The organism is Haladaptatus sp. HS23 (genome assembly GCF_056892285.1).
On sequence record NZ_JBXGLH010000002.1, the window covers coordinates 330,142 to 440,563 of the forward strand.

Consider the following 110,422-nt stretch of genomic DNA (forward strand, 5'->3'; position numbering starts at 1 on the left):
GCCGTCAACGATGTCGATGCCCGTCAGCGGCGTCACCCGGAGGAGTTCGAGGGTACCGCGGTCGTACTCCTCCGCGATGGTGTCCACGGCGACGCTCCCGCTGATGAACACGGGCAGGAACATCAACAGCGGAACGAGGACCGTGTAGGTGAACCCGAAGTACGGACTCGCACCTTTCTCCGGCGGCGGTGGGACGACGGAGCGTTCGAGTCGAGCCGAGAATTTCGCCCGCTCGTGACGTTCCAGTTCGTCGAGTACCTCCTTTATCTGGGTCACGACCAGCGTCGTCTTTATGTTGCCATCCGGGGCGATAGCGGTCACGTCGAGGCGTCCGCTCGCGGTGCGCTCGACGTGGAGAACCGCTTGCACCTCGCCAGAGCGAAACTCGCGCATCGCGGCGCGCTGGGTCCGGTAGTGAACACCCTCCCAGCTATCGTCCGAGGCGAGGACGGGAGCGAGGTCGCCGCTCGCGTCGCCCGTCACGCCGAACGAGACGACGAAGCCGTTGGAGGCGGACCCGGGGTCGTACATCGACACCAGTCCGACCGCGAGGAACGACGAGAACGCCGCGATGAGCAGTTGAATCAGTATCGCCAACACGATGGTCTTCTCGCTCCTGAGCGACGCCAACTCCCGCCGCGCGACGGTGAGACGCTTATCCAAGGGCGTTCACCACCGTGAGGTTGTAGGCGGCGTGAACCAACGTCGTGACGAGCAGCGTCCACGCGTACCAGTTCCGGTCCTTGTTAGCACCGTAGGCCGTGATAGTCGCCGTGACCGAGTGAAGCGCGAGCGGTGCGAACAGCAGTCCCAACAGGACGAGTGGCGACGCGTCCACGCCGAGACCGGTCGCGGCACCGAACGCCGCCCGCCCGAGTTCGAGGTTCGGTAGCCCGACCAACTGGGCGATGGCGGTCAGTTTCTCGCCCGCGAAGAAGCCGAAGCCGGAAAGCAGACCGAGGACGCCTATCGTCCGAAGCGAACGGTCGAACCGTCCGTGGGCGAACCCGGCGTAGACGTGGGCACTCTTTGCGACTTCCTCGATGAACGCGATGGCGAGGAGCAACACCGGAATCGAGAGTTCCACGGGAAGCGCGAAGAGGAGGGCCACGGCGAGGAGTTCGGCCACGAAGACGAACGGAATCGAGAGCGCGCTGACCTTCGCGACGCTCCACTTCCCGCGAAGTTGGCTGTCGAGGGCGTCGAGGGCCTTCAGCGTCACCGGGCGCTGGGTGAACATGTCCTCCTCGCGGTAGACGCCGGCGCCGAGCGCGAACAACACGCCCGCGGTGAGGTACAGCGGAAGCGTCGAGAAGGCGTACTGGCCGAGCGCGACCGATTCGCCCTGCAACACGCGAACCACCAGCGACAGGGGCGAGATAGCCGCTATCGGATGCACGTCGGTGAACACGGACGGCACGAAGGCGTAGGAAGTGAGGAAGACGCTGAGCGACACCGTGACGAACGTGAGTTCCTTGAACGACCGGGCGAACATCGCACCGAGGAACGCACTGGCGAGGAACAGCAACGCGATGGGAATCACCGCCGAGACGGCCGTCACCACCGCGCTTGCGATAGCCAGCGGTTCGGTGCCGATGTGCGGCGTGAACCGGACGATTCCGACCGCCGTCACCGTGGCGATGGCGACCATACCGACGAGATACGGCAGGGTCTTGCCGACGATGATGTCGCCGCGGGACACCGGCGAGACGAGGAGCAACTCGCCGCGGTCGTTGATGCGCTCCTCGATGACGCTGCTCGCGTAAGCCTGAATCACGAAGTTCATCGGCAGGATGAACGCGAACGCGAGGACCAGCGACTCGAACGGGAACGGCGGCGAGATGTCCGAGGGGGTTCCCCGTCGCTCGTTATCGACGAAGATGGACGACCCGGAACCGACCGACGGGGCGGCGACCGAACCGTTACCCGACCCGCCGGGAGCGTTTTCTCCGGTTCCGCTCCCACCGCCCGTTCCACCGCTGCCGCCCCCGAGGCGCATCTCTCCTGCCGTCGTGGTTCGGGTGGTGATGTCCCCGCCCGAGTCCGTTGCCGCCCCCGACCCGGCGAACCCGCCAGTGGAGTTTTGTGCCACGTAACGGAGCGTGACGTTCACCGGAAATGCGGCGGCGCGGTCCGGTTCCTCGGCCATCCGCCGGTCATTGTATCGTTCGACCGTCGTCCGCAGTTCCGCAAGCGCCGCCTTGCCTTTGGGGGAGTCCTTGTAGCGCATCGTGTTCGCGGGACACCCCGAAATTCCGGTAGTCGGGCAGATGAACAGATCGAACGCGCCCGAATCGTAGTTCGTCGCGGTCGGTTCGACGGCCACGAACGTCCGGTCGTTTTCGACCGGGCCGTAATACGGACTGTCCTCGCTGATGCCGACGCGGTAGATACCGTCGTCCACGGTGTTGCCCCGACTGGCGACCATGGGCGTCAGCACGCCGACGAAGAGGAGGACCACGGCGACGAGAACCAGCGTCCGGCGGTCGAACTGTCCAGCGTTCTTGCTCACCTCCCAACGTACGATTCGAAGCGTCTTGCGGCGTTTCACGGACGGCCCTCCACGTCCGGCGCGTCGGTCGCCAAATCGAGGAAGATGTCCTCCAAACTGGGCGTGTGCGTCTCTATGTCCACGACGCTCCCGCCGGACGCTTCGGCGAGTTCGCGGGTCTCCGCCACGGCGTCCATGCTCTCCACGACGCGGCGATAGGTGCCGTTCTCCCGGACCGCGTCCGCGACCTCGACCGTCGCGGAGACGTGATACTCGGTTCGTCCGTATTCTTCACGGAGGTCCTCGACGCTCCCGCCCGCGACGATACGACCGTTGTTCATTACGACGATTCGGTCACAGATGCTCTCGACGTGAAACAGGTTGTGCGCGCTGAACACGACCGTCTTCCCCGAATCGCTCAACTCCCGCGTGAACTCGATTATGTAGTTCGTCGTGAGCGGGTCCAACCCGCTCGCCGGTTCGTCGTAAATCAACACGTCCGGGTCGTTGACTAACGAGCGAGCGATGGCGACCTTCCGCCGCATTCCTTTGGACATGTCGCCTAATCGCCGCTCGCGGTGGTCGAGTTCGAGTCTGTCCAACGTGCGGTGAATCCGTTCGGTGGCGGTGTCGGTCGGCACGTCGTAGAGGTCGGCGAAGAAGGACAGATACGAGAGCGGCGTCATGTCCTCGTACAGCGGCGATTCCTCGGGGAGAAACCCCAACCGGTTCCGCATCTCGGGGTCTTCTGCGTCGTAGCCCGCGACCCGTGCGCTCCCGGCGGTCAGTTCGATGAGACCCGACAGCATCTTCAGGGTCGTCGTCTTCCCGGCCCCGTTCGGGCCGATGATGCCGAACACCTCTCCCTCGGAGACGGAAAAACTGCTCCCCTCGACGGCAGTGAAGCCCCCGTATTCCTTCCGAAGAGTTTCGACTTCGATCATAGATATGTACTATTCTCGATACCGGAACTACTTGAGCGTGTGGCAGTAAAATCATGATTGATAAGGACACGAGTAGAGGGTTAACTACCCCATATTTATCAAAATTCATTTATACCGATTGGCAGATTGATTGTCGCCTCTTATCAAAAATTTTAAGTCAGGAAAAGCGACCAATCAGCTCGTACGTTCCATGTCCACACTCGATTCGCCGACCACCGATACCGCTCCATCCGAACTCGGCCTCGTCCCCCCGCCGATACCGCCAGATGACACCGACGCGTGGTACGCACCCGACGTGCGCGACCAGCGCGAACTCCACTCCGGCGTCGTCGCCACGGTTCGGGAAACCGCCGACGGCTTCCGATACGACGTTCGAACGCCCGCGCTCGGTTCTTCGGACGAAGATGCACTCGCCCGTGTTGGTGAGTACTTCGCCACCGCGAACCTCCGCCGCCCGCTTACGCGGGAGGGAGCGGTCGAACGGGTCGAGAGGGGATTCGAGCCGAAATATCGTCGCGCAATCGACCGATTGACCGACCTCTCGAACTCGGCCCGCCGCCGGGTCGAATATCACGCGCTCGCCGAGTTGCTCTGCCTCGACCGACTGACGCCGTTGGCGTTGGACGAAAAGATAGAAGTCGCGGACGCCGCGGGGGACCACCTCGTCGTTCACACGGAAGACTACGCGCCCGCCGACACCGACCTCCCCGCCGATGCCGACTATCTGGCCCGGTTCGCCAGCGAACGAATCGAGACGCACACCGTCGATTTCCGGGAGTTTCGAATCCCGGTCGTCGTCTACGAGGAACACCTGCTCGGAACGGACTCCTTCGCCACGAAGTACGCCGTCCTCGAACCCAATCTCCTGCCGGACGACGACCTGCTCATCGAGGAGTGCAAGGACCGCATCTGGGAGACACACGTCGGCGACATCGTGGACGACCGCGCGGCCTTCGTCCGCGAGCGAGCGACGCAGTTCCTCTCCCGGCGACTCACCGCCCGAAACACCCGTGCGTGGTTCGACGCGGCGAAGTATCGTGTTCGGACCGCGCTCTCGGAGTACGACCTCGCGGTTCCGCCGGTAGACCACCGCTTCTCGGACGACCGACTCACGGACCTCGTCTACTACGTCCTCCGAGACTACGTCGGGCACGGAAAACTCACGATTCCGATTCGGGACGGCCTGCTCGAAGACATCGAGGCGAATCGGGTCGGGGAGCGCATCAAGGTCGTTCCCCGTGGTCGCGCCATCGGTCACGGCGAGCGCATCCCGACGAATCTCGCGTTCGAGGACGAATCGGCGTTCGTCAACGTCGTCACCCAGATGGCCGCCTCCGACGGCGTGGAACTCAACGCCAGCAACCCCAGCGCGAAGGTGAACCTCTCCCTCGACGGTGTCGCCGACGAGGAGACCATCCGCTGTGCCGTCGCGCTTCCGGTCATCTCGGAGGGCGGCCCGCACATCTCGATTCGAAAGCAAGCACCCGATACGATGACGCCCGTGGACCTGCTCGACGCCGACAGCATCTCCACCGAAATCGTCACCTTGCTCTGGCAGCTGTACGAACACCACGGCGTCGCGCTGTTCTCGGGGCAGACGGGGGTCGGAAAGACCACGCTGATGAACGCGCATATGCCGTTTATACCGTACCGCGACCGCCCCATCAGCATCGACGAGGGGTCCCGCGAGGTGCGCCTGCCGCACGAGACGGGCGTCTCGCTCACCACCCGCGACCACGAAAACGACTACAAGCGCGTGACGATGGCGGACCTGATGACCGAGTGCAACTACCTCAACCCGGACGTGGAGGTCATCGCGGAAATCAACACCCCGGCTTCGTTCCGCACGTTCGCCGAATCGTTGAACACGGGCCACGGACTCCTTGGCACCACGCACGCCGAGACCATCGAGAAACTCGTCAATCGCGTGGTCGAACAGGGCCTTTCCGCCTATCTCCTCCAGGAAATCGACCTCGTAGTGTTCCCCCGCAACGTGGACGGCGAACGGTACGTCGGCGAAGTCGTGGAACTCGTAACCGAGGACGAGTTGGCCGAACTGGAGGGACGCTGTGGCAGGGTGAAAAAGGACGGGGTGACGATTTACTGGAACGCCCTCGCGTGGCGCGACCACGAGGGAACCTTCCGCACGAAGTACGACCACCCTCATCTCGGCGACGACGAACGCGATATCGGCTTCCGGTTCTTCCACCGTCTCGCCCACCGCACCGACCGGAGCGTCGAGGCGGTCGAAGACGAGTTCCATCGAAAACACCGCTACGTACAGTATCTACAACGAGAGGGCGTCACGGACTTCGACGAACTGTTCTCGTTCCTCGCCGATCTCCAAAACAACGAGGCGGCGACGGTGGAGCGGGTGTCGCGGGAGGTGAGCGGGTGAACGTGGTATTCGAGCGAAAACGATAGCGAACGGCAGAATCCGACGTATTCGCTGAACCTCCCGTCGTTGTCGATATCGGCTTCGACAGACAATTTTTCCCATGTGGCGCAGTAGATATCAGTTCAAAAACCTGTACTAAAATCCGAGAGTTTAAATTAAATAACACTGCTAGCTCGTTTTATGATGCGTTTCGTGAACGAGGTATCGGGATGAACGCCGTCACCGAATCAGCGGCGATGGAACCGCAGGAAGGTCCTACTTCCGAAGATTCCCATGGTTCGAACGGCCTCGGCCTCTTCGACCGCGCGCTCTACGCGCTGTTTTCGCGCCACGCGGACCACCGGCGACACGACCGGGACAGGAAGCGTTACCGTGCGACCGACGTGAACGCCAGTTTCGACGTGTTTCTCTCGCGGACGTACGGCCTGTCGTGGGTCGTATTTCTCGGAGCGTTCGCGTGGGTGCTGCTTCTCACGCTCGCAATTCCGCCGAGCGTTCTGGCGAAGTTCGTCTCGTTTCTCCACGCCGGGGTGCCCATCGTCGAGCGGGTCACGGTGCCGCACGTCCCGCGGGTGTACGCCGCGACGGGGGTCGCCTTCGCTTGTGCGGCGCTCGGAAAGCGAACTATCGTACGGTTCGGCGGGTTGTATCTCGGATGGGCTGCGAGCGCCCGCCGGTCCAATATCGAGCAAACGCTTCCGGGTGCAGTCCGCTATCTCCGGGCCTTGTCGTCCGGGAGCGACGATCTGCTCGCGATGCTGCGGAAGGTCGCCGACCGCGAGGAGTCGTACGGCGAAACCGCGGTCGCGTTCCGGAAGGTACTGAACAAAGCCGCGTTGACCGGGAGCGTCGATGACGGCTTGCGAATCGTCGCTCGTGATACGCCGTCGCGAGACGTACTCGCGCCGTTCTTGCTCAAGTTCCGGGAACACGCGGAACAGGGACCGGACGCGTTAGAGCAGTACCTCGAGATGGAAGGGAGGATGTTGAGCCACAGGCAGTCGCGGTCACACGAGCAGGCACAGGACTTCCTCGAACTGCTGGCGGAGATGTTCATCGTTCTGTTGGTCGTCCCGGCGCTCCTCGTCATCGTGCTGACCGTGATGAGCGTCCTCGCACCGGGATTAGCGGCACCCGCGCCGGCACCGTTCGGCGAGCTGTCGGTTCGTGGCTTCATCATCTACGGGAGCGGCGTTTTCATCCTCGCTATCGGAGCGAGTGCGGCGGTGTTGGTGTCGTCGCTTCGCCCCGCGGACCAGTCTCCGGCGACGCATCCGCGCTCGAAGCGTGTTTCGGACCTACTCACGACAGGATTCATCAACCCCGCAAACGCGGTCGTCCTTCTCGTCCCGACGACGGTTTGCATGGGTGCACTTCTCCGATATCTCGGCTACACGCCCGTCAACACGGTGTTGCTGTCCTACGTCGCGTTCGCGCTTCCGGTCGGGTTGGTGTCCGTTCGACGGTCCCGCCGCGATGACGCGAAGGACAGGGAGATAAAGGACTTCGTTCACGCCGTGTCGAGCCACGTCAGCCTCGGTCGGCCGTTCTCAACGGCGGTCGAACGGGTCGCACGGGACGTGGACCTCGGCGCGCTCCAACCGAACGTCAACGACCTCGCGTTCAGTTCGAACCTCACGAGCCGAGAGGGCGACCTCCGCCGCGACGCCCTCTCCCGGTTCGTCGATGACGTCGGAACACCGCTCGCGGACCAGACCATCGGCCTCGTGACCGGGACGCTGGACGTCGGCGGCGACACCGAAACCGTCTTCGAGACGCTACAGGTCGAAATCGGACGCTTGTACCATCAGAAGAAGTCCTTGCGCTCGAACATGCTCGTATACGTCGTCGTCGGGTGGATGACCGCCCTGCTCGTCGTGGGCATCATGGTCGCGGTGAACGTATACGTCCTCGATAGCTTCTCGCAGTTGTCCGCGGTCTCCTCGTCGAACGCCGGGTTCGCCCTCGACCCGAACGCGGTCCGACCGGCCCGCGACCGACAGCGGTTCTACGTCGTCACCCAAGCGACCATGCTCGCATGCGGTTGGTTCGCCGGCTACGCAAGTCGCGGTTTCTACGAGGCGCTCCTCCATTCCGCCGCGCTCGTCGCGATTGCGTACTTCGTTTTCGCGGGGGTGGGAATGGCATGAATCGCGGGAAATCGAACGTCCCCGGACGGTCGAACGACCGCGGTCAATCGAACGTCATCGGCGTCGCAATCCTCCTCGGCGTCGTCATGCTCTCGCTCGCGTCGCTGACAGCCAGCGTCGGGATGGTGGTTCAGCGCAACGCCGCAACGGCGGACGCGGCACGGGTTGCGACGGATATGGACCGAGCGCTTTCCCCCGTGGAAGCGACCGGGATACACCGCGGTCGCGTGTCGTTTTCGTCGGGAACGTTGACGACGATGGACCGCGAACTCCGGGTTCTCAACGAATCGGGAACAGTTCGGACCGTCCGCGTGGACGCCCTCGTATTCACTAGCGATGACAGGCGCGTCGCCTACCTCGCGGGAGCGGTCATCCAAGGAACTGCCGAGGGCGGGCGGATGACCGCACTGCCACCGTTCACCTCGTCCGAACGGAGCGACCTCCTCGTCGTCGGTGCCGCGAAACTCGACGCCTCGAACCGGACGGTCGTATCGAGCAGCGGCGAGTCAGCGCTCGTCCGCACGAACGTCACGCACACACGGACGACGCTCGGTAACGGGACCTACCGAATCGCGGTAGAGACGAGCACCCCCGACGCGTGGCGTCGATACTTCGAGAAGCGAAACGCGACGACGACCCGGAACGATTTCGATGGCGACGGAGTTCCGAGCGTCGTCGCCCGATATCCCGGACGGCGGTTCGCCTATCTCGTCGTCCACGACATGCGCACGGAGGTTCTGTGATGGACGACCGAACCGTCCGGACGGATGAGAGGGCAGTTAGCCCGGTCATCGGCAAAGTACTCGAAGCCGGACTCGTCGTGCTGTACATCGGGCTGTTGACGACCACGCTCTACGGCGGCGTCGTCCCGAAATACAGGACGACCGTCGGGGACGAAGTGGGGCAGCGAGTCCTCTCGAAGTCGGCCGAGCGAATCCAACAGGCCGTCCCGGAGGACGGGACGAACGTCGGCGTCCGCCTCCGTGTTTCGCTGCCCGAAACGGTTCGCGGGAGCGGGTACGTCGTGCGGACGGACGGGGGGTCACTGACGTTCGACCATCCGAACGAGCGATTGAATTCGACCGTTCGACTCGCGCTACCGACGCGTGTGGCGACGGTGCGCGGAAACTGGTCGAGTCGAGAACCGGCGTTCGTCGTGGTCCGAAGCGGTCCCCGCGGGCTCATCGTGGAACTGACGCGGGGGGAAGAGCGATGACCGATTGGCGGACCGACCGTCGAACCGAACGCGCACAGATGAACCTCCACGCGTTAGCCGTCGCGTTGCTCATCCTGACGATGGTGACGACGATGAGCGTCGGAATCGCGGATAGGGCACTCCTCGGTGCGGACCGAAACCCCACTCGACGGCGCACCGCTGTCGCGACCAGCGAACGCCTGATTTCAGAGGATAGTCCGCTGACAGTTCGTGCCAACGTAATCGACGAGACGGCGCTCGACCGTTGCAATGCGACGCGACTGACGGGATGGTTTCCGGTCCTCGGCGAGCGGGCGTTCCGAATTAGGGTCGGAGAGACGGCCATCGCGGAGCGCGGGTCTTCGACTGGCGGTGCGACGGTTCGTCGAATCGTCCTCGTCGAGAATCGAAGCACGGTGACGCGGACGCCGCCGCTGTCGACGAGCGATCCCCAGTTCACCCTCCCACGACGTACGCCGAACGCGACGATCGTCGTCCGGCCTCCGGACGGGACGACGGTGAGCGTCGTTCGAGCGAACGGGCGTGTGGTGCTGCGGAACACGTCGGGGTTGGACGGACGATTTCACGTTTCGCTCTCCCGGTTCGAGACGGCCCGATTCGCGTTCGAGACGGACGGGGACCTCCCGACCGGTAGCGTCGAGGTCACCTACTATCCGGCGACAACCCGAAAAGCGGTCGTGGCGGTGACGGTCGATGCATGACGGGTCGTCACGGGACGACTCGTCGTCCCGCGGCCAGCTCTCGCTTTCCGTGGTGGAGGCCGGAATCGGCGTCGTACTGGTCCTCGGCGTCACGATGGGGTTTGCGTTCGGCGTCCCATCGCCGAACACGCGTGAAACGCAACTCGACATGTACGCGAAGGATACGGGAAGGGTTCTCGTCCACGAAGCACCGCGACATCGCGGAACGACGCGATTGGCGGAGATTATCGGGTCCGAGTCGTCGTTCCGTCGCGAAGCGGACGCGCTTCGGACCCGCGTGGACCGAATTCTCCCGGACAATCTCATGTTCCGCGTCGAGACACCGCACGGGTCGGTCGGCTATCGAAAACCCGGCGGCGTCCCGGTCGGCGTCTCGACGGTGACGACCACGAACGGGGACGTGACCATCTGGGTGTGGTTCGTGTGAGAGATCGCGCGCAACTCGTCCTCGCGGCGGCGGCCGTCGTCGCCGTCGCGCTCGCACCCGCGGTGTTCGCTTACCTCCAATTAGGCTACAGCGCCGACGTGGCCGCGAGCGGCGACTATGACGCCCCTGTCGGGAACGCGCATCGAGTCCTATCGCGGGGAGTTCACGCCGCGGCGACGGGAATCCCGTCGTCGTATCGCTGGCAGCGACGGGACGCGGCCGTCTCTGCTGTTCGAACAGACCTCGAACCGGCGGTGAACGCACTCCGCTCGTCCCGCGTCGAATCGGGCACCGTGTACCAGGTCGAATACAACCGGTCGGAGGCGCAGGCGTGGGCGGCGGACCACTGCTCGGAGACGCGGGGACCGAATCGTCAGTTCGGGTCCTGTGTTGCGAGTCGGGGCGTGGTCGTCCAGAACAGGGACGGCGAAACGAACGTCCTTGCCGTGGCGTTCGACGTGCAGGTAACGACGGAGCGGGGGTGGTACGAGACGACCCTCACGATTCCACTCCGACAGATGTTCGCATCGAACCGGTGACTCCGGTTAGCGACGACATCAACCGCACGAACGCAGTATGAGATGGTATGGCACGACAGAGACAGCGCGTCAGATACTATCTCCTCGCGTTACTGGCCGCGGTTCTCGTCTTCACCGTCGCCTACAATTTCGGGATGAGTGCCTTTGAGGGACGGCCCCAATCGTTCCTCCACTCGCTCGTGATGGTCTTCGAGACGTTCACCACGACGGGGTACGGCGAGGACGCACCGTGGTCGAGTCCGGTCATGAACCTCCTCGTCCTTGCCATGCAGGTTTCGGGCGTCGTCCTGTTGCTCGCCGCGCTGCCGGTGTTCATCATCCCGCTCATCGAAAACCGGCTCGCGATGACGCCGCCGACGGCGCTCGACGGGATGACCGACCACGTCATCGTCTGCGGTGACACGCAGATAGGTCGGTCGCTGGTCTCCGAGTTCGTCCCGCGGGACGTGGAGTACGTCATCCTCGAAGCCGACCGCGATTCGGCGACGGAACTCTACGAAGCGAATTACTCCGTGCTCCACGGCGACCCGGAGTCCCCGGAGACGTTTCACGACGCGAACGTGGCGGACGCCACCGCGGTGATCACCGACGCGCCGGACGAAATCGGCGCGAGCATCGTGCTGGCCGCGCGGGAGTCGGACGACGACGTGCACGTCGTCAGTATCGTCGACGACGGAGACTTGGGTGAGTATCAACGCTACGCCGGCGCGAATCAGGTGCTGTCACCCCGACACCTGCTCGGAAAGAGTTTGGCGAACCGAGCGCGTAGCGTGAGTTCGGAGAACCTGTCCGACATCATCGACCTGCACGAGAGTTTCGAAATCGCCGAGCTACCCCTCACACACGACAGCGATTTAGTGGGCCAGACGTTGGCCGAGACTCGACTCGGCGAGCGGACCGGCGTCGGGGTCATCGGCGCGTGGCAACGAGGAGCGTTCGTCAGTCCGCTGGCCCCGGACGCCGTGCTGGACGAACGCACGCGCTTGCTCGTCGTCGGCCGTCCGGCACAGCTAAAACGGCTCGAAGATATCGCACAGTCCGCGGTCCGCCAGCAGCGACGCGAACCTATCGTACTCATCGGGTCGGGCGAAGTCGCGGACACGGTCGCGGAGCGACTCGGGGCGGCCGACGTTCCCGTGAAGACGCTCGACAAGGCGGACGGGCCGAACGTGGACGTCGTCGGCAGTCCCATCGACCCGACCGCGTTGCGGTCGGTCGGAATCGAGGAGGCGAACACCGTCGTCATCACGCTCGACGACGACACGAAGGCGCTGTACACGGCGCTCGTCGTCCGCAATCTCAACCCGAACGTCGAAATCATCGCCGGCGCGAACGAATCGGACAACGTCCGGAAGCTGTATCGAGCGGGAGCGGACTCCGTCCTCGCGCTGACGAGAATCAGCGGTCGTTTGGTCGCATCGGAGGTGTTACGCGAAGACGCATTTCGTCAATCGGTCTCGCCGGTCGAAGTCGTTCGGACGAGTGCGCCTGGGTTGGCGGACCGGACGCTCGCGGACACACACGTTCGAACTGATACAGGGGCGACGATAATCGCCGTCCAGCGCGACGGGAAAGTCATCACCGGAATCGACCCGACGTTCACCCCGCAATCGGACGACGAATTCATCGTTCTCGGAACCGAGATGGCCATCGAGCGTTTCGAGGCGTTATAGCGTTCGTCGGTTCCATGAACCACACCCAACCGTTCGATTTCGTCGAACGACGTGCGAACCGGCGACAGCGTTATCCTGTTACTCCGCTAGCACTACGACAGCGGCTGTTTCGAGGAGTCAGTCTCGTCTCGACTGACGGGAGTTCCAATGAGCCAGATAGAAAATCGGACGCTTACGGTACCGGTGAACGATAGGGACCACGTTCGCGGGCCGGACGATGCACCGGTTACGGTGGTCGAATACGGCGACTTCGAATGTCCGTACTGCGGGGATTTCTATCCGATAGTCCGGAGAATTCTGAATCGACTCGGGAGACAGGTGCGTTTCGTCTTTCGGCATTTTCCGCTGACGGAGCAACATCCGCGCGCACCGAAAGCGGCGGAGGCGTCGGAGGCCGCGGGAGCACAGGGCCGCTTTTGGGAGATGTACGATATGCTGTATCAGAATCAGGACGCGCTCTCCCGAAACGACCTGATACGCCACGCCGAGGAACTCGAATTAGACGTGGAGCGGTTTACCGACGAACTCGACCGAGGAGTGTACGAAGAACGGGTCGAAGACGACTTCCAGAGCGGAATCCGTAGCGGAGCGAGGGGCACACCGACGTTCTTCATCGACGGCGAACGCTACGACGGCGCACACGAGTTCGAACCCTTGCTCAGCGCGATAGCCGACGCCGGAGAGATTTCCGAAGTTCAACGGTCGTTACAGCCCGAAAACCGGGAGCTCCGGGAGACCATCGACCGGTCCCGGCGAGGGGCACCCGCCGCCGGGGAGGCCGTCCGGGACCGGTTCTCCGCGGACGAAATCTTCCAGCGGGTGACGGCGACGGCCGACGAGGAAATCGAGCGGAGTACCCGGTTGTTGTTCTTCAGCGGCCTCGCCGCCGGATTGAGCGTCGGCGCGACGTTCCTCGCTCGTGCGGCGATGACGACGGCGTACCCGGACAGCGTCGGGATGGGAAACCTCCTGTATCCCGTCGGGTTCGTGATGATAGTCATCGGGAGCTATCAGCTCTTCACGGAGAACACGCTGACGCCGGTGACGCTCGTCCTGACGCGGCTCGCAAGCGTTCCGCAACTGCTTCGCCTGTGGGGAATCGTCCTCGCGGCGAACGTCATCGGTGCGGGAATCACCGCGTACCTCCTCGCACGGACGGGGATTTTCGACCCGGCGGTGGCGGAAACCGCCCACCAGTTCGGCGAGCACGCGATGGGAACGACGTGGTCCGCGCTCTTCTACAAGGGCGTCTTCGCGGGCGGCCTCGTCGCCACGATGGTCTGGTTGGTTCACGCCGCACGCGAGACGATTTCGCGGGTCCTCATCGTCTATTCCATCATGATAATCATCCCCATCGCCGACCTGTTTCACTGCGTCGTCGGCGCGTGTGAAGTGCTCTATTTGGTGTTCGTCGGGGCCGAAGGCGTCGTTCCGGTGTTCACGCAGTTCTTCGTTCCTGTCGTCCTCGGGAACACCTTAGGAGGTATCGTGTTCGTCGCTCTCGTGAACTTCAGCATGACAGAGAACCGACGATTTCCGGAACACGACCGCCAACGGTTCGAACTGTCGTGGTTCCAGTGGCTCTTCGGTATGCGTCTGTTCCGACACCTTCGGGAGCGGAGCGACGATTCGGACGGACCGACTACGGGGCAATCACGCGAGCGGAGGAGCTGAGTTTCGCTTCCGGGCCGATACCACGAGGGATACGATGTTCGAATCCCGTCAGTTTCGGTATTTTATTTTTCTATTTCGTATAATAGTTATAAATTCGGGGAGCCCCTCACCGAACGCGTGACAGAAGATACCACAGAGGACGGTCGAGCGCGTTCGACCCGTCGCCGATTCATCGAAGGGACGGTTGCGACGGGAATGCTTCCGGTCGTCGCGACGGCGACGGCGGACGACTCCGAGACGGAATTCCGGTCGAACGACCGACCGCGTTCACCGACGCTCTCGGTGACGGACCGACTCGACGACAGGCGATACGTGGCGAGCGGAAATCGAGCCTACGTCGTCGGCGACGAATCCGGGAGGTTTCCCGCGTCGGGATGGCACGTCACCGGCGAGATGGGAGGAGTCTGGAGTCCGCCGCTCAAACTCCTCGACGGAATCTGGTTCGCCATCGACGGCGAACCGCTCGAACCGGCCGAGCGGTTCACCAGCGGGTACGGGCACGTCACGATGGATATCCCGGACCGGAGTGGGTTGGCCATCAAGCGGACCGATTTCGTACCCGACGATAGGCGTGCTGCGCTCTTCGGACTCCACTTTACCGCGGGGGACGAGTCAGAGTCGTTCACCCTGTCGGTGGACGCCCACTCGGAACTGATGCACGCCTACCCGTGGAGTGGAACCACGCCCTCACGAACCGAGTTCGACCTCGAAGACTCGGTGGCGTTCGCGGATGGGGTCCTCCGGTTCCGCGAGGTCGGGACGCCGCCGGTGGAAAACGCGGCACACCACGACTGGAGCGCCGTCGTCGGTTCGTCGCTCGCCCCCGTCGGTCACGAGACGGGCGAGGGGTTCCGAGGCCCGCAATCGCCGCCGGATATCTACTCCGCCGACGGAACGGACGAAGGGGACGGGATTCCGCGCTACGACGATACGGAAGCGGGACGAGGGAAGGGCGGGCGACTTCGATACGAAATCGAGATACCCGCGAACTCGTCGCGAACGGTGTGGGTCGCGGTCGCCGGGTCGGAATCCGGCCCCGAGTGCGCCGTCGACGAACTCGAAACCGTTCTCGACGACCCGACGAAGACGTTGCGCGACAAGGTTCGGAAACGGAAGAACCTCGCCGACCGGACGCGGGTATCGCTTCCGGGCGACCCGTTATTGGAACGGTCGGTCGAGTGGAGCAAACAGAACCTCGCCGACTGCGTGCAGGAGGCACACGACCTCGACGTTCGCTACACGAACGAGGGGACGGAGTTTCCGGAACCGGCGGGGACGCTCGATTCCGTCCGGTTCTACGGTGCGGGGTTTCCCGACTATCAGTGGCTGTTCGCCGTCGACGGCGAGTACACCACGTTCGCCGCCCTCGCTGCCGGACAGTTCGAGGTACCGAAGGACCACATGCGGGCGGTCGAGCGAGTCAGCCGAATCGTCAACGGGGAGACGGGCAAGGCCGTCCACGAGGTCGTCACCGACGGCTCGGTGTACTACGGCGCGAACGACGACCCCGGGAACACCGACGAGACGGCCAAGTTCCCGATGGCGGTCCACGCGATTTGGCGGTGGACCGGCGACGACGCGTTCCGCGACGACCTCTACGAGTTCATGGTGGACGGAATGCACTACGTCACGGAGGAACTCACGAGCGAAGGGGACCTTTGGCCAACCGGTCAGGGGAACGTCGAACGACCCGGCATGGGGGACCGGAAATTAGACGTGGCCGTCTACACGGTGCGCGGTCTGTTCGCGCTCGCGGACATGGCACGAAGCAAGGGCGACGACGAGACGGCGACGTGGGCGACGGACCGCGCGAACGAGATGCTGTGTGCCTTCGCGGAGACGTGGTGGCTCCCGGAAATCCCACAGCACGCCGGGTCGCTCGGTGAGGCGGGGGCGGACGGGACGGCTACCCGAATCTACCAGCGTCACTGGATAGGCGTCACCCCGATGTCCGCCGAGTACGTCGGCCAGTCCGGACGCGTCGTTTCCGGCATAGCTACCCGGAAACACGGCGACGCGGCGCTTTCCCTTCGGGAAACCGGCTGTTATAGTGGCTTCGACAACGACGGAGACCAGCGTCGGAACGACGGCCTGTACCACACCGGCGCGCCGGGGTGTGACGGGGGGAACGGCGACCACACGAAGGATTCCACCGAGAAGAACGTCTTCACCCTGAACAGCGCCGTCATGGCCGTCGCGGAGGGGAACTACGGTCGGTTGGGCCGCGACCAGCAAGGTCGGTACGTCCACGCCAACGCGGCGCTCCAACTTCCCGACCCGGACGAGCAACCGGGCGCGATGCCGGAAATCGCCCCCTCGCCCGCCTACGGGCGCTCCATCGACAAGCCGTTTACCGCCCGTGCGATGGTCCTTCAGGCGTGGGGGACCTACGGGACGCTCTGGCCCGTCGTGCGCCACTATATGGGGGTTCGTCCGGACGTGGGCCGCCGTCACCTGACGGTACTGCCGCAGGTTCCGGACCACCTGCCGCACGTTGCGGGCGAAAACGTTCGCCTCGGCGAGGACGGGTCGGTCGCCGTCTCGGCGATGGCTCCCGACGATTCGGGACTCCATCGGACGCGAGTCGAGGCGGAGGGCGCCCTCGACACGCTCACCGTCGGGCACGTGGTTCCCGAAACCGCCGACATCGCGGCGGTCACGCTCGACGGTGAGGCAGTCGAATCGTACGAAACCCACGTCACGAACCGCGGAACGGAGGTTTCCGTGGAAACGACTCCCGAGGGGCGGCGAACGCTCGTCGTGCGAACGCGAGAAGGGGGTTCGCGCTAACATTCGCCGGTTGGGAGTAGTTATTTTGTCCGCCCACCCATTTCTGGTTCCATGCAAGAAACAGCAGTCCGTCTCGGTGTGGTCGGGTTGGGATTCATGGGCCAGACCCACGCGACGAACGCCGAAGCGCTCGGACACGAAGTCGTTGCAGGTGCGGATATAGCCCCTGTGACCCGCGAAAAGTTCGAAGCCGAGTACGACGCGACCACCTACGAGGGGTTCGAGACGATGTACGAGGAAGAAGACCTCGATGCGGTTGCTGTCTCCACCCCGAACACCTTCCACGAGGAGGCCGTCGTCACCGCGTTGAACCACGGCTACGACGTGTTCTGCGAGAAACCGCTCGCGGACACGCTCGAAAGCGCGGAACGCATGGCCGAGACCGCTCGGCGAGCCGACGCCTTCTGCATGGTGAACTTCCACAATCGCGTCTCAACGGCGGCGGAACTGTTCATGGGATATCAGGAGGACGACCACTTCGGGGAGGTTCGTCACGTTCGGGCGAACTACATCCGCAGTCGCGGCATCCCCGGCGTCGGGTCGTGGTTCACCAACGAGGAACTCTCGGGCGGCGGCGTGGTCGTCGATATCGGCGTCCACGCCATCGACCTCGCGCTGTATCTGATGGAGTTCCCGCCGGTCGAGGACGTGTTCGCCGTCACCCGTACGGGGTTCGGAAACCGCGACGACTACGTGGACCCCGACGACTGGTACGACGCGACGGAGGAGGCCGTGTTCGACGTGGAGGACTCGGCGACGGCTCTGATTCGCTGTGCCGACGACCGGACGATTTCGCTCGAAGTCTCGTGGGCGGCCAACGAGGCCGAGAGTCAGGAGTTCGTGGTCCGCGGAAGCGAGGCGGGCGCACGCCTCGACCTCGGCGGCGACGAACTGACGATGCTGGAAGCGAGACCCCACGGTCCCGACCACCTCGTCGAATCCGCGGTCACCGACGCCGCCATCTCCCACTCCGGTTGGCGCGGGAGCGACAAGCGGTTCCTCGACGCCGTCGTGGCCGGGGAGCCACCCGAGTTCAACACCATCGAACAGGCGCTCACCACCCAGCGCGTCATGGACGCGATTTACCGCTCCGCCGAGACGGGCGACCGCGTCTCGGTCGAAGACCGACGGTTTGGACGGTAATCGACGGTCGATTCGCCGACACGCTCCGATAGCGACGAGGTCGCTTTCTCCCGCCACGGAACCCGATTCGAATCAGCGGAACGCGGCATCCCAGAGGAGGTTCGAGAGGCAGATGCCGACGTACGCACCGACGGTTCCGATGAAGAACTGCTGTGCGGCGTCGCCGACCGTTCGAATTCCGCCGTGGAGGACGAGGAAGTCCACAGTGACGTAGAGCACCATCAGGACCACGAGGAAGACGAACAACGGGACGTTGACGAAGTACGCGACGGTGGAGGAGGGTTGTTCCGACGCTGAAAGGTCCATTGTATTGGGTATTCAACAATAACCTCCTATATGCGTTGCGGAAGTTCGAACCGCCGTTTCCCGGCGAACCACCGTTTATAAACTACATTTCGGTCGAAGATGGTAGTTGAGGGAACGTCGAGACGAGCGTCTCGAGACACGGTTCCGTGTAGAACGAACGATATCAGGAGACCTTTCCGACTAGGTCGGATATATCGCTTGCAAGTACAACCAGCGGGCAGTAGCGTATTCGATGGTTTCGTGCAGTTGAAGATTGGTCGATAGACGAGAAAACGTAGATTCAATTTGATGTCACAGACTACATATACAAATAGAACTCGTGACGCTGTATCGGGATTTTTCCAAAAATACGGGCTTGCGTTCGTAATGGTCGCCAGTTATTTCGGTTCCGGCTCGGTGTTTATCGCCAGCCAAGCGGGCGTTCAGTACGGATATGCACTCATCTGGGCCGCGGTTGGCGCAACCGTGTTCGGCTTTATGGGCCAAGACATGAGCGCACGACTCGGTATCTTCGGCGAACCGCTGATGTCGTTCGGCCGCCGAAAACTGGGATCGGCCGGTGCGACGGTCTTAGCCGCCCTGCTGTCCGTAGGCTGTGTCGCGTGGACGCTCGAACTGACCGCAGCCATCGGGAAGGGAATCTCCATCCTACTCGGCGGTGCCGTCAGTTGGCAACCTATCGCAGTCCTCGCCGGACTGCTCGCCATCATCGTCGGTGTTCAGAACTACGACGGCGTCGAGCGGATCATGACGGCGATGATGCTCGCACTCCTCGTCGTCTACGTCGGCGTTGCCGGCGTGAGCGCGCCCTCGCTGACCGGCATCGCGTCCGGTTTCGTCCCCTCGGTCCCCGGCGGGTCGTTGACGCTCGCCGCGGCCATCATCGGGACGACTGCCTTATGGCCGAACTTCTTCCTCGAATCGAATCTGGTCGGCGAAAAGGGCTGGACGAGCGCCGCCGACCTGACGGACATGCGCCGTGACCTCGGAATCGGCTACGCCGTCGGTGGTGTGACGACCATCGCCATTTTGGTCGCCGCCGCGGCGATTCTCCGCCCCGCCGGATACACGAACCTCGACACGTTCATCACGCCCGGAAAGGCACTCGCCGACGTTCTCGGAGAGTGGGCGCTGTACGTCTTCCTCTTCGGCACCATCGCCGCCGCGTTCAACAGCATCATCCCGATAATGTGGACGCCCGCCTACCTCTTCCAGAACGCGCTCGGTCACGACGCCGACAGCGGGAGTCGGGAGTTCAAAATCATCTATGCGGTGGGTGTCGGCATCGGGAGTCTGTCACCGCTGGTCCACCAGTTCGCCGGGCTGAGCGTCATCGACATGATAATCCTCTTCCCGGCGTACAACGGAATCATCAGCCTTCCCATCACGGCCGTCTTGCTGTTCTGGGCGGTCAACGACCGCAAGACGATGGGCGAGAATCGAAACAGCCTCGTGCTGTCGGCGGCGAACGTCGCGCTCGTCGTGCTGTCGATTTACCTCGCGGCCACCTCGCTACCGGGATTCGTACAGACCATAACCAGCGGTGGTTTCTGACCGGCACCTTCGATGCTCCCCACCTCTACAACGCTGTTGTTGCTAGTGGTCGTCGCTTTCCTCTCCGGAGTCGGCATCACCGCCGTCGGACCGGGTGGTATCTTCGTGACCGTCGCCCTGTTCGCACTCACGAACGAGTCGTCTGCGACCGTCGCCGGAACGGCGATGTCGACGTTCGTCTTCACGGGAATACTCGGGAGTTACACCTACTACCGGTCGGGCGAACTCCGAACAGGGTCGGGGAAACGACTCGCGATACTCGTCACGGTACCGAGTGTCGTCGGTGCCGTCGTCGGCGCGCTCGTCAATGCGACCATCTCCGACGCCGTATTTGGGGCGCTATTGACTGGGTTCACCGTCCTTTCCGGCGTGAGTATCGTCTATCGCGAGCAGCGAACCATCGATTCGAGGTGGTCGTTCCCGTCCGATTCGACGGTCGGCGTCGTCGTTTTTGCCGGCCTCGGGTTCGGCGTCGGCGTGTTAGGCGGTCTGCTCGGCGTCGGAGGACCGGTTATCGCCGTCCCCGTCCTCGTCGTGCTGGGCGTTTCGATGTTGGACGCGCTCGCGGCCGCCCAGGTGCAATCGGTGTTCCTCTCGGCGTTCGCCGCGACGACCTACGTGTTGCAGGGTGCGGTTTCGCTTCCGCTCGCGCTCGCCATCGGCGTTCCCGAACTCGTCGGTGTCGTCGTCGGATGGCGGGTCGCTCACCGCGTCGACCCGTCCCGACTGAAGGTCGCCCTCGGTGTGACACTCGTCGCGGCAGGCATCGTGCTCGCCGCGACCTGAGGGGCGAGATTCGACAGGACCGAGCGACCATCCCACGACTCGATTTATGTGGCTTCGTACTCATCTCCCTGAGAGACACACAATGAACGTCGGCATCATCGGCGGAGGCGTCATCGGCACCGGCAGCGCGTATCACCTCGTCGAACGCGGCCACGAGGTCACGCTCCTCGAACGGGACGAAATCGGGTCGGGAACGACGGCGGCGTCGATGGCCGTGTTCGTGTGGCAGTCGGTGCCGCCGAGCGAGTTCGCCCATCGACTCCGACGGCGCGCGTGGGACGAGTATTCGAAGTTCATCGAGAGCGGCGAACTCGATTTCACGCGAACCGGCCAGTGTCACGTCGCGTGGTCCGAATCGACGTTGGCAACCTATCGGGAGCACGCGGAAGAACTCGCCGCCGAGGGAGTGAACGCGGAGGTACGTCCGGGTGCAGGTCCGTACGACGATGACCGTGCCGTCGGGACGCTCTACACGCCCGAGGACGGCCACTTCGACCCCGTCGCCGTCGCGGAACTGTACGCCGAAAAAGCACGCGAGGAAGGGGCGACGATTCGAACCGGGACGGCCGTAACCGGCGTCGTCACCGACTCGGGTCGCGTCGTGGGACTCGAACTGGACGACGACGAACTCGGAGTCGATGCGGTCGTGAACGCCGCCGGTCCGTGGGCGGTTGAGGCCGGTGGAGTGGACGTGGACGAACTCCCGATACGACGGACGGCAGGTCCCATCATCGGTTTCGAGACGCCAGCGGAAACCGACACCGAGGTACCCTTCTCGCAGTTCGAAAACGACCTCTACGTCCGTCGGTACGCGAAGGGGTTGTACGTCGGGCACTACAACACCGAATTCCGGGCGGACGAGGACGTGACTCCCGACGCCGGGAAATCGCCCGGCGGCGAGTTCGAGCGGCGTGCGAGGGACCTGCTCTCGCAACACGGATTCGACGGCGACGAACTCCGCCGCGATACGGCGTGGACCGGCTATCGAACCGTCACACCGGACGGACTGCCGATAGTGGGAGAGGGAGCGGTGGAGAACTACTACCTCGCCGTCGGGATGAGCGGCCTCGGAATCACCCGCGCACCGGTCGTTGGGCAGTCGGTCGCCGACGCAATCGACGGAGAGTCGTCGCCGTTTCTCCGCGAGATGTCGCCCGAGCGTTTCGACGAGGGCAGTGGGATTTCCCAGAGATGACGATAGTTCTGGTTTTGTCGACTACATGTTTATGCCCGTTACCAGCGTAACGAGGTAACAACGCAGTCGAGGATTCGATTGCTCCTCGTCGCGGTCGCAGGACAGTGACGGGAACTGCTGACGCACGGTTGCGCTCGGCAGGTGCGGCTAAAGAGGTGGGACAGAGATGGGGTACACTACGACGAAGCTATCGAATCGAGTACCGACGATTACCGAACAGAACCGGAAGTGGTGGGTCGTGGTGGCCATCGGCATCGCGGGCATCCTCGTCTCCGTGGACTTCAACGGCCTCACCGTCGCGCTGCCGACCATCGGTCGGGACCTCGGCATCTCGACGACGGGGTTGCAGTGGACCATCAACGCCTACCTGCTCGCGTTCGCCGCGCCGATGGTCGCGTTCGGCCGATTGTCGGACATCTTCGGTCGGCGGCGGGTGCTGCTCGTCGGAATCGTCGTCTTCATCGTCGCCTCCGCGTTCGCCGGCCTGTCTCAAAGCGAACTGTGGCTGGTTTCCGCCCGCGTGATTCAGGGACTGGGCGCGGCGGCCTTCTTCGCGGCGTCGCTGCCGATAGTCAGCAACGCGTTCCCGGAAAAGGAGCGCGGAAAGGGTATCGCGCTCTGGGCGGCGATCAGCGGCCTCGGACTCGCCGCCGGACCGCTCGTCGGCGGCGTCCTCACGCAGATGTTCTCGTGGCGCTGGTTTTTCTTCTTCAACATCCCGCTGGCGACGGTGGCAGTGGTTCTGACGCTCGTCGCCGTGCGCGAATCCCGCGACGAGACGGTCGGCCATCACGTCGATTTCGCCGGTCTCATCACCGTTACCGTCGGCCTCGTCGCGCTGGTGTTGGGCATTCAGCAGGGCGACAAGCTCGGGTGGGGGTCGCCGTTCGTCGTCGGGGCTCTCGTCGCGTCGGTGCTGCTGCTCGCGGCGTTCATCCTCATCGAGCGGCGCGTTGACGACCCGTTGATAGAACTCGGACTGTTCGAGAACCGGAACTTCCTCGGCGCGAACGCGGTCGGATTCGTCGTGAACTACGGCTTCGGCGCGCTGTTGTTCTACATGACGCTCTACCTCCAGAACGTCTTGGATTACTCCCCCTTACGAACCGGGTTGGTGTTTTTAGCGTTCACCGTGCCGTTGGTGCTGCTGGAAGCGCGAACGAACGGCGTTTCGACCCGACTCGGAGTGCGGACCTCCATGGTCGGCAGCTTGGCGCTCGTCGCCGTCGCGTTCCTGTTCCTCACCCGTACGAGCCCGGCGGGCGGATTGACCACCGTTCTCGTCTCGCTCGTCCTCGCCGGAACCGGAATCGGCGTGGCGTACACGCTTTCGAACACGGTGGGAATGGCGGCGCTCCCGGAGGCCAAGGGCGGCGAAGCCTCCGGGGTGCTGGGAATGGTCCGGCTCTTGGGGGCCGTCTTCGGTATCGCGGTGACCGGCGCGCTGTTCAAAACGCTGGAGAACGAGAAACTGACCGAACTGCTCGTCGGTGCCGGTGCCGCGCTCGATTCGTCGGACAGACGGGAGATAAAGGGGCTGTTGTCCGGGTCCGACGCCGCGGAGGCGACCCTCAAGCGTCTCGCTCCGGAAGTCGAATCCGAAATCGTTCGAATCGTCCACGAGACGTTCGTCTCCGCGTTCGGCCGGGCGATGTTGCTCTGTGCGGCCGTGGCGATGCTCGGGGTCCTCACCGCGCACTTCATCATCGAGACCACGCAGTCGGAGTGAGTCGTCGGTTCCGCTGCTCGGAGAGACGGGAGAATCGTGAACCGCTGTAGCCACAGCGGTTTGCGAAACGGGAACACGTCCGGACAGTCACGTCTGCCGATCACAACTCGCTCTCTACGCGTCGAACAGCGCCCGAAGCGCCTCGTCGCGGTCGTCGTTTTCTCCACCGACGCCATCGTCACCGCCGTCATACCGAGATAGCGCGAGCGCGAGTTTGAGACGGGCTTTCCCCGCGGGTAAGTCCTCGGCGAACAGCGCCCCGGCCGCACGCAGTGTCTCGCCGCCGCCAGCGCCGCCGTAAACGGGCGTCGTTCGCCCCGCGACGCACCGGGACGTGACGACTACCGGCGTCCCGTCCCCTACCGTCGATTCGACGAACTCGCCGAGACTGGCGGTGACGTTTCCGAGTCCCGTTCCGTTCACGACGAGGCCGTCCGCACCCGCTTCGAGGGCGGCTACGCCCAACCGCTCGTCCACTCCCGCGCCGCTCCCGACGACGAAGACGGTCGGGTCGAGCGTTCCGTCGGGGATGTGTGCCGTTTCGCTGGTCGGTCGCCGGAGGACTCGTATCCCGTTCCGGTCGCGGGTCGCAACCGGCCCGACGCCGGGGGAGGAAAACGCGTCGAGGGCCGACGTGTGAACCTTCGTGACGAATCGCGCGCTGTGGATCGCCTCGTCGAAGGCGATGTAAGTTCCGCCGTGCCCGCCGTCCGCGAAGGCCTGCGCCGCCGCGAAGGCGGTGACGAGGTTCGCCGCGCCGTCCGAACTTCGCTCGTCGGGACGCCGCTGTGCGCCGGTCAGGAGCACGGGCGTGTCGGGCCGGAGCGTCGCGTCGAGATAGTACGCCGTTTCCTCCATCGTGTCCGTGCCGTGTGTGACGACGACGGCGTCCGTTTCCGAATCGGCGTCGAGTTGGGCGACCCGTTCGCCGACGCTTTCGAGCGTTTCCGCCGTCATTTCGTAGCTCGGGACCTGTGCGACCTGTTCGACGGAGACGTCGCCGTACTCCGCCAGCGCCGGGACTCGCTCCACGATGGCGCTCCCCCGTTCGGTCGGGACCGCGCCCGTGTCGCGGTCGGTGCTCGCTATCGTTCCGCCGGTGCCGAGAACGGTCACGTTCATGCCGTCCGATTCGCGCCACCCGACCAAAAACCCCGGTTCGCCGGGGTCGTTCGGGGCGTGTGATAACCTCACATACCACAGCATGTATTTGGGCCGTCGCGTGCTACGACGACGCGATGATAGTCGCCGGAAAATGTCCGCCGACCGCCGACGAACTGCGGGCCGCGTCCGAGCGGGGATTCGACGCGGTGGAACTCCACCTCACTACGGACGATTTGGACGCCGCGGAGGAGACGGCGGCGGTGTGTCGCGACGCGCCGGTGGAAATCGTCTCGGCACACACGCCGCACGTGGACCTCGACGAACTCGAATACGTCCAGCGGACCAACGACCTGTGTGAGCGCCTCGACGCCACGCTCGTCGTCCACTCCACGAAAATCCCGTTGAGCAACGTCGGCTATCTCCTCGACCGCACCGACATCACCGTCCCGCACGGCTTCGAGAACTCCACCGGCCACAGCCTCCACTTCCTGCGCAACGTCCTGCTCGACGAAAGTCGCCCTCTCGTCCTCGATACCGCCCACCTCTACACGGCGGAGGAAGCGTACCGCTCGATACTGGAGAATCTCCTCGCCGGGTACGGCGATTCGATTCCCGTGATTCACTGCTGTGACGGGACGAAAATCACGGACGGGTTGGCGTTTGGAACCGGAACGATGGACATGGAGCGGGTGATAGCGGCCCTCGAAGAGAACTACGACGGCATCGTCGTGTTGGAAGTCATGCCCGACGAACAGGCGGACGCGCTGGAGATGTGGCGGAACGTGGCGCTGCGGGACTGAGAGTCCGAAACCACCCGGTAACGTATTTTAGCTGACGTGAGTCCGAAGATATATCCACCACGCGTCGAACCGGGTGGTCGTTCGAACCCACGAGGACGCGGCGCTCGTCGAGACGTACGCCCTGCTCGTGTTCGGATTCATGGGCGTCAGCTTTCTCGGCGCGGCGGCCGTTCACGGCTGAGCGGGCGTTTGCGCGATTCTTCGGCTACCGTCCCGTCCTCGATTCCCCAGCAGCGGTCCGCCGGGAGCGACACGGCGACCGTTTGGCCGGGCGACAACGACCGGGAACTGAACGCGGTCAACTCCTCGCCGCCGAGCGAGAGCGTGACTCGATTATCGCCGTCCCGCGGCGTGACGCGGGTGACGGTGGCCGACATCGACGCCTGTGCTGCCATCGTATCCATTGTATCGTCGAGGTTCACGAACTCGGGTCTAATGGCGACGTGCGTCGCGGACGGACGGGGAACCGCCTCGTCCGGGAGGACCGTCACGGGGAGGCAGTTCGACCCGGTGAACCACGCGACGAAGGGCGTCGCCGGACGATAAAACACGTCCTCGACGGACCCGAGTTGGACGATGTGGCCGTCGCGCATGACGGCGATTCTGTCGGCGAGCGCCCGCGCCGTCGTCCGGTTGTGGGTGACGTAAATCGCGGTGACGTCGGCGATGAGGTCCCGGAGATCGTCGCGGAGTTCCTCGCGGGTCGGTACGTCGAGCGCCGACAGCGGTTCGTCCAACAACAACGCCTCGGGGCGGATGGCGAGCGAGCGCGCGAGCGCGACGCGCTGTGCCTCCCCGCCGGAGAGCGTCCGGGGTCGCCTGTCGGCGAGATGGGCGACGCCGAGGTCGGCGAGGACCGATTCCGCGTCGAGCGCATCGGAGTGGTATCGCGCGCCGAACTCGACGTTCTCCAGCGCGGTGAGATGCGGGAACAGCGCGTAGTCCTGAAAGACGAACCCGAAGTAGCGCTCTTCCGGCAGGTCGTCCGTCACGTCCCGTCCGTCGAAGAAGACGTGTCCGGCGTGGTCGTGATAGCCCGCGACCGTTTCGAGCAGGAGCGTCTTGCCGCTCCCGCTCGGGCCGAGGACGACGAGGGTTTCGCCGGTTTCGACCGACAGTTCGGCGTCGAGGTCGAACGGGTCGGTTCCCTCCGTGGTGAACGTCGCGTCGATGTCGATATCGAAACTCATAGCACGCTCCCGGAGTCGCTGCCCGTGAGCAATCGAACGACGAGGAAGATGCCCGCACTGAGCACGAGGAGGACGAACGCGACGGCGCTCGCCTCGTCCAGTCCGGACGAGGTGAACGTGTTGAAAAAGAACACCGGGGCGTGTTGGGAGACGGTTTCGGTGCCGGTGAGGGGATAGAAGAAGTTGACGCTGTAGGCGACGACGGCGACGGCCCCGAACTCCGAGACGCCGCGCGCCCACGCGAGGACGCCGCCGGTGACGACGCCGCGGGACGCGAGCGGCAGTTGCACGCGCAGGAACGTCTCGAACGGCGGTGCGCCGTGACTCCGGGCGGCGTATTCGAGGCGGGAGTCGACCGATTCGAACGCCTCGCGGACGGTGTTGACCGCGAACGGCGCGCTCACGAAGGTCAGCGCCAGCACCATCCCGGTCAGCGTCGTCAGCACCGAAATGCTCGGGAAGAGGCCGCGTTTCCCGAAACCGAACAGGACGAGGATACCCGCGACGGAATGGGGAACCACGAGCGGCAAGTCCACCAAACTCTCCACGATTGCCTGACCGGTGAACCCGCGAGCGAGGAGATACGCGAGCGGTATTCCGAAGAGGAGCGCCACAATCGTGGCGAGCAGCGGGCCGTAGACGGTGAGAAACAGCATCGTCTGCACGTCGGGCGACGTCGCCGTCTCAACGATGAGGGTCGGATTTTGACGCGCGACGAACATGACGATGGGCATGCCGAGTGCGAGGAGGAGGACTACGCCGAACGTCGCGCTGGCCACGCCAAACCACCCGTCGTTCGCCCGCCAACCGAGTACCGCCGCGCTACACAGTGCGACTCCGACGTACAGCGTCGGCCGTCCGAGCACGTACAACGCCCCGAACGCGAGCGCCTGTACCGTCAGGACGGCCAGCACGACCGACCCGCGTCCGAGCATCGCGGTCGGGTGCGCCCGATAGCCCCCCTCGTAGTTGGAATCGCTCATGGGTCCTCGAATCGTTTTCGTGTACGCATCGCCATCCTTCAAACGGTTTCCCTATAGTTCGAGCGGGCCGATGGACGTCTTCGCTTCCGCGTTGGACACGACGCCCTTCGGAACGGCGTCCTTCGTGTCCTTCGGCACCACCGCCGGTTCGACGGGTTCGAAGCCGTTGTCTTTCAGTACCTTCCGTCCGGGCTTCGTGATGAGGTATTCGACCCACGCGTTGCCCGCGTCGGCGTCCTTCGCGTTGTCGGGAACGGCGACGCCGTAGGCGATGGGTGCGCCGGTGTACGTCTCGCCGCCGGCCTTCACCTCCGCCTTCGCGTAGTGTTCGTCGTACTTCGCGCTCGCTTTCGAGAGGTCGACGGACGGTTGCAGGTCGACGGTGTTCACGTCGTGGCTCGCGCTCGTGGACTGATACTCCCACGCGTAGTCGAGTTCGCCCGAGTGAAGCTGACTGAGGAGGTCCGTCTCCGTCCCCGACGGGATTTTCGCCTTGTCGATGAGTTTCTTCGAGGCCGTCCCGTCGAACAGCGTCTCACCCTCGAACGGAATCGCGCCGAGTTGCATCGTCATCACCGACCGGTAGCCGTTCGGGTCCACGGCGGGGTCCGAGTGGCCGAACGTCACGTCGTCCCGCAGGAGGATTTCCCACCAGTTGTCCGGGGAAATCTCGTCCGCGCCGGTCGCCTCGTCGGTGTATGCGATCGTCATCGCGTTGGTGGCGAACACCGCGTACCACTTCACGTACTCCGGCACCATCATGTCGCGGATGAGCCGATAGTCGGAAACGCCGAGGACGTCGGCCGACCGCCCGAGGTTGGTTATCTTCTTCGTCGAACCGATGGACCCCTTCGCCTCGCGGTTGACCTGCACGTCGTGGTTCGACTCGAATTTCGTTTCGACGTCCCCGAACGGCGCGGAGAGGCTTCCGGCGTGAAAGATGGTCATCGTTCCGGAGAGCTCCGTCGAACCGGACGAGTTCGTTCCGTCGGACGTGGACCCGTCGGTCGAACTCGACTTCCCGGTTCCATCGACGGCACCGTCGTCGCTCGCGGTACACCCGGCGAGCGCCAACGCACCGGTCGCCGCCGCGCCCGTGAGGAATCGGCGGCGCGGTATCGTCGGAGGGTCCTCCATGGATGGAACAGCGTTATATCGTTCAGCATATAACGGTTGTGGTGCCCCTCGTACTCGCCGGGAAACGGCGTCAAGCGGCGGTGAAACTGTGGATGTCTGGAGAAGTATGGGAACGAGAATGGGGGGAAAGGGACACTGACGGAAACGATACCGGGCTCTCGGCCTAGCGGTTCGCCACCTCGTGGAGCGGGTTGGGAACCGTTCCGTGTTCGGAGGCGTGTGGACGGCCGTCGGCGTCCTCGTAGCCGTAATCGAGGAGGCGGTTCCGGTTGAGACAGAGCTTCGTGAACTCGGGGCGGAGCAGGTCGAACAGTTCGAACCGGTCTTCCAGTTCCGGGAACTCCGCCTGATACTCCTCGATGGCTTCCCGAACGCCTATCCAGAACTGCTCCTCCGAGTAATCCGAGTGCGTCTCTAACGCGTCGGCGACGTAGCGGAAGACGCAGACGAACAGGCCGGAGAAGATGAACTGACACAGCCCTTCGGGCGGTTCGGTTCGCAGCACCGCGCTGAGTTCGTCCGGGAGCGACTGGAGTTCCGGCAACGGTTGGTCGCTGACGTTCACGTCGTCCACGAAGTCCTTCACCGCGAGGCGGTGCGGTCGGCCGTCCTTCAACACTATCATCGTGTTCTGGCCGTGCGGCGAGAACACCGTCCCGTAGCGATAGAGGTAGTGAAGCAGCGGCGGCAACACCGTCTCGAACAGTTCGTCCAGCCACGCTTCCATCGACAGGCCGGACTCCTCCACGAGCGATTCGAGGTACGGCGTCCCGTCTTCGACGTGCATGAGCGACGACAGCGTGATGGCTTTCTCGTCCTCGTCGAGGAAGGTGTAGATGCTCTCACGCCAGACACAGCCGAGCAGTTCGTCGTACTGGTACGCCGACCCGTCCAGTTGCGAGAAGTCGGGATGGTCGTAGTTCATCCCCGCGATTTCTCCGGGGAGAATAAGGTCACACTCCTCACGGAGGAACTCGTCGTCCTCGTAGATTCCCTTGATGTACTCCGTGACTATCGGCGCGACTTCTGTTCGCTCGCCCGGCAGTCCGCGGTAAACGAGCGTGTTGAGGATGCGCAGCGGGAGTTTGACGTGGTGACGTTCCAGTTCGTCCACGTTCACGAACGTCCGAATCGACTGCTGGGGAAGGTATTCGTCCGGCCCGTCGCCGAGCGGGACGATGGCGTCCGATGCGATTTCGTCGGCGAACAGTTGGACGATGCTGCCGTCCCACTGCCACTCGTGGACCGGCAGGAAGTAGTAGTCGTCCGGGTCGAGGCCCTTCGCTTCGAGCTTCGCGCGGAATGCCCCGTACAGGTCGCCGAGTTCGTCGGCGACGAGCGATTCGTGGTCGAGTCCCGAGACGGCGCTGAAGGTGGCCTGTTCGCGGGAGACGGCGAGCCACGAGAGCGTCACGGGCTGTTTCCGTTCCGGCGCGTAGTCGAGGTAGTCGTCGTAGCCGAAGCCGAGGCGACCCTTGTTGTAGGTTATCCACGGGTGGCCGGTCATCTCGCCTTCGAGTTCCGCGTAGTCGAGCGACGTGAGGTCCCGCTCTCCGTCGCGGACTTTCGCCTCGATGTGGGCGTCGGCGAGCATCGTGTTGCGATACTCCCGAATCAGGTGTCCGGCGGTCATGTCCGAGACGCCGATGGTCCCCTGCGCGTCGAGCAGGAACTCTACGGGGTCGGCCGCCGGTTCCCAGTCCCCGGACTCCCGACGCTCGATGGAATCGGGGTGGACGCTCCGCCAGTCGAACAGCCGTTCGTCGGCCTCGAACCGGTACTCGACGCCGTCGGACAAGCCGAGGTGGAAGTAGCCGTCCTCGGTTCGTCGGGGCGTCACGAGTTCCTCGTAGCCGAACTCCGCCAGCATCTTCGCCAGCAGTCGCCGACCGACCGCCTCCCAGATTTCGGCGTCCAGTGCGTCCCGAAGCTCCTCGTACTCGATACTGTTGTCAATGCCGCTGCTGTCGATGTCGTCGTTCGAATCCTGTGTTGGGGTTTGCATCGTCAGTCCTCCTGTGTGGGTGCCGCGTGTTCGTCGTGCAGTCGTTCGCTGTCGGGTGCTTTCGAGCAGAACGTCTCGACGGAGAAGTCCTGAAAGACGGTGTCCTCGTCGGTCGGATACCGCTCCTCGCCGAGCAGCGACTCGATGATGACCGAGTTTCGCTGGCAGCCTAAACCGAGGTCCGGTGTTCCGACGCCGTGGCTGTACAGGCCGCCGTTCTGCACGAACAGGCGGCCCGCGCCGTCGAACTCGATTTCGTAGTTCTCGTCGACCCGAAGGCGACCCTTCGCGTCGCGGCCGATTCGGTCCTCGATTCCGGCGAGGAAGGGCGGCTTCGGACGGTGATATCCGGTTCCGAGGACCACCACGTCGCTTCCGTGGGCGAACCGCTCGCCTTCCTGCCACTGTTCGCAGGTCAAGCGATAGCCGTCGCCCGTCTCCTCGATGTCCTCGACTTCGGTCATGGCGAGCATGCCGATATCCGGGTCGGCGTCGCCGATGGAGCGCTCGTACAGCAGGTCGTAGATTTCCTCGCTCGTCTCGGGGTCGATTCCCTTGTAGAGCAACCCCTGTTCGGGCACGAGAGCGTCCTTTTGCTCCTGTGGCAAGTCGTAGAAGTACTCCGTGTACTCGGGCGTGAAGTGCTGAAGTCCGAGTTTCGAGTACTCCATCGGGAAGAAGCCCTCCGAGCGCGTGAGCCAGTCGAGCCGATACCCCGCCTCGGGTTGGCGTTTCAGCAGGTCTAAGAATACCTCGGCGGCGCTCTGGCCCGACCCGACGACCGTGATGGCGTCCGCGTCGAGACAGCGTTCCCGCCGGTCGAGGTACCTCGCGGTGTGGAACACGTCCTCGCTCGGGTGCCCCTGTAGCGCCTCGGGAATCCGCGGGACGCTTCCGACGCCGACAACCACGTTTTCAGCCCGGCACTCGACCGTCTCACCGCTTTCCGGGTCGCGGGCGGTGACGCGGAACTCCTCTCTTCCCTCGTCGTAGCGAACGTCGGTCACGCGACGGCTGAACGCCGTGTTGCCGAGCGTGTCGGCGACCCACTTGCAGTAGTCGTCGTACTCCCGCCGGGGAACCTGAAACGTCTCGTAGAAGTAGAACTCGTAGAGACGGTCCGTCTCTCGAAGGTAGTTCAGGTAAGTGTATTCGCTCGTCGGGTCGGCGAGCGTGACGAGGTCCGCGAGGAACGGCACTTCGAGGGTCGCGTCCTCGATGAGCATCCCGCCGTGCCACTCGAACTCGGGTTTCCGTTCGAGGAACAGCGCGTCGCCCTCGGTGTCCTCTAACAGGGCCGCCAGGCCGAGGTTGAACGGCCCGAGGCCGACGCCGACCACGTCGTAGACGTCCGTCGAATGTTCGTCCGTCATCCGGCCAGCACCTCCGACTCGAACCGCTCGCGCTCACAGACCATCAGCAGGGCGTCCTTTTCGTCCAACGAAAGCTCGTCTCGGGGTTCGAACCCGCACGCCTCGAAGACGTTGATGACCTTGTCGTTGCGAACGTCGGGTTCCGTCACGACGCGCTCGGTCTCGTCGTGACGGAACTGGAACGCCGTCATGGCCCGGAGCAAGGGTTTCGCGTAACCGTGCCCGAGAAATTCCGGGACGCCGATGAGCAGGTGGATGCCTTGGTCCGTCGACTTCGCATCGTAGTGGTCCGCGAGGTCGTCCTCGGCGGCCCAGTACGATTCCCAGTAGCTCATGGGAACGTGGTCGAGGTGGCCGACGTAGAGCGTCTGGTGGCCGTCGGCCAGCTTTTCGGCGAGCGTTCGTCTGAACTCGGGAAGCGGGTCGTCCCACTGCCAGTACGGCAGGACGTGGGGTTCGTTCAGCCAGCGGTGGAGGCGGCCGAGGTCCCGGTCCATCGTCGCCTCGCGGAACGAAATCGTCTTCTCCAACTCCGCGTCCCGCGTCTGAAACTCGTAGTCCGACGCGACGATTCCGGCCGGTCCGGTCATGGTTTCACCTCCAGTTCCGTCACGAGCGGGTTGGGGACGTCCGAATAGACGGACTGGTTTTCGAGCGTGCCTGTGAGTTCGTCCATGCCGTGGAACCGGGTGAGCAGGTTTGCCTTGCAGGCGAGTCGTCGCTCCCCGAGCAGACTGGACACCAGCGACGACTCCTCGCGCTCGTGCTCCGCGAGCGATTTCAATTCCTCTCGAAGGAGCGAGAGCAACTCGCGTTCGTCCACGAGTCCGGCGCAGCCGAACGCGTTGACCACGCCGAACGCGTTGTTCAGGATGACGTAGTAGCGGATTCTCTCGTCCGCCAGTTCGTCCGAAACGAGCGTGTCCGCGCGCTCGGCGACGCCGGGGAGGAACGCCTCGACCTCGTCCTGCGTCGATTCGACGAAGTAGTAGCCCTGATTGTCACGGTACCTGAACTCGTCGGGATAGCCGTCTTCGAGCGTCAGCACGCTGTTTTGCTGGTGGGCTTCCAGTCCGACGCCGCGGGTCAGGTAGAGCCACAGCACCGGTCGAATCGAGACGGCGAGATACTGCCTGAACCAGTCCCGACTCACCGCGGCGGTGGACCGGCCCTCTCGCTCCGCGATTTCCTCCACGATGTTGGCGAGGCGCGAGTTCCCGCCGGACAGCGAGTCCTGACAGAGGCCCACGATGGGCGTGGCGTTCCTCGCGTCCTCGCCGCGAAACGGGTTCTCGCGCAGGACGACTTCGAACCCGGATTCCGTCCCGTCGCCCGCTTCGACCGTCAGGTAGGCCGGGTCGCGCACCACGTCGAACTCGGGGAACCGTGACCGCAGTTCGTCCCCGAGGTCCGTGTCCATGAGTTCGGTGATGGCGACGCCGCGCTCCAGTTCGGGCCGCTTGTTCGTCCGCTCGGAGTTCGTGATGGTGACGGCGAGCGACCCCTTCACCATGAACGACGACTCCGGACTGTAGAGCGTTCGAACCGAGGACGTGGGGAAGTACTCCCGGCCCCGCGGGCCGAGATAGTCGAGTTCGCCGTCCGCCAGCAGCGACTCCACGAACGGTTTTCGGAGCAGGTGTTTGGCCTGCCACGGGTGGACCGGAATCAGCGCGTCGTCGCTCTCGACGTGCTCCGCGACGAACGACTCGGTGACGGTCGAGTCGTCGCGCAGTTCGGATTTCACCCACTCGGTCGCGCTCTCGTCCCGCGCCGAATCGTGCGCGACGACGTCGGAAGAGGCCCGGAAGTAGTGGAGCGGGAACGACCCGCGCAGTTCCGGGGCGTACGTCGGCGCGTCGTGGGCGGCGATTCCCTCCCTGCTCTTCGGCGTCGGATGAAGCAGGTGGCCGAAGACGAGCGACTGTTCGGCGTCGGCGAACTCGAAGTCGGTGCCGTACAGCCTCTCGGCGTCGTCGGCGCGCGCCTCGACGAACCGCTCCGTCGCTTGCTTGCTCGACAGCACCCGACCGAGGAACTCGTCGGCGACGTGGTCGTTCGCCCGCTTTCCCGACAGGTCCTTGACGACGAGGGACGCCAACGTGGCGTAGTCGAGCGTCGTCCACTCGCCGCCCGCGTGGAACCGCGCCGGCAGGTCGAACAGGTGGCGACCGGTCTCCGACCGGTACGAAAGCGGAACGACGACTTCGACGCCGACGGCCGACAGTTCGAATCGAATCGCGTTCCCGGACTCCGCCGACGAGTCCTCGACGACCTCGTAGTTGCCCGTCTCCCGGAGATAGGAGTTGAGGAAAGCGTGCGTCGTCGCGGCGGCGGCCACGGCGTCGGGGTCGTCCGTCGCGCTCGGGGGAATCATCGACTCACCTCCGGCGAGACGGCACACAGCGAATCGCCGCGCCGTTCGAGCGTGTCGAGGACGGCGGCGACGTCCGAGAGCGTCGTCCGCGGGTTGAGGAGGGTGAACTTCAGCGCGGAGACGCCGTCGACCTCGGTTCGAGCGAGGACCGCCTCGCCTTCCCGGAGGAGCGACTCGCGTATCGCCTCGTTTATCCATCCCAGCAGGTCGTCCGACAGGTCGTCGTGCGGCCGGTAACGGAAGACGACGGCGTTGAGCGACGGTTCGGCCACCAGTTCGAACGAATCGTCCTCCGAGAGCAGGGACGCGACGTCGTCGGCGAGGTCGATGGTGCCGTCGATGAGGGCGGCCAATCCGCTCCGCCCGACGGCTTGGAACGTGAGGTACGGTTTGAGCGCGTCGAAGCGGCGCGTCGTCTGCGTGGACTTGGCGACGAGGTTCGGCGCGTTGTCCCCCTCCGGATTGAGGTAGGAGGCGTTTCGCGCGATGTGTTCGTACCGCGAGCCGTCGCGGAGCAGGAACGCACCGCAGCTGATGGGCTGATAGAACAGTTTGTGGAAATCCACGGCGATGGAGTCCGCGCGGTCGATTCCGGAGAGGCGGTCACGGTGGCGCTCGCTCGCGGCCAGCGCGCCGCCGTAGGCCGCATCGACGTGGAACCACAGGTCGTGTTCGTCCGCCCGGTCTGCAAGTTCGCCGAGCGGGTCGATGCTCCCGAAGTCCGTCGTCCCGGCGGTGCCGACGAGGGCGAACGGGACTAATTCCCGCTCGTGGAGGTCCGACAGGGTTCGGTCGAGCGCGTCCGGGCACAGCCGTCGGTTCTCGTCGGTTTCGACGGTCGTCACCGCGTTCTCCCCCAAACCGAGGTGGGCGGCGGCCTGTTCGGCCGTGAAATGTGCCTCCTCCGAGCAGAGGATTCGCATCGCCTTCGCACGCGGCGGGAGTCCCGAGCGCTGAACGTCGGTGCCGAATCGCTCCTCGGCGAAGCGCTCGCGGGCGAGCAGGAGTCCGAGGAAGTTGGACTGCGTTCCGCCGCTCGTGAACACCCCGTCACCGGCGTCGGCGTCGTAGCCGAAGAGCGAACAGAGTTCCTCGACCATCCGCGTTTCGAGCATCGTCGCCGCCGGACTCTGGTCCCACGAGTCCATCGACTGGTTCGTCGCGGAAAGCATCGCCTCCGCGGCTAATCCCGGAACCATCGGTGGACAGTGGAGGTGGGCGAAACAGGTCGGGTTCGAGACGTCGACCGAGTGTCGGAGTATCGGTTCGGCGGCCTCGATGGCACCCGAGAGGCCAAGACCGTCTTCGGGAATCATCCGCTCGTCTTCGAACAGTTCCCGGAGCGATTCCGGCGACTGACCGGTGTAGGGTCGCTCGCCGTCGACGGCCGAATCGAGGACGGCGTCGGTCGCTTTCGCCATCGCCCGCCGGTAGGCGTCGTCCCCCTTGTCGCTGCCGAGGAACAACGAGTCCGCACTCTCCCGTCTCTCGATTTCCTTCGCGTCGGCGTGCGTCATGCCGTCACCACCTCGCGTTCCGCCGCCGCCGTAACCGCGTCGTGGAACCGCTCCGCGATGGCGTCGATGTCGTCCTTCGTGACGACGAGCGGGGGAAGGAACCTGACGGTGCTTCCGTGTCGGCCACCCAACTCCACGATGAGTCCGCGCTCGAAACACTCCTCGCGGATGGCCGACGCGAGGTCCGGTGCGACGGGGTAGCTACCGAGTTCGTCCGGTTCCGCCGTCGGGTCCACGATTTCGGCCCCGAGCATCAGGCCGCGGCCGCGAACGTCGCCGACGGAATCGAACGTCTCCGCGGTCCGTTCGAGGTGGCCTCGAAGGCGCTCGCCCATTCGCTCTGCGTGGGCGGGGAGATCGTTCTCGAGGACGTACTCGATGGTCGCCTGCCCGGCGGCCATCGCCAACTGGTCGCCGCGGAACGTCCCGGCGTGTGCGCCCGGTTCCCACACGTCGAGCGACTCGTCGTAGACGACGACGGCAAGGGGCAACCCACCGCCGACGGCCTTCGAGAGCGTCACTACGTCCGGAACGATGTCGGCGTGTTCGAAGGCGTAGGTTTCACCCGTCCGACCGAGGCCGGTCTGGATTTCGTCCACGACCAAGGGAACGTCGCGTTCGCGGGTGACCCGACGAACCTCGCGGGTCCACTCGTCGGGAGCGGGAATCGCGCCGCCCTCGCCCTGAACGAGTTCGAGCACCATTCCGGCGGGGTCGGTGATACCGCTCTCCGGGTCGTCCAACAGGCGTTCGATGTATCGGCTCGACGTCCGGTGGCCGTCCTCGCCGCCGATGCCGAACGGACAGCGGTAGTCGTACGGATACGGGAGGTGGTGAACGTCGGGCATCGTTCCCGGGACGGCGTCCTTCGGGTCGGTGTCGCCCATCAACCCGAGCGCGCCGTGGGTCATACCGTGGTAGCCGCCCTGAAACGCGAGGGTGGAACGGTTCCCGGTCGCTGTCTTGACGAGTTTCAGCGCCGCCTCGATGGCGTCCGTTCCCGCGGGGCTACAGAACTGCACGCGCGCGGCGTCGGCGAACTCGTCGGGGAGGCTCCCGAACAGTTCGTCCACGAAGGCGTCCTTCGTCGGCGTCGTGATGTCGAGAGTGTGGAGCGGCCCGCTTGCGTCCAGAACCTCCTCGATGGCCTGCACGACGGCCGGATGGTTGTGTCCGAGCGCGAGGGTGCCAGCGCCCGCGAGACAGTCATAATATTCCGTTCCGTCCACGTCCTCGACGCGAACGCCCTCCGCTCTCTCGATGGCGAGCGGGAGGTGCCGGGGATAGGTCCGGGCGTTCGATTCGCAGCGCGCCTGCTTTGCAAGCAGTCGCTCGCTTTCGGGGCGACTCATCGTGTCCCCCCTGCCGAATCGGGTCGTATAGCCGTCGCTCTCCGTGTCTGATGGGGCTTCCATGGCAGCATACATGTTTTAGGCACACCTAAACCGACGTAAAAGCTCCGGTTTTTAGGTATGCCTAAAACATTATCAGTCCGTACTTTTCAGGCAGAATTAATCAATATTAATATGTCGCTGTGGGATTTTCCGGACCGCACACGTTTTAGCGTGTTCGGGGTGGAGCGCGCCGGGCCATCACTACCGTATTTTTCGACCCCAGTCGAACCCGTTCGGGGAGCGACCCGTAGATGAACTGTTGGAGGAGGCTTTCACGGGGCGCACCGAGAAGGGTGACGTCGTAGTTGTTCGACCGATGAATTATCTCCTCCGGGGCGTTTTCCGTTCGGACGATAATCGTTCCCGTCTCGGCCGCGTCTCGTAGGTCCGTCGCAACCCCCTCCACGAGTTCCGTCGCCGCTTCGATGGTCGATTCGGTCGCATCCGCGGGAACACAGTGAACGACGTCGATTCGTGCGGTCGTGTCCAGCGCCAACGTGCGAGCCATATCGGCCGCGAGGTCGGAGTGCGGGCTGTCCGCGACCGCCAATAGGAGTCGCTCCGTCCGTTCGGTTGCCGACCCCAACTCCTCGACGTACGGCTCCACGCCGAACCGTTCGACGTAGACGTCGCACGTCGAATCGGTGAGAAGTCGTTCGACCGTGTCTCCACGAAACAGCCGTCGCCGCTGTGAAGACGTGTCCCGCGTCCCGAGATACACCGCATCGTACTCGCGCTCGTCGAGAAGGTGGAGCAGTGCCCGCGTCTCGCTATGTGCGAGACAGACGCTTCCCCGCAGCATGCATTCGATCCCCGCTTCGGTCGTTCGGTCGAGAAGTCGAGCGACGTCGTTCCGCGCGCTCTCGACCTGCGGTTCCCCTTCGACGTGACTGAGTGGCGTCTGTTCGGGAAAGAGGACGACGTTGACGAGGTGAACTTCACCGTCGCGTGTTCGAGCGAGTGCCGCCGCCGCCCGGAGCAGTCGCTCGACGTCGTGTTCTTCCTGTTCGTCGGCATCGGAGTCGAGGAGGGGAACGAGGACACGATACTGCTCGTCTCCATCGCCTATCCCCGCGTCGTCCAGCACGAACGCGCCATCGGTTTCGGGAGCGTTCCCGTCCCCACCATCCGTCACGAGTCGGTCTGACGGTGCTACTGCTTCGAATCTGTCGTCGAACGAACTCGGAGTCATAGAAGAGATACGCTCGGCAAACACATCAATACATCAGCACTCTCCGTGCGGAGTGCGGTGGTGGATTTTACGCCGAAGGACGGAATCGGCGGGCGACGCCCCGCCCGACACGACACCCGCCATCGCGCCTCGAAGAGATGCCTCTCGAACAACACTTTGTACCTCGCCGACGTACCCATCTCGGGGGAAACACATGGGAGTTAACGAAAACAAGGAGATAGTCAACCGACTCATCAACGAGTTCGTCAACGAGGGGAACGAAGCGGTGGCGGACCAACTGCTCACGGAGGATTACGTCCGGTACGACCCCGACGCGCCGTCGGGCGCGCAGGGGGCCGACGAGTTCAAGGAGATGATTCGGGCGTTCGGGGAGGCGTTTCCGGACGCGGAAGTGAAGATAGAGGAGATGATCGGTGAGGGCGATTTGGTCGTGTTCCGCGGCACCGAGACTGGCACCCACGAAGGCGAGTTCGTCGGCCACGAACCGACGGGGGAGACGTTCGAAATCACCGGCCTCGCGATGCACCGCGTCAGGGACGGCCAAATCGCGGAGACGTGGGCCAACTGGGACATGCTGGGAATGATGCAACAACTCGGCATCGTTCCGACGCCGGACGAACTGACCGAACTCTCCGACTGACCGAACCGTTCATTTTTCCGTACGAAGGTGAAACCAACCGGCAACTTCCTGTTTGACACACACGTAGGTGAGTACATGGGGGAGAGAATGGGAGAAGTAGCCGTCGAAGAAGTCGAGGAACTCGAAGGAGTTTTGGGGGACACTGATTCGCTCGCAATCGTCTGTCACTACCAACCGGACCCGGACTGCCTCGCGAGCGCGTTCGCGCTCGAATGGATAGCCACCCGAAACGGCGTGGACGACACTGCCATCTTCTATCAGGGCCACATCACCCATCAGGAGATTCGCTCGTTCATCGGCATCTTCGACATCGAACTGCACGAAATCGGCGAGACCTCCCTCGAGGAGTACGACCTCGTGGCTTTCGTGGACCACTCGATTTCCGGCACCGAAGTCGAAATCCCGACCGCCGTGACGGCGGACGTCGTCATCGACAACGTGGAACCGCCCGGCGAATCGGACGCCGCGTTCGTGGACACGCGGGACGAGTACGGTTCCACGGCCGCGATTCTGGCCGAGTACGTGACCAACGAGAGCGAGGAGCCACCGGAACTGGTCGCCTCCGCGTTGCTCTTCGCCATCCATCGGGAGCGATTGGACGACATCCGCTATCCGACCCGACTCGACTACCAAGCCGCGCTCGACCTCTTTCCGTACGCGGACATCGACCTCATCGAGGAGGTGTACGGGTCGTCGCTCACGCCGGAGACGTTGGACGCCGTCGGACGGGCCATCCACCACCGAACGATGCGCGGGTCCGTCCTCGTTTCCAGCATCGGACAGACGCCCGACAGCGGCGCGCTTCCGCAGGCCGCCGACTACCTCCTTCGACTGGAAGGCATCAGGACGGTGCTCGTCATCGGGGTGGTCAACGGCGACCTTTGGCTCAGCGCCCGCTCGTTCGACCCCCGTATCGACATCGGGATGGTACTCAACGATGCGTTCTCCGAGTTCGGCACCGCGGGCGGCCATCAGGACCGAGCGGGCGGACAGCTCTCGCTCGGCATCTTCGCGGACACCGACATGGATTCGGCCGTGATAAACGAGCGACTGTTCGACATCGTGTCGGAACGATTCTTCAAAGCGCTTGCGCTCGAAGAGGACTGATTGAAACGCTATCGACACGCGCTCGAACGCGTGCGGTCACTCCGTTCGAGGTGTCACGCGTCGGTTTTCGTCCCGCGCTCCCGAAGTCCCGAGAGGAGCGTCCGCCGCTCCGTCAGTGCGAATCCGACGGCGATGACGAGGAATCCGGCGACGGTGTGCAGGGTTATCGTCTCGCCGACGAGGACCCATCCAGCAATCGCGGTGACGACGGGGACCACGTAGGAGACGAGCGCCGTTCGAACCGCGCCGATGCGCGAGATGAGTTCGAAGTACGCCGAGTACGCCCCGGCGGTCGCGACGATGCCGAGGTAGACGACCGAGAGCAGGAGCGTCGAACTCCACGCGGTCGAAACCCGCTCGCCGAGGCCGTAGCTCACGACGTGGAGGAAGAAGCCGCCGAGCAGGAGGCCCCAACTGGTCGTCACGAGCGTCGGCAACGTCGTCTCGAACCGCCGGGTGAGGACGGTCCCTAACCCGAGACAAGCGGCACCGCAGAGAAGTATCCACGGGCCGATTCCCCGTGCGGAAAGGAGGGTGTCGGGGTCGGGATTGGCGACGATGGCGACGCCGAGGATGCCGAGGCAGACCCCGAAGACGGAGAGAAGAGACAGTCGCTCGCTCGGCAACAACAGCCACGCGAACAGCGTCGCCAAGATGGGATTGAGCGCGAACACCACGGCCGCAACCGCGCTCGGCGTGGACTCCTGTCCGAGGAACAGGAAGGCGTTCGTCCCGGCGGCGACGAACAATCCCGCGGCACAGACGGACACCCAGTCACCGGTCGTTTTCGGACGCCAGTCGTCGTACCACGCCACGACGGACGGGACGAGGACGACGGCCGCGATGTCGAGGCGACTCGCGGCGAAGAAGACCGGCGGGAGGTTGTGCAGGCCGACGGAGATAGCGACGTAGGAACCGCCCCACGCCAACGCGACGTACGCGAACAGTGCGGCGACGAAACCGGAGCGGGAACTGGACACGTCCGTCCCGACAGGACGGACGAATAAAGCGGTGATGACGCGGGCGAGGGTGGCCGGTAGGTCCCGACAAGGGAGCGGCCGAGCGGGAGGAAAGCGGCGAAGGGAGTCAAAACTGGCCGGACGGATGTGCGTTCGCAAAAAACGACGACGGTGTGGACGACACACCATCGCATGATGTATCGCAGCGATCAGTGGTTTGCGGGACAGTTCGGGTCGTCACTACGCCGTTCCAGTTCCCGTTCCGGTACGGGCTGGACGTTCGTCGTTTCGTCCCGGTTTCGGTTCTTCCGGGTCGCGATTCGTTCCGCGCGTTGCTTCCGAAGCCCGTGCAGAACGACCTCCATCCCTTCTGCTTTCGTGGTGACGACGACTGCGTATCGTTCGTCGCTCGGTCGCATACTTGCCGCGCCGCGCGGAGGATGGCGTTGTGTGGACATAGTTACCTTCCGATGTACCCGTGTTTGTTCTATCGCACGATACGGAAGGGACTACGTCCGTTCTCTTCAAAAGAATTGAGGCCCTACTGTCCTCCGTCTGGGATGTTTTCAAGAAAATTGGCAATGTGTCGTCCCGTTTTCCTGTCGCGAGTCGTGGACCGTCGCGGTTCGTCGTGGAAATCGTGACGGATTCGGCCACAAATCAGTGGGTGCTCGGCGTCGTCCGTATCGTGGAGAATGCCTGACATTCCACGGCGGCGGGTGCTGGGGGGTACTGCTGGGCTGGCGTTCGCGCTCACGGGGTGGGGTGCGGGCGACGGCCGTGCGAACGATACGCGACGAGCGCGAACGGTTGCCGACTCCATCGTCACCACGACGAGCGAACTCGAATCGACGTTCGAGAACCTCTCGTCCGGCGAGACGGTCCTCATCACGGGGAAAAACGCGCCGTACCGGACGACGGGGTGGCTCGACATCGACGTGGACGACGTGACCGTCGTCGGACCCGGCGTTCGGACGCTCATCAAACCGGCGGCGAACGCCAACGCCGGCGGGTTTCGCGTCGGCCATCATCGTCACTGCTCGAACGTCACGATTCGAGGTATCGGCTTCGACGGCAACCCCGACGAACAGAGCGTCTTCACGGAGCTCTGTCACGGCATCGTCGTGAAGGACGCGGAGGACGTCACGCTCGCGGGAAACTACGTGACCCGAACCCACCCGTACCACGAACACAGCACGGGTGGGAGCGGCATCAGCGCGGAACCCGCGAGCCGGAACGTTCGAATCGTCGGCAACCGAATCGAGGACATCGGCGACAGGGGGATACAGGTCGGGGGGACGCGGGTCGTCGTCGCTCGAAACGTCGTCACGGACGGTCTCGACCGCTCTATCTCCTGTGACGTGTGGCGGAACGGTCGTCACCGCCAAGGGAGGAACATCGTCGTCATCGGGAACGTACTGGGGAACAACCCGGAGGGGAGTCTGGTCGGCATCGGCGGCGACGACCTGACGGACGGCGGGGGCTACGTCGTCATCGCCGACAACCTCGGGTTCGGCCACCACAAGTCGTTCTGCCACCTCGGCTTCGAGGGGACGGTCCGGAACGTCCGAATCGACGGGAACGTCAGCGTACAGGAACGGCGGGACGACTATTCGGGAATCTCGCTCGACATCGAGCGCGCCGAACACGTCACCGCGGTGGACAACGACCTGTACGGCTACGGCGGCCGGGGAATCAACGTCAGCGAGGGAATCTCGGATTTCGTCGTCTCGCGAAATCGGATTCGAAACGTGGCGAGCGACGGCATCAGAATCGCCGGGGCGGAAGACGGCGTCGTCGCCCGAAACACGGTCTCCGGCACCGGACGGACGGGCATCATCCTCGAAGAGGCGCGGTACGTCACCGTCGAGGGGAACCGCCTCCGAAACCTCGAACGCGTCGGCCTCCTCGCGGCGGGCGGCGAGACGGTCCACGAAATCATCGACAATCACGTCCGCGGGTTCGCGTCCGGGAAGGGACACGAGGCCGGGATGTTGATTCAAAGCGAGCGGAACCTCGTCCGCCGCAACCGAATCTACCGCAGCGGCGGCCCGGCAATCGTGGAGGGCAACGGCGCGAACAACTGCTACGACGGGAACTGGTCGGACGCGAAACGCCCGTGGCACATCCGAAGTGCGACGTCGAGCGTCCGCGACCACTCCCCCGCCTTCGACGTCCACCGCGGGGTTACCGTCGATGGGTCCGGACACGCGACGGTGAAGTTCGAGAAACCGTACGCCACACGGCCGAAACTCTCGTTCGGGCGGGTCGGCGGCGGGGTTCGCGGCGTCTCCTACCGCACCGCGAACGACGGCGATTTCGACGCGGTGCGACTCACAGTGGCGTCGCCGGATTCGACGGTGGACGTGTTCGTCGAACCGGTCTGAGTTTCGACCTCACTCGTCCGTCGCGGGCGCTCCGGCCGTGAGTCGGAGGAAGACGACGCTCCCCTCGGTTTCCTCCTCGGGTTCGTCCCACCTGTCGCGGTCGGTGGGGTGCTGGTAGAACAGTTCCGGCGGGACGTGCACGCCCTTGCCCTGCGGCTTCTCCGGCATCAACACGTAGTGGCCGTCCCGCGAACCTCGCAGGTGGACCCGATAGTAGATTTCGCCGTCTCGCTCGGTTCGCTCCTCCGCGACCCGTTCGACCGTGAACTCCCGCGGGGTTCGGAGCGTTCCAGTGTCGGTGCCGACCGTCACCGAATCCCCGCGTCGTAGCCGATAGAGCACCGACAGCAACCCGCCGCCCCCTGCGTTCCGTGCGTCTTCCCGTGCTGGCATGCCGTACTAGAGGGTCCACGCGAGCATAAACTGACGAGTGGCGGAACTTCCCGGAGAACCCCGAACGCTCTCGAGAGCCCAGAACGCTTCTGGCGATGGAGGATGAACCAAGACCATGAAACGGACGACCACGGAAACCGACGACTGGTTCGACGTGCTGCTCGAAACGGAACGAGCGCAGGCCGCCTCGATGGTGCTGTCGCCCGGGCAATCCACCGGCGGGCCGGAGAACCGACACGAGGAGAGCGAGCAGTGGCTGTTCGTCTTTTCGGGAACCGGCGAGGCAATCGTGGAAGGGGAATCGGTCGAACTCTCGGCGGGCGACCTCGTGTGCATCGAGGAGCGGGAAACGCACGAAATCACGAACACGGGCGACACGCCGCTCGAAACGCTCAACCTCTACGTGCCGCCGGAGTACTGATCGGACGGAACGGACGGGACTACAGGCGCTCGATTTTGACGAACCGACGTGCGGCGCGAGAATCGTCCGACTCCGATTCGAACAGGCTGTTGAACGACGTATCCGGGTCGGCGCGAAGGCGGGCGAAACAGTCCCGACAGACCGACGTGGAGTCGGCGGACGATTGCCCGGGTGTCACACCGGCGTCGATTTCGGTGCGGACGACGCGAAGCACGGCCTCGTCTCGACAGCGCGAACAGTCCTCGAACGATTCTGAGCGGTTCGATGGCGTCTCTGGAGTCATCGCTCGTCCACAGCACGAGCCGTCGCCGCAAGAGTATGCGGTCCGTACCGGCCCAGGACGGGACGATAGCGACCACCTACTCGCCACCTACTGTCGGGGAACTGCCCGACGAAAAGGTGATAGTCGGAATACGCCTAGCGTCGAGTGGGTACGAACATCGCGGCTTTTTCGTTCCGCGTTACCCACCGCGAGCGACGACGAGAGGGGGAAACCATGGCAGTACAATCACGAGACGAGGACCTACGACCGGTCCGACTCTACCAGTTCGAGGGAACGGACGTATGGCAAGAAGGGGACGAACACGCGCGGCTACGGGGGTATTTCCCGTTGTCTCCGGGGACGCCGGGGGCCAGCGAGGTTTCGGGGGACGACCTGATGATGGTCTGCATCGAACTCGAACCCGGAAACTACCTCCCGACGCACCGCGACAGCAACGAGGAGTTGCTCCACGTGACCGCCGGAACCGTCGAAGCGACGGTCGGAACGGAAACGACGGTGCTGTCGGCGGGGGAAGTCACACTCATTCCCGGCGAAGTCCCGCACGGCTTTCGAAACGTGGGCAACGAGACGGCACACGTCCTCGGAATCTTCCCGAACGACGAACTGACCGCCACGTTCGAGAAACCGCTGGAACCGTTCGGCACGGCGGTCCTCACCATCGGTCCAGACGCCGACACCGAGTGAATCGAGAAACGGGAGTCGACTCGCGGACAGCGGGTCGGCACGCGCTTTTATCCCGGTTCCGGACCAATTCCGGGCCATGATACTCGCCGACGCGGAGGACCACTATCGGTTCATCACGCAACCCGACCACGCGAAGGTGGCCGGGAAGTTCGCCGAACACTGGGGGAACGAGACGTTCGACCGACCCGACCCGTACGCCGCGATGGTCCTCGTGGCGGACACCCACGACGACGGGTGGTGGGAGTACGACCGACGGCCCCACCTCGAAGATGGCAACATCGTTGACTTCCTCAGCGTTCCGGCGGAGGCGTGGGTGACGTTCTACGACGATGGAATCGACAGTGTCGTCGAGTTGAACGAGTACGCCGGACTCGTGGCGTCCATGCACGGGTCCGGCCTCCGCCGCCGTCGCTACGGCCTGTCGTCGTCGTGGCCGGACACGCCACCCGCCTTCGAGGGGTTCGTGGACCGCGAGGAGCAGCGACAGCGACGACTCGCCGACGGACTGTACGAGTCGGGCGACGGTGACGAAATCGACGGCCGTGACGACGGCGAGCGACTCTCGGACGCCGACATGGACCTCCTCACTACGCTCCACGAGGAGGGCGAACCGCCCGAGGGGACCGAGAGCGAACTGTGGCGGAACTACGAACTCCTGCAGGTCTGGGACTTCCTGTCGCTCGTCCTCTGCACCAGCGAGTGGCCCGAGGAGACGACCATCGACTCGGTGCCGAAATCGGCCGAGGAAGCGGACGTGTCGATGACGGTGACGCCCGTCGGCGACGACGAGTTCCGACTCGACCCGTACCCGTTCGACGAGTCGCCGCTCACCGTGTCCGTGCCCGCGAGAATCGTCTCGAACGGGGAGTACGACAGCGACGCCGCCCTCCTCCGGGAGTACTACGCCGGGGACCACGAGACGGTCACGTTCACCCTGCGTCGATGATTCCGCTGTTGCACGACTTTCGGGGCGAACGCGTCCTCGTCTTCGGCGGCGGCCGGGTGGGCTATCGAAAAGCGCGCCGGTTCGCGCGGGAGACGGACGTCCTTGTATTAGCGACGGGATTCGCGGACGAACTCGAATCGCTCTCCGAGGAGGACAGCGACGAGCGGAACGGACGCGTCTCGCTCGTCAAAGCCGCCATCTCCCCGGCGGATGTCGAAACGTGGCTCGACGGGGCCGCGCCCGCGCTCGTCGTCGCGGCGACGGACGACCCGAATTTGAACGAAGCAATCGAGCGGGAAGCGAGACAGCGCGGAACGCTGGTCAACCGAGCGGACGAAAGCGGCGGACGCGACGCGGGAAGTGTCGTCGTTCCGGCCACGACCCGCGACGGAGACGTGGTCGTCGCCGTCGGAACCGGCGGGCGGAGTCCCGCGGTGAGCCGCGAACTCCGGAAGCGAATCGAACCCGTGGTGGCCGGTTCGGAAACCCTCACCGCCGTCACGGCGGAACTGCGTGACGACCTGAAACGGCGAGAACTGCCCGCGAAGACGCGCCGTGCCGCCATCCGTGCGGTCGTCGAATCGGACGCCGTCTGGAGCGCGGAAAGCGAAAACGACGCGAGAGAAGAAGCGGAGCGAATCGTGACGCGAGTTCTCGATATCTGATCAGGCGTCGAACTGCCGGAGCGCGACGAGACGGTCCTCGGCGGACCCGTCGGCGAGCACGTCACGCGCTTGCTCCACGCCGTCGTCTATCGATTCGACGTCGTCGCGGGCGTACAGACGGAGCGCGGCGTTGAACGCGACGGCGTCCGCGAGGTCGCCATCGGTCTCGCCGGAGAGGACTTCCTCGGTGATTCGCGCCGAGTCGGTCGGCACGTCGTCGACGTCGAGGGCGTCGCCGTCGAACTCCATCTCGTGTCGGTCCGTCTCGATTTCCGCGCCGTCCCACTCGACGTACGTCGTGTGTCCCGGTCGAACGTCGTCGTAGCCCTCCAGTCCCTGAAACATGAGGACGCGGTCTATCTCCTGTGTTCGACTCTCGGCGAACGTGTTGATGACGCGCTCGCCGAAGGTCGTGTGGAAGAAACTGCCGAGGTGAACCGACGCCTCCGCCGGGTTGGCGAGGGTTTCGATGGTGTTGACGAACGTCCGCACGCCGAGGGCGCGCCTGTCGTCTTCGAGGGCGGCCACGGTCGGGTTGAACCGCGCTTGGTCGTAGAAGCCGAAGCCCACTTCGTCGGTCATCTCGGCGCTCGTCTCGGGGTCGAGGTCGGTGTCTACGCCGAGTTCGGAGAGGACGTGCCGGTAGGCGCACCCGTCGCTCATGGGCACGCGGTCGCCGCTGTGGACGGCGACGGGGGTTCCGGCGGCCGCCGCGACCAGTCCCGAGGCGACGCCGAGGAGGGCCGTCCTCGACTTGCCGTCGTAGTTCGCGCCGCAGTCCACCGGGTCGCAGTCCGGGGCAGCGGAGACGGTCTCCTCGCACATCGCGTCCACGAACCCGGCGAGTTCCTCGGGCGTGTTCCGTTTCCAGCGGTTTGCCACCCAGAAGCCGCCGAGCGCGACGGGAGAGACGTCGCCTGACAGGATTTCGCCGAACGCGAATTTGGCCTGCTCGTAGTCCATGTCGTCGGCCGATTTTGGCCCCGAACCGACGTGCCCGACGAGGTTTCGGAAGTCGTCCCCCATCACTCGACACCTCGCTCCGAGACGACGGTGTCCGCGAACGACGGGACGCCGACGGACGGCGTTCCGTCGAGATACTCCACTACGCGGTCACGAACGGACACGACGTCGCCGACGACGGTGACGGCGGGCGGTTCGATGCCCACCTCGTCCCGTCGGTCCACGATGGTATCGAGCGTGCCCGTCACGGTGAACTCGTCCTCGCGGGTCGCCCGTTCGACCATCGCGGCGGGGGTGTCCTCCGGGACGCCCGCCGAACACAGCGCGGCCACGTTGTCAGGCAGTCGGCGGACGCCCATCAGAATCACGAGCGTCCCGCCCGCCCGAACCGTCGCGGCGAGCGCGTCCCAGTCGAGGGCGCTTTCGGCCTTCGTCGGGTCCTCGTGCCCCGTGACGACGGTGACACAGGAGGCGTGTTCGCGGTGCGTAACCGGAATCCCGGCGACGCCCGGCGCGGCCACCGCGCTCGTGATGCCCGGCACGATGTCGAAGTCGATTCCGGCGGCCGCGAGGTGTTCGGCCTCCTCGCCGCCGCGCCCGAAGACCGTCGGGTCGCCGCCCTTCAGTCGAACCACGTCCTTGCCCTCGCGGGCCAGTCGGACGAGCAGGCGGTTTATCTCCTCCTGCGTCGTCCGCTCGCCGTCCGGGCCGGGGCGTTTGCCGACGTACATTCGCTCCGTCGAATCGGGACAGGAGTCGACGATTCGGTCGTCCGCTAAATTGTCGTGGCAGACGACGTCCGCGTCGTCCAGCAGTTTCCGCGCCTTTACCGTCAGCAGTTCCGGGTCGCCCGGTCCTGCACCGACTAAATAGACTGTTCCAGTGTACATACTCACGTTTCGCCTCCGCATCGTTTCGCGCTCTGATACCGCGCCCGGTAGCCCTCGGGGTCGTTCGCGCCGCTCGTTTCGTCCGATTCGTTCGGTTCGTCGGTTTCCGTTTCGTCCGATTCGCTCGCCTCGATGTCGCGGAACTCCCGCGCGGCGGCGACGAACATCGAACACGGTTCCCGGCACGGGAACGCGCCGTCCCCGCGCGGAACGTCGATTTCGTCGTCCGCCGTCGCGTCCCACTTCCGTCGGGCACAGCACTGCCCGTCGACGCAACACGCTTCGACGGCGTAGTCGAGCGCGTCGCGGTCGAGGTCCCCGATGTCCGCGTAAATGCCCGTCTGTCGGGCCGCCGTCTCCCGGAAGTGGGTCACGTCGAGTTCCCCGTTCTCCTCTCGATACCAGTTCGCAATCGAGGTGGGGTAGACGAACTCCACCGCTCGCAGGAGGTTGGGTGCGGCGAGGTTCGACAGCACCCATCCCGACGGAAGCGTCGCCGCCGTCGCCAGCGGTCGATACTCGCCGTCGTCGGTAAACCGTACGGCGTCCCGCGTTTCCGTCGGGTCCGCGTGGGAGTCGAGGTCTTCGGGGTCCGCGTCGCGGTCGTCGACGTGCCGCAGTTCGTACCGACGTCCGTCGTCGGTTTCCGTGGCCGCGACGAAGAGTTGGCCCCACGTTTGCGGCGAGTCCGCTCCTATCCGGGCCAAAAACGCGTCGCGGGCCGCCTCGGCCTCGCTTCGCTCGGCCTCGGCGTCACCGCTCGCTCCGTCCGTGTCGCCGGTCCGCGTTCCACCGCTTTCGGCCGCGAGACAGTCGCGTGCCCGCTCGATGACTACGTCCGCGAGGAGCGGTTCCGTCCCGACGGCACCCGAGTACCAGACCCGTTTGCCGTCCACCTCGGCGGGGGTGGGGTAGCCCGTTGCCGCGTCGTCGGTCAGTCCCACGTCCTCGGGGATGTCCTCTTGGGTGTGGTAGCCGTCCGCGATGAACAGCGGGACGACGACGAGTTCGTCGCTCTCGAAGTGGTCCGTCAGGTCGTCGATGTACGGCGCTTGGTCCATGAACAGCGCCCGAACCTCGTCGAATCGCCTGCCGTCGTCGATGGCGTTCGCGTGGTGGCGGGTCGCCTTCGCGCTCCGCGGGTTGCGCTCGGTGCCGTGGCCGACGATTGCCAATCCGACGCCGGAACCGACGAACGGGTCGCCGGTCACGCGCTCCGCGCGCTGAACGATGACGTCGGCCATCGACTCGTGCGTGCCGACTGGGTCGGCGTAGTGGACCCTCTTGTCCACGTCGAGGTCCCACCCGTCTGTCAGGCGGAGTTCGCGGGGCAGCACCTGTTCGGTAAAATAGCCCTCGCTCGTGAATACGGGAACGACGACGACGACGCTCGATTCGACCGTCCGGAGGACGTTTCGGAGCGAGGGGGCCTCCTTCCAGAACGCCTCGCGTACCTCGGCGAAGGCGTCGCGGGAGCGAATCTCGTCGGCGTGGTCGTACACCGGTCTCGCGGACCCAGAGTTCCGGTGTGAACCGTGCCCGACTAGTACGAGCGCCGTCTCTTCGGTCATTCTTCCAGTTCTTCGTTCTCCTCGTCCCGGTCGTCGGAGAGGTGTTCCCAGATTTCCGTGCATCCCGCACCGTCGGGGACGTTCTGCAGGTGTTCGTCGTCGCGGGGTTCACTGACTTTCTGTTCCGTGACCGGTTTTTCGCTCACCGACCGACACCTCGCGTCGTGAACTGCCCGTCCGTCGTTTCGGCGACCGACCTATCCGTCAATCGGCGCGTGGCTGAATAGCGTATGGTCATCACAACCCGCTATGTCGTGTATCCCCTAAATCACGACTCTACCCGTAATTCCGGCCACTGCTGCTGAGTAGCGGCAAGAAACGCGGGGTACCTTCAACCAGTAAATTACGAGGATTATCCGTGTTCAGGCCGCGAGGACGAGCGTACCGGGCGTTCGACCTTCCGTGACGCGTCAGGCGATTCGGCGGGGATTGCGCCGGCCGATGTATTGAGGGTTCGGTACCGAGGAGATGAAGCATGGTGACTGCGGTTCGGACGCTGGACGAGGGTGCGTGGGTCAACGTGAACAACACGCGAATCGTCGGCGTAAGCGATGTTTGGCGGCTTGTGGACCACGAGGTCTGTGACTGTGACGTCGCGTTGTTCCTCGTGGAAGTGTTCACCGACATCGGCGTCGATGGGCCGTGGGTCGAAGCCCGTGCCGCCGGACAGTGTATCGGTTGCGGGGAACGGAACACCACGGGGTGGCTCCGCATCGGACGACCCGTGCCACGGAGCGACGAATTTCGGACGGTAGACCACGAGCAACTCCACCGTCCGTCGAAGACGCGTTTTCGCGGCTGAACGGAGACCGTCTCGTCGCGGGTCGGTGCAAAAATCGCCGGTATTTCTGACCCCCGGCGGACCTTGACGCGGAGGGCGGTTGTTTACGGGTGGCGTCTGTAGGGACCCCTATGCCTACCGACGTGGAGAAATGGAAGGATGAGGTTTACGGAGAGGAGATTCGTGACCACATGCGTCGTTTCGCCGAGGAGGGCTGGGAAGCCATCCCCGAGGACGAACACGACGCGTGGTTCGAGCGGTTCAAATGGTGGGGGCTATATCACCAGCGCGACGGCCAAGAAAGCTACTTCATGATGCGAATCGGGCCGCCGAGCGGCGTCCTCGAACCGGGACAACTGCGAGTCATCGGCGAAATCGCTCGCGACTTCGCCACCGGCCCGGCCGCGAACCCCGAGTTCGGCAACGGCTACGCCGACGTGACGACGCGACAGGCGGTTCAACTGCACTGGATAAACATCGAAGACGTGCCGAAAATCTGGGACCGCTTGGACGAGGCGGGCCTCTCCACGAAACAGGCCTGTGGCGACTCGTGGCGGAACATCGTCGGCTGTCCGGTCGCCGGAAAGGACAAACGCGAGTTCGTCGACGCGCTCCCCGTCGTCAAGGACCTCAACGAGAACTTCAAGGGCAACCCCGAGTACGAAAACCTGCCGCGGAAGTGGAAGGTGTCGGTGACGGGCTGCCGCGAGGGCTGTGGACAGGGCGACATCAACGACGTGGGTATCGAACCCGCACAGAAGGAGATCGACGGCGAAACCGTCCGCGGCTTCAACATCCGCCTCGGCGGCGGACTGGCGGGCCGCGAACCGCGCTTCGCCCGCGATATCGACGTGTTCGCCGAACCCGACGAGGTCACGCCCATCCTCGGCGGCCTCTCGGGACTGTTCCGCGACTACGGCAACCGCGACAACCGTCGCCGCGCCCGCATCAAGTTCCTCGTGGACGAATGGGGGCCGGAGAAGGTCCGTAAGACGTTGCAGGAGGAGTACGTGGATTTCTACCTCAAGACTGCGGGCGAGGACCTGCGCGAGGAGTACTCGTACAACGCGGGCGTCCCGGACGACCACGGCCACGCGGACCACGTCGGCGTCCACGAGCAACCGGACGGCAACTACTACGTCGGCCTGAACGTCCTCGTCGGTCGCGTCGGCGCGGAGGAGATGATAGAGATGGCGGACATCGCCGAGAAGTACGGCTCCGGCGAAACGCGCCTCACCCAGCGTCAGAACGTCATCCTGATGGACGTGCCGGAAGAGCGCCTCGACGCCATGCTGGACGAACCCCTCTTGGAGCGCTACAGCCCAGACCCGCACCCCTTCCAGCGCGGGTCCATCGCCTGCACCGGGACGGAGTTCTGTTCGCTCTCCATCGTGGAGACGAAGAACCGCCAAGTGCGCCTCTCGCGCTGGCTCAAGGAGAACGTCGAGCTTCCGGACGACGTGGAGAACTTCCACATCCACCTCTCAGGCTGCACGGCCTCCTGTGCGCAGCCGCAAATCGCCGATATCAGCCTCCGCGGCATGAAGACGCGGAAGAACGACGAAACCGTGGAAGCCCTCGACATCGGCGTCGGCGGCGGCCTCGGCAAGGACCCGAGCTTCGCGACGTGGATTCAGGAGCGCATCGCGGTGGACGAGGTGCCGGGCGCGATTCGAAACCTCGTGGACGGCTACGCGGCCCGCCGCGAGGACGGACAGACGTTCCGCGAGTTCGTGAACACGCTCCACGCGGACGAACTCGAAACGCTGGCCAGTCCCGAGGAGACCAGCTACGAGGACCCGTACATGCACAACACGAAGCAGACGTGGTACCCGTACGCCGAGAACGACGCCCGAGAGGACAGTCCGGCCCCGAACAGCCCGTCGGACGTGGTTTCCGATGACTGAACGCAGCGAAGGAGCGTCCGAAGTCGGCGAGTCACAGCGCCGAAGGCGTCCGTCTCGCGCGGTGTCCGGGGACGACTGAGATGGCCGACCGCGTGCTCTCGGTGACGGCCTACACGACGTTCGACCTGCTGGACGCCGTCGCGGAGGGTCACGGCTGGACGGACGAAGCCATGGCCGTGTTGAACGTCAAAACGCCCCGTAAGAACCCGGACGAGGTGTTGCTCCAACTCGAACTGGACAACACGTCGCTCGACAACCTCCCCGCTCACGCGGAAACGGTGTCGCTGTCGCCCGACGAGGCGCGGAAACTCGCGGGCGAACTCGAACGGTACGCCCAAAAGGTCGAGGACGAAGGATAGTCGACCGTCACAGGTGGCACTGGAACCCACAGGAGGTGCATCGAAGCGAGTCGTGGTCGCGGACGATGACGCCGACACCGCACTCCGCGCAGGTCCCCTCGTAGGATACCGACCTCGACGGCAGGCGCATCATCGTGTCCCGTACCCGCTCCAGTTCGGCGATTTTTCGGCGTTGGTCGTGTATCTGGCGCTCTAGCCGAGCGAGCTGCATCAGCTGTCGCTCCTGTTCGCCCCGACGTGCGCCCCGTGGTCCCCGAATTTCCATGTGCCATCCACCACGTGAATGGAGGGGCCGGATGCTCATTAACTATTCCACATACGAGTAAAGTCTTTTATTACTGTTTCGCATACCACGCGCTCGTCACGTCGAACCGATGTCGCTAGCCGGTACGCGTCGAAAGAAGAGTCGTCTCGGGTTCGTCTCCCGCTCTCAGGGTTCGAGCAGCACTTTCGTCACACCTTCCTCGCGGTTGTCGAAGCGTTCGTACATCTCGGGTGCCTCTTCGAGTTCCACGCGGTGTGAGACGACGAAACTCGGGTCGGCACGACCCTGGATTATCAGGTCGCGGAGTTGGCGGTTGTACTCCTTGACGTTGCACTGTCCGGTGCCCACCTTCAGTCCCTTCTCGAAGAACTTCCCGAAGTCGATGCCGAGGCGACCCTGTGCCGCCATCTCGTCCGGCGCACCGGGGTCGGAAGGCACGTACAGGCCGGGGACGCCGAGTTGTCCGGTCGCTCGAACGACCTGAATGAGTTGGTTGAGGACCACGGCCGGGTTCTCCCGCGCCGGGTCGTAGGCGTCGTCGCCGACGTCGGTGTCGGGGTCCACCGCTTGGTACCCGACTGCGTCGACGCCCTTGTCCACGCCGCCGCCGTGGATGTTCTTTATCTGTTCGACGGGGTCCGACTCCTCGAAGTTGATGGGCGTCGCGTCACAGTGTTGTTCGGCGAGTTCGAGTCGGCTATCCACCCTATCGACCACGTAAATCTCGGCCGCGCCCTTGATTTTGGCGCTGTAGGCCGCCATCAGTCCGACCGGTCCGGCACCGAAGATGGCGACGGATTCGCCGGGTTGGAGGTTCGCGAGTTCCGTCCCGTGCCATCCCGTCGGGAAGATGTCCGCGAGGAGGATGAACGAGTCCTCGTGTTCCGTTCCTTCGGGGAGTTTGAGGGCGTTGAAGTCCGCGAAGGGCACGCGGAGCTTTTCGGCTTGCCCACCCTTGTACGGCCCCATGGCGACGTACCCGTACGCACCACCGGCGAAGCCGGGATTCACGTTCAGACAGAATCCGGTATAGCCGTTTTCACAGTTCTTACAGACCCCACAGGCGACGTTGAACGGAAGGACGACGCGGTCGCCCTCTTCGAGCGTCGTCACGCCGTCGCCCACTTCTTCGATGACACCCATGTTCTCGTGACCGAAAACGATACCCGGGTCCGCGTCGGTTCGGCCTTCGTACATGTGAAGGTCCGACCCGCAGATGGCCGTCGTCGTAATGTCGATGACGACATCGTTCGGATGTTCGATTTCCGGTTCGTCTACCTCTTCTACGTCTACGTCGTGCGGTCCTTGGTATACGACCGCGTCCATTGACATTTCAATCCACCCCAAAGAGGGCACGCCATTCACACGTATGTGGTTATTCGAATTCATATGGTACCTTCGGGCTGAACTGAGCCTCGACAGCGCTCCTTTCCACCAAAAACGTGTCGGACGGTTGGCCGCGTCGAACGACACCGACAGTGTAGCGACTGGGATGTCTCTGGGCGTCGTCAAGCACGGAAAAAGCCGCCATCGGTACCGCAATGCCTAATCGGCTTACGTTCGGCTTTTCGGACGGTCGGTCACATCGTCGGACGAGCAGGTTCCCATATCCGAAACGGAGTTACAGAGTTCGAGTCGGCGTTCGACCTCCTCGTGACCCCAGTATCGAACGGTTTCGCTCCGCGCTTCGTAGGTCAGAATCCCACAGTCTTCCAACATCGGGAGGTGAACGTGGTGGAGGCGAATCATCGCCGTCTCGCGGGTGCAGTCACCCTGCTGAACGAAGTGGTCGATGAGGTCGTCCATCGTCGCCAGCGGGGTGTCGACGAGGTAGCTACACAGGTCACGTCGCTCGGGTTCGGATAAGATGCGCTCTACGGTCCCAGGTGGGAACGAGCTATCACGCTCCTCCTCGGGATGTCGTCGACTCGTATCGAGATGCGTGTCGTTTGGGTCTTCCGAGTCGCTCATCAACATGTACAAGCCATCGTGATGGTACCAGTCCTTTGCCTCAGTACTGAGGTATCGGATTCAGTCTATACGGGGGCGACCTGAGAACAGGAGCGTGAGGAGTTTGCGTTCCGCGGCCTGCAGGTGCTGGTGGAACGTCGGCGAGGAGATGTCGAGCGTCTCGGCCAGTTCCTTCCCGGAACTCGCACGCGGATACTCGAAGTACCCCGCGAGATATGCGGCTTGTAGGATTCCCGCCTGCCGCTCGGTGAGCGTTTCACCGAGTTCGTGGTAGAACTCGGAGGTCGAGTGGAACGGCCGCTCACTGGACTGCTTCGAGAGGAGACTTCCCTCCGAGTACACCGCTCCGACGGCGTCCGAGAAGTGCCGAACGTGGGTGTTCGCCGGAACTTCGACGACGATGTTTCCCTTTCCGTTCTCTATCGACCCCCGTCGGACGTAGGCCCCGCGTTCGATGAGCGCTTGGGCGGCCGTTTCGGTTCCGTGGAACGACACCACCAACAGGGCCTCGTCGCCCGTCTTTCGAATGATACGAGCGCGTTCGATTTTGGGGGATTCCGCCGCCCGTTCGATGACCTTCTCCGGGGCGACGCCGCTCGACGTCACGTAAAAGTGGTACACGTCGTCCACTGACGGGACGACGCCATCGAGTTCGAACGAACATCCCAGTTCCTCGGACGTGACGACGAAGAACGACCCCGTGTTCGTTATCGAGAATTCGAGTTCGAGGACGCGGTCCGAGTAGAGGAGTTTCTTGCTCTCGACGGCGTTGATGGCGTGACCGATGGTCTCTCCCAACTCGCTGAACACGCTCCGTTCTCGGTCGGTGACCGACGTCAGTTTGGTCGCGTACACGACCAACACGCCGTACGTTGTCCCGCGGTAACTGATGGGGATACACGCCATGGAACCGTACCCGCGTTCGTTGGCTGCGGATCGTAACGACTGCGGCAACGCCGACAATGTCGACACGTCCTCGACGACGTTGAGTTCTCCCGTCCGGAGTGCGGTCCCGGCACCCCCTGCTTTCGTTTCGGGTCCTAACCCCGCGATTATGTTCAGATATTCGTCGTCGATTCCCGAAGCAGTTCGAACCGTCAACCCCTCCTTCGCCGACGAGTGCGTCGCGATGAGGGCACCGTGATAGGCGTCCGAATCGGCAAACCGCTCACAGACGGTTCGCTCCACCTCCTCGCGCGACGGCGCGGCGACGAGGGCCTGATTGATGTCCCGAACGATGGCGTTGATGCGGTTCAGCGTCGTCAACTCGTCCCGCTGGCGGGCGAGGGCGCGTTCGCGTTCCGCACGGTTCAATGCCGTCTCGGTGTTCGTGGCCAACACCCGAAGCAGGTCGAAATCGATTCGGTCGAAATCGCGCGGCGAGGTGGATGCGGTGATGAAGATTCCGTGGTCACCGAGCGGGACGATGATACCGCTTCGAACCGGCGTATCCCGGTCCGCCACGCTCGGCGTCGTTTCGAAATCGGAGATGACTCTCGGTTCGTTCGTTTCGAACACGTCCCATGCGAGGTCATCGTCGGACGTGTACGTCGGTACGTCACCGTCGAACAGGTTCTCGACGCGTTCGGTCAACACCGCTGGCTCGAGGGTGCCCGTATCCTCGGTGAGCAGATAGATACCGGTCGCGGGCAAGTCGAGTACTTCCGCCGCGGTATCCACCGCATGCCGACAAATTTCCTCCGGGACCGACGTTTCGAGCATATCGTGAGTGGTCGTGTGTAACCGATTGAGCGCTTGCTCGCGCCGTCTTCTGTCGCTGATGTCGTGGAAAATCCCCTGAATCACGCGTCGCTCGTTCAGTTCGGTGGCGTTCGAGTTGATAGCGACCGGAATGTGATTTCCGTTCGAATCGACCACCGTGAGGTTGCGCGTGTCCATGACCGGCTCTACGATTTCGTTTCGCCGTTCGAACAACTCCTCGTACCGCTCCAACTCGTCGTCGGGATGGAGGTCGGATTGGTGCATTCCCTCTATCTCTTCGACCGGTCGGTCGAGGAGGTCCGCCGCCGCCCGGTTCGCCTCCAAAATCTCCCCCGTCTCCGCGTCGGCCAGAAAGATGGCGTCTGGTGCGGTATCGACCAGCGTCCGGTATTTCTGGGTCGCCGCTCCGAGTTTCCTCTGTTGCCGCTTCTGTTCCGAGATGTCCCGCACCGTTGCGGTAAACAACGTCTCGTCGCGATACCGATGTTGCCGAAGCGAAAAGGAGAGGGGAAACTCCTCCCCGTCACGACGCACGCCGGTTCGTTCGAGGCCGGTGTGTTCGGCCGTCGAGTCGGCCGTCACTTGCTCGCGGAACTCCGTGAAATATGCGTCTCGATGGCGTTCGGGAAAGAGTTTCCGTATCGACGTCCCGAGGAGGTCATCGCCGTCGTAGCCGAAGAGTTGCCCCGCCACCTGGTTCGCGAATACGATGGTCCCGTCCTCGGAGAGCGTCACCACTGCGTCGAGCGCGTCCCGAACGACGTGTCTGAAAAATGCCGTCGTTTCCTCGCCTTCGCTCTCGAGGAGCGGAGAGGGGGGAGACGAAGTCCCGTTCGAAAACGATTCGGTCATGGTTGGGATACGAACGGAGACGATAGCTAAGATACTTTTGCTCCCAATCCGACCGTTCAGTCAGCAAGTGGGAAATAATCCTACACTATCAGGATTCGTATAGTGAGAAAGCCATTTGAACCCGCTCCGAGGACGGGTTATTTCTGCTCGTATCGATACGTTCGTTCCACGAGGTCGTAGAGAAGGTCCTTGTCCACGATGTCCGCGTTCGTGGAGAGCCAGATGTGGGGGTCGCCGGTGAGGTCGTAGTCGATGATGCCGACGAACCCGAGTCGGGGGAGGTGCCGGTGAACCATCCGGTCGCGCAGTCGTGACCGGTTTTCCACGTTGACGAGCGTCGAGACGGAACGGGTGAGCCGTGACAGCGAAATGGTGGTTTCGTCGTGCTGAAGGAGGACATAGATGATGTATCGAATCTCCTCGTCGGAGAGGATCGAAAGCGTGCGCGAGAGTGAGTCCGCGGTGTCGATGACGAGTCGGGTGCCGGAGCCGTCGCTCCTCACATCGTCGATCGATCGTTTCGAGGAATCGTCCTCCACCATACAGTGGTACTTTCACCAGTATCGTCATTCCATCTCTGGTTTCGCTTTCACCCATTTTTTGTCGGGGTAGCTCTCCAGTGGGAGACCGTTCCACGGGACGGAACGATAGTCGAACCGCGAATTGATGGTGCGGTTAGATAACAATTATACGTGCAGTCTACGACGTTCCCCGTGATGACCGGTCACAATCTGCACGATTATGACAGCAAGTGCGAGAGCTTCGAGTGGAACGAAATCTTCGCCGAAGCGGAGTGGGACGCGCCCGAACGCCTGAACATCGCCCACGAGGTTTGTGACCGACACGCGGACGACCGCGGGAAGGTCGCGCTGTACTACGCGGGCAAGAACGGCGAGCGCGAAACCCTCACCTTCTGGGAATTGGCCGAGGAGTCCAATCGTTTCGCGAACGTCCTCTCCGACTGCATCGACTCCGGCGACCGGGTGTTCTCCTACCTGCCGCGGATTCCGGAGCACTACGTCGCGCTCATCGGGACGCTCAAGGCGGGCGGCGTCTGGGGCGGCGTCAACGAACGCTTCGGCCCGGACGGCATCGCCTACCGATTGGACGACTGTGACGCGAAGGCCGTCGTCACCACGGCGGCGAACCGGGACACAATCGAGAAGGCGCTCGAAGACGCCCCCTCGGTCGAACACGTCATCGTCATCAGCGACGATGGAACCGGGATTCGACGTGGAGACGTCAGCTATCACGCCGCGATGGAAGACGCCGAAAAGGAGTACGAGACGGCCGAGACGGGCGGCGAGGACGACGCCCTGCTGTACTACACCAGCGGAACGACTGGACTGGCGAAGGGCGTCCTCCACAAGCACCGCTGGGTCGCCGGCGTCGCCGCAACCCAGCGGTTCGCCGTGGATTTGCAACCCGGCGACTGTTACTGGTCCACCGGCGACTTGGGGTGGCTGACCGGTCCCATCAATACGCTCGGCGCGTGGTTCTGGGGGGCGACGCTGTTCACCTACGAGGGCGAGTTCGACCCCGAAACGTGGGCGGGCCTGCTGGACGAATATCCCATCTCCGTGCTGTTCAGCGTCCCGACGGCCTACCGGATGCTTCGGGAGAACGAAGCCGTGTTGGACGGGGTCGACCTCGACCTCCGTCACGCGCTCTCCATCGGCGAACCGCTGTCGGCGGGCGTGGTCGGGTGGGGCGAGGACACCCTCGGCGTCACCATCCACGACACCTACGGCCAGACCGAGACGGGGAACATGATAATCAACAACTATCCGACGATGGAGATTCGGCCGGGGAGCATGGGCAAACCGCTGCCCGGCATCGAGGCCGCCGTCGTGGACCCCGAGACCGGCGACCCCCTCGAACCCGGCGAGACGGGCGAAATCGCCCAACGAGGAGAGTATCCCTGCTTCTTCGCCGAGTACTGGAACAAGCCGGAGAAGACCGCCGACTGCTTCGTAAACGACTGGTATCTCTCCGGCGATTTGGGCCACCTCGACGAGGACGGCTACTTCTGGTTCGAGGGCCGCGCCGACGACGTCATCATCAGTTCGGGCTACCGCATCGGCCCCTTCGAGGTCGAGAGTTCGCTCGGCGAACATCCCGCCGTCGCGGAGGCGGCCGTGGTGCCGAAATCCCACCGCGAGCGGGGCAACATCGTGAAGGCCTACATCGTCCCGAGCGCGAGCGCGAACCCGACGCCCGAACTCGCCGAGGACATTCAGAACCACGTCAAGGAGGAACTGTCCGCCCACGAGTACCCCCGCGAAGTCGAGTTCGTGGACGAACTGCCGAAAACCGTCACCGGCAAGATTCGCCGGACGGAACTGCGCGACGAGGATTAATTCTTCGGGACGAACCGGGCGACGGTCAATCCCTCGGTTCCCATACCGGCAGCATACACCGCACCGTCCGCCACGGCGGGACCGCTGGTGAACCGTCCGTTCGAGTTCGGGAATCGCCACACCGTTTCCCCTGTTTTCGGGTCGAGCGCGCCGAGCGTCTCCGAGTAAGACTCACCGAGAAACCCGACAGGGAGGTATAGGTACTCGGAACTCGCGGCGATATCGCTTGCATAACCCGACGCATACTCGTTCGACGACCAACACGGCGTCCCGGACTCCGCGGTGAACGCGTCCATCGTCGGCCCGTACTGGGACCCGAACCCCATGTAGACGTGACCGCCGTCCACCGCGAGGCAGTCGGTGTCCCCGACCTCACGCTGCCACCGTTTCTGGCCCGTCCGGGCGTCGAGTGCGTATAGGGTCCCTTCCTCGGACCCGACGTAAACGATATCGCGAGTCACGACCGGGTCACAGGACATGCGTCCGTCGGTCTTGTATCGCCATCGCCGGTCGCCGGTCGCGGCGTCCAGCGCGTAGAGGTAGGTGTCGTCGCTCCCGACGTAGACGGTTCCGTCGGAGACCGCGGGACGGCCTTCGATTCGGAGACCCGTGGTGAACTTCCATCGTTCCTCGCCCGTCGAGGCGTCGAACGCGGCCAGAAGCATTCGACCGTAGACGAACACCGTTCCTTCGGCCACCTGAACTCCCGCCGAATAACTTCCCCGTCCGGCGGCCGATTCGGTGGACCAGCGTTCGTCGCCGTTCGTCGTGTCGAAGGCCGTGACCGCGTCGTCGCCCGCGATGAAGACGCGCTCCCCGGCGACCGCCGGTGCCGAGTTCACCGAACGGTTCACTTGCCACCGTTTCGACCCGGTCGTTGCGTTCACGGCGTGGAGTTCGTCCTCGAAGTTCGTCGTGTAGACGGTGCCCCCGACGACGACGGGACACGGAACGCCCCCGTACCCATCCATCGTGTACGTCCAATCGAGAGCCAACGGTGGAGCGGGAACCTCGGCTGTCGGAACCGAGCCAGTGTTCCGCTGGTCGCCCGTCTCACAGCGCCACTCCGCCGTTCCGGGCGTCACGCTCGGGTCGATAGCGCACTCCTTCGGTGGCGGGGATTTCTCCTTCTTCGAATCGCTCACCAGACCGGAACAGCCCGCACCGAGCACGAGGCCGCCCGCCGCGAGGAACGCACGACGCTTCATCGGTCGCCCTCCGTCACTCGAAGAATGAGTCCGTACTGCGTCGCCATGAAAACCGCGTCGTCGGTTACCGCCGGACCTTCGACGGCAGCGTTCTCGTCCAAGTTGGAATAGAAGTACTCGCTCTCCGCCCGATTGCCGAGGTCGCCCCACAGTTTCTCGCCGGACCCTGAATCGAGCGCCCCCGCTCCCACGAACACGGTGTCCTCGATGACGACCGGCGCGCTCTCCATCGGGACGCGGCGTGATGTCCTCCCGTTCATCTCGGCGATGTTCACGAACCGCCACCGTTCGGACCCGTCGTCCGCGGAGAGGGCGTAGACGTTCTTCGAGGAGACGTAGACCGTTCCGTCGTGGACGGCGGGCGCGCTGACGACTTCGTACCCCGAGTTGAACCGCCATCGCCGCGTCCCGTCCGCCACATTCACGGCGTGGAGGGTGGCGTCGCCGACGAACACCGTCCCGTCGGCGACGACCGGTGCCCGCGGCATGTCGTAATTTCTGTATCTCGGTCGGTACTCGTACCGCCATCGCTCCTCGCCGTCCGAGCGGGACAGCGCGATGAGGTTCCCGGCGTCGGTCGACGGCCCGTCTCTCTCGCCGATTCCCGTGGTGACGTACACGGTGTCCTCGGTGACGGCCGGTTTGGAGCGTATTCGCCACGTTTTGTCGGGGTGGAACGGCCTAATCGACGTGAGCGTGCGCTGTCCGAACCGCCAGTGCAGTTTCCCGTCCGTCCGGCCGAAAGCGTGAACCGACCCGTGTCCGTCGCCGACATAGACCTGGTCGCCAGCAACGGCTGGCGTTCCGACCGGTGCGCTCGTCGTGGTCCGCCACCGAACCGAACCGAACCGGACGCGGCGTCGAAGGCAGTCAGCGCGCGGTCGTTCGAACCGACAATGACGAGCCCGTCAGCGACCGCCGGCGTTCCCGACCCTCCTTTCGGAAGGATGTTGGACCACTGAATTTTTCCCGTCGCTGCGTCGAGGGCGAGGACGATACCGTACTCGTAAATGCTGTGTCTGCCTGGAAGTCCCGTGGCGACGAACAGCGTCCCGTTCGCGACGACCGGACTGCTCGTCGTTCTATATCGAATAACCCCCTCGTTTACCTTCCCGTCTACTATGTCCCACAGTTGCCACTCCTCTATCGTCGGGTCAGTTCTCGGTGCGGTCTTCGAGCGGGAGCGACCGACGTTCGTCTGCGACCCGTGGGCGACGGGCCATTCGTCCGGTGTCCAGTCGAGCGAGGCGGGTCCGGGCGACGAACTGGCGGCGCACCCGGCGAGCGCGCCGACCGCTCCGACGCCGAGGGTGGCGAGGAACCGCCTCCGACTGGAGCGCTGGAGGGGCATGTCAGTTGCCACGGTTGTCACGCCCCCATATGAGCTTTCTGTGATGGGTGAGGTGGCCGCCAATAGCTTGATACCCATGTCAGTCGATACTTCTTCTCCTCCAACCTATGTCCCAGAACCGACGCCCGATGTACATCGGAACCGACCCGGAAGAGGCGACCTGCGACCGTCACGGGAAGATGGAACGACAAGCGCCGGTCGTCACCTTCGACGGGCACGTCCACGCGCTCACGAACCCCGTGACCGTCTGTAACTGCCCGGAATGCTGTCTCGAAATCGCCCGCGAGAACGGCGGCCCGAGCCAATCCGAACAGGACGCGTTCGAGGCGTGTTGGCGACAGTTGGTGGACGCGGAGTGGCGAAACGGACTCCAACGGTTGTTCGTCGACCTCGGACGCGGTGCGGTCGCCGAGGACACGATTCGCATTCACGACCAACTGGACGACGACGAGATTCCCGATTACCTGCGCGAATCGGAGGACTGGACGGTGCAGGCGTCCGGGAGTTCGAACGCGGAATGACGGTCGTCGCTGCGAAACGGTCATTTTTCCGCCCGATATACTGAAGGGGAGCGCGATTGACTCCGAACCCCATGGTATGTGTTCGTCAGATACGGGACCGACCACGGCACGGGTGAGTCGCTATGATAGGCCCGTCAAACGACCCGTTTCGACTCTTCAAACTGCTTCCCATCCCGGAAGCGCGAGTCCTACAATCGACGTTTCTCCTCGTCGTTCTCGTCTTCGTCGTTTGGGTGCTGTGGAAAAGCGCCCCGCGACTGAAGCGACGGATTCCCCCGCGCGTCGTCGACGTCATCCTCCTCGTCGTGAGCGGCGCCATCGCGCTCTTCATCGGACAGCGTGCCCTGTCGCTGTGGGCAAGCGCCGCGCCGAACGCGCCGAATGTGGACGCCTTCGGCCAACTCACCGGATTTCGAATCGCCATCACGCTCGGTCTCGTCGTGGCGGCCTACATCGGGTCGGGGATGCTCGTCCGTGCAGTCGACCGCTTCACCAGCGAAACCGGGCAACTCACCGGCCATCAGGGGGAAGTCCTCTCCCGACTCACGGAAGTCGCGGTGTACCTCCTCGCCGCGTTGTTGCTGTTGAGCGTCTGGCGGGTGGACGTTCGCGCCTTCCTCATCGGGGCGGGATTCCTCGGCATCATCATCGGCTTGGCGGCGAACGAGACGTTGAGCGCGCTCATCGCGGGGTTCACGCTCATGTTCTCGCGGCCGTTCGAAATCGGCGACTGGATAGAGGTGCCGCTCGAAAACGGTGAGGACACGGACGGCATCGTCACCGATATCACGCTGTTCTCGACGCGAATCGAGACGTTCTCCGGGAAGTACGTGGTCCTCCCGAACGACCTCGTGAGTTCGAACACGCTCGTCAACTACGGACGGAAGGGGCGACTCAGGTTGGAGGTGGAAGTCGGTATCGACTACGCCACCGACCCAGAGCGTGCCATCGACGTGGCGAAACGGACGATGTCGGGGTCGGACGAGGTGCTGAACGTTCCCCAACCGGACGCCGTGCTGACCGGGTTCGGGGACTCCGCGGTCCTCCTCGAACTCCGCTTCTGGATAGACCGGCCCAGCAGTCGCCGTCGCTGGCGTGCGATGACCGCCATAATTACGGCGGTGAAGCGCGCCTACGACCGGGAAGGAATCAAGATACCGTTCCCCCAGCGGGAAGTCGCCGGGCGCGACGAAACCGGCGGGTTCCGCGTCGTTACGGACCGAAGGGAGCGCCGGGGTGGGCGCGACAGGAGGGACCGTCGGGACTACCGCGACCGGCAGGAAGGCGGTGATTGACGCGAGCGACGAAAGGGACGTGACTGACGACCGGACGACGGAACGGACGACTCCCCCTCAGCGACGATATTCACCCCGTCAGTTCGGGGAAGAAACGCCCGTGGAAGTCGAACGGAATGGGGTGCGGAATCGTCGCCCGCGCGAGTTCCGCGAACGATTCGCCGTCGATGACGACAACGGACGAGCGCTCCGCCTCGGGGTCGAGGGCGACGGTCAGGACGACCCCGTCGTCCTCGCGCTCACCGTCGGGGTTCGGCACGAAAATCGGTTCGCTGAAAAAGTGGTCCTCGGGGTCGTCCGCGAACTCGACGGCCCTGCCGGTTTCGGTGTCGATTTTCGCGACCGCCTGCGGCCACGTCGTCATGGGTTGGTCGGGCGACTGGGCGTAGACGTAGCGATGTTCCCGACACCAACGGGCGGGCGAAACCGTCGGCAGCGCCGTCCCGTCGTGGATTCGCTTGCGGTCGACGGTCGCCCGTCCGTCCGCTCCCAGGGTGACGCGAAATCGCTCCAACCGACCGCTCAGTACGTCGAAGTCCCCCTTTCTGAGGTTGTCGAGGTACAGCGTCTCGATGGCCGTCGCGTCGGGGATGGTTTCGAGATCGATGACGAGGGTGTCGCCCTCCTCGTAGGCGTTCGCGTGGTGGAAGCCGAAGAAGGCCACCGCCCGCGGTTCGGCGATAACCTCCCCTCGCTCGCGGTCGATGACGATAAATCGCGTCCCGCGCTGGGGTTTCCACTCGAAGTTCTCGATGAACGGACCCTGTGCACCGGGTTTGAGGAAGTCGAGCGGGTTCACCACGAGCGGAAATTCGGTGAGGACGACGTAGTTCGGCGTCAGCGCGAAACTGTGCATGTACGCCGGTTCGTCCACGGGAATCGAACAGATGCGTTCGCGGTCGGTCGGCGACGACATGGAGTAAACGTGATAGCGGCAGCGTCGCCCGAACGAGGTCTCGAAGTTCACCAGTTCGCCCGTTTCGGGGTCGCGTTTCAGGTGGGCACAGGCGAGGTTTCCGGTCGGTTCCGGGCCGTCGTACTGGACGTGGTCCAACGTTTCCAACGTCTCCGGGTCGAAGGCGACCCACCGCGGTAGTTCCGTCAGCGCGATGTAGTCGTCGCCGATTCGCTCCGCGACGATGTTCGCGTTGTCGTAGGGTCTCTCGAAGAGGAACGCCCGCAACCGCTCGCGGAGCGTCGTGTTCCCCGTCGCGAACCCGCTCTCGAACGACCCGGCGCGGGCGGACTCGTACGCGTCGGTACGCAGGAATCGATTCCGGTAGGTGACGTCGCCGTCGCCGAAGGTGAACGCGTGGAGCATCGCCAACCCGTCGAACCAGTGGTCCACCGCCGAGTCACCCATCTCGAACGCGCTGGGGCCGTTCCGTATCAACGTCCCCGAGAGCCACTTCGGGACGCTCCCGGAGACCGGACAGTCGTGGTCGATTTCGTCCGTCAACGTGTGAAAACCGAGGGAGGGTCGGGCGGTCATTACGCGCGTAGACGCCCCGATGGCACGTAATCGTTCGGCCGATATTTCGCCGCGGACGGCAGAACGTATCCGTTTTGCAGGAATCGTTTGGCCCCGGACCTCAGTCGAGTCCGTCCAGACAGTTCCCGCAGTAGTCCGAGTAGTCGGGATTCACGGCGCCACAGTTCCGACAACGGACCTGTCCGCGGTGTGCCGAATTAGTCGGTCGGGACCCGCCCGCGCCGCCGAAACCGAACATCGCGGCCGTTATCGGCGAGTCGGGAACGGGGCCGAACTCCCCGTTCATGGTTCGATTCATCAGGTCGTCGTTTCGGAGCGCCATCAACCCTCGCCACAGTCCCAGAAACAGGAGCGTGGGGCCGACGATGACCACACTCGCGACGAACACTCGGAACGCGAGTTCGAGGTTCATGTGGTTCGTTAGCACCCATACCACTTAGCGTTATAATTCGACGAGGGGGCGAGGACAGGACCGAAAGGTGACACGACCACGGTACGGCACGAAACCGCGCGACCGAACAACCTCCCGCCACGTCGACCACTGGTTATACTTAGGGCGGTGACGTATCGGTTTGCCACGATTCACATGTCCGGTCGCCAATTGCGTTCCTCCCGGTGGGTGTACGTCGTCGCCGCGGTCCTGACGGTCGGAACCGCCGGAATCTATCAGTTCTCGTGGTCGGCGATTCGGGGGGCACTCGGCACGCAGTCGAGCGCGTCCGGGACGGTGCTGGGCACGATATTCTCCGTGATGATCGTCTCCGAGACGCTCACGGCGTTCCCCGCGGGTTGGGTTCGTGACCGGTACGGGCCGCACGTCCCGTTTCTCGTCGCCGCTCCCATGCTGTTCTGTGGCTTCGTCGGTGCTGCCTTCGACCCGACGCTCCCCTCGCTCTTCCTCTGGTTCGCGCTCGGCGGCGGCGGGATGGGAATCGTGTACGATGTCGCGATAAATACGCCGTCGCGATGGTTCGTCTCGCGGCGCGGAATGGCGACCGGGGCGGTGAGTATGTCGTTCAGCGTGACGAGTTTTCTGCTCATCCCGTTCATCAAACGGAGCGTCGACGCCGACTTTTCGACGACCCTGTTCGTATTGGGCATCGCGGCCGGGACGACGGCACTCGTCGCCGCGTTCGTCGTTCGCGACCCGGAAGAAGGGAGTTCGACGGGCGATAGCTCCGACGATTCGTCGGACCGTTCGACGGGCGATTCGGCGACCGATTCGTCGGAGAACGGTTCCGACGTGACGTGGCGAACGATGGTCCGAACGCGTCGGTTTTGGCTCCTGTACGTCGTCTTCGCCGTCGTCAACGGCGTCGGCCTCATGCTCATCGAGAAGGTTGCGGTGTACGCGACGGAACTCGGATTTTCGGTGACGGCGGCTACCTTCGCGGCGTCGCTGGTCGCGCTCGGACAGGCGTCCGGCGTCATCGTCATCGGCACCGCGTCCGACCGACTGGGCCGCGTTCGAAGCCTCGGCGGGTCACTGGTCTGTTGTGCCGTCGCCCTCATCGCATTCGTCGTCGTCGGAGGACTGAACGCACAGTGGGCGTTCGTCGCGCTCGCCGGCGTCTCGATGTTCTTCAGAAGTCCCTCGTTTTCCATCCTCCCCGGACTCGTCGGCGAGTACTACGGGGAGGAGTACTCCTCGGAAAACTACGCGGTGATGCTCACAGCGAAACTCTGGGGCGGGATTTACGGCGGATTAGGGACGAGCCTCCTCGTCGCCGAAATCGGTTGGTCGCCGACGTTCCTCCTCGGGGCTGGATTAGCGTTCGTCGCGGGGGTCGTGACGCTCCTCCTGTTCCGTTCCGACTGACGACCGGTTCGCTCGTCGGCCGCTTCGTCGTTCTTCTACCCGTCACTCCGCTCCGGGGTCCGTTGAACGACGGTACCTTCCTCGCCGACTGCGACCCAACGGGACGCTCCGACCGCGATACCGCCAAGTGGCCCGGAAGCGGGCGTGAGAGTTCGGTCCCATTCCCCGTCCGTGCGCTCGTAGACGGCACCCGTCTCGCCGCAGGCGGCCACCGACCCCTCGTCCGCAGAGACGGCCCGAACCCCCACACCTTCGTCGAGTCTCGTCGGCGTCCACGGACCGTCCCCGCCGCGGTAGCAAATCCCGTCATCCGTCGTCACGTAGCAGGTGTCGCCGACGGCGGCCACGTCGGTCAGGGTACCGTCCACGTCGTCGATGCCCACTCGGCGAAACGTCTCGCCGCCGTCGTCCGTCTCGAACACGCCGTCGTTCGTGTCACAGAGGTAGCCGACGGGCGCATCGACCATCGTCGCGGCGGAGATGCTCGACCCGCTTCCGGGCTTGAACGGCGTCTCCCACGCGATCTCGCCGTCTCGGTACCTCCCGCGGAGTACCTGTCCGGACCCGTTGGCGAGGAGCACCGTCTCGTCGTTCGCCACCCCGGCTACCGCGAGGGCGGTCCAGTTATCGGTGATCTCCGCCGGAGCGGAGCGGTCGGTGTGTCGGTTTTCGGTCGCATCGAATCGTCCGAGTGCACCGCCGTCCCCGGCGACCCACACGGCATCCCCGTCCGCCGTCGCATCGACGCCGCGAAGGTCGGCCCCGCTCGTGTTCGGCCCGTCTTCGAGCGCGACGTCCCACTCGTCCGGCTCCCCTTCGCTCCGGAGGAAAATTCCGTTTTCGCCGACGGCGTACGCCGCGTCTCCGGCGACGAGGGTATCGAACAGCGTCCCTTCCGTCGGCGTCTCCACGGACGTCCACGTCGGAGCGAGGGAGTCGTCGCCACCGTCCTCCTCGGATTCGGTGTCACCGTCGGCGTCTTCGTTTTCGCCGACGTTCTCCCGTTCGTCATCGGTTCCGTGTTCCCCCTCGCTTTCGGTCGTCCGGATGGCGGGTCGGTCGTCTCCCGATTCGTCGGAGGCGTCGGCGGAGAAGGGTTCGGCTTCCGGGGCAACGTTCGAGTTCGGACTCGGTCCCGGATTCGCCCCCCGGAGGTAGAGGACGACCGGCGGGAGGACGTAGATTCCGACCGCGACGATGGCGAACGCTTGGTTGACGAACGTCAGCGTCCCGAACGCGGTCAGTCCCGCCGTCGCAACCGCGTGAATCCACGTCTTCGTGTAGCGCCGAAAGAAAGGCAGGAACCGACGCTCGGAGCGAGTCGAATCGGCCATTGTTCGGGCAACGCACCCCACCGTGTTGAGGCTTTCCGCCGGACACGGTTTCGGACCACACTGACGTGCCGGTCACTGTGGGGCAGTTCACTTCACGCTGTGCATCAGTTGGAGGAGTTCCTTCCGGTAGGCGTCGCCGCTGCGGTCGAAAACGACCCGAAGCATCTCGTCCGTCGGTCTGATTCCCGCCGTGAACAACAGCGTCCCGCCGGGGTTCAGCACTTCGAGATAGATTATCGTCTTCACGCGTCCGTCCGACGTGACCGAAGGGAGTTCGTAGACGGGCGAGTTCGGGCGGGTGATGTACTCGCTCGCGTCGTAGTACGCTTCGTACTCGGCGACGGCCTGCTCGTCCGTCGTTTCGCGCTCGGACGGCGTTCGTTCCCGGATGTCGGAAAATCCGAGTCGTCGAAGGTTCGCTTCGAATCGGTCCTTGACGATACCCGTCACTAACGACGGTTGTGCGAGAATCGACAGCGGCGAGTCGAACGTGACACGGGTCGCCATGAACGCGCCGACGATACCGTCGAAGTTCCCCTGTACGTATCTGTCGAGCGTCGATGCCAATCGTGAGTCCTTGTAGATGAGGGTACTCGTGTAGGTGTCGCCCAACGACGCACCACCCTCTTCCATTTCCGTCTTGTCGGTTCGTTTCTCCTCGAGGGTCCACTGCTGGATGTCCGGTGACGTGATGACCGGTTCCCGGTACGGGTCGTTTTCCTGTGCGGTACCGACGCCGCTTGCACCGATTCCCCCTATCACTGCCCCTATTCCGCCCGCTCGGGCGAGAAACCGCCTTCGATTCATGCGAACGTAGTATCGAGCGGCAGACGCATAATCGCCACGGCCTCGAACCGTCCCCGAACGGTCGTTTCACTTCGCTCATTACCTCGTCACGTCAGCGATAAGACTCACCAGTCCTCGTTGCCGACCGGGTCGCGCGTCTCGCAGTACGGACAGCGGTTGCGATAGCGCTCCAAGTTCCGTCCGCAGTACCGACAGTTGTACCCGCCTTCCGGCGGCTGCGCCTTCGTCTCGGACGACGGTGACGACGCTCCCGGTAGCATTCCCGCCCGGTAGGCGAGGACGCCGCCGATGACGACGATACCGCCGACCAGCGCGACGAGAACCAGCGTGTTGTCCGTGCCGGGCACGTAGGGCACGTCTTGGAGTTTGCTCCCGCCGAAAACGCCTCGTCCGGCCGAAAGGAACGTCAACAGCAACAGAATTCTGAGGAGTCGCCATCGGCCGGGAACCCTATTCCGCATGTTCCCTCCCTCGTTTCATACCAAAACTCGGGGACGAGCGGGGATAAGCGCTCGGGAAGCCGAAACGGACGCTCGAATGCCGCCTGTTAGCATGGTTCATTCATATGCCCTTGGAGCGTAAAACAGCATTAAAGAATATTATCATTATAAATCATAATGTTTATGTTTGAGACTGCGGACCTCCCGATGCGGTGAAACACATGTCAGTACACGCAGCACGCTCCTCGGCACACTCCGGAATCGCTCGCACGACGACCCGACCGACCACGATACAACGAAGGATACGACCCATATGACCGACCGAACTCGATACGACCGCACGGAAGAGGAGGCCCCGCTCGTTCCGTTCATCGGCACGACGGGACGCGACCGACCGACGACGGACCGGCCGACCATCGACCGACCGGCGACGGACGAACGGCGAACCCGCGACCGACCGACGACCACACGAACGCCCTCCGACCGCCCGCAAACGACGTTCGACGCCGAACTCACGCGGGAACTCGAAACGCTCCGAACGCAACTCGACCGAATCGAAGCTACCCTACAGGACGACAGATGATACCGAATTCCGATACGACGACGAGAGACATCGAGAACCGCGCTGGAAAGGAACTCCGCGAGATGCTGAACTCGCAGAACTACGTCTTCGCACCCGGACTCTACCACGCCCTCGACGCCCGGTTGGCGGAGATGGCCGGACTGGACGCCGCGTACATGAGCGGCTATTCGACCGTCCTCGGCCAGTTCGGCTTCCCCGACTTGGAGATGGTGACGATGACCGAGATGGTCGAGAACGCCAAACGAATCGTGGAAGCCTGCAACCTCCCCGTCATCGCCGACTGTGACACGGGGTACGGCGGAATCCACAACGTCCGCCGGGCCGTCCGCGAGTACGAGAAGGCCGGCGTCGCCGCCATCCACATCGAGGACCAGACCACGCCGAAGCGCTGTGGCCACATCGCGGGCAAGCAAATCGTCCCGCGCGAGAAGGCGCGTGCGCGCTTCGAGGCCGCGGTGGACGCGAAGCAATCGGAAGATACGGTCATCATCGCGCGAACCGACGCCTACGGGTCGGCGAACGGCGACTGGGAGGAACACCTCGAGCGGGGCCGAATCTACGCCGATGCTGGCGTCGATATCGTCTGGCCCGAGATGCCCGACCCGAGTCGGGAGGACGCGGTGGAGTACGCCGAAAGCATCCACGAGACACACCCCGACCTGAAACTCGCGTTCAACTACTCCTCGTCGTTCGCGTGGTCGGAGGAGGACGACCCGCTCACCTTCGAGGAGTTGGGGAACCTCGGCTACAAGTACATCTTCATCACGCTGTTCGCGCTTCACTCCGGCGCACACAGCGTCTACGAGGACTTCGAGCGACTCGCCGAGGACGACGAACGGGCGCAGTTCGACCTCGAAGGCAGATACCTCGACCACCCCACCGAATCACACCACGAACTCTCGTTCGTGAGCCGGTATCAGGACATCGAGACGCGGTTCGACTCCGAGGCCCGCGAGCGTATCGAGGAGTCCGAAGGCTTCTCCGAGGACGAGGATAGCCCCATTACTTCTAACTCGGAGGAACACGAAGAGAAGGTCGCCTCCGAGCAAGGAGACGACTGATATGAGCACACAACGACGTCACGACCGCGAGTTCGTGCGAACGTTCTTCACCTCGCCGACGGCGCTTGAGGGGGAAGAGGACTCCGCCAAGATGATTCGGAGCGCGGCCCAGCTCCGCGGCATGCAAGCACCGGACGTGTGGGTTCCCGACAACGAGGACGCGACGGCCCCGTCGATGCGCGAGGAGGGTGCCGACAACATCGTCGACGTGGTGTCCGAACACGGAGCCGACTTCCCCGGCGAAATCCACCCCCGCATCGTGTGGCATCGGGACAGCCCCGGGACCCGGTATCGGTGCCTTCAGCACCTGCTCCGAATCGCGGACCCCGAAAAAGGGGCCATCGAACACATCGACGGCTTCGTGATTCCCGAAGTGGGCGGCATCGACGACTGGAAGAAGGCCGACGAGTTCATCACCATCGTCGAAAACGAGTACGGCCTCGACGAGGGAAGTATCGCGATGTCCGTCATCGTCGAGAGCGCGGCGGCGGAACTGGCGATGGGCGAACTCCGCGAGGAGATGGGCAAGCCCGACAACAACCTCGAACGCCTGTTCATGCTCGTGGACGGCGAGGTGGACTACACCAAGGACATGCGCGCGATGACGCCCACCGGTGGACTGCCGCCGTGGGCGGAGTTGCGTCACAACACGTCCCGCGGTGCGAGCGCCGCCGGTCTCATCGCCGTCGACGGACCGTACGACGATATTCGGGACGTGGAGGGCTATCACGAGCGAATGACCGACAATCAGGCCAAAGGGATGCTCGGCATCTGGTCGCTGACTCCCGGCCAGGTCGTCGAGGCGAACACGGCACCGCTCCCGCCGGAGAGCGGTCGCTGGCTCATCGAGGCCGACGGCGACAGGACGGAACTCGACGAACAGGACGGAGCGCAGTTTTACGACGGCGACCGAATCGGTCTGGACGAAACGGACGGCGGCTACACCCTCCGGGTCGGCGGCGACGAGCGCGAACTCGACGAGGACGAGTTGCGCGAGGCGCTGTTGGACGTGACCGAATACGTCCCGGGCATGAACGACATCGTCGATTCGATGGAGGAGTTCGAGGCGGCCAAGGAGGCCGGAACGGGCGCTATCTCCATGACACAGTCGGCGACGATAGTCATCGACGGGACCGAAATCGACATCGAGAAGGACAGGATGTGGGACGAGGCGACCTATCAGGCCGCGATGACGCCCGTCTCCCTGTTCCAAGACGTGTACGAGAACCGCCCGGACCAACGCGAAGCGCTCGCGGAGTTATACGGCGAGGACGTCGTCGAACGCGCGACGAACGTCGGGTGAGTTCCCGGAGGTCTTCGACGGGCGACCGAACGTCTTCGGAACACGCGACCGCCGGAGCGGAAACGGCTCCGCGGAAGACTCTATTTTCGCCTCGCCCGTACGGCCCGAGACGTATCAACGCGATTTATGGACGAACGGATGGCATCGCAGACGCTGCCACAATAGTAATTATTAATAGTGAAGAACTCGACGGGTTAATCGCAAGCATGTACAGAATACAGTGTGAATCCTGCGGACAGATCGCTTTCCATCCATCACGCATCGGGGCGGAATCACGAGCGGAGTCACATATCGACGAAACGGACCACGATTGCGTCATCGAAGCGATGTAGGTCGCGTGAATCCGCGGGCACCGAAACGAGGACCGAAGACGGATGTTACGGCGCGAGAACAGTGACTGAAGGGGGACGACGACTCGTCGAAAAGACCGTCAGGGGTCCACCGATTACCCGTTTTGCGGTTTGAAGATATCCGCGAGTCGCCCGACGAAGGAGTTGCTGCCGCGTTCGTCGTCTACGACCTCGTACCCGCGTTCGAGTTCGTCGTTTTTCGTCAACCGAAGCACGGTCAGGTCGTTGTCCGAGAGGAGGCGTCCCGCGTCTTCTCCGGCTATCTGCCCGGACGTCGTGACGAGCGCCGCACGCGCGCCGACGTCCGCCGCGAGAGCAGTCAAGCCGGCGATATCGCCCTCGTCGGGGTGCTCGTGAATGGCGGCAACGACTCGATTGTTCAGCAAGTCGTCGCGCGCGAACAGGTGGACGGGAACCTCTTCGCCCGCTCCGTCGGTGACGACGGTGTCGATTTCGGTGTGGAGTTTTCGCTCCTCGAACGCCTCGGCGAGGGATTGGCGGGCGGTGAGTTGTTCGTCGACCCACGCGGCACCGCGCTCGCTCAGGAAGTAGCGGTACAGTATCCGTTCGATGGTTTGGAGCGGGTCCGAAACGTGGTGGCAGTCCCGGCATCGCAACCGATGTGCGGGCGTTTCGAACACGTCGTCACACTCCTCGCAGACGTGTGCGGCGTTCGATTCGAGGTGTTTCAGCGACTCCAGTTCGGTGTCACAGTTCGGACAGACGACCGCGTCGTCGCCGACGAACTGCTCTCGTAGTCCCTCGTACCCACAGTCGGGGTGTCGAAACGTCTCCGTTCGAATCGTCTGCGGGGAGTCACAGAACGGGCAGGCCGTAGTGTACTGCATCCCCTTGGATTCACAGCGGGGGCAGATGTACTGTTTTTCCTGAAACTCTCGGTAGAGGAGGTCTCGTTCGGCCAGCGTCTCCAACAGTTCGAATGAGCGGCCGTCGCTGTCATCGAGGTAGTCGGTCGCGTCGGGGTACGTCACGGTTCCCGTCTCGATGTCGAGTATCGGTCGGACCTCGTCGAGTGACCCCTCCCGGAGGGCGGTCAGTAGTCGGACTGTTCCCGGTGAAGCCATGAACAATCACAACAGTGGCCATCTATTTAATTATCACTCGAAACATAATATCTATTTTGTAAATATAGAGATATTTTCGTGGAGAGTACCAATGTGCGTTTCGAGAAGGTGGTCAGAAGGTCCTTTTCCCTACTCCGACCCGTATGTGATAGGTCACCGGTGAACGAACCACGACCACAGCGGTCAGGATAGGAGGGGGAAGACAGATGAAAACCACAACCCGGCACGGTGCCGAAGCGAGCAGCGAACCGGCCATCGAGGAGACGAAATACGGTCCGCCACAACACTCGATGCAGGGAAACGACCCGGAAGGGAGGCTCTACGGCGTACCACAGCACGAGACGGACGTCGTAGTGAACGCGGAACCGCACGAATCGCCGGTGTATGAGCGGTATTGGACCACCATGCACGACGCTCGTCAACGTTTCGTCCCGGGGCGACGGAGGGTGGTGTCGCCGTGACATCGGCACGATCCCGTAACGGATTCGTGACGGAGTTCCTCGAACCGTGTGACGACTGCGGCCGAAAGACGGTTCACGAGGTGGAGATCGAGATTCGCACCGAGAACGAGAGAAGCGACAACGCCGCGTTCTCGCGCGAACCGTATCGCGTGAGTACATGTACCGGGTGTGGAAGGAAGACCGCGGTTCGGATGAACAACGTCCAAACGCGGTGATGTCCGGATACGACGGGGTCCTGAAGGGAGGGCCTACTCCGTATGCGTACCCGCATAGCTCGTTTTGAATCAAAAATCGGTACGGTTATGCTATCGTAGTTCCAGGTATCATCCGAGCGACGTATGGGAACATTACACACACTCGTGGGCTTCTGGGAAGGGGTCCGATGGCTCGGGGAGACGGTTCCCTTTTTCACCGTCCTTCCGGGCTTCATCGGTATTTTCGTCCTGCTGTGGCTGTTCGTGCCTGAATTAGCGACTCGACGCCCGACACCGACATCCCCCGACGGCGAGTATCGGTTCGACCCGGACGACTTCGAACCGCGGTGATTCGACGGAGTGGTCAGAACGCCTTTTTATACCGACCGCCGAACGACGAGTGAAGAATCGGCGGACGAAATCACACATGACACACACAACACTCGGCGGACGGTCTGAGGAAACGGACGCACCGACCATCGTCTTCGCGATAGACGAGACGCCCGACGAACGGTGTCCGAACCGGGCCATCATCGCGGATATTACGCAGGACGACGCGTGGATCGCGGCGGACAGCAGGGAAGCGGCCGTGCTGGCCGAGTGGCGGTAGGTGGCGAAAATCGAGAGCCGTTTATTTCGTAAGCGCTCCGACCGTGTTCAGCGCGTTGATTCGGCCTGCACCGAGTTCAGGGTCGCTCTTCCCGTTGCTCTTCTCGGCCGTACGTTCGATGACCCTCGCCACCTGTTGTGGGTTCGCCGTGGGGTCGAGTTCGCGAACGAGACCGACCAACCCGGCGACCTGCGGCGACGCCATCGACGTGCCCGCGAAGTAAGCATACTCGTCGTCCGGGACGGTCGAGAGGACGAGATTGCTTGGATACGGCCACGGAGTGTCGTCCGCGAGGCTCTTTTCCAACGTCTCGTAACCGCCGCCGGGTGCGGCGACGTTTACGTCGTCCACGCCGTAGTTCGAGTAGAACGACAGTTCGTCGTTCGGACCGGTGGCGCTGACCCCGAGCGTACTTTCGAGGCTCGTCCACATGTCCCGGTAGCCGCCGTGTTGCAGGTCCGTCTCCTCGTTTCCCGCCGACACGACCACCGTCGTCCCACGTCGCAAAGCGCTCCGAACGACGCGTTCGCAGATGACCCGTCTAACGCCGCGAGACGTCTGGTTTTCCCGAGGTGGGCGGGGGTCCCACCCGAGACTCATGTTCACCGCGTCCGCCCCGATTTCGGCGGCGTAGTCGATAGCCAGCAGACAGTCGCTGATGCGTTCGAGGAGCGGCCCCTCCTCGGGGAACACGCGAAGCGGAACGAGTTCTGCGTCGGGGGCCATCCCGACCACCCCTTGGTCTCCGGTTGCGGCGGTGATACCTGCGACGTGCGTCCCGTGGGCCGCGACGGGTCCCGAGTCCGTGCCGAACTCCCCGTCGATGACGGACCGACCGAGGTCGGTGTTCACGTTTTCCGCGAGGTCGGGGTGCGTGGCATCGACGCCCGTATCGACGATGGCGATGCGCGTTCCCTCACCGGTTGCGGTGGCGTGGGCCTCGAACGCGTCGGTGACCTGTTTGTCCCACTGTAACTCGGCGATCTCGGCGTCCGTGGTGACGTCGGACGCGGAAACAGTCGACGTTCCCAATTCGTAGGCCATGTCCGACACGGCCTCGTGAATTCCGGGGATACCGCGAAGGTCGGATTCACCGTCGGCGGGACCGCGGACGAACAGGAGGTTCGCGTCCGGGATTTCGTTTTGCACGGTGTAACCCGCCTGTTCTAGCTTTCGAACGGCGTTTGCGCTCCCCGTCGTGACGAGGAACGTCTCCATTTCGGACGCGGTTCCGGGCACCGTCGCGGTGAGGCCGACGGTCATCGCTGTGATTCCTTTCAGAAAGCCGCGCCGTTTCGCTGTCGTATCCATAGTAAACCACCGATTCGACGTGAGAAAACCACATAAATTTTCGCTCTAGTCTATTAAATAGACTCGAAAAACGCTGATTGAAACACCCGAACATCGTCCACACGGCACTCCCGTCTCAATTTTGGAATGCTAAACGAATTTGAGAACCGCTATATGTGAGGTGTCCATACTCCCGGTCGAAAGGATGTTCGAGGCATGACCGGACGCGACGGGACGACGGGCGATGGATTGACGCGAAAACTCGGGCTTCTCGACTGCGTTCTGTTGAGCGTCGGCGGTATGGTCGGGTCGGCCATCTTCGTCTTTCCCGGTTCCACAGGTCGGTTGGCGGGTCCCGCTTCGACGCTCGCGTGGGTCGTGGCCGGACTGTTGATGATGCTCATCGCGCTCTGCTACACGGAACTCGCGCTCGCGTTTCCGAAGGCGGGCGGCCCCGCCGTCTTCCCGGCCGAGACGTTCGGCCGGAACCGGACCGTCCGACTGTTCGCCAGTTACCTCGAAGGGATTTGTTACTGCATCGGCATGGTGTTCAGCATCACGATTTCGGCGCTCGCAATCGCCCAGTATCTCGGTATCGCGTACCCGCGCGCACAAGGGTACGTCGTCCCCATCGCTCTCGTGGCCATCGCGCTGAGTTTCCTCGTCAACCTCGTCGGCGTGACGAACACGAGTCGCACGAACCTCGTCCTCTCCGCGGTGTTGCTCACGATACTGCTCGTGTTCGTCGCGGGGGCCGTCACTCGCTTCGAACCGACCAACTACGACCCCTTTTTCACGAGCGGACCCACGAAGTTCTTCGCCGCGGTGCAATTAGCGCTCACGGGGTACGGCGCGTGGACCGCGATTCCATCCGTCGTCGAAGAGGTGAAACAGCCAGCAAAAACGGTTCCGCGAGCGATTTTGCTCTCGCTTCTCGTCACGACGGTCGTCTACACCGGCGTCGTCGTCGCACTGCACGGCGTCGTCGCGCCGTCCGCGTTCGTCGCCGAAAACCCCGTCACGACGGTGCCTCTCGGCGTGGCGGCGGCGAAACTCGGCTTCCCGATACTCCGACAGTACCTCCTCCCGCTCGCGGCCATCGTCGCCATCTTCACTACGATGCTCGTCGGAACGATGAGCGCGAGTCGCGTCGTCTTCGCCCTCGGACGAAACGGAACCCTCCCGTCGACGTTCGCGGCCGTCCACTCGCGGTTTCAGGTTCCGTGGGTGGGATTGGTCGCGGTCAGTCTGGTCGCGGCGGCGCTGACCACGTTCCCGAATTACTTCTACGAACTCCTCGTCATCGCGTCGGTGGTCGGAACCGGCCTGCCGTACGCCCTCAACATCGTCTCGTTCGTCGGACTGCGATACTACCGCACCGACGTGACGCCGCCGTTTCGTGCGCCCGGCGGTTACGCCCTCGCCGCCGTTGCACTGGTCGCACTGAGCGTTTCGATGGTCGGCTTGGGTTCGACGGAAATCGTCTGGTCCGTCGGAAGCCTCCTCCTCATGTGCGGGTACTTCGTCGTTCGGTATCTCATGCGTCCGGACGTGTTCCATGTGCGTGACTCGGCGACGACGTGGGAGTGACGGTAGCGTTCATTCGAAGCACGATTCTCCGTCACTCCCACGTCGTGACCGTTCCCGGAACGACGGTCCCGACGTGGACGCGGTCGAAAGGAGGTGGCGGAAATTCCTCCTCGTCAGACGACCGGCGGCGCGGTCGCGTAATTTCCGCGTCGATTACAGTTCGTTGTTTTCCGGTCGCCACCTAATTAGACATCCGTTGCTAACCTACGCTTACTGGTCCGAATATATTAGGAAAGAGGGCTCTACAACAGGGAAAAGACAAATCTGTTACCATAAAATAACTTTAACACCCTCCTGTGAGTGGCGGGAAACGATGTCTGGAATCAAAAATTCACCAGAGATTCCCCAATCAGTCCCGAAGCTAGAAGCCGAACTCATCCGCGATGCGTACGAGATGACTCGGCAGGGCCGTCGTGGGGACGACGGTATCGACACCGGGACATCTCTCGACCTCTCCGATACGGACCGGCGGGATTTGCGACGACGACTCGTAGACAGCGGCGTCTCGAAGGAAACGTTGATGACACTCGGTTTCGACGCGGGCGGCAAATAACTTCGATTTCTTTGCGGTTCGTTCCCCTTCTTCCGATTCCGTCGAGGTGAGAACTGGAACGAGAACGACCGGGAACGGAATCGTTTCGCCCGACAGTCGCTATCGAATAGCGACGGTCACTCCATGCTCCACTGAACGAGCCGTTTCGACCCGGATTCGGTGTACGATAGCGCGACCATCACGCCGAGCGATGTGGTTGAATCCTTCGGCACTTCGAAGGGAACGGTGACCGATGACGTGTCGCCGGAGTTCACCGACGACGAGACGTACTCGTCCCACTTCTTCGTTGCCGCGTCGGCCATCGCGTACTCGTCGTCGTTCGCCCGTATCGTCGCCGTCGAATCCTCCGGGAGCGACTGGGACGACTCCCCGGAGTTCTTCGCCTCGAACGTGAGGAGAACGTACGTCTTACCGTCATCCGGTTTCGATGTCGTTCCGCCGTGTTCGTAGGAGTCGGACGTGTCGGCCGACGTGACGGCGACTTCGAGTCCGTCGGAGATGGTCGCGTACTCGCCGTATGTGACCGTTCTCGTCCCCGCAGTCGTCGTTCCGGATGATTCCGTCGTGGTTTCGGAGGATTCGGTGGTCGTCTCGCCCGACGTTTCGGACGTGGTTGTTTCCGCCGTCTCGCCCGTCGATGATTGACTCGTCGTCTCACCAGCACTGGTCGACGTCGAACTGGAGTCCGTTCCAGTAGTCGTCGAACCGGTATCGTCTCCGTTGGAGTTGCAACCGGCGAGGAAGAGCGTGGTCGTCGTTCCAACACCGGCGACAAACGTGCGGCGTTTCATACCCGCCGGTTGCAACTCGGGATATATCTTACTATTGGCCAATATTATACTAAATTCTAAAATAGTTAATACAATATATAGAATAATATTAATTATTCCGGCGTGGCCGGTTATCAGGCCGTGGACAGGACGACTTCGTCCGTGGCCGTTTCCCCTTTGTCGTCGGTAACTTGGAGCATGACTCGGTACTTGCCACAGTCGGAGAGCGACAGTTCGACCGATTCGCCGCTCTTTTCGAACGAGCCGTCTCCGTCGATGTCCCACATGTATTCCGCGATGTCACCGTCGCCGTCCTTCGAGGCGGATGCGTCTAGAGTAACCGTGTCGCCCCGTTCGAGCGAACCGTCGGTCGTGTTCTCCGGGCTCGTTTGAATGCGTGCGACCGGTGGCTCGTTTTTCTCCTCGCCTCCGTCGTCGCCGTTATCGTTTCCGCCGTCGTTTCCGTCCTCGCCATCATTTCCGTCGTCTCCGCCGCTTCCACCGTTGTCGGGCGAGGTGAGCACCTCTTCTTCGACGAGTTGCTGGACGATTTTCGTGTGCCACTGAACCCGCTTTTCGAGGTCCGTCTCTTTGGACGTGGCCTCCACGAGGAATGCGACGGCGTCGGTGTCGCGTGCCACCTTGTGCGTGAGAAGTCCCGACGGTTCGTTCGAGGTGGAAGAAAACGGGTCGACCCCGAACTCGTAGCCGTCCCGGGAGACGTAGTTCTCGTTGACGTAGGAAACGGCCGCTTTGGCGTCGTCGGTGGCCGTCTCGTCCCACGAGGAGAAGATGGTCTGTCCGACGCCGCCGACCATGTCCCCGTCGTAGATGCCGACCGATTCGTGGAGGTCGATGACCGCCGCCGGTTCGTACCGCTCCACGACGTCCCAGATGGCGCGCGCGAGTTCCGTCTCGGGTTCCTCGCCGGTTGGGAACTGGCGATTCAGATCGACGCCGCCCGAGGCGATGCGTGAGTCCTCCTCGACGGCCGCCGCGTTGGCCTTCGGAATCGTCACCAGCGTTCCGCGCTCGATGTCCCACTCGGCGACGTCTCCGGCGGCCTCGTAGCCGCCGTTTTCGTTACCGTGCATTCCACCGACGACCATCACGGTCGGCCCGGACTCCTCGGCGGAGGTGACGAACACCATCGTCTCCTGGTCGGTTCCGCTCCGAATCGTGAACGAATCGCGCGATACGGTCGTTTCGCTTTCGCCACTCGTCGCCGTTACGCCGAGTCCGAGCAATCCCGCACAGCCGGCCGCCGTCAGAAACGTTCGTCGTGTTGCAGTCATTACTTCCCAGTCGAGGGTCGTAGCGGGGGTTTATTGATTTTTGGTCCGTTTTCAAAAATATGTGGGTGATACGAATAATTATCCAATTATATCTGGGAATATATGCTAATTTCCAATATATATCAGTGCGCCCCGGGGAATGACACCGTTTGGGAAGGATTGGGAAGTCCGCGCGGTCGAATCGACCGGTTTGCAGCGACCCGAACGGTTATCCCCCGTTCACACCCCGTTTTCGCATGCACGTTTCGTTCGAGGACCTCGAAACGCTGGTGGAAGCGCCGGGTGCGCCCGGGAACGAATACGCCGTCGCGGACCGATTCGCCGACCTGATAGAACCGCACGTGGACGGCGTTTCGTTCGACGCGATGGGGAACGTCGTCGCCACGAGCGAGGGCAGCGACTTCGAAATCATGCTCGCTGCCCACACCGACGAACTCGGATTCCTCGTCGAGGACGTGGACGACGACGGCTTTCTCACCTTCCACATGCTCGGCGGGCACTACAAGGGGAACCTGTCGGGACAGCGCGTTCGCGTCGGCCCGGACGGCGTTCTCGGCGTCATCGGCCCGCGCTGTCGTCACTTCATGAGCGACGACGAAAAGGATGCCCTGCCGGAATCCCTCCGTATCGATATCGGTGCGACGTCACCCGAAGAGGCGGCCGATATGAACGTCGAACCGGGCGATTACGCGATATGGGACTACGGTGTCTCCCGACTCGGAAACGACCGTATCACCGGACGGGCATTGGACGACCGCATCGCGTTAGCCATCCTTCTCGCACTCGCCCGCGAGGAGGACGTGGACGCGACGGTCCACTACGTCGCAACGGTCCAGGAGGAAGTCGGCCTCCGCGGTGCGCGGACGGCGGGCTATTCGTTGGACCCGGACGTCGGTATCGCGCTCGAAATCTTCCCCGTGGACGACTACCCCGCCGGACGGGACGACGGCGTGAGCGCGACGGTGGACGGCGGTCCGGTGGTCGAGTTCGGAGACGGGACCTCCGAATACTTCTTCGGCGGCGTCATCGTGGACCGTCAAACGCGGACGTGGCTCGGCGATGCGGCGGACGCGGTGGACGTGGACCTGCAACACGACGTGATGTTGACCGGGTCGACCGACGCGACCGAACTCCAACAGGTCCGCGGTGGCCGCCACGCGGGTGCCATCGCGGTTCCGTGTCGGTACACGCACTCCCCGGTCGAGACCCTCTCGATGCGGGACGCGAACGAAACGGCCGACGTGCTGTTGTCCGCACTGCGATGCGAGTTTCCGAATCGGGACGAAATCCGTCGGCCGCGATAGGCCCGCAGTCGTCACGAGACCGCGGTACGCCCGGACGGTACAACTTGGATGAGGCGATAGCCATGGCCCCCACGCCACGGCCCGCGAGGCCGAAGTGGAAGAAAATCAGCGGAAACGCCGTCGATCCGTCACTGACCTGATACCGTCGGGTCCTCTATCTCCGCCGAGAGGGAGAGAAACAGTTCGAACAACGGGTCACTCCGATACCGGACGGAATCACTTCGAACGTCGTACTCGACGAGTCCGACGTCTTCCAGCATCGGAAGCGTCGTATGGTACAACCGTGTCACTGCACGGTCCCGATTCTCGTATTCCGTGTCCACCGCGACAACCCGCTCGGCGAGGGAATCGATCGTAGATTCACCGTTCGAAGACGCTTCGAGATGGTACAAAACGGTCCGACGATACTCGTTCGACAACACGTCACACACCGTATCCACTGTAAGTTCCGAGCAGATGGCTTCGTCTATCATGTCCACGACTCACTGGCTCAAATGAGCCACGAGTACCGTTACGTTCGCCATCAAAGAAGATGAAGCCTTACCAGTCAAGCAGTTCTGTCTCGTCGACATTCGTGAAGAGCTGTTCGAACACCGTCTTGTAGGCCTTACGGAGGTGTTCGTGAAACGCCTGCTTCGAAATCCCCATTCCGTCCGCCAGTTCCACGCCGGAACACGTGCGTGGTTGCTCGAAGTAGCCGCCGAAGTAGGCCATCTGCAGGGCGGTCAACTGACGTGCCGTCAGGTGTTCCTCGATGACATGATGGTCGGTACTGGCAGTGATGACCTGGCGTGTCGAGACGAGTTTCAAGTCCGGACAGATATTCCGAACGGCCTCCTCGATTTCGAGCGCATCGACAGCGGGTGGAAACTCGGCGACGATTCGAAGTTCTCGTCCGTCGTAAGTGGCGGATTTCGCGTTCCCCTCTAACTCGCCAAACTTCGAGAAGAGCGACTGGGAGGTGCTGTAGGCCTCGATTCTGTGCGTGCCATCGACCGTACTCATCAACTGGGTGTTGAAGATAGTCGGAGAGTTCATCACCGTCTCCAGCAACTCTTCCGCGCTTGTCCCCGTTATAGACCAGTACTGAATGTGACTCCCATCGGGAAGGGGGACTACGGAATCGAGTTCGGCCGTGACGGGGTCGTCCGGAATACCGTGAAAGGGTTCTGTGAGTTCCGCGGAGCGAAACTCCATATCGATGCGCGGTTTCTCGCTGCTGAATCCGCTTTCGGCCGTCGCGTTCGACCCCGCGCTCGTCGTCCACCAGAGTCGGTACTCGTCACCGATAACTCTCGTTTGCAACCGCCCACCATCCGCCAGCGCTCGTAGTTGCGCCAGAGCGGTTTCGTCGTCACAGTCCAGTTTTGATGCTATCTCGCTCGTCGTCAACGGAGTACGAGGGCCGTCGGTGCAAGAGAACAGTTCCAGAAGTTCGCCACGAGTTGGTCCTTCCATGAGATTTCGATATCTGACCTTCCGTTAATTAAAATCTAAACGACAAGTAAATAGTCAAGGAGGTGTTCCAAATCAAATGATATTTTATCTATTATAGATGGATTCAGGAGTGTGAACACGGTAGCAATTAGTAGCTATTGCAAATTACTATGTATTACGATATGAGCAATGGATATCAGTAAAACGACGAACGGTTTACGCGACCGGGTACGTTGGAAGAGTGGAAGATACCGGTCAGATATCTGATGTCTACGCCGCGACGGAATCGTCGCGTTCCGTCTCGGCAGTCTCGGCATACGGGTCGAAGCCGCCCGCGCACCCATTCCACGGCGTCAACACAGTCCGTGATTTCGTCCATGGGAGGTGTTCGCAGGGGCCCTAAAATCGGTCCGACAGGCGCACGGATTTCTCCGAACCAAACGTACATCAAACGGGACACCAATCGTGAACCCTACCACGTAAAATGACAACACTACCCACGACAATCGTCGGCGATGCGTACACGAGTTCACGACACTGGGACCTCCTCTGTGACCTCGTCGACCTCGACAATCGGATGGCCGGACAGGACGGGGAAGCCGAAGGTGCCGAACTGGTGAAGGAAGCGTTCGAAGCGAACGGCCTCCGTGATGCGACCGTCACGGAGTTCGGCATCCCCGGTTGGTGGCGCGATTCGAGCGGACTGACCGTGGAACACGACCGCACGCACGAGTTCGACGCTCAGCACGAGACCGTGGCCCTTCCCGGAACTCCGAGCGGCGACGTGGAGGCCGAACTGGTCGACGTCGGCTACGGCCGCCTCCAAGATTTCGAAGAAGCGGACATCGAGGGGAAACTCGTCATGGCGTCGAGCATGACCCCGGACGACTACGGGCGCTGGATTCACCGCGCGGAGAAGTACGGGGCGGCGGCCCGCGGCGGCGCGGTCGGGTTCCTCTTCCGCAATCACTTGGACGGAAATCTCCCGCCGACCGGAAGCATCGGGAAGAAGGACGGTCCCGGCGATATTCCCGCCGTCGGCGTCTCGAAGGAGGTCGGCGACCGTCTCGTCAGGTACTGCGGTAGCGGCGAGACGACGGCCCGACTCACCGTCGACTGCCGAAACGAACCGACGAACTCCCGCAACATCGAAGCCGTCGTCGGCCCCGACACGGACGAAGAGGTACTCGTCACCGCGCACGTCGACGCTCACGACGTCGGTGAAGGCGCGAACGACAACGGCGTCGGCACGGTACTCGTCGCCGAAATAGGTCGGCTACTGGTCGAGGTGGAAGACGCCCTCGAAATCCGGGTTCGCTGTCTCGTCTTCGGTGCCGAGGAGGTCGGCCTGTTCGGCGCGTACCACTGGGCGGAAACACACGACATGGACGCCGTCAAGTGCATCTTCAACATGGACGGAGCGGGCTACTCACGCACCGCCGACGTGTATACGCACGGGTTCGACCCGATGGGCGAAGCGTTCGCGGAAGTCCGAAGCGAACTCGACGTGCCGGTCGAGATACACGACGGAATCCGCCCGCACAGCGACCACTGGCCGTTCGTCCAGAAGGGCGTCGCGGGCATGCAGGGGCGGTCCATCGCGGGCGAAAGCGGGCGCGGATGGGGCCACACGCACGGCGACACGTTGGACAAACTCGACGTCCGTGACCTCCGTGACCTCGCCGTCGTGTTCACCGCCGGCGTGTGCAAACTCGCGGAGGCGGACCGGGAAATCCCGCACAAATCCGTCGCGGAAGTCCGCGATGCGACGGTCGAACAGGGGTTCGAGACGGGAATGCGAAACTCCGGAACGTGGCCGTTCGACGGTGAAACGGCGGACGCGGAACCGGCCCCGGAGGCGGACCGATGACGGTCCGACTCGACTACGAACCGTACGACCTCGGGGGTATGACGTGGGAGGACGCCGAGGAGGAGATTCCCGACGCCGATTTCGTCGTCCTTCCGACCGGCAGCGTCGAACAACACTCCCTCCACCTCCCGGTGACGGTGGATACGCTCCGTGCCGAATCCCTCTCGCGGGAACTCGTCGAGGCGGCACCGGACCACGACCTGTCGATGGTTCGACTGCCGACCCTCCCCTACGGCTACTCCGAACATCACATGAACTACGCCGGAACCGTCACGCTGTCGAGCGACACCTACCAACGCGTCATCGTGGAAATCGGCGAATCCATCGCGGAACACGGTGCCGAGCGACTCGCCGTCGTCAACTGCCACGGAGGGAACAACGCGCCGCTCACGCTCGCCGCGGACCGGATTCAGCGCGACCACGGCGTCAAAACGTCGCTCGTCCACTGGACGGATTTCGCACGCGACCGGTTGCGAGAGCGGTTCGGCGAGGAGTGGGGCCACGCGGGAGACCACGAGACGAGCGTCATCGAACTGTTCTATCCCGACCTCGTGAAGACCGAGAAGAAGGAACCGCAGGTCCGAAAGGCGCGGTTCGAGGCGCGCAAGTACACCTACTTCGACGACATCACCGAACAGGGTGGACGCGGCGACCCCACGCAGTCAGACCCCGAGTTCCTCGAAGAAGTCGTCGCCGAGACGACCGAAACCATCCTTTCGACACTGAAATCGGACATCGAACAGGAGTAACGGTTCGTTCGAGTGGGTCGTGGACCGTCCACGACGACCGACTCGACGCGATTATTGGTTCAGTTGGTCGTCCAACCCCCACTCCTCGGCCCGCCGTTCGGCCTCCGCTCTCGCCCGCTCCCGAATGGCCGCAATCTTCTCCTCGTCTTCGAGGAACGCTTCCACGGCGCTGGTCGGGGACGTGTCCGGTTCGGTAGTCGGTCGGTCCGGCACGCGGTCCCGCGTTTTCGCGGCCAACTGCGGGTCGCCGGCTAGTCGTTCGGCCGGCATTCCGGGCGGAATCGCTCGCTCGTCCTGTTCGTGAGCCGTTTCGTGTTCGTCCGGGGAGTACCGATACAGTTCGACGCTGTACGGTCCGGGGGTGGCGAGGTCCGCCACCGCTTCGGGACCGCCGCGACCGGTTCCGGTGTGGTGGGCCGCCACGGGAACGCCGTCTTCGAGGGTCAACACGCCGTATCCGTCCCCGTCGAGGAGGAGCGAATCCTGCGGTCTGAACACTGCTCGGCCGGTGAGACCACGCTCTAATGCGGTCGCCAGCGCCGTCGCGGGGTCGCTGACGACGCGGGAGCGAACGAGTTCGCCGTGGGGTGTGGTCATGGTGTGTCTGGAATGACGGCGCTCCGAAAGCGTTCTGCAACGCGTTCCGACCCGCCGGTCCGAACGTCGAGGGCCGCCGCGGCGTCGTGGTAGGCGCGCGCTGCCGCGCTTTCGGGCGCGTGTGCGAGGAGCGGTTCCCCCGCTCGCCGCGCCGCCCGCGCCGCGTCGTCGTCGGGAACCGCAGCGAGCGTCGGCCCGTCGAAGTAGCGCTCGCACCTGTCCGCTATCGGGCGGACGTCCTCGTCGTCGCGGACTTTGTTGAACAGCACGCCCGCGGTTCCCGTCCCGTAGGAACGAGCATACTCCTGGACTTTCAGGCCGTCGCTGAGCGACGGAATCGTCGGTTGGAGGACGACGACGATTCTGTCGGCGAGGACGATGGGAAGAACTGCGCTCTTGCTGCCGAGGGTAGCAGGTGAATCGAGCAGAAGGATGTCCGTATCCGCCGCCAGCGTCGCGACGACGTCCTGTAATCTGTCGGGATCGGCGCGTTCGAACGCCGCGAGGCTGGTTCCGCAGGGAACGACGCGCATCCCGAATCGTTCGTAGACGGCCTCCTCGACCGACGCCTCACGGTCGCCGATGAGCAAGTCGTGGAGCGTCGTCTCCACGTCGGTCAGTCCCGTGTGAAAGAGAAGGTTCGCCATGCCAGTATCGGCATCGACGACGGTCACGTCGTACTCCTCGGCCAGCGCCATTCCAAGGGAGAGCGTGCTCGTGGTCTTGCCGGTGCCACCTTTCCCGCTCGCGACCGCAAACGCCTCGACCATCGTCCTAGACTCCGGTCGTCATCAGTTAAAAATACATGCACTTCGTCGCCGGAGAAAGGAGGAACGCCGTTGTGCTGCTGGTAAAAACGAGGGGCCACGTCGATTCGGGGAAAACCGACGTCCGAAACCGTCAGAGGAGACCAGACGAGAGTGAAACCGGGCAGGCGTGGTGAAGTGGTCCGACGGGCCGACAGTGGTCGGATGCGTGTCCAGGCAGTCGGCGATTCGTTCGTGTCTCACGCATCCAGTCGAAATTACAACACATGTTATCTAAAAAATTTTCTGTTTGTCAACGCAGGTTTTAATTGTACTGGTTTTCAACCTCATTCCGATATCGACATGAGACAAACATGTGCGTGCATACCATCCCCTCCAAGCCGAATAGCACTACTTCGCCGCTCGCGCAGGTGTTCACCGCTCCCGCGCGGATGAAGTTCTTCGCGGTACTCCCGGTGGCGGGGCGAACGGTGGACCGTAACTAGTCCGACGTGAACAGGTTCGATTCGTCGCTCCAGTGTAGTTCCCCATCGATTTCTATCGGTAGTTGCCGCGTCGAGCAGACCGCACGCAACTGTTCGGTAGACAGCACCAGCCTCGTCAGGGGTGCAGAGGCGAGATATCGCAGCGGTGACCATACGTGGTTGAGGTTAACGTGCGAACCGAAACCGAACAGGTCCGTCGGATACGCGTTCACTTCGACGTCGAACCGGTCGCCGTCGATTCGTTCGATGCTGATATGCCGGGGAATACCTCGCTCGCTTTGGACCAGCGACAACCCGCCATCGCCCAAAATAGTGTACTGATAGCCGTGCATCGAATGTCGCTGTGCGATGGACAGCGCGGCCCGAAGCGGGAAACCACAGTTCAGAAGCCGTGCCAACGTCCGTCCGAGTTCCGCCGCCATCGGATTTCCGACCGGCGAGAGCGTCACGACGCCCCCACGACTTCCTTTGGCGATGAGTTCGCGCCCTTGTTCGTAGGATTGACACGCGTTCAGGAGGAACGCGGAGACATCGACCTCCGAAATCGACTTCGCGTCGAGCGACCCGTCCGCACACAGGATACCCGAATCGTCGACGTGGCCGATGTAGTGGACGAAATCCGCCGGTCTCGCTAACAGGTCGGCGAGTTCCTCACGCGACAGATCGTAGTGTGCCGTTACGTCGAAGTCGAGGAGGTCACGCAGTCCGTACAGTTTCCGAACGGCGTTTTCCTCCTCCATTCGTTCGTCGTTGCAGACCACGTGGATGTCGATGGTGTCGCCGGACGGACGACGGTCGATACGCTGACGAAGCGCGCTCACGTCCAGTTTGTTGACCGTGAGCGGATATCCCGGTCCCGCCCACGCCTGCTCGATGACGTTCGACATCGGGTCCACCTGAAACATGTCCTGTTCGTCCAGGTCATCCCATCCGCTCACACCGCGGGCCAACACCTCCGACGACGGCGAGCGAAAGAACTCGGTCTGTGCGTCCGACATCGGTTTGACCGCCTTCGGCGTCGGCGTATCGGGAATGCGAACGAGTGCGAGGTCCTTCGCGAGAAACGGGGCGTACTCGACGTTTTCGACCGTCGGCGTGAGGTCGACGCCCAATCGCCAGTTCGGGATGTGCGGTTCGAGCGTCCGAAACGGAACCGAGAGGTACGCCGCGAGGCGCTCTGCGAGCGGCGTCTCGTAGAGGTCCGCGAAGTCGAGTTCGACGAGGGGTTCCACCGTCTCGCGTTCGTGGAGTTCGACTTTGTAGTACCCCTCCGTTCTGACGAGGCAGTCGAGGAAGAACACCTGTCTGAGGGTTCGATTGACCGTTTCGACGTAGCCACCGGAACCCGTGAGCGACCGCTCTACCGACCCGGCAACGAGACGCGGGTCGTTCCCCGGAACGACCGATGCCCCGAGATAGTACGCGAGCGAAACGACCGGATACACGTACTCTCGGTCGGGTGGAACCAGTATTTCCACGTCGGTTTCGGGTGGGTCGAGACCGTTCGGGGCGGCGAACTCGTCGCCGCGTTCGACCAGTGGCGGATGGCCGCGGAGCGTGGGAAACGACCGCTCCGGGGAGAGCGTCTTCAGCGCCGACCCGAACCGTGAGACGGCACGCATGGCGTCCCGCACGTCGTCCGTGACGGTTATCGTCCCCGCCGGTCGGTCGTGAAAGGACCGCGCTCCGACGTGAACAGTCGTCTCCCCGTCGAACGAAAATCGAACGGTGTCGTCCCGGTGTTCGAGGGTCAGACGGCCGTCGACGAGAAAGTAGAGCTTCATCGGCGTCGTGCTGAGTTCGACGAGATAGGCGTCCGAATCGAGGGTCCGGTCGCGTTCGTCCGAGGTTTCGACCAACATCCTCCCGTTCCGTCGACGAACCGTTACGGGCACGGCTTTCGGGATTTCGAGCGTCGGCGTCTCGATTTCGACGGCGGCATCGACCGGAAAATAGAACTGCGACGTACCGACCGGCGTCGGATGAACGGCCTCGCCGGTGAACAACGCGAACCTGACGTTCTCTATGGCGTCGTAAACGTCGAGTCCGTCACGCTCCGCGTGTCGCCGAAACTCCATGGTATCTGTAATCTCGTCGCTTATGATAATTCTACCCAGTGTGTCGTCTCATCGATGTTCGGCACGTGCCAGCGTTGTTCGGCCCGTCCCGGCCGCTTTCTCAGTTCGATACGGGCATCGAACAACGGCGATAGTTCCGCGACCATCGGGTCGTCGTCCGGGACGCGAAGGTGATAATGTGCCATTCCACGGACGCCGCGAACGATGGCGGTGAGTCCGCGCAGGAACTGTCCCACCGAAACGAGGTCGTCGTTTATCTCCAACATCTCTATCGAATCGAGTCCGAGACGCAGTTCGGCGGGCGCAAACCCGTCGTTTAGCTCCTCGTGTGAACTGATAGCGGAGACTACCTCCGAGCGAAACGTCTGGCGGTCGATGGTCAGTTGTTCGATACTCGACTGACTCGACGTCAGTCCGCGGTCCTCAGGTCGTCGGTCGACCACTCGTGTCTGTGGATTTTTGGTGGAGTCCGGGAGATACGATTCCGCCGCGGGTGTCGACGGGTCCACGAGTCCGAGGACGCGTGTCCTCTCTCCCTGTCCGAAAAGCGTCCGACTGAACTCGGCACTGGTCATTTCTGGAACCTCGCCCGTTACGAGGAGGTTGCTACCGCTGGTCTTCAGACCGGAAAGCCACTCCACGAACGTCACGTCACGGACGGCGGAGTCCTCGCCCGACTCACTTCGAAACCTGAGGCGAGAAGTCATTGGGAAGGCGAACGACAGTGGCTGGAATAAAGTTTCTGGAGACTTTCCGTTCTGACGACAAACAGGTACTTTTCGGTTCATTTTCGGCGAACCGTATAAGTCGCTCGCGGGGGCTTTTGAGGGCTGCTTTCTAGTGGTCGTTCCGAGACCGAATCCAAAGACGTATCAAAAATTATATTTTATCCGCGGATGATGTTGGACTCCAAGTCGCGGGGGAAGTAAGTCAGCGTCTCGGTGCCGTTTTCGGTGATGGCGACGGTGTCCGAGTGGCGATAGCCGTACGTGTCGGTGTAGAGACCGGGTTCGATGGTGTAGACGTGGCCGGGTTCCATCTCGGCGTCGCCCTCCTCGACGTGGTCCGACCAGCCGTGGTCGATGTACGGCGGTTCGTGGCCGCCCATGCCGATGTTGTGGCCGACGTGGTGGCGCGCGAGGTCGGAAACACCCTGTTCCTCGTAATAGTCGGACACGAGTTCGTCGACGTATGACAGCGAGACCCCCGGACCGAGCGCGTCGATGGCGATGGTCTGGGATTCGAGCATCAACTCGAAGTAGTGTTCCTGTTCGTCCGTCGGGTCGCCGACGAACATCGTCCGCTCCAGTTCGGAGTGATAGCCGTCGACGTTCGCGGCGGCACCCGTGATGAGGACGTCGCCCTCTTCGATTCGACGGTTTGCGGTATGGCCGTGGGGAAGCGCGGTCTGCGGGCCGGTGATGTAGCCCGCGAAGGCCGGGCCGCTCCCGCGTGTACGTGGTACGTACTGGTCCCCGAGCGTGTCGAGCATGGCGCGGGAAGCGTCCGTCGACGCCCGTTGGCTGGCAGTGGCCGGATGGACACCGGGTTCGGTGTAGTCGGCGAGGTATCGGTGGGCGAGGTTGCCCCACCGCGCGGATTCGCGGATGAGGTCGATTTCGGCGTCGGACTTCGCCCATCGCATCCGGGTCACCCAGTCCTGCGTTTCGACGTCGACGAACTCCGAGAGCGCGGGCCCGGTGTAGCCCATCACGCCGGGTGCGCCGTCGGCGTCCGCCACGACGGAATCGACGCCGAGTTCCGAGAGCATCTCGACGGCCACCGCAATCGGCTTACCGCCGGGGTAGTCGAAGTAGTGGTGAACCGCGTCGATTCGGGGATTCGACTGCACGCGCTCGACTTCGAGGCGCGGCACGGTGATTTCGATTCGGTCGTCCGTGACGGCGAGGACGACGGGTCGCTCGGTCTGGATGTGGTCGAAACCGGTGAGATATTCGATGCTCGTCGCGCCGAACCAGACGCCGGCGTCCGCGCCGCGGTCGCGAATATCCTCGCGGACGGCGTCGAGACGCGTTTCGAACTCGGAATCGGGAAGCCGTGTCGACATGCTATGTGGTTCACAAGTACGGAGTAAAAGCGTTGACCTGCCGGAAAGCCGTCCCAAATTCGAACGAAGAGTCGAAACGCCTCGTTTCCATCCCGGTACCGCCCGCCTAATCGCGTTTCGGGGGGTATGCTTTACTGGTCGGATGGTGTGGATGTGTCGAATGATTCCGTCCGACCTCGCGGTCCAAGCCGGGTCGGCGATACCGAGACAGACGGTGCCGACAATCGCTGGAGCGACCGACACGACGACGGTGTTTCTCCGACTCCAGACCACGGTACTGGCGGGACTCGCGCTCACGGTTGTCGCGTGGCTGGCGCTCGTATTGGTCGTCGTTCACGGCCGCTACGTTACCGAGTCCGTCGCCGCGGGCGAGTACAGGAAGGGGCCGTTCGCGGAACGGCGGTCAGAGGAGGACCCCGACGCTACCGACGAAGGAAAGCGAGGAGGAGACACGGAATGAGCGACGGCAGTTCGCCGTTCGGCGAGACGGAGGAAGTCGAGGGGGCGGACTTCGCCCGCGAACTCTCGCTGTTCGATATCGTCGTCATCGGCATCGGCGCGATGGTCGGCGGGAGCATCTTCGTGCTGACGGGGTTGGCCGCGGGGGAGTCCGGTCCGGCGCTCGTACTGGCGTTCGCGCTCAACGGCTTCATCACCATCTTCACCGGAATGGTGTACGCCGAACTCGGAAGCGCCTTCCCGGAACCCGGCGGGGGTTATCTCTGGGTTCGAACCGCGTTGGGGCGCTCACAGGCGTTCATCTCGGGGTGGATGAGTTGGTTCGCCCACGCCGTCGCGGGGTCGTTGTACATCCTCAGCTTCGGGTCGTTCCTGACGCTCATCATCACGGAATACTTCGGCGTTGCGACGTTCGGTCTCTCGCCGCTCGACCTGCAGAAACTGTTCGCGGCCTTCGCGGCCGCCGTCTTCACGTACGTCAACTATCGCGGTGCCAAGGAGACCAGTCGGGCGGAGAACGTCGTCACGGTACTCCAGTTGGCCGTGCTGTTCGTCTTCATCGCCTCGGGAATCGCGGCGCTTGTCGGACAACCCAACCCGACCGTGAACTACGAACCGTTCTTCCCGAACGGCGTTGGCGGCGTCTTTCTGGCAATGGGGCTGACGTTCATCGCCTTCGAGGGCTACGAAATCATCGTCCAGTCGGGACGTGAGGTCGTCAACCCACGCGAAAACATCCCGAAAGCGGTCTTCTACTCGATGCTGGTGGTCGTAACCATCTACATCCTCGTCGGGGCAGTGCTGCTCGGCGCGGTACGGATTACGCCGGAACTCATCGAAACGGCGCGACAGACGAATAGCATCGGCGGGAGTACGGTGCAGACTCTCCCACCGAATCCCGCGCTGTGGCAGGTGCTCGGTCACCTCGGCGAGTTCGGACTCGCACAGGCCGCCGGACAGTTGCTTCCCTACGGGACGCTCGTCGTCCTCCTCACCGGAATCCTCTCCGCGCTCGCGGCGCTCAACGCGACGACGTTTTCGAGTTCCCGCGTCGGCTACGCGATGGGAAACGACCACGTGTTTCCCGATATGTTCAGCCGAATCCATCCCGACCACCATACGCCGCACGTCTCCGTCCTCCTCTCCGGCGCTCTCATCACGGTCATGGCCGTCACGCTGCCGCTCGCACAGGTCGCGGCGGCGACTGACCTGATGTTCCTGCTCCTCTTCTTGCAGGTGAACTACTCGATGATACGGCTCCGACGCGAATACGGCGACGAACTCGATTACGGCTACGTCTCGCCGTACTTCCCCGTCGTTCCCATCGTCGGCATCCTCACAAAACTCTTTCTCGCCGTCTACTTCTTCAACTACAGTCCCCTCGCGTGGTACATCGCGGGAGGGTGGATTCTCGCCGGATTCGGCGTCTTCTTCCTCTACTCTCGCGGTCGGATTCGAGAGACGGAAATCGCCCGTGAAATCCGCGTCGTTTCGGAGGAGCGCTACCCCACGGAGCGCCCGAACCGGGTACTGGTTCCGATAGCGAACCCCGAAAGCGCAAAACCCCTCGTCGAATTGGGGTGTGCCATCGCGCGGCGAAACGACGGGGAGGTCGTGCTGACGAGCATCGTGACCGTTCCCGTCCAGACGCCGCTCGAAGACGGACAGCGGTTCATCGGCGACCAGCGCGAGATGTTGGCCGACGCGATGCAGTACGCGCCCGACGACGTTCCCGTCCACCGAACCGTGACGCTCGGGCGTAGCGTCGGACGGAGTATTACGAACGTCGCACGCCAACGGGACGCGGACCTCGTCTTACTCGGGTGGCGCGGGAGGCGGAAACGGACGCGGGAGAACGTCCTCGGGTCCACTCTGGATTACGTCGTCGAAAACCCGCCGTGCGACGTGGTGGTGGCAAAGGTGGCCTCGGACGACGAACCCGAGGAGATACTGGTTCCCGTAGCGAAGGGGCCACATTCGGCGTTCGCGACCGATATCGCAGCAGCATTTGCGGACGCATGGGACGCGGACGTGACGCTGCTGCACGTCTTGGAACCCGACGGGAACGGGTCGGAGGACGTGATGACCGAACGCCAGCGCGAACTCGTCGGGGAGGGCTTCGACGTTTCGACGGTAATAGTGTCCGACGGAGACGTCGCTCGGTCGATACTCACGTACGCCGACGAGGAAGGAATCGACACGATAGTTGTTGGCGCGGCCCGCGAGGGAATTCTCCGTCGGGTCGTGTTCGGCGACATCCCGGAACGCGTCGGCGAACGGTTCGGAGGACGCACGGTAATGGTCAAGAAACACTCCCCCGCACGTTCCACGATTCGACGGTGGGCCGGGAAGTGGGTCGGGAAGAGAAAGGAGTAAACGTCGAAAATCGGGTTTATAGACATCCGATCCGGTTAATCTGTGCCGTGGGTACCAACCGTATTACAGCGATAATAGTCCGCGATGATATGACTCACGAGAGTCACATGTGTGCGAAATCAGATTACCCGAGGTAATCACTGCGAGTCGACTACGTCACGAAAAGCAGTCCGCTCCCCGATTTGAACGTTGTGAGACGTTCCGAGCATACGGCCTTCGGCCGTTCCGGGTCTGCGACTCACAGGCTCAACTCGGTTCGATTGGATTTGCAAAACAAATCCGCCCTCCCCGATTTGAACGGGGGACAAGTCGATCTACAGTCGACTGCTCTACCAATCTGAGCTAAGGGCGGGCACGCACTTTCACCTATCCCGGTCACGGACTTAAGAATTATTATTCTCCCTGACGTGCCCTCCACACGGAAAGGTTCAAGTATGTTAGAACCGGTGTATCGGGAAACGGACGGATTCGGACGACAAACATGAGTAAAATAACATTTCGGGCGGACGACGACCTCGTGGACGGAATCGAATCGCTCGACGCCTCCAAGAGCGAGGTGATGCGCAAAGCGCTTCGCGCCTATCTGGACGCGCCCGAAGAATCTCCCCAGCAATCGGAGGACGAGCGGAGCCTCGATGCCGTCGTGGCCGACCGCGTCGACGAACTCGTCGAGCAGCGACTCTCCACGGAGGAGACACGAATGCGCGATACCGGACGAGACATCAACGTAAACGTGACCCTCGACGGGTCGGGAACGACGCGTACGCGGGAAGAATCGTCAGTCCGAACCGAAGATGCGGTTCAGCCCGAAGAGCGGACGCGTCGGACGGCCGCCGACACGGAGGAGACGAAAAACACCTGCCATCAGTGCGGCGAGCACGTCGACTCGGGACACGTTTACTGTCCCAACTGCGGCGAGAAAGCGACCCACCGGGTGTTCTGTGACTGCGGCGACGAACTTCGGTCAGACTGGGCGTTCTGCCCCGGCTGTGGCCGACGAACGCCATCGGCAGACGTTTTAGACTCGTCGTAAAACGATTGTTTTACGCCCGCCGTTAATTATATATGCTGTGACTATGTGGATACTTCTACGTAAGACGATTGTCTTACGCCATCAGTAAACGGCCGAAGCCGGGTGTCTTGGCCGCCATATCGGCGTAAGACGGACGAAACAACAACTGCGTGTCGTCTTACCAAATAAGGGGAACCTACTATGGAGCGCGTGACACTACGAATCCCAAAGCAACAAATCGAAGAAGTCGAACAGATGGTCGAAACCGGCGAATTCCCGAACCGGAGCGAAGCGATTCGGGCCGCGGTGCGAGACATGCTCAACGAGCATGACGAAACCGGTACCGAAACCACGAACAAACGCACGTGGGCGAAGGTATAACCGATGCAGGATATCGTTCAAGAAGCGTTGGAGAACGCGGAAAGCGAACAGCGCGAAATGGAAGCGGCGACCGCGGACGACGAGTTCGGCGACCCGCGGATCGTCATCGTCGGTTGTGGTGGTGCCGGGAACAACACCATCAATCGACTGTACAACATCGGCGTCGATGGTGCCGACACCGTCGCCATCAACACCGACAAACAGCACTTGAAGATGATCGAAGCCGACACGAAAATCCTCGTCGGCAAATCCCTCACGTCCGGTCTGGGTGCGGGCGGCGACCCCTCGATGGGCGAGCGCGCCACCGAGATGGCACAGGGAACGATCAAAGAGGTACTCGGCGACGCTGACCTCGTGTTCGTGACGGCTGGCATGGGTGGCGGAACCGGTACCGGTGCGGCACCGGTCGTCGCCAAAATCGCCAAAGATCAGGGTGCAATCGTCGTCGGGATGGTCTCCACGCCGTTCAACGTCGAACGTGCCCGCACGGTGAAGGCCGAGGAAGGTCTCGAAAATCTTCGCAACGAGGCCGACTCCATCATCGTCCTCGACAACAACCGCCTGCTCGATTACGTCCCGAACCTGCCCATCGGCAAGGCGTTCTCGGTCATGGACCAGATCATCGCCGAGACGGTCAAGGGAATCTCGGAGACGATCACTCAGCCGTCGCTCATCAACCTCGACTACGCCGACATGTCCACCATCATGAATCAGGGTGGCGTCGCGGTGATGCTCGTCGGCGAGACACAGGACAAGAACAAGAGCGACGAAGTGGTTCGCGACGCGATGAACCACCCGCTCCTCGACGTGGACTATCGCGGCGCGTCGGGCGGTCTCGTCCACATCACGGGCGGTCCCGACCTGACGCTCAAAGAGGCGGAAGGAATCGCGGCTAACATCACCGAGCGTCTCGAAGCGAACGCCAACGTCATCTGGGGCGCACGGATTCAGGAGAACTACAAGAACAAAGTGCGCGTCATGGCCATCATGACCGGCGTGAAGAGCGCACAGGTGCTCGGCCCGACGACGCAGAAACAGGCCGACCGCTCCCGCGAGAAGATGCGCGACGTGGACGCACAGTCCTACGACGCGAGCGACAGGGTCGAACAGAGCAACGGAACGTTCGGTGCTCAGAGCGATGGCGGCCGGAACGAACTGGAAAAGAACAACGGCCTCGACGTCATCCGGTAATCTACCGTTTTCGTCTTTCGTTCTTTTCGTCTCACTATCCTCGTTTTCATTCGAGCGCGACCAACTGGTACGTCGGCTTGCCGGTCTGTGCGACGGCGTTCTCTACGCCGTCGTCCAAGACGGGACCGACTCGACCGTGGAAGGACTCCTCGAACCCGAGTGCGGGACCGTCTCCCGAGAACGGATTCGACGCCGGCGTCGGGTCGAACGCGAACAGTTTGTTACCGCCGACGAAGAGCGTGTCCCGACCGAGTACGGGAGCGGTGTACCGCCGATCGCCGGTGTCCTTCGTCCACAGTTGCTCGCCACTTTTCGGGTCGATGTAAATCGAGGTAACACCGCGCCGTGAACCGAATATCACATCGCGTGAATCGCGTCCACGAGCGAGCATTTCCGGCACACGTCCCGCGTCGTGGCCGCGCCGCAGCGTTCACACTCGTTGAGTTCGCGTTTGCCCTCGCCCGCTCCGAACTCTCCCGCCGCGAGCTTGGCGAGTTCCTCGTACCCGGCCATGATGGAGTGGCGCGTTCCGGGGTGGTTTTCCTCCAACGACAGCATCAACTGCTGAATCTCGCCCCGGTAGGCCTCGCTGGAGTGGGGACACTCCGTGATGTGTGCGGGAAGGTCTTCGAGGTGGGCGTACAGCGCGACCTCCTTTTCGGGTACGTCGCGGAGAGGTTTCGCTCTGGGGACGAACGCCTCTTGCTCGCTTCGCTCGTCGAAGCCGGCTAAGCTCGCGTCGAAGTGTTTCGCCACTTGGGCGACGTCGCCTTCGAGGAAGTTCATCAGCGCCGTTTCGGCCTCGTCGTCCAGATTGTGTCCGGTGAGGAGTTTGTCCGCGCCGTACTCCTCGGCGTACTTCGAGAGCAGGTCTCGTCGGAAGACGCCGCAGTACGCACACGCAGCCATGTTCTCGGGGTCCTTCTCCACCACGTCGTCCATTCGCAGGTCGAACTCCTCCTCGTAGCTGACGACCTCGTGTCGGATGTCGAGGTCGTCGGTGAGTTCGAGACAGGCGTCCAGACTCTTGTCGCGATAGCCCTCGATACCCTCGTGAATCGTCAGCGCGACGAGTTCGATTCGCGGATCCTCGTCGAACGTGTCGTGGAGGATCTTCGTGAGGACGACGCTGTCCTTGCCGCCCGACAGGCCGATAAGCCAGACCTGTGGGTCGTCCGGCGTCGCCGACGCGGGCAACAGGTCGTCGTCACGGATTCGGCGTCGAAGTCGTTTCTCGACCGACCGACAGAAGTGGTCGTCACAGAGATGCAGGCCCGAATAGGCCGCGTGCATCACGGCTTCCCGGCCGCACTTATCGCAGTCCATTACGTGTCGGTTGCGTCGCAGGCCGTTTCACGGTTTCGCTCCGGTATAAATCGGATGATGCGATAGCAAATCGAGGAATCGGAGTCCGAGGGCAAAACAGGCAAGTGAGTTCGAATGGAAACGGCTAGCCAACGCCACGGAGACGGACAGTGACTACCGACACGGGTCATGTGGGGGGGATGTCGGATACATAGCCGTCTCCTGACGGGGGTACCATGAGATTCGAACGAGAAACCATCGTCATCCTGCTCCTGATAGCCGTCGCACTGTTTCCGATGTGGTTTTTCGCCCTCACCTCCGGTGGGTCGGAAGCCGCGGTCGTACTGAGCAACAGCAAAGGCGTCATCGCGCCGAACGAAACCTTCCTCCCGACGCCAGTGGAGGTAAACGAGTTCGTCGCGGGGGTCATCACGTGGGTCGCGCTGTTCGTTCTCGTCGGGATGATCTTCTACACCCACCAGTTCGTTCGCACCATCGGCCGGTCGAGCGAGTCGGCCGTCGCCACTGATGGCGGGATAACTGCTCGACTCCCGGCCTACCTCACGGCCGAGGACCGCTGGGTCGCCGACTACTGGCCCGCCCAGTACAGCAATCCGGGGATGATAGGAATGGCGCTGATGTCGTGGTCCGTCGTCGTCTTCGCCCTGCTGTTCGGCATGGAGGCGCTCGGCTACGCACGGACACAGTATCTCGGCATCTACGGCGGCATGTTGTTCCTCTCGCTCGGCGTGCTGGTCGCCATCTACGCGACGTGGTTCATGCCGAACGTGTTAGTGGTAGAGGAGCGGGGACACCACGGAAAGATTTCCGAGGAGGAGACCGAACGATGACCGGAGACGATTCGCACCGACAGGACGAAGGACAGAGCGACGAATCGAACGGAAACGAGCGGCCGGACGAACGACAGGGCCGACTCGTCGAGCGCGCCGACGGCGAGGGGTACGACTACGAACCCCCCGAGTTGTCGCGGCGGGCCGTGGCGAAGTGGCTCGCCGGAATCAGCGGTACCGCGGCGGTTGGAAGCATCGCGGTGAGCGCGATTTCGGCCCTCTCCGACGCCGGAATCGGGTCGGGCCGCGGAACCTCGTACAAGACGGTGTACGTGAAGGGGACTCACCTCGTAAACGAGGCCGGAAATAGGCTCAGCGTGGACGATGCACTGCCTTCCGGAAAGGGGAAAGAACGAGTCGTACTTCCGGAGAAGAAAAAGGGGACGCCACTCGAAACGTCGGACGCGCCGACCCTGCTCCTTCGGTTCTCCGAGGGACAGTATCAGAAGCCGACCGACCTCGACTGGACGGTGAACGGCTATGCAGCCTACTCCATGGTCTGTACGCACGAGGGTTGTCTCGTCTCGCAGCGCGAGGGCGACGACCTTCACTGCCCGTGTCACAACAGCCTATACGACCCGCTCAAGGGTGCAGAGGTTATCGGCGGCCCCGCACCGCGGCCGCTGCCACAGCTACCCATCGGCGTGAGCACGAAAGGGGACCTGCTAGTCGCCACCGGACCGTTCGAAGCACCCATCGGACCACAGTGACCATGTCGGACGAAACGAAGCCACAGGAGACGACGGAATCGCCGCGGGACGGATACTCGAACAGCCGGGTGTTCGCGTGGCTGGACGAACGACTCGACCTGCAGGGTGGCATCCTCGGCAAGGCGTTCCCCGAGGACCGATACGGGTCGTTCCTCCTCGGCGAAGTCGCGCTGTTCTCGTTCGTCATCCTCGCGATGACGGGCACGTATCTCGGTCTGCTGTACGCGCCGGTGGCGACGAGTAACTGGAAGTACACCGGACAGGTGTCCCAGTACGCGGGCCAGAACCTCCCCGGTGCGTTCGCGAGCGTCCTGCGCATCAGCTACGACATCCGTCTCGGGATGTATTTCAGGATGATGCACCACTGGGCCGCCTACTTCTTCATCGCGGCCATCGCGCTGCACATGTTCCGCATCTTCTTCAGCGGCGTCTACCGAAACCCACGGGAACCCAACTGGCTCATCGGCAGTACCCTGCTCCTGTTAGCGCTCGTCGAGGGCTTTTTAGGCTACGCGCTCCCGCTCGACAACTTCAGCAAGACGGCGACCGAAATCGGCTTCGAGATAACCGCCACCATCCCGTACTTCGGCGAGCGCCTGACCAACCTCATCTTCGGCGGGAACTTCCCGACGAACGCACCCTACGTCCTGCCGCGAATGTTCTTCTATCACGTCTTTCTGCTTCCCGCGCTCATCGCCACGCTCATCGGGCTTCACCTCGCGATTCTCCTCCGTCAGAAGCACACCGAACAGGAGGGGGCACGGGATTCCGAGCAGGTCGCTCCGGACGACGACAGCGTCATCGTCGGTGTCCCGATGGTCCCGAATCAGGCCGCCATGTCGTTAGTCGTCTTCCTGTTCACTGCAGCGATTATCTCGTTCATGGCGGCGCTGTTCCCGGTCCAAGTCATCGCGACTATCGGCCCGCAGGACCCGTTCTCGACCCCGCCGAACGTCAGCCCCGACTGGTTTTTCATGTGGGTGTACGGCGCGTTGAAGCTCGTTCCGAGCAGTCTCGGGTCGCTCGGACGGTTCGCGGGCGGCGTCGTCGGCCCGTCGCTGCTCATCGCGGCGATGTACCTGTGGGTGTTCTTCGACAGGAGCGAGGAACCGATAAACTTCGCCGAAAACCCGCTCGACAGGCCGCTCCCGACGGCGGTCGGCGTCGCGACCATCGTCCTCATCATCATGCTCTCGCTGGTCGGGATGAACACGTACGTCGCCCAGGCGTTCAACACGTCCACCGGCGCGATTGCGACGCCGCTCCTGATTCTCACCGTCGGCGTTCCGCTCGCGGATGCAGTTATCGTCTACGTCATGCTCCGACGGCGGTTGGAACGGAAGGGGTCGAGCGGGCAACCGCAACCGGGTGACTGAGAATGGCCGTCACCCTCCCGCCACGGACCTACTTTCTGGTCGATTGGGGGTCGAAACTGCTGGGCATCCTCGCCGTCGCCGCCGCGTTACAGCACCCCTTCGGGTCGTTTTCCGTCCCGGTCGGCGTGGTGGGACTCCTCGTCGGCATCATGACCGTCTTCGTCGAAGTCGAGAACGTCGAAACGTAGGTTTCTACACGGGCGTCGACACTCACCCATCAGCCGAAAACACGACCTGTCGAATTCGAACACTGACTAACCACAGCGCACAGCACCCGAGGACGAGAATCCCGACGACGCCGAGGAGACTCGACAGGAAAAACAGCTGTGCGCCGAGTACGAACTTCCCGCTCGATTGCAGTGCAACACCCGTCCCCGCGACGAGAAACGACACGCCCCAGACTCCCGCGCCGACGATGGCGACTGCCGCCAGTCGGGGGTGGACGAACCGGTCGAGAAACGAAGCCTCGCTCGCCTCCGTTTGGTCCTCACGGCGTTGCATTCGGACGAACGGACGGTCGGAACCGACAACACGGTTGCGGTCGGACGGGGCACAACGGGTAAACCCCTACGGGTCGACTTTTCAAGGAATTCGATGGACAGCAACCTCACGGACGACGACCACACTGTCACCGTCTACACACGCGAAGGATGTCACCTCTGCGAGGAAGCCATCGATACCATCCGCCGCGTCGCGGATTCGAGTCGGAAGGCGATTTCCCTCGACGTCGTCGACGTGGACGCAAACACGGAACTGCGGGAGGAGTACGGCGAGCGAGTCCCCTACGTCCTCGTCGATGGTCGTCCGCGGTTCAAATATCGCGTGGACGAAGTCGAACTCGAAACGCTCCTCGACGGGAGGTGACGAACGAACTGATGCCGGAAGGCACACAATCCCGGGCGTCGAACGGCAACGTATCCAGCGAGACTGGGGGAACTTCGATGCATAGGAGAGCGTTCTTGACGGGGGTAGCGGCGACTGCAACCGCGACGGGAAGCGGTGCAATCGTCCGCGGTCAGAACGGGGGCGGTTCGACGCACGTCGTGGGGATGTATCAGGACAGCGAGGGCTACTACTTCGACCCGATAGGGCTGCACGTGAATCCCGGAGATACGGTGAAGTGGGTGAGCAAATCGGGCGCACACTCGGCGACGTCGTACAGCAAGGGGAACCCGCAAGCCAACAACACCCTGATTCCGAAGGGAGCGAAGGGATGGAACAGCGACGTGTTGCAACCCGGCCAGTCGTACACGCACACGTTCACGACGAAGGGGACATACGACTACTACTGTATCCCACACAAGTCGCTCGGGATGGTCGCCCGAATCGTCTGCGGTAAACCGGGCGGCCCCGCCGAAATCGGGTCGATTCCGAGTTCCGACGAACCGGAGAGCGGAATAGTCCCGCCGTCGAGCGCCATCATGAAGAAGAACTCCGTCTCGTTTCCGTACGTTCCGAACACGGGCCACGGCGGGCCACCCGCCCTGTTTTGGGGTGGCGTCGGGATTTTCTCGCTGACGAGCGTCTACCTGTTTTCCGTCTACGACCGGAAGTCGGGACGCTACGACGACTCGTCGGAAGCCGACTTCGACGTGGGGGTGGACAGCGAGGCGGGCGACTCCGAGGACGAGTGAACCGACACTACTTGTCGGTCTAAGGAACACGTGAGGAGAGAAAGCGAGCGACCGCGTGTACGCGACGGGCGACGGAACCTACGCGTTCAAGCTGTGAGACACGCGATTAGGGTGCAGAACAGCGGTTCGGACCGAGTTCGAGTTCGGTCGCCTCCTCCTCGTCGTCGGGTTCGTCCATACCGCGGTTGATTGCGATGACCGTCTCGTAGTTCGGCGGTTTCTCGGGAACGTTGTCCGTAAGACGGGAAACGAACTCCGCTTCGGACAACTGGAGTACGTCGAGTCCGCATCGCACGTCCCCAATCGTCGACCGAATCGGCTGGCCGGGGTGACCGTGCGCGAACTGCCCGTCCTCGGTGACGGTGACGTGACCGGGCAAGACGACGATGCTATCCGGATCGCTCATCAGCACCTTGTGCAGCGAATCGTACTGCATCTCCGCACCTTTCCCGGCCCCTTCGTCGCCGAACTCCAGTTCGGTGCGTCCGATGGAGTCCACGAACAGAGTGTCACCCGTGAGGACGGCTTCATCGTCCACGAGATAGCTCGTGATTTCGGAGGTGTGGCCCGGCGTGTAAACGGCCTTGATGTCCACCTCTCCGACTCGAACCACCTCGTTTCGAGCGAGTGCGTCGTATTCGTATTCGACACCCCGGTTCCGGGCACGCTCACCGAGGTGATACGGAACGCCGAGTTCGTCGGCAAGCCGTCGGCCACCGGAGATGTGGTCGGCGTGGATATGCGTATCGAACACGTGCGTGATTTCGTAGCCGCGTGCAGCGGCTACGTCACGGAATTCATCGATGTGGCGGCTCACGTCGATAGCCGCCGCTTCGCCGTCACTTCCGACGAGATAGCCGAGACACCCCTTCGCACGCCGCTGTATTTGCACGATTTCCACATCGCCGCTCGTCTCGATGGGGACGTGTTCGTACACTTGGCTCCACGCTTCCATCCCGCCTTCGACGACCTTCACGTTCTGGAATCCGTGTGCTTCGAGTTCGTCCACGAAGTGCGCGGAGGAGATTCCTTTCGCGCAAATAGTGAAAACCTCGTCCGCTCCGTCGAGCATCGATTCGACGGTCTCCGCGTCGTCCTCCGAAAGCGATTCGTCCGGGCCGAACGGGACGTTCGTCGCGCCGTGGATGTGCCACGATTCGAAGCTCGATTCCGGTCGCGTGTCGAACAGGGCGTACTCCTCGTCGGCGTCCTGTTTGTCCGCCAATTCCTCCGGAGTGATGGCTTCGACCATACACGGCGGTTGGGCATCGACGGTGAAAATATTGTTGGATGTTGGGGTAACAATACAAGACAGTGGTGCGCTAGAATGGTGAACGGAACACCGAACGATTCTCGCTTGCCCCGTTCCATCGCACTTATCCACGTCACCCCCGAACCGAACACCGATGGAGCGAAGCGCGGCAATCGAGCGTGTCGAGGAAATCGTCGAAACGGTCGAAAACGATACCATGCCGGTCCCCGTCCGGGAGATATGGGTGTACGGGGATGTCGCTCTCGGACTCGACCCCATCGACCGACTCGACGTGTACGTGACGAAGGACATCCTCCTCCGCGGTGACGACGCGGACCGCGAGGCGGAGTTCGTCGATTCCCACGGCGTGAAGGGTATCGGGAAGACGGTTCGTGCGGAGTGGGCCGACGAACACCCCGACCTGATTCGAGCGAGCGAGAACGGCTACACCGCACCAGAGAAGTGTCTCGCGGCCCATTTGCTTCCGGACGACGAACCCGTTCACCTCGAAGTCTGTAATTCGAGTTTCGAGGACAACGTCACCCAACGCTTGCGCGGGGCGATGGCACGCGAGGCTTACGAGCAAATCCTCGACCCGCGAGGAGTGTGCCTGTGGGTCGACGGCCAGCGAAGCGAGGAAGCGTTCCGCAAACTACGCGAAGGGGAGTTCGCCTTCCCGACGCTCCCGGCCGCGCTGGAGATGCTCGGAATGGACGAAGAGGAGACTGAAGAAGCAGCACAAGCCGTCGAATCGTACCGACGACGACAAGAGGGAACGACGGTTCGCGGCGACGTCGTGTAGCGACTGGGTAGTGGCGAACAGTGGCACGGTTTGGCTCGCGCGAGGGTGCGCCACACACCCGCCTCGACCGCTCGCGCGAGGGTTTTAGGTCACGCCGGGCTTGGTCTCGGCTTTGTATTTAAACGTTCGCAGAACCCCTCCGAAAAGCTCCCCCCGCTTTTCGAAACTACTCTTCAAACCCGTCTTCGAACCGGAAGGTCCACGTTGCACTTTTTTACGTCGTCGGGTCAGCGTCGTTGACCACTCCTCGTAAAAACCTGCACTAAAAACTTCCCGCTCGGTCACGGTGCTCCCTCGCGGAATTATCCCTCGAACCCATCTTCGAATCGGAAAGTTCCATTTCGCTGGACGACTTCCCCGTCGACTTCGATGAACGAGTCCTCGCTCATGTCCACGATCATATCGACGTGGGTGGCGCTCTCGTTGAGGGGTTGTCCGTCAGGGACCGTCTCGCCGATGGCCTGCCCGACAGCGAGGTGGACGGTGTCGCCCATCTTCTCGTCGAAGAGCATGTTGTAGGTGAACCGATCGATGTCGCGGTTCATGCCGATACCGAGTTCGCCGAGTCGTCGTGCGCCATCGTCGGTATCGAGCACGCCGGCGAGGACCTCCTCGTTCTTCTCGGCGCTGAAATCGACGACCTCGCCGTTCTCGAATTTCAGCCAGACGTTCTCGACGATGCTCCCCTGTCGAACGAGCGGTTTGTCGAACAGCACCTCTCCCTCGACGGAATCGGGGACCGGCGCGGTGAACACTTCCCCGCCGGGGAGGTTCTTCTCGCCGTAATCGTTGACAGTCTTCATGCCTTCGACGGACATCGTGAGGTCCGTCGTGTCGCCCGAGACGATACGGACTTCGTCGGCGGGGTCGAGGAGTTCGACCATCCGTTGCTGGTGTTCCCGTTGCTCGTCCCAGTCCTTGTTCACCGCGTGATAGACGAACGCCTCGTAGGCCTCCGTACTCATCTCCGCCAGTTGGGCATCGCCCGGCGCGGGGAACTGCGTCCCGACCCAGCGCTTGCCCATCCGTTCTCGCTGGATGGGGGCGTTGGCGCGCGCTCGTGCGGCGGTCTTCTCGCCCGGAACGTCGCTCGTCTCCGCCGTGTTCTCGGAGCCTTTGATGATGATCACCGCGTCCGTCTCCTCCAAGGCCGCCATCGTGTGGTCGAGGAGGTCGATGTCGTCCACGTCACAGTTTCGCAAGAACGCCCGATTCGCCCGCGGGCTTCGCATCGAAAGGGATGGTTTCGCGCCCCGTTCTCCGAGTTTCTCGTACAGCGCGACGGCGAGGTCCTCGGCGACGACAGGCGCCTGAATCTCGACGGTGTCGCCCGTCTCGATGCTCACAGAGTGGTCGACGATGACTTGGGCGTGTTCCCTGATTCGTGGGTCCATGGCGGTTACGAGACGCGTTACCCTGAAAACGATTGCAGTTTAGATTCGACCGACGGTGACGTAGAACGGAACCACTTCGGCACGCCGATAGTCGTTTTCCTGCATCTGATTGACGACGGCGTGGCCCATCTCGCGCCACTCGGTGCGCAGGTCTTCGTACTCATCGGGCGATAACGGTCCGACGAGCGTGTCCCGTTTGTCGGCCAACGCACCTGCTGTCGCCTTCCGTTTCGCGGCCTCGACGTCGGGTGCCTCGTACGGGGGTTCGACCGTCTTCGCGTGGTGGTGGGGTTGGGTGGAGATTTCGTCGAGTCCGGCGGTACGGAAAACCTCGCGCGTTCCCTCCCCGCCGAGCGTGATGTCCGTATTCGTCCCCGCGACGTACGCCTCGCGTGCCCGTCGGGAGAGGGTTCGCTCCGCCGGAACCGTCGATTCGACCGACACCGAGGCGTTGTCGGGTTCGATTGCGGCCACGAGGTCCGAGGAAACGCGGGCGAACTCCCGAACCGCCCGAATCGGGTCAGGGAGGTTGATGAGCAGTGCCTGACAGACCACGAGGTCGAAACTATCGTCCGGAAACGGTAGGCGATGGGCGTCACCGGCGACGCAGGGGACGAACTCTTCCGCCACGGAGAGGAGGCGCGGGTCGGCGTCCGTCCCGACGACGTCGCCCGGCGTCTCCTCCGCGAGGACGCGAGCGAGTTCGCCAGTGCCACACCCGACGTCCAGCACTCGCTGCCGGGAATCGAGTTCGAGGTCCGAGAGGGATTCGCGTGAGTCCCACATCCCGTCCCGCGTTCGTCGGAGGTAATCGGCGGAGAACTCGCGCATCGTGGGTCGAATTTTCGCGGGCGGCGTGAAAAGCGAGGTGGTTCGTCGGGAAACTGGTCGGAGTACGAAACGTATTCACCGGGATACCAACGTTGATACCACCCCCAACGCCTACGAGTAGACAGTGTCATCACGTGTTGACTTTCTCGCGGGCGTTCGCGTCGCGCTGCCTATCACGCTCGGCATCATTCCGTTTGGGATGGTCACCGGCGTCGCCGCCGTCGACGTCGGAATTCCTGCGATACACGCCGTCGCGATGTCGGTCCTCATCTTCGCCGGGGCGTCGCAACTCGCGGCGACCGAACTCATCGGCCGAAATGCCCCGATTGCGGTCGTCGTCCTGACCGTCCTCGTCGTGAACCTCAGGATGATGATGTACAGCGCCTCCATCGCGCCGTACTTCGAACGCGAATCGGCGCGGTGGAAAGCGACGCTTTCGTACCTCCTCACCGACCAGGCCTACGCCATCTCCCTGCTGAAGTTCAGAAACGACGAAGCCACCAGCAGACGGTGGTATTTCCTCGGCGTTGGACTGTCGCTGTGGGTCGTGTGGCAGGCCGCCACCGTCGTCGGCATCCTCCTCGGCGCGAGCGTTCCCGAAGGTTGGCACCTCGAATTCACCATCCCGTTAGTCTTCCTCGCCGTGCTGGTTCCGGCGGTCACGGACCGCGCGACGCTGGTCGCGGCGGCCGTCGGCGGCACGACCGCGGTCGCGGCCAACGGCTTGCCGTTCGACCTCGGCCTCGTCGTGGCGGCAGTCGTCGGCATCGCCGCCGGCTACGCCACGGAGGAGGTGGCCTGAATGTCGCCCGCACCGACCACCGACTTCGACGCGGGAACGCTCTGGCTCGTCATCCTCGCCGCGGGCGTCGGCACCTACGCGATTCGCGTGTCGTTCATCGCCCTGTTCGGGCGATTAGACGAGGTTCCCGAGGGAGTCGAACGCGCCCTCCGGTTCGTTCCCGCGGCGGTCCTCGCCGCGCTGGTCGTCCCCCAGTTCGTCTACACCGACGGTACGCTGGCGCTCTCGCTCGACAACCTCCAGTTGTTCGCGGGCGCGTTCGCCGTCGCCGTCGCGTGGCGCACGGAGAACATTCTGGCGACCCTCGTCGCCGGAATGGGCGCGCTGTGGCTGTTGAGCTACCTCGCGTAGTCGCTTCGCTTTTC

110 protein-coding genes, 1 tRNA gene and 3 pseudogenes (1 of these 114 cut by a window edge) are annotated in these 110,422 nt (G+C 63.2%); 56 read left to right on the forward strand and 58 right to left on the reverse strand.

Annotation, left to right across the window (positions count from 1 at the left end; genetic code table 11):
* The 3 genes in view from AC1XDK_RS07900 to AC1XDK_RS07910 are tightly spaced (each overlapping or abutting the next) and all read right to left on the reverse strand, a layout consistent with a single transcriptional unit that may run on beyond the window.
* On the reverse strand, positions 1-663 hold the 5' portion of the coding sequence (locus AC1XDK_RS07900) for an ABC transporter permease (RefSeq protein ID WP_483349279.1). 393 nt of this gene lie to the left of the window's left edge; 663 of the gene's 1,056 nt are visible here — the first part of the coding sequence; the start codon lies at positions 661-663; the stop codon falls past the left edge of the window.
* Positions 656-2,551 carry an ABC transporter permease subunit gene (locus tag AC1XDK_RS07905; RefSeq protein ID WP_483349280.1) on the reverse strand — a complete coding sequence of 632 codons (1,896 nt, stop codon included), beginning with the start codon at positions 2,549-2,551 and terminating at the stop codon, positions 656-658. The genes AC1XDK_RS07900 and AC1XDK_RS07905 overlap by 8 nt, the downstream gene beginning before the upstream one ends.
* Complete coding sequence (locus tag AC1XDK_RS07910; protein WP_483349281.1) at positions 2,548-3,435, reverse strand: ABC transporter ATP-binding protein; 888 nt, start codon at positions 3,433-3,435, stop codon at positions 2,548-2,550. Before AC1XDK_RS07910 ends, AC1XDK_RS07905 begins: the two co-directional genes overlap by 4 nt.
* Before the next feature lie 190 nt (positions 3,436-3,625).
* Between AC1XDK_RS07910 and AC1XDK_RS07915 the strand changes: the two genes are divergently transcribed.
* The 11 genes from AC1XDK_RS07915 to AC1XDK_RS07965 all read left to right on the forward strand — a co-directional run bounded on the left by AC1XDK_RS07915 (position 3,626) and on the right by AC1XDK_RS07965 (position 18,146).
* Positions 3,626-5,833, forward strand: a complete 2,208-nt coding sequence (locus tag AC1XDK_RS07915; protein WP_483349282.1) for a type II/IV secretion system ATPase subunit — start codon at positions 3,626-3,628, stop codon at positions 5,831-5,833.
* A gap of 209 nt (positions 5,834-6,042) precedes the next feature.
* Entirely contained in the window at positions 6,043-7,983 is a 1,941-nt protein-coding gene (locus tag AC1XDK_RS07920; RefSeq protein ID WP_483349283.1) for a type II secretion system F family protein, read from the forward strand.
* The gene (locus AC1XDK_RS07925; protein WP_483349284.1) at positions 7,980-8,726 is read left to right on the forward strand and encodes a DUF7289 family protein; all 747 of its coding nucleotides are present in this window, start codon (positions 7,980-7,982) and stop codon (positions 8,724-8,726) included. The genes AC1XDK_RS07920 and AC1XDK_RS07925 overlap by 4 nt, the downstream gene beginning before the upstream one ends.
* Positions 8,726-9,199 carry a DUF7266 family protein gene (locus AC1XDK_RS07930; protein WP_483349285.1) on the forward strand — a complete coding sequence of 158 codons (474 nt, stop codon included), beginning with the start codon at positions 8,726-8,728 and terminating at the stop codon, positions 9,197-9,199. The genes AC1XDK_RS07925 and AC1XDK_RS07930 overlap by 1 nt, the downstream gene beginning before the upstream one ends.
* Positions 9,196-9,900 (forward strand): DUF7263 family protein, encoded by a 705-nt coding sequence (locus AC1XDK_RS07935; RefSeq protein WP_483349286.1) that lies wholly within the window; start codon positions 9,196-9,198, stop codon positions 9,898-9,900. Before AC1XDK_RS07930 ends, AC1XDK_RS07935 begins: the two co-directional genes overlap by 4 nt.
* Entirely contained in the window at positions 9,893-10,327 is a 435-nt protein-coding gene (locus AC1XDK_RS07940) for a DUF7262 family protein (RefSeq protein WP_483349287.1), read from the forward strand. Before AC1XDK_RS07935 ends, AC1XDK_RS07940 begins: the two co-directional genes overlap by 8 nt.
* Positions 10,324-10,866: a DUF7261 family protein gene (locus AC1XDK_RS07945; RefSeq protein ID WP_483349288.1), complete on the forward strand. Its 543-nt coding sequence runs from the start codon at positions 10,324-10,326 to the stop codon at positions 10,864-10,866. Before AC1XDK_RS07940 ends, AC1XDK_RS07945 begins: the two co-directional genes overlap by 4 nt.
* Before the next feature lie 47 nt (positions 10,867-10,913).
* Positions 10,914-12,539 carry a potassium channel family protein gene (locus tag AC1XDK_RS07950; protein ID WP_483349289.1) on the forward strand — a complete coding sequence of 542 codons (1,626 nt, stop codon included), beginning with the start codon at positions 10,914-10,916 and terminating at the stop codon, positions 12,537-12,539.
* A gap of 147 nt (positions 12,540-12,686) precedes the next feature.
* On the forward strand, positions 12,687-14,213 hold the full coding sequence (locus AC1XDK_RS07955) for a formate/nitrite transporter family protein (RefSeq protein WP_483349290.1): 1,527 nt from the start codon (positions 12,687-12,689) through the stop codon (positions 14,211-14,213).
* A gap of 117 nt (positions 14,214-14,330) precedes the next feature.
* Positions 14,331-17,003 (forward strand): glucosidase family protein, encoded by a 2,673-nt coding sequence (locus tag AC1XDK_RS07960; protein ID WP_483349291.1) that lies wholly within the window; start codon positions 14,331-14,333, stop codon positions 17,001-17,003.
* 51 nt (positions 17,004-17,054) lie between these two features.
* Positions 17,055-18,146, forward strand: a complete 1,092-nt coding sequence (locus tag AC1XDK_RS07965) for a Gfo/Idh/MocA family protein (protein WP_483349293.1) — start codon at positions 17,055-17,057, stop codon at positions 18,144-18,146.
* Between the two features lie 72 nt (positions 18,147-18,218).
* Here AC1XDK_RS07965 and AC1XDK_RS07970 read toward each other — a convergent pair whose 3' ends face one another.
* Entirely contained in the window at positions 18,219-18,452 is a 234-nt protein-coding gene (locus tag AC1XDK_RS07970) for a hypothetical protein (RefSeq protein WP_483349294.1), read from the reverse strand.
* Between the two features lie 288 nt (positions 18,453-18,740).
* Between AC1XDK_RS07970 and AC1XDK_RS07975 the strand changes: the two genes are divergently transcribed.
* The 4 genes from AC1XDK_RS07975 (at position 18,741) to AC1XDK_RS07990 (ending at position 23,716) form a co-directional block, all read left to right on the forward strand.
* The gene (locus AC1XDK_RS07975) at positions 18,741-20,006 is read left to right on the forward strand and encodes an NRAMP family divalent metal transporter (RefSeq protein ID WP_483349295.1); all 1,266 of its coding nucleotides are present in this window, start codon (positions 18,741-18,743) and stop codon (positions 20,004-20,006) included.
* 12 nt (positions 20,007-20,018) lie between these two features.
* Positions 20,019-20,792 (forward strand): sulfite exporter TauE/SafE family protein, encoded by a 774-nt coding sequence (locus AC1XDK_RS07980; RefSeq protein WP_483349296.1) that lies wholly within the window; start codon positions 20,019-20,021, stop codon positions 20,790-20,792.
* 82 nt (positions 20,793-20,874) lie between these two features.
* Positions 20,875-21,987 (forward strand): NAD(P)/FAD-dependent oxidoreductase, encoded by a 1,113-nt coding sequence (locus tag AC1XDK_RS07985; RefSeq protein ID WP_483349297.1) that lies wholly within the window; start codon positions 20,875-20,877, stop codon positions 21,985-21,987.
* 166 nt (positions 21,988-22,153) lie between these two features.
* Entirely contained in the window at positions 22,154-23,716 is a 1,563-nt protein-coding gene (locus AC1XDK_RS07990; RefSeq protein ID WP_483349299.1) for an MFS transporter, read from the forward strand.
* A 114-nt stretch (positions 23,717-23,830) separates the two neighbouring features.
* Here the strand turns inward: AC1XDK_RS07990 and AC1XDK_RS07995 are convergent, their stop codons facing one another.
* Positions 23,831-24,838 carry an asparaginase gene (locus AC1XDK_RS07995; protein WP_483349855.1) on the reverse strand — a complete coding sequence of 336 codons (1,008 nt, stop codon included), beginning with the start codon at positions 24,836-24,838 and terminating at the stop codon, positions 23,831-23,833.
* Positions 24,839-24,897: 59 nt separating this feature from the next.
* Between AC1XDK_RS07995 and AC1XDK_RS08000 the strand changes: the two genes are divergently transcribed.
* The gene (locus AC1XDK_RS08000) at positions 24,898-25,620 is read left to right on the forward strand and encodes a sugar phosphate isomerase/epimerase family protein (protein WP_483349300.1); all 723 of its coding nucleotides are present in this window, start codon (positions 24,898-24,900) and stop codon (positions 25,618-25,620) included.
* 146 nt (positions 25,621-25,766) lie between these two features.
* On the opposite strand, the gene AC1XDK_RS08005 is transcribed toward AC1XDK_RS08000, so the two are convergent.
* From AC1XDK_RS08005 to AC1XDK_RS08050, 10 genes are all read right to left on the reverse strand, one after another.
* Entirely contained in the window at positions 25,767-26,810 is a 1,044-nt protein-coding gene (locus AC1XDK_RS08005; RefSeq protein ID WP_483349301.1) for an ABC transporter ATP-binding protein, read from the reverse strand.
* On the reverse strand, positions 26,807-27,793 hold the full coding sequence (locus AC1XDK_RS08010; protein WP_483349302.1) for an ABC transporter permease: 987 nt from the start codon (positions 27,791-27,793) through the stop codon (positions 26,807-26,809). Before AC1XDK_RS08010 ends, AC1XDK_RS08005 begins: the two co-directional genes overlap by 4 nt.
* Positions 27,794-27,844: 51 nt before the next feature.
* Positions 27,845-28,930 carry a tungstate ABC transporter substrate-binding protein WtpA gene (gene wtpA, locus AC1XDK_RS08015; RefSeq protein WP_483349303.1) on the reverse strand — a complete coding sequence of 362 codons (1,086 nt, stop codon included), beginning with the start codon at positions 28,928-28,930 and terminating at the stop codon, positions 27,845-27,847.
* 163 nt (positions 28,931-29,093) lie between these two features.
* Positions 29,094-30,935 (reverse strand): IucA/IucC family protein, encoded by a 1,842-nt coding sequence (locus tag AC1XDK_RS08020; RefSeq protein ID WP_483349304.1) that lies wholly within the window; start codon positions 30,933-30,935, stop codon positions 29,094-29,096.
* Positions 30,936-30,937: 2 nt separating this feature from the next.
* Positions 30,938-32,308, reverse strand: coding sequence for a lysine N(6)-hydroxylase/L-ornithine N(5)-oxygenase family protein (locus AC1XDK_RS08025; protein ID WP_483349305.1), 1,371 nt, complete (start codon positions 32,306-32,308; stop codon positions 30,938-30,940).
* Complete coding sequence (locus AC1XDK_RS08030; protein ID WP_483349306.1) at positions 32,305-32,898, reverse strand: GNAT family N-acetyltransferase; 594 nt, start codon at positions 32,896-32,898, stop codon at positions 32,305-32,307. Before AC1XDK_RS08030 ends, AC1XDK_RS08025 begins: the two co-directional genes overlap by 4 nt.
* The gene (locus AC1XDK_RS08035; protein ID WP_483349307.1) at positions 32,895-34,685 is read right to left on the reverse strand and encodes an IucA/IucC family protein; all 1,791 of its coding nucleotides are present in this window, start codon (positions 34,683-34,685) and stop codon (positions 32,895-32,897) included. Before AC1XDK_RS08035 ends, AC1XDK_RS08030 begins: the two co-directional genes overlap by 4 nt.
* The gene (locus AC1XDK_RS08040) at positions 34,682-36,202 is read right to left on the reverse strand and encodes a pyridoxal phosphate-dependent decarboxylase family protein (protein ID WP_483349309.1); all 1,521 of its coding nucleotides are present in this window, start codon (positions 36,200-36,202) and stop codon (positions 34,682-34,684) included. Before AC1XDK_RS08040 ends, AC1XDK_RS08035 begins: the two co-directional genes overlap by 4 nt.
* The gene (locus tag AC1XDK_RS08045) at positions 36,199-37,554 is read right to left on the reverse strand and encodes a diaminobutyrate--2-oxoglutarate transaminase (protein ID WP_483349856.1); all 1,356 of its coding nucleotides are present in this window, start codon (positions 37,552-37,554) and stop codon (positions 36,199-36,201) included. Before AC1XDK_RS08045 ends, AC1XDK_RS08040 begins: the two co-directional genes overlap by 4 nt.
* Positions 37,555-37,762: 208 nt before the next feature.
* Positions 37,763-38,788 (reverse strand): universal stress protein, encoded by a 1,026-nt coding sequence (locus AC1XDK_RS08050; RefSeq protein ID WP_483349310.1) that lies wholly within the window; start codon positions 38,786-38,788, stop codon positions 37,763-37,765.
* 193 nt (positions 38,789-38,981) lie between these two features.
* Between AC1XDK_RS08050 and AC1XDK_RS08055 the strand changes: the two genes are divergently transcribed.
* On the forward strand, positions 38,982-39,428 hold the full coding sequence (locus AC1XDK_RS08055; RefSeq protein WP_483349311.1) for an ester cyclase: 447 nt from the start codon (positions 38,982-38,984) through the stop codon (positions 39,426-39,428).
* 87 nt (positions 39,429-39,515) lie between these two features.
* Positions 39,516-40,535: a DHH family phosphoesterase gene (locus AC1XDK_RS08060; protein ID WP_483349312.1), complete on the forward strand. Its 1,020-nt coding sequence runs from the start codon at positions 39,516-39,518 to the stop codon at positions 40,533-40,535.
* A gap of 53 nt (positions 40,536-40,588) precedes the next feature.
* On the opposite strand, the gene AC1XDK_RS08065 is transcribed toward AC1XDK_RS08060, so the two are convergent.
* Entirely contained in the window at positions 40,589-41,515 is a 927-nt protein-coding gene (locus AC1XDK_RS08065; protein ID WP_483349313.1) for a DMT family transporter, read from the reverse strand.
* A 188-nt stretch (positions 41,516-41,703) separates the two neighbouring features.
* The gene (locus tag AC1XDK_RS08070) at positions 41,704-41,952 is read right to left on the reverse strand and encodes a hypothetical protein (RefSeq protein WP_483349315.1); all 249 of its coding nucleotides are present in this window, start codon (positions 41,950-41,952) and stop codon (positions 41,704-41,706) included.
* Positions 41,953-42,189: 237 nt separating this feature from the next.
* Here AC1XDK_RS08070 and AC1XDK_RS08075 point away from each other — a divergent pair, with 237 nt between their 5' ends.
* A complete protein-coding gene (locus AC1XDK_RS08075; RefSeq protein ID WP_483349316.1) occupies positions 42,190-43,881 on the forward strand; it encodes a right-handed parallel beta-helix repeat-containing protein in 1,692 nt (563 codons plus the stop codon).
* Positions 43,882-43,890: 9 nt separating this feature from the next.
* Here AC1XDK_RS08075 and AC1XDK_RS08080 read toward each other — a convergent pair whose 3' ends face one another.
* The gene (locus AC1XDK_RS08080) at positions 43,891-44,274 is read right to left on the reverse strand and encodes a hypothetical protein (RefSeq protein ID WP_483349317.1); all 384 of its coding nucleotides are present in this window, start codon (positions 44,272-44,274) and stop codon (positions 43,891-43,893) included.
* Positions 44,275-44,389: 115 nt separating this feature from the next.
* On the opposite strand from AC1XDK_RS08080, the gene AC1XDK_RS08085 reads away from it, so the two are divergent.
* Positions 44,390-44,695 (forward strand): cupin domain-containing protein, encoded by a 306-nt coding sequence (locus AC1XDK_RS08085; RefSeq protein WP_483349318.1) that lies wholly within the window; start codon positions 44,390-44,392, stop codon positions 44,693-44,695.
* Between the two features lie 19 nt (positions 44,696-44,714).
* Here AC1XDK_RS08085 and AC1XDK_RS08090 read toward each other — a convergent pair whose 3' ends face one another.
* Positions 44,715-44,978 carry a hypothetical protein gene (locus tag AC1XDK_RS08090; RefSeq protein WP_483349319.1) on the reverse strand — a complete coding sequence of 88 codons (264 nt, stop codon included), beginning with the start codon at positions 44,976-44,978 and terminating at the stop codon, positions 44,715-44,717.
* A gap of 213 nt (positions 44,979-45,191) precedes the next feature.
* On the opposite strand from AC1XDK_RS08090, the gene AC1XDK_RS08095 reads away from it, so the two are divergent.
* The 3 genes from AC1XDK_RS08095 (at position 45,192) to AC1XDK_RS08105 (ending at position 47,273) form a co-directional block, all read left to right on the forward strand.
* Complete coding sequence (locus tag AC1XDK_RS08095; RefSeq protein ID WP_483349320.1) at positions 45,192-45,662, forward strand: cupin domain-containing protein; 471 nt, start codon at positions 45,192-45,194, stop codon at positions 45,660-45,662.
* A 76-nt stretch (positions 45,663-45,738) separates the two neighbouring features.
* Positions 45,739-46,608 carry a DUF3891 family protein gene (locus AC1XDK_RS08100; RefSeq protein WP_483349321.1) on the forward strand — a complete coding sequence of 290 codons (870 nt, stop codon included), beginning with the start codon at positions 45,739-45,741 and terminating at the stop codon, positions 46,606-46,608.
* An 8-nt stretch (positions 46,609-46,616) separates the two neighbouring features.
* Positions 46,617-47,273: a precorrin-2 dehydrogenase/sirohydrochlorin ferrochelatase family protein gene (locus AC1XDK_RS08105; RefSeq protein ID WP_483349322.1), complete on the forward strand. Its 657-nt coding sequence runs from the start codon at positions 46,617-46,619 to the stop codon at positions 47,271-47,273.
* Here AC1XDK_RS08105 and AC1XDK_RS08110 read toward each other — a convergent pair whose 3' ends face one another.
* The 5 genes and pseudogenes from AC1XDK_RS08110 to AC1XDK_RS08130 all read right to left on the reverse strand — a co-directional run bounded on the left by AC1XDK_RS08110 (position 47,274) and on the right by AC1XDK_RS08130 (position 50,843).
* Positions 47,274-48,299: an anthranilate phosphoribosyltransferase gene (locus AC1XDK_RS08110; protein WP_483349323.1), complete on the reverse strand. Its 1,026-nt coding sequence runs from the start codon at positions 48,297-48,299 to the stop codon at positions 47,274-47,276.
* The gene (gene cobA / locus AC1XDK_RS08115; protein ID WP_483349324.1) at positions 48,299-49,132 is read right to left on the reverse strand and encodes a uroporphyrinogen-III C-methyltransferase; all 834 of its coding nucleotides are present in this window, start codon (positions 49,130-49,132) and stop codon (positions 48,299-48,301) included. The genes AC1XDK_RS08110 and cobA overlap by 1 nt, the downstream gene beginning before the upstream one ends.
* The gene (locus AC1XDK_RS08120; RefSeq protein WP_483349857.1) at positions 49,129-49,833 is read right to left on the reverse strand and encodes a DR2241 family protein; all 705 of its coding nucleotides are present in this window, start codon (positions 49,831-49,833) and stop codon (positions 49,129-49,131) included. Before AC1XDK_RS08120 ends, cobA begins: the two co-directional genes overlap by 4 nt.
* Positions 49,834-49,938: 105 nt before the next feature.
* A pseudogene (locus tag AC1XDK_RS08125) lies at positions 49,939-50,697 on the reverse strand (CbiX/SirB N-terminal domain-containing protein); the annotation flags it as partial.
* Positions 50,694-50,843, reverse strand: a complete 150-nt coding sequence (locus tag AC1XDK_RS08130; protein ID WP_483349325.1) for a hypothetical protein — start codon at positions 50,841-50,843, stop codon at positions 50,694-50,696. The pseudogene AC1XDK_RS08125 and the gene AC1XDK_RS08130, both read right to left, overlap by 4 nt.
* A 329-nt stretch (positions 50,844-51,172) precedes the next feature.
* Between AC1XDK_RS08130 and AC1XDK_RS08135 the strand changes: the two genes are divergently transcribed.
* The 3 genes from AC1XDK_RS08135 to AC1XDK_RS08145 all read left to right on the forward strand — a co-directional run bounded on the left by AC1XDK_RS08135 (position 51,173) and on the right by AC1XDK_RS08145 (position 53,744).
* Positions 51,173-51,499, forward strand: a complete 327-nt coding sequence (locus AC1XDK_RS08135) for a DUF8134 family protein (RefSeq protein WP_483349326.1) — start codon at positions 51,173-51,175, stop codon at positions 51,497-51,499.
* A 110-nt stretch (positions 51,500-51,609) separates the two neighbouring features.
* Positions 51,610-53,385 (forward strand): nitrite/sulfite reductase, encoded by a 1,776-nt coding sequence (locus tag AC1XDK_RS08140; RefSeq protein WP_483349327.1) that lies wholly within the window; start codon positions 51,610-51,612, stop codon positions 53,383-53,385.
* Between the two features lie 80 nt (positions 53,386-53,465).
* Positions 53,466-53,744 (forward strand): DUF6360 family protein, encoded by a 279-nt coding sequence (locus AC1XDK_RS08145; protein WP_231184198.1) that lies wholly within the window; start codon positions 53,466-53,468, stop codon positions 53,742-53,744.
* Positions 53,745-53,751: 7 nt separating this feature from the next.
* Here the strand turns inward: AC1XDK_RS08145 and AC1XDK_RS08150 are convergent, their stop codons facing one another.
* The 5 genes from AC1XDK_RS08150 to AC1XDK_RS08170 all read right to left on the reverse strand — a co-directional run bounded on the left by AC1XDK_RS08150 (position 53,752) and on the right by AC1XDK_RS08170 (position 59,096).
* Positions 53,752-54,009, reverse strand: a complete 258-nt coding sequence (locus tag AC1XDK_RS08150) for a hypothetical protein (protein ID WP_483349328.1) — start codon at positions 54,007-54,009, stop codon at positions 53,752-53,754.
* A gap of 165 nt (positions 54,010-54,174) precedes the next feature.
* Positions 54,175-55,335, reverse strand: a complete 1,161-nt coding sequence (locus tag AC1XDK_RS08155; protein WP_483349330.1) for a glutathione-independent formaldehyde dehydrogenase — start codon at positions 55,333-55,335, stop codon at positions 54,175-54,177.
* A gap of 228 nt (positions 55,336-55,563) precedes the next feature.
* Positions 55,564-55,980: a DUF7344 domain-containing protein gene (locus AC1XDK_RS08160; RefSeq protein ID WP_483349331.1), complete on the reverse strand. Its 417-nt coding sequence runs from the start codon at positions 55,978-55,980 to the stop codon at positions 55,564-55,566.
* A gap of 60 nt (positions 55,981-56,040) precedes the next feature.
* Complete coding sequence (locus tag AC1XDK_RS08165; RefSeq protein WP_483349332.1) at positions 56,041-58,554, reverse strand: PAS domain S-box protein; 2,514 nt, start codon at positions 58,552-58,554, stop codon at positions 56,041-56,043.
* Between the two features lie 137 nt (positions 58,555-58,691).
* Positions 58,692-59,096: a hypothetical protein gene (locus tag AC1XDK_RS08170; protein WP_483349333.1), complete on the reverse strand. Its 405-nt coding sequence runs from the start codon at positions 59,094-59,096 to the stop codon at positions 58,692-58,694.
* A 174-nt stretch (positions 59,097-59,270) separates the two neighbouring features.
* Between AC1XDK_RS08170 and AC1XDK_RS08175 the strand changes: the two genes are divergently transcribed.
* Entirely contained in the window at positions 59,271-60,914 is a 1,644-nt protein-coding gene (locus tag AC1XDK_RS08175) for an acetate--CoA ligase (RefSeq protein WP_483349334.1), read from the forward strand.
* Here AC1XDK_RS08175 and AC1XDK_RS08180 read toward each other — a convergent pair.
* The 4 genes and pseudogenes from AC1XDK_RS08180 to AC1XDK_RS08195 all read right to left on the reverse strand — a co-directional run.
* Complete coding sequence (locus AC1XDK_RS08180; RefSeq protein WP_483349335.1) at positions 60,911-62,122, reverse strand: outer membrane protein assembly factor BamB family protein; 1,212 nt, start codon at positions 62,120-62,122, stop codon at positions 60,911-60,913. The genes AC1XDK_RS08175 and AC1XDK_RS08180 overlap by 4 nt on opposite strands.
* Positions 62,119-62,610, reverse strand: a complete 492-nt coding sequence (locus tag AC1XDK_RS08185) for an outer membrane protein assembly factor BamB family protein (protein WP_483349858.1) — start codon at positions 62,608-62,610, stop codon at positions 62,119-62,121. The genes AC1XDK_RS08180 and AC1XDK_RS08185 overlap by 4 nt, the downstream gene beginning before the upstream one ends.
* A gap of 18 nt (positions 62,611-62,628) precedes the next feature.
* Positions 62,629-62,742: pseudogene (locus tag AC1XDK_RS08190) on the reverse strand (hypothetical protein); the annotation flags it as partial.
* A 224-nt stretch (positions 62,743-62,966) separates the two neighbouring features.
* Positions 62,967-63,551 (reverse strand): annotated as a pseudogene (locus tag AC1XDK_RS08195) (outer membrane protein assembly factor BamB family protein); the annotation flags it as partial.
* Positions 63,552-63,580: 29 nt separating this feature from the next.
* Between AC1XDK_RS08195 and AC1XDK_RS08200 the strand changes: the two are divergent.
* Both AC1XDK_RS08200 and AC1XDK_RS08205 read left to right on the forward strand, forming a co-directional pair.
* A complete protein-coding gene (locus AC1XDK_RS08200; RefSeq protein WP_483349336.1) occupies positions 63,581-63,994 on the forward strand; it encodes a hypothetical protein in 414 nt (137 codons plus the stop codon).
* Between the two features lie 122 nt (positions 63,995-64,116).
* Positions 64,117-65,289, forward strand: a complete 1,173-nt coding sequence (locus AC1XDK_RS08205) for a mechanosensitive ion channel family protein (protein WP_483349337.1) — start codon at positions 64,117-64,119, stop codon at positions 65,287-65,289.
* A 70-nt stretch (positions 65,290-65,359) separates the two neighbouring features.
* Here the strand turns inward: AC1XDK_RS08205 and AC1XDK_RS08210 are convergent, their stop codons facing one another.
* Complete coding sequence (locus AC1XDK_RS08210; RefSeq protein ID WP_483349338.1) at positions 65,360-66,781, reverse strand: carotenoid oxygenase family protein; 1,422 nt, start codon at positions 66,779-66,781, stop codon at positions 65,360-65,362.
* Positions 66,782-66,881: 100 nt separating this feature from the next.
* Positions 66,882-67,193 carry a hypothetical protein gene (locus tag AC1XDK_RS08215; protein ID WP_483349339.1) on the reverse strand — a complete coding sequence of 104 codons (312 nt, stop codon included), beginning with the start codon at positions 67,191-67,193 and terminating at the stop codon, positions 66,882-66,884.
* Between the two features lie 174 nt (positions 67,194-67,367).
* On the opposite strand from AC1XDK_RS08215, the gene AC1XDK_RS08220 reads away from it, so the two are divergent.
* Positions 67,368-68,600, forward strand: coding sequence for an MFS transporter (locus AC1XDK_RS08220; RefSeq protein WP_483349340.1), 1,233 nt, complete (start codon positions 67,368-67,370; stop codon positions 68,598-68,600).
* A 35-nt stretch (positions 68,601-68,635) separates the two neighbouring features.
* Here the strand turns inward: AC1XDK_RS08220 and AC1XDK_RS08225 are convergent, their stop codons facing one another.
* The 3 genes from AC1XDK_RS08225 to AC1XDK_RS08235 all read right to left on the reverse strand — a co-directional run bounded on the left by AC1XDK_RS08225 (position 68,636) and on the right by AC1XDK_RS08235 (position 71,202).
* Entirely contained in the window at positions 68,636-69,934 is a 1,299-nt protein-coding gene (locus AC1XDK_RS08225; protein ID WP_483349341.1) for an HVO_0234 family beta-propeller protein, read from the reverse strand.
* Positions 69,935-70,021: 87 nt separating this feature from the next.
* The gene (locus AC1XDK_RS08230) at positions 70,022-70,741 is read right to left on the reverse strand and encodes a hypothetical protein (RefSeq protein ID WP_483349342.1); all 720 of its coding nucleotides are present in this window, start codon (positions 70,739-70,741) and stop codon (positions 70,022-70,024) included.
* A gap of 104 nt (positions 70,742-70,845) precedes the next feature.
* Positions 70,846-71,202 (reverse strand): hypothetical protein, encoded by a 357-nt coding sequence (locus AC1XDK_RS08235; protein WP_483349343.1) that lies wholly within the window; start codon positions 71,200-71,202, stop codon positions 70,846-70,848.
* 292 nt (positions 71,203-71,494) lie between these two features.
* On the opposite strand from AC1XDK_RS08235, the gene AC1XDK_RS08240 reads away from it, so the two are divergent.
* Genes AC1XDK_RS08240 through aceB form a run of 3 tightly spaced genes read left to right on the forward strand, consistent with a single transcriptional unit; the run spans position 71,495 to position 74,128 of the window.
* Positions 71,495-71,764 (forward strand): hypothetical protein, encoded by a 270-nt coding sequence (locus AC1XDK_RS08240; protein ID WP_483349344.1) that lies wholly within the window; start codon positions 71,495-71,497, stop codon positions 71,762-71,764.
* Positions 71,761-72,825, forward strand: a complete 1,065-nt coding sequence (gene aceA / locus AC1XDK_RS08245) for an isocitrate lyase (protein WP_483349345.1) — start codon at positions 71,761-71,763, stop codon at positions 72,823-72,825. The genes AC1XDK_RS08240 and aceA overlap by 4 nt, the downstream gene beginning before the upstream one ends.
* 1 nt (position 72,826) lies before the next feature.
* Entirely contained in the window at positions 72,827-74,128 is a 1,302-nt protein-coding gene (gene aceB / locus AC1XDK_RS08250; protein ID WP_483349347.1) for a malate synthase AceB, read from the forward strand.
* 445 nt (positions 74,129-74,573) lie between these two features.
* On the opposite strand, the gene AC1XDK_RS08255 is transcribed toward aceB, so the two are convergent.
* Positions 74,574-75,563 carry a TackOD1 domain-containing metal-binding protein gene (locus tag AC1XDK_RS08255; protein WP_483349348.1) on the reverse strand — a complete coding sequence of 330 codons (990 nt, stop codon included), beginning with the start codon at positions 75,561-75,563 and terminating at the stop codon, positions 74,574-74,576.
* 206 nt (positions 75,564-75,769) lie between these two features.
* Between AC1XDK_RS08255 and AC1XDK_RS08260 the strand changes: the two genes are divergently transcribed.
* The 4 genes from AC1XDK_RS08260 (at position 75,770) to AC1XDK_RS08275 (ending at position 76,828) form a co-directional block, all read left to right on the forward strand.
* On the forward strand, positions 75,770-76,024 hold the full coding sequence (locus AC1XDK_RS08260) for a hypothetical protein (protein WP_483349349.1): 255 nt from the start codon (positions 75,770-75,772) through the stop codon (positions 76,022-76,024).
* Positions 76,021-76,239: a DUF7835 family putative zinc beta-ribbon protein gene (locus AC1XDK_RS08265; RefSeq protein ID WP_483349350.1), complete on the forward strand. Its 219-nt coding sequence runs from the start codon at positions 76,021-76,023 to the stop codon at positions 76,237-76,239. Before AC1XDK_RS08260 ends, AC1XDK_RS08265 begins: the two co-directional genes overlap by 4 nt.
* A gap of 123 nt (positions 76,240-76,362) precedes the next feature.
* The gene (locus AC1XDK_RS08270; RefSeq protein WP_483349351.1) at positions 76,363-76,569 is read left to right on the forward strand and encodes a hypothetical protein; all 207 of its coding nucleotides are present in this window, start codon (positions 76,363-76,365) and stop codon (positions 76,567-76,569) included.
* Between the two features lie 76 nt (positions 76,570-76,645).
* Entirely contained in the window at positions 76,646-76,828 is a 183-nt protein-coding gene (locus AC1XDK_RS08275) for a DUF7556 family protein (RefSeq protein ID WP_483349352.1), read from the forward strand.
* A gap of 21 nt (positions 76,829-76,849) precedes the next feature.
* Here AC1XDK_RS08275 and AC1XDK_RS08280 read toward each other — a convergent pair whose 3' ends face one another.
* Positions 76,850-78,139, reverse strand: a complete 1,290-nt coding sequence (locus AC1XDK_RS08280; protein ID WP_483349354.1) for a S8 family peptidase — start codon at positions 78,137-78,139, stop codon at positions 76,850-76,852.
* A 195-nt stretch (positions 78,140-78,334) separates the two neighbouring features.
* Here AC1XDK_RS08280 and AC1XDK_RS08285 point away from each other — a divergent pair, with 195 nt between their 5' ends.
* Entirely contained in the window at positions 78,335-79,708 is a 1,374-nt protein-coding gene (locus AC1XDK_RS08285; protein WP_483349355.1) for an APC family permease, read from the forward strand.
* A gap of 31 nt (positions 79,709-79,739) precedes the next feature.
* Here the strand turns inward: AC1XDK_RS08285 and AC1XDK_RS08290 are convergent, their stop codons facing one another.
* Positions 79,740-79,889 carry a hypothetical protein gene (locus tag AC1XDK_RS08290; RefSeq protein ID WP_483349356.1) on the reverse strand — a complete coding sequence of 50 codons (150 nt, stop codon included), beginning with the start codon at positions 79,887-79,889 and terminating at the stop codon, positions 79,740-79,742.
* A gap of 132 nt (positions 79,890-80,021) precedes the next feature.
* Here AC1XDK_RS08290 and AC1XDK_RS08295 point away from each other — a divergent pair, with 132 nt between their 5' ends.
* Entirely contained in the window at positions 80,022-80,261 is a 240-nt protein-coding gene (locus AC1XDK_RS08295; RefSeq protein ID WP_483349358.1) for a hypothetical protein, read from the forward strand.
* A gap of 116 nt (positions 80,262-80,377) precedes the next feature.
* On the opposite strand, the gene AC1XDK_RS08300 is transcribed toward AC1XDK_RS08295, so the two are convergent.
* Entirely contained in the window at positions 80,378-81,052 is a 675-nt protein-coding gene (locus AC1XDK_RS08300) for a DUF4352 domain-containing protein (protein WP_483349359.1), read from the reverse strand.
* 113 nt (positions 81,053-81,165) lie between these two features.
* Positions 81,166-82,326: a PKD domain-containing protein gene (locus AC1XDK_RS08305; RefSeq protein ID WP_483349360.1), complete on the reverse strand. Its 1,161-nt coding sequence runs from the start codon at positions 82,324-82,326 to the stop codon at positions 81,166-81,168.
* Between the two features lie 236 nt (positions 82,327-82,562).
* Here AC1XDK_RS08305 and AC1XDK_RS08310 point away from each other — a divergent pair, with 236 nt between their 5' ends.
* Entirely contained in the window at positions 82,563-83,630 is a 1,068-nt protein-coding gene (locus AC1XDK_RS08310) for a M42 family metallopeptidase (RefSeq protein WP_483349362.1), read from the forward strand.
* 128 nt (positions 83,631-83,758) lie between these two features.
* Here AC1XDK_RS08310 and AC1XDK_RS08315 read toward each other — a convergent pair whose 3' ends face one another.
* On the reverse strand, positions 83,759-84,103 hold the full coding sequence (locus AC1XDK_RS08315; protein WP_483349363.1) for a DUF7344 domain-containing protein: 345 nt from the start codon (positions 84,101-84,103) through the stop codon (positions 83,759-83,761).
* A gap of 67 nt (positions 84,104-84,170) precedes the next feature.
* Positions 84,171-85,088 (reverse strand): helix-turn-helix domain-containing protein, encoded by a 918-nt coding sequence (locus AC1XDK_RS08320; protein WP_483349364.1) that lies wholly within the window; start codon positions 85,086-85,088, stop codon positions 84,171-84,173.
* Positions 85,089-85,551: 463 nt separating this feature from the next.
* Between AC1XDK_RS08320 and AC1XDK_RS08325 the strand changes: the two genes are divergently transcribed.
* Both AC1XDK_RS08325 and AC1XDK_RS08330 read left to right on the forward strand, forming a co-directional pair.
* Positions 85,552-86,937: a M28 family peptidase gene (locus tag AC1XDK_RS08325; protein ID WP_483349366.1), complete on the forward strand. Its 1,386-nt coding sequence runs from the start codon at positions 85,552-85,554 to the stop codon at positions 86,935-86,937.
* Complete coding sequence (locus tag AC1XDK_RS08330) at positions 86,934-87,686, forward strand: creatininase family protein (RefSeq protein WP_483349367.1); 753 nt, start codon at positions 86,934-86,936, stop codon at positions 87,684-87,686. Before AC1XDK_RS08325 ends, AC1XDK_RS08330 begins: the two co-directional genes overlap by 4 nt.
* 51 nt (positions 87,687-87,737) lie before the next feature.
* Here AC1XDK_RS08330 and AC1XDK_RS08335 read toward each other — a convergent pair whose 3' ends face one another.
* The 5 genes from AC1XDK_RS08335 to AC1XDK_RS08355 form a co-directional block, all read right to left on the reverse strand.
* Positions 87,738-88,283 (reverse strand): DUF8054 family protein, encoded by a 546-nt coding sequence (locus AC1XDK_RS08335; RefSeq protein ID WP_483349368.1) that lies wholly within the window; start codon positions 88,281-88,283, stop codon positions 87,738-87,740.
* On the reverse strand, positions 88,280-89,053 hold the full coding sequence (locus tag AC1XDK_RS08340; protein ID WP_483349369.1) for a nucleotide-binding protein: 774 nt from the start codon (positions 89,051-89,053) through the stop codon (positions 88,280-88,282). The genes AC1XDK_RS08335 and AC1XDK_RS08340 overlap by 4 nt, the downstream gene beginning before the upstream one ends.
* 478 nt (positions 89,054-89,531) lie before the next feature.
* On the reverse strand, positions 89,532-91,613 hold the full coding sequence (locus AC1XDK_RS08345; RefSeq protein WP_483349370.1) for a CHAT domain-containing protein: 2,082 nt from the start codon (positions 91,611-91,613) through the stop codon (positions 89,532-89,534).
* A gap of 20 nt (positions 91,614-91,633) precedes the next feature.
* Positions 91,634-92,320 (reverse strand): DUF7504 family protein, encoded by a 687-nt coding sequence (locus AC1XDK_RS08350; protein ID WP_483349371.1) that lies wholly within the window; start codon positions 92,318-92,320, stop codon positions 91,634-91,636.
* A 179-nt stretch (positions 92,321-92,499) separates the two neighbouring features.
* Positions 92,500-93,681: a M24 family metallopeptidase gene (locus AC1XDK_RS08355; protein ID WP_483349372.1), complete on the reverse strand. Its 1,182-nt coding sequence runs from the start codon at positions 93,679-93,681 to the stop codon at positions 92,500-92,502.
* Between the two features lie 160 nt (positions 93,682-93,841).
* Here AC1XDK_RS08355 and AC1XDK_RS08360 point away from each other — a divergent pair, with 160 nt between their 5' ends.
* Positions 93,842-94,141, forward strand: coding sequence for a hypothetical protein (locus AC1XDK_RS08360; RefSeq protein WP_483349373.1), 300 nt, complete (start codon positions 93,842-93,844; stop codon positions 94,139-94,141).
* A complete protein-coding gene (locus AC1XDK_RS08365; RefSeq protein ID WP_483349374.1) occupies positions 94,138-96,516 on the forward strand; it encodes an amino acid permease in 2,379 nt (792 codons plus the stop codon). Before AC1XDK_RS08360 ends, AC1XDK_RS08365 begins: the two co-directional genes overlap by 4 nt.
* 278 nt (positions 96,517-96,794) lie before the next feature.
* On the opposite strand, the gene AC1XDK_RS08370 is transcribed toward AC1XDK_RS08365, so the two are convergent.
* Positions 96,795-96,868 (reverse strand) — tRNA-Tyr (locus AC1XDK_RS08370).
* Positions 96,869-96,997: 129 nt separating this feature from the next.
* Between AC1XDK_RS08370 and AC1XDK_RS08375 the strand changes: the two genes are divergently transcribed.
* From AC1XDK_RS08375 to ftsZ, 3 genes are all read left to right on the forward strand, one after another.
* Positions 96,998-97,549 (forward strand): double zinc ribbon domain-containing protein, encoded by a 552-nt coding sequence (locus tag AC1XDK_RS08375; protein ID WP_483349375.1) that lies wholly within the window; start codon positions 96,998-97,000, stop codon positions 97,547-97,549.
* A gap of 180 nt (positions 97,550-97,729) precedes the next feature.
* Positions 97,730-97,909, forward strand: a complete 180-nt coding sequence (locus AC1XDK_RS08380) for a ribbon-helix-helix domain-containing protein (protein WP_483349376.1) — start codon at positions 97,730-97,732, stop codon at positions 97,907-97,909.
* Between the two features lie 3 nt (positions 97,910-97,912).
* Positions 97,913-99,100 (forward strand): cell division protein FtsZ, encoded by a 1,188-nt coding sequence (gene ftsZ, locus AC1XDK_RS08385; RefSeq protein ID WP_483349377.1) that lies wholly within the window; start codon positions 97,913-97,915, stop codon positions 99,098-99,100.
* Positions 99,101-99,146: 46 nt separating this feature from the next.
* On the opposite strand, the gene AC1XDK_RS08390 is transcribed toward ftsZ, so the two are convergent.
* Both AC1XDK_RS08390 and ncsA read right to left on the reverse strand, forming a co-directional pair.
* Positions 99,147-99,461 carry a hypothetical protein gene (locus AC1XDK_RS08390; RefSeq protein WP_483349378.1) on the reverse strand — a complete coding sequence of 105 codons (315 nt, stop codon included), beginning with the start codon at positions 99,459-99,461 and terminating at the stop codon, positions 99,147-99,149.
* Positions 99,458-100,426 carry a tRNA 2-thiolation protein NcsA gene (gene ncsA, locus AC1XDK_RS08395; protein WP_483349379.1) on the reverse strand — a complete coding sequence of 323 codons (969 nt, stop codon included), beginning with the start codon at positions 100,424-100,426 and terminating at the stop codon, positions 99,458-99,460. The genes AC1XDK_RS08390 and ncsA overlap by 4 nt, the downstream gene beginning before the upstream one ends.
* A 215-nt stretch (positions 100,427-100,641) precedes the next feature.
* Here ncsA and AC1XDK_RS08400 point away from each other — a divergent pair, with 215 nt between their 5' ends.
* From AC1XDK_RS08400 to AC1XDK_RS08415, 4 genes are read left to right on the forward strand one after another with little or no spacing between them, the layout of a single operon-like run.
* The gene (locus AC1XDK_RS08400; protein ID WP_483349380.1) at positions 100,642-101,256 is read left to right on the forward strand and encodes a hypothetical protein; all 615 of its coding nucleotides are present in this window, start codon (positions 100,642-100,644) and stop codon (positions 101,254-101,256) included.
* On the forward strand, positions 101,253-101,966 hold the full coding sequence (locus AC1XDK_RS08405; RefSeq protein WP_483349381.1) for a QcrA and Rieske domain-containing protein: 714 nt from the start codon (positions 101,253-101,255) through the stop codon (positions 101,964-101,966). Before AC1XDK_RS08400 ends, AC1XDK_RS08405 begins: the two co-directional genes overlap by 4 nt.
* Before the next feature lie 2 nt (positions 101,967-101,968).
* Positions 101,969-103,342, forward strand: a complete 1,374-nt coding sequence (locus AC1XDK_RS08410; RefSeq protein ID WP_483349382.1) for a cytochrome b — start codon at positions 101,969-101,971, stop codon at positions 103,340-103,342.
* Positions 103,343-103,344: 2 nt separating this feature from the next.
* Positions 103,345-103,530 carry a DUF8120 family protein gene (locus AC1XDK_RS08415; protein WP_483349383.1) on the forward strand — a complete coding sequence of 62 codons (186 nt, stop codon included), beginning with the start codon at positions 103,345-103,347 and terminating at the stop codon, positions 103,528-103,530.
* A gap of 22 nt (positions 103,531-103,552) precedes the next feature.
* On the opposite strand, the gene AC1XDK_RS08420 is transcribed toward AC1XDK_RS08415, so the two are convergent.
* Complete coding sequence (locus AC1XDK_RS08420) at positions 103,553-103,843, reverse strand: hypothetical protein (RefSeq protein ID WP_483349384.1); 291 nt, start codon at positions 103,841-103,843, stop codon at positions 103,553-103,555.
* Positions 103,844-103,936: 93 nt separating this feature from the next.
* Here AC1XDK_RS08420 and AC1XDK_RS08425 point away from each other — a divergent pair, with 93 nt between their 5' ends.
* Together AC1XDK_RS08425 and AC1XDK_RS08430 are read left to right on the forward strand one after the other, a co-directional pair.
* The gene (locus AC1XDK_RS08425; protein WP_483349385.1) at positions 103,937-104,206 is read left to right on the forward strand and encodes a glutaredoxin family protein; all 270 of its coding nucleotides are present in this window, start codon (positions 103,937-103,939) and stop codon (positions 104,204-104,206) included.
* A 95-nt stretch (positions 104,207-104,301) separates the two neighbouring features.
* Entirely contained in the window at positions 104,302-104,976 is a 675-nt protein-coding gene (locus AC1XDK_RS08430) for a plastocyanin/azurin family copper-binding protein (protein WP_483349386.1), read from the forward strand.
* Between the two features lie 106 nt (positions 104,977-105,082).
* Here the strand turns inward: AC1XDK_RS08430 and AC1XDK_RS08435 are convergent, their stop codons facing one another.
* Positions 105,083-106,228: an MBL fold metallo-hydrolase gene (locus AC1XDK_RS08435; RefSeq protein ID WP_483349387.1), complete on the reverse strand. Its 1,146-nt coding sequence runs from the start codon at positions 106,226-106,228 to the stop codon at positions 105,083-105,085.
* Positions 106,229-106,382: 154 nt separating this feature from the next.
* Between AC1XDK_RS08435 and AC1XDK_RS08440 the strand changes: the two genes are divergently transcribed.
* A complete protein-coding gene (locus AC1XDK_RS08440) occupies positions 106,383-107,030 on the forward strand; it encodes a DUF7095 family protein (RefSeq protein WP_483349388.1) in 648 nt (215 codons plus the stop codon).
* An 84-nt stretch (positions 107,031-107,114) separates the two neighbouring features.
* Here the strand turns inward: AC1XDK_RS08440 and AC1XDK_RS08445 are convergent, their stop codons facing one another.
* Genes AC1XDK_RS08445 through AC1XDK_RS08455 form a run of 3 tightly spaced genes read right to left on the reverse strand, consistent with a single transcriptional unit; the run spans position 107,115 to position 109,255 of the window.
* Positions 107,115-107,315, reverse strand: a complete 201-nt coding sequence (locus tag AC1XDK_RS08445; protein WP_483349389.1) for a hypothetical protein — start codon at positions 107,313-107,315, stop codon at positions 107,115-107,117.
* Between the two features lie 17 nt (positions 107,316-107,332).
* On the reverse strand, positions 107,333-108,424 hold the full coding sequence (locus AC1XDK_RS08450) for an aminopeptidase (RefSeq protein ID WP_483349390.1): 1,092 nt from the start codon (positions 108,422-108,424) through the stop codon (positions 107,333-107,335).
* Positions 108,425-108,463: 39 nt separating this feature from the next.
* Positions 108,464-109,255: a class I SAM-dependent methyltransferase gene (locus AC1XDK_RS08455; protein WP_483349391.1), complete on the reverse strand. Its 792-nt coding sequence runs from the start codon at positions 109,253-109,255 to the stop codon at positions 108,464-108,466.
* A gap of 124 nt (positions 109,256-109,379) precedes the next feature.
* On the opposite strand from AC1XDK_RS08455, the gene AC1XDK_RS08460 reads away from it, so the two are divergent.
* Both AC1XDK_RS08460 and AC1XDK_RS08465 read left to right on the forward strand, forming a co-directional pair.
* A complete protein-coding gene (locus AC1XDK_RS08460) occupies positions 109,380-110,057 on the forward strand; it encodes an AzlC family ABC transporter permease (protein WP_483349393.1) in 678 nt (225 codons plus the stop codon).
* A complete protein-coding gene (locus AC1XDK_RS08465; RefSeq protein WP_483349394.1) occupies positions 110,058-110,408 on the forward strand; it encodes an AzlD domain-containing protein in 351 nt (116 codons plus the stop codon). It begins immediately after the preceding gene.
* Positions 110,409-110,422 lie beyond the last annotated feature (14 nt).

What these genes read in the sequence shown, in the direction of transcription:
- AC1XDK_RS07910 (WP_483349281.1), bottom strand. Translation starts at nt 3,435, where the DNA reads ATGATCGAAGTCGAAACTCTTCGGAAGGAATACGGGGGCTTCACTGCC.
- AC1XDK_RS07915 (WP_483349282.1), top strand. Translation starts at nt 3,626, where the DNA reads ATGTCCACACTCGATTCGCCGACCACCGATACCGCTCCATCCGAACTC.
- AC1XDK_RS07920 (WP_483349283.1), top strand. Translation starts at nt 6,043, where the DNA reads ATGAACGCCGTCACCGAATCAGCGGCGATGGAACCGCAGGAAGGTCCT.
- AC1XDK_RS07925 (WP_483349284.1), top strand. Translation starts at nt 7,980, where the DNA reads ATGAATCGCGGGAAATCGAACGTCCCCGGACGGTCGAACGACCGCGGT.
- AC1XDK_RS07930 (WP_483349285.1), top strand. Translation starts at nt 8,726, where the DNA reads ATGGACGACCGAACCGTCCGGACGGATGAGAGGGCAGTTAGCCCGGTC.
- AC1XDK_RS07935 (WP_483349286.1), top strand. Translation starts at nt 9,196, where the DNA reads ATGACCGATTGGCGGACCGACCGTCGAACCGAACGCGCACAGATGAAC.
- AC1XDK_RS07940 (WP_483349287.1), top strand. Translation starts at nt 9,893, where the DNA reads ATGCATGACGGGTCGTCACGGGACGACTCGTCGTCCCGCGGCCAGCTC.
- AC1XDK_RS07950 (WP_483349289.1), top strand. Translation starts at nt 10,914, where the DNA reads ATGGCACGACAGAGACAGCGCGTCAGATACTATCTCCTCGCGTTACTG.
- AC1XDK_RS07955 (WP_483349290.1), top strand. Translation starts at nt 12,687, where the DNA reads ATGAGCCAGATAGAAAATCGGACGCTTACGGTACCGGTGAACGATAGG.
- AC1XDK_RS07965 (WP_483349293.1), top strand. Translation starts at nt 17,055, where the DNA reads ATGCAAGAAACAGCAGTCCGTCTCGGTGTGGTCGGGTTGGGATTCATG.
- AC1XDK_RS07970 (WP_483349294.1), bottom strand. Translation starts at nt 18,452, where the DNA reads ATGGACCTTTCAGCGTCGGAACAACCCTCCTCCACCGTCGCGTACTTC.
- AC1XDK_RS07975 (WP_483349295.1), top strand. Translation starts at nt 18,741, where the DNA reads ATGTCACAGACTACATATACAAATAGAACTCGTGACGCTGTATCGGGA.
- AC1XDK_RS07980 (WP_483349296.1), top strand. Translation starts at nt 20,019, where the DNA reads ATGCTCCCCACCTCTACAACGCTGTTGTTGCTAGTGGTCGTCGCTTTC.
- AC1XDK_RS07985 (WP_483349297.1), top strand. Translation starts at nt 20,875, where the DNA reads ATGAACGTCGGCATCATCGGCGGAGGCGTCATCGGCACCGGCAGCGCG.
- AC1XDK_RS07990 (WP_483349299.1), top strand. Translation starts at nt 22,154, where the DNA reads ATGGGGTACACTACGACGAAGCTATCGAATCGAGTACCGACGATTACC.
- AC1XDK_RS07995 (WP_483349855.1), bottom strand. Translation starts at nt 24,838, where the DNA reads ATGAACGTGACCGTTCTCGGCACCGGCGGAACGATAGCGAGCACCGAC.
- AC1XDK_RS08005 (WP_483349301.1), bottom strand. Translation starts at nt 26,810, where the DNA reads ATGAGTTTCGATATCGACATCGACGCGACGTTCACCACGGAGGGAACC.
- AC1XDK_RS08010 (WP_483349302.1), bottom strand. Translation starts at nt 27,793, where the DNA reads ATGAGCGATTCCAACTACGAGGGGGGCTATCGGGCGCACCCGACCGCG.
- wtpA (WP_483349303.1), bottom strand. Translation starts at nt 28,930, where the DNA reads ATGGAGGACCCTCCGACGATACCGCGCCGCCGATTCCTCACGGGCGCG.
- AC1XDK_RS08020 (WP_483349304.1), bottom strand. Translation starts at nt 30,935, where the DNA reads ATGCAAACCCCAACACAGGATTCGAACGACGACATCGACAGCAGCGGC.
- AC1XDK_RS08025 (WP_483349305.1), bottom strand. Translation starts at nt 32,308, where the DNA reads ATGACGGACGAACATTCGACGGACGTCTACGACGTGGTCGGCGTCGGC.
- AC1XDK_RS08030 (WP_483349306.1), bottom strand. Translation starts at nt 32,898, where the DNA reads ATGACCGGACCGGCCGGAATCGTCGCGTCGGACTACGAGTTTCAGACG.
- AC1XDK_RS08035 (WP_483349307.1), bottom strand. Translation starts at nt 34,685, where the DNA reads ATGATTCCCCCGAGCGCGACGGACGACCCCGACGCCGTGGCCGCCGCC.
- AC1XDK_RS08040 (WP_483349309.1), bottom strand. Translation starts at nt 36,202, where the DNA reads ATGACGCACGCCGACGCGAAGGAAATCGAGAGACGGGAGAGTGCGGAC.
- AC1XDK_RS08045 (WP_483349856.1), bottom strand. Translation starts at nt 37,554, where the DNA reads ATGAGTCGCCCCGAAAGCGAGCGACTGCTTGCAAAGCAGGCGCGCTGC.
- AC1XDK_RS08050 (WP_483349310.1), bottom strand. Translation starts at nt 38,788, where the DNA reads ATGACTCCGAGTTCGTTCGACGACAGATTCGAAGCAGTAGCACCGTCA.
- AC1XDK_RS08055 (WP_483349311.1), top strand. Translation starts at nt 38,982, where the DNA reads ATGGGAGTTAACGAAAACAAGGAGATAGTCAACCGACTCATCAACGAG.
- AC1XDK_RS08060 (WP_483349312.1), top strand. Translation starts at nt 39,516, where the DNA reads ATGGGAGAAGTAGCCGTCGAAGAAGTCGAGGAACTCGAAGGAGTTTTG.
- AC1XDK_RS08070 (WP_483349315.1), bottom strand. Translation starts at nt 41,952, where the DNA reads ATGTCCACACAACGCCATCCTCCGCGCGGCGCGGCAAGTATGCGACCG.
- AC1XDK_RS08075 (WP_483349316.1), top strand. Translation starts at nt 42,190, where the DNA reads ATGCCTGACATTCCACGGCGGCGGGTGCTGGGGGGTACTGCTGGGCTG.
- AC1XDK_RS08080 (WP_483349317.1), bottom strand. Translation starts at nt 44,274, where the DNA reads ATGCCAGCACGGGAAGACGCACGGAACGCAGGGGGCGGCGGGTTGCTG.
- AC1XDK_RS08085 (WP_483349318.1), top strand. Translation starts at nt 44,390, where the DNA reads ATGAAACGGACGACCACGGAAACCGACGACTGGTTCGACGTGCTGCTC.
- AC1XDK_RS08090 (WP_483349319.1), bottom strand. Translation starts at nt 44,978, where the DNA reads ATGACTCCAGAGACGCCATCGAACCGCTCAGAATCGTTCGAGGACTGT.
- AC1XDK_RS08095 (WP_483349320.1), top strand. Translation starts at nt 45,192, where the DNA reads ATGGCAGTACAATCACGAGACGAGGACCTACGACCGGTCCGACTCTAC.
- AC1XDK_RS08100 (WP_483349321.1), top strand. Translation starts at nt 45,739, where the DNA reads ATGATACTCGCCGACGCGGAGGACCACTATCGGTTCATCACGCAACCC.
- AC1XDK_RS08110 (WP_483349323.1), bottom strand. Translation starts at nt 48,299, where the DNA reads ATGGGGGACGACTTCCGAAACCTCGTCGGGCACGTCGGTTCGGGGCCA.
- AC1XDK_RS08135 (WP_483349326.1), top strand. Translation starts at nt 51,173, where the DNA reads ATGGTGACTGCGGTTCGGACGCTGGACGAGGGTGCGTGGGTCAACGTG.
- AC1XDK_RS08140 (WP_483349327.1), top strand. Translation starts at nt 51,610, where the DNA reads ATGCCTACCGACGTGGAGAAATGGAAGGATGAGGTTTACGGAGAGGAG.
- AC1XDK_RS08145 (WP_231184198.1), top strand. Translation starts at nt 53,466, where the DNA reads ATGGCCGACCGCGTGCTCTCGGTGACGGCCTACACGACGTTCGACCTG.
- AC1XDK_RS08150 (WP_483349328.1), bottom strand. Translation starts at nt 54,009, where the DNA reads ATGGAAATTCGGGGACCACGGGGCGCACGTCGGGGCGAACAGGAGCGA.
- AC1XDK_RS08155 (WP_483349330.1), bottom strand. Translation starts at nt 55,335, where the DNA reads ATGGACGCGGTCGTATACCAAGGACCGCACGACGTAGACGTAGAAGAG.
- AC1XDK_RS08160 (WP_483349331.1), bottom strand. Translation starts at nt 55,980, where the DNA reads ATGAGCGACTCGGAAGACCCAAACGACACGCATCTCGATACGAGTCGA.
- AC1XDK_RS08165 (WP_483349332.1), bottom strand. Translation starts at nt 58,554, where the DNA reads ATGACCGAATCGTTTTCGAACGGGACTTCGTCTCCCCCCTCTCCGCTC.
- AC1XDK_RS08170 (WP_483349333.1), bottom strand. Translation starts at nt 59,096, where the DNA reads ATGGTGGAGGACGATTCCTCGAAACGATCGATCGACGATGTGAGGAGC.
- AC1XDK_RS08175 (WP_483349334.1), top strand. Translation starts at nt 59,271, where the DNA reads ATGACCGGTCACAATCTGCACGATTATGACAGCAAGTGCGAGAGCTTC.
- AC1XDK_RS08180 (WP_483349335.1), bottom strand. Translation starts at nt 62,122, where the DNA reads ATGAAGCGTCGTGCGTTCCTCGCGGCGGGCGGCCTCGTGCTCGGTGCG.
- AC1XDK_RS08185 (WP_483349858.1), bottom strand. Translation starts at nt 62,610, where the DNA reads ATGCCGCGGGCACCGGTCGTCGCCGACGGGACGGTGTTCGTCGGCGAC.
- AC1XDK_RS08200 (WP_483349336.1), top strand. Translation starts at nt 63,581, where the DNA reads ATGTCCCAGAACCGACGCCCGATGTACATCGGAACCGACCCGGAAGAG.
- AC1XDK_RS08205 (WP_483349337.1), top strand. Translation starts at nt 64,117, where the DNA reads ATGATAGGCCCGTCAAACGACCCGTTTCGACTCTTCAAACTGCTTCCC.
- AC1XDK_RS08210 (WP_483349338.1), bottom strand. Translation starts at nt 66,781, where the DNA reads ATGACCGCCCGACCCTCCCTCGGTTTTCACACGTTGACGGACGAAATC.
- AC1XDK_RS08215 (WP_483349339.1), bottom strand. Translation starts at nt 67,193, where the DNA reads ATGAACCTCGAACTCGCGTTCCGAGTGTTCGTCGCGAGTGTGGTCATC.
- AC1XDK_RS08220 (WP_483349340.1), top strand. Translation starts at nt 67,368, where the DNA reads ATGTCCGGTCGCCAATTGCGTTCCTCCCGGTGGGTGTACGTCGTCGCC.
- AC1XDK_RS08225 (WP_483349341.1), bottom strand. Translation starts at nt 69,934, where the DNA reads ATGGCCGATTCGACTCGCTCCGAGCGTCGGTTCCTGCCTTTCTTTCGG.
- AC1XDK_RS08230 (WP_483349342.1), bottom strand. Translation starts at nt 70,741, where the DNA reads ATGAATCGAAGGCGGTTTCTCGCCCGAGCGGGCGGAATAGGGGCAGTG.
- AC1XDK_RS08235 (WP_483349343.1), bottom strand. Translation starts at nt 71,202, where the DNA reads ATGCGGAATAGGGTTCCCGGCCGATGGCGACTCCTCAGAATTCTGTTG.
- AC1XDK_RS08240 (WP_483349344.1), top strand. Translation starts at nt 71,495, where the DNA reads ATGACCGACCGAACTCGATACGACCGCACGGAAGAGGAGGCCCCGCTC.
- aceA (WP_483349345.1), top strand. Translation starts at nt 71,761, where the DNA reads ATGATACCGAATTCCGATACGACGACGAGAGACATCGAGAACCGCGCT.
- aceB (WP_483349347.1), top strand. Translation starts at nt 72,827, where the DNA reads ATGAGCACACAACGACGTCACGACCGCGAGTTCGTGCGAACGTTCTTC.
- AC1XDK_RS08255 (WP_483349348.1), bottom strand. Translation starts at nt 75,563, where the DNA reads ATGGCTTCACCGGGAACAGTCCGACTACTGACCGCCCTCCGGGAGGGG.
- AC1XDK_RS08260 (WP_483349349.1), top strand. Translation starts at nt 75,770, where the DNA reads ATGAAAACCACAACCCGGCACGGTGCCGAAGCGAGCAGCGAACCGGCC.
- AC1XDK_RS08270 (WP_483349351.1), top strand. Translation starts at nt 76,363, where the DNA reads ATGGGAACATTACACACACTCGTGGGCTTCTGGGAAGGGGTCCGATGG.
- AC1XDK_RS08275 (WP_483349352.1), top strand. Translation starts at nt 76,646, where the DNA reads ATGACACACACAACACTCGGCGGACGGTCTGAGGAAACGGACGCACCG.
- AC1XDK_RS08280 (WP_483349354.1), bottom strand. Translation starts at nt 78,139, where the DNA reads ATGGATACGACAGCGAAACGGCGCGGCTTTCTGAAAGGAATCACAGCG.
- AC1XDK_RS08285 (WP_483349355.1), top strand. Translation starts at nt 78,335, where the DNA reads ATGACCGGACGCGACGGGACGACGGGCGATGGATTGACGCGAAAACTC.
- AC1XDK_RS08295 (WP_483349358.1), top strand. Translation starts at nt 80,022, where the DNA reads ATGTCTGGAATCAAAAATTCACCAGAGATTCCCCAATCAGTCCCGAAG.
- AC1XDK_RS08300 (WP_483349359.1), bottom strand. Translation starts at nt 81,052, where the DNA reads ATGAAACGCCGCACGTTTGTCGCCGGTGTTGGAACGACGACCACGCTC.
- AC1XDK_RS08305 (WP_483349360.1), bottom strand. Translation starts at nt 82,326, where the DNA reads ATGACTGCAACACGACGAACGTTTCTGACGGCGGCCGGCTGTGCGGGA.
- AC1XDK_RS08310 (WP_483349362.1), top strand. Translation starts at nt 82,563, where the DNA reads ATGCACGTTTCGTTCGAGGACCTCGAAACGCTGGTGGAAGCGCCGGGT.
- AC1XDK_RS08315 (WP_483349363.1), bottom strand. Translation starts at nt 84,103, where the DNA reads ATGATAGACGAAGCCATCTGCTCGGAACTTACAGTGGATACGGTGTGT.
- AC1XDK_RS08320 (WP_483349364.1), bottom strand. Translation starts at nt 85,088, where the DNA reads ATGGAAGGACCAACTCGTGGCGAACTTCTGGAACTGTTCTCTTGCACC.
- AC1XDK_RS08325 (WP_483349366.1), top strand. Translation starts at nt 85,552, where the DNA reads ATGACAACACTACCCACGACAATCGTCGGCGATGCGTACACGAGTTCA.
- AC1XDK_RS08330 (WP_483349367.1), top strand. Translation starts at nt 86,934, where the DNA reads ATGACGGTCCGACTCGACTACGAACCGTACGACCTCGGGGGTATGACG.
- AC1XDK_RS08335 (WP_483349368.1), bottom strand. Translation starts at nt 88,283, where the DNA reads ATGACCACACCCCACGGCGAACTCGTTCGCTCCCGCGTCGTCAGCGAC.
- AC1XDK_RS08340 (WP_483349369.1), bottom strand. Translation starts at nt 89,053, where the DNA reads ATGGTCGAGGCGTTTGCGGTCGCGAGCGGGAAAGGTGGCACCGGCAAG.
- AC1XDK_RS08345 (WP_483349370.1), bottom strand. Translation starts at nt 91,613, where the DNA reads ATGGAGTTTCGGCGACACGCGGAGCGTGACGGACTCGACGTTTACGAC.
- AC1XDK_RS08350 (WP_483349371.1), bottom strand. Translation starts at nt 92,320, where the DNA reads ATGACTTCTCGCCTCAGGTTTCGAAGTGAGTCGGGCGAGGACTCCGCC.
- AC1XDK_RS08355 (WP_483349372.1), bottom strand. Translation starts at nt 93,681, where the DNA reads ATGTCGACACGGCTTCCCGATTCCGAGTTCGAAACGCGTCTCGACGCC.
- AC1XDK_RS08360 (WP_483349373.1), top strand. Translation starts at nt 93,842, where the DNA reads ATGATTCCGTCCGACCTCGCGGTCCAAGCCGGGTCGGCGATACCGAGA.
- AC1XDK_RS08365 (WP_483349374.1), top strand. Translation starts at nt 94,138, where the DNA reads ATGAGCGACGGCAGTTCGCCGTTCGGCGAGACGGAGGAAGTCGAGGGG.
- AC1XDK_RS08375 (WP_483349375.1), top strand. Translation starts at nt 96,998, where the DNA reads ATGAGTAAAATAACATTTCGGGCGGACGACGACCTCGTGGACGGAATC.
- AC1XDK_RS08380 (WP_483349376.1), top strand. Translation starts at nt 97,730, where the DNA reads ATGGAGCGCGTGACACTACGAATCCCAAAGCAACAAATCGAAGAAGTC.
- ftsZ (WP_483349377.1), top strand. Translation starts at nt 97,913, where the DNA reads ATGCAGGATATCGTTCAAGAAGCGTTGGAGAACGCGGAAAGCGAACAG.
- ncsA (WP_483349379.1), bottom strand. Translation starts at nt 100,426, where the DNA reads ATGGACTGCGATAAGTGCGGCCGGGAAGCCGTGATGCACGCGGCCTAT.
- AC1XDK_RS08400 (WP_483349380.1), top strand. Translation starts at nt 100,642, where the DNA reads ATGAGATTCGAACGAGAAACCATCGTCATCCTGCTCCTGATAGCCGTC.
- AC1XDK_RS08405 (WP_483349381.1), top strand. Translation starts at nt 101,253, where the DNA reads ATGACCGGAGACGATTCGCACCGACAGGACGAAGGACAGAGCGACGAA.
- AC1XDK_RS08410 (WP_483349382.1), top strand. Translation starts at nt 101,969, where the DNA reads ATGTCGGACGAAACGAAGCCACAGGAGACGACGGAATCGCCGCGGGAC.
- AC1XDK_RS08415 (WP_483349383.1), top strand. Translation starts at nt 103,345, where the DNA reads ATGGCCGTCACCCTCCCGCCACGGACCTACTTTCTGGTCGATTGGGGG.
- AC1XDK_RS08420 (WP_483349384.1), bottom strand. Translation starts at nt 103,843, where the DNA reads ATGCAACGCCGTGAGGACCAAACGGAGGCGAGCGAGGCTTCGTTTCTC.
- AC1XDK_RS08425 (WP_483349385.1), top strand. Translation starts at nt 103,937, where the DNA reads ATGGACAGCAACCTCACGGACGACGACCACACTGTCACCGTCTACACA.
- AC1XDK_RS08435 (WP_483349387.1), bottom strand. Translation starts at nt 106,228, where the DNA reads ATGGTCGAAGCCATCACTCCGGAGGAATTGGCGGACAAACAGGACGCC.
- AC1XDK_RS08440 (WP_483349388.1), top strand. Translation starts at nt 106,383, where the DNA reads ATGGAGCGAAGCGCGGCAATCGAGCGTGTCGAGGAAATCGTCGAAACG.
- AC1XDK_RS08450 (WP_483349390.1), bottom strand. Translation starts at nt 108,424, where the DNA reads ATGGACCCACGAATCAGGGAACACGCCCAAGTCATCGTCGACCACTCT.
- AC1XDK_RS08455 (WP_483349391.1), bottom strand. Translation starts at nt 109,255, where the DNA reads ATGCGCGAGTTCTCCGCCGATTACCTCCGACGAACGCGGGACGGGATG.
- AC1XDK_RS08465 (WP_483349394.1), top strand. Translation starts at nt 110,058, where the DNA reads ATGTCGCCCGCACCGACCACCGACTTCGACGCGGGAACGCTCTGGCTC.